This window comes from Membranihabitans marinus (assembly GCF_019802045.1).
Taxonomy (GTDB): domain Bacteria; phylum Bacteroidota; class Bacteroidia; order Chitinophagales; family Saprospiraceae; genus Membranihabitans; species Membranihabitans marinus_A.
The window spans coordinates 1-115,343 of sequence record NZ_JAHVHU010000006.1 but is presented as its reverse complement, the minus strand read 5'-3'; the positions used below and the strand labels follow the sequence as shown (position 1 = coordinate 115,343).

Sequence of the window (115,343 nt, the reverse complement as noted above, 5' to 3'; positions counted from 1 at the left end):
CATTGCGATCCCGGATACGGGGGACTTAATGTTTATACCAGCATCCATGAGCGCTAAAGAGCCGGCACATACGGTCGCCATGGATGAAGATCCGTTGGATTCCAATATGTCTGAAACGATCCGAATGGTATAAGGTTGCTCCTCAGGAAAAACCCGCTCCAAAGATCTGGATGCCAGGTTAGCGTGTCCTATTTCCCGCCGTCCAGGTCCACGATTTGGCTTGATTTCACCGACGGAAAAAGCCGGGAAATTATAATGTAGGATAAATTTCCGATTGGAATTTTCCATGGCCGTATCGATCATTTGTTCGTCCAGTTTGCTCCCCAGTGTGAGGGAAGTCAGGGATTGTGTTTCTCCCCGGGTAAACAAGGCGGATCCGTGAACGGAAGGTAAAAAGTCTACTTCACATGTGATGGGTCGCACCTCATCCGTACGCCGACCATCGAGTCGAACCCGGTCTTTTATAACCATGGTTCGGATGGTTTTCTTTCTCAGATCACTGAAATAATTTTCAATGAACTTGGCGTTTTCTTCCAACGCCTCTTCGCCGTTTTCTTCTTCGTATTTTTCTTTAAGCGCATCCAGAGTTTCAGAAAACTGAGTTTTTCGACTGTCCTTGTCCAACCGGCCATGAACGATCTCCGAAATTCTTTCAGCGGCATGATCTTTCACAAACTGCAAAACTTCCTCATTCTCTTCGGGTTCAGGAACTTCTCTGGTTGGTGCTTTGTTGTCCAGCTTAGCGACCAGATCAAGCTGTGCCTGACACTGAGTCTTGATGGCTTCGTGTCCGACCTTTATGGCCTCGATCAACTCTTGTTCACTGCATTCATCCATTTCACCTTCGACCATCATGACATTTTCCATGGTAGCGCCCACGATGATGTCCAGATCGGCATTTTCCATTTCGCTTTTACCGGGGTTTACCTTAAACTCACCGTTGATCCGAGCAACCCGAACTTCTGATATCGGTCCGTTCCAGGGGATATCGGAAATACTGAGTGCCGTACTGACCGTCAATGCAACCAGGGCATCCGGCTGCACGTCCTCATCTGCTGATATCAGGCTGATCATCACCTGTGTCTCATTCATATAGTGGTCCGGAAAAAGAGGTCGAATAGCCCGATCGACCAGTCGGGAGGTTAATATTTCATACTCGTTGAGCCGGGCTTCACGCCGGAAAAAGTTTCCGGGGATTCGTCCTGCTGCTGCAAATTTTTCTTGATAATCGACAAAAAGCGGAAAAAAGGGCATGTCTTCTTTTGCCTTTTTTGCGGATACTACGGTACACAATATCATTGTGTTGCCCATACGCAGTAGCGCAGATCCATCTGCCTGTCGGGCAAGCCGGCCCGTCTCGAGCTGGACTTCTCTTCCGTCAGGGAGCTGGAAGGTGTGTTGGATAGGATTTAAATGTCCCATAAATTGATTTGAGTTTTTGAATTAATAATTGGCAGGGATGAATGATTCATTGGTTGCGCTGGAATTCTTCCAACACATCAATTAGGGAATCCTTGATTCACACCCAAAACGCAAACTTATAACGTTGGATGGAGCCATTGTATACATCAGACCTGGCTTTTCGGAGTTTATTTCCGTATTCCCAGCTGCTCAATGAGTTTCCGGTATCCTTCGATATCCTTTTTTGCCAAATAAGAAAGAAGCTTTTTACGCTTACCTACGATGGAAAGCAATGCTTTTCTGGAAGAATGATCTTTTTTGTTGGTTTCCAGATGTTCTGACAACCCCTTAATACGTGCAGTGAACAACGCAATCTGACCCTCTGTCGAGCCTGTATTGTTTTCATTTCCGCCGTATTGCTTGAAAATTTCCTGTTTTTTCTCTTTTGCTAAATAAACTGCCATAATAAATTTTTACCATTTAGTGATTATGTAATACACGTATAGCGCGGGCGCAAAGGTAAAAAATTATTAGGATTTAATCTGGATTGAGTTTATTTATTTTGATGGCGTGCCTATCTTTCCCGGGGTTCTACTTTTTTGGCCTCGTTCCAGAGCTCATCCATTTCATCCAATGTCAACTTATGAAGGTCATCCGGGGCATGTTTTTCGATGTATTCGAATCGACTTTTGAACTTCCGGTTGGTTCGTTCCAGTGCCGTTTCAGGATCAATCTTTAGGTATCGGCTGAGGTTGACCAGACTAAATAAGAGATCACCAAACTCTTCTTCTCGTTCCGGGGAACCTGAAGCTTCCTGTAGCAAGGTTTCTTTGAATTCGTCCAATTCTTCCTCCACCTTTCCCCAGACATCGGACACATCAGACCATTGAAAGCCCACCTGGGCGGTTTTTTCCTGTAATCGAAGCGCTTTGATCAAAGCCGGTAATCCGATGGGCACCCCTTCCAGCAAGGATTTCTTCCCTTCTCGTAGTTTTAGTTGTTCCCAATTTTGCTTGACTTCTTCTTCATCATTTACTTTAACATCGCCATAAATATGGGGGTGCCGATGAATGAGTTTTTGTACAATGGTCTCCAATACGTCGCCGATGTCAAAATGATTTTGCTCCTCAGCCATGCGGGCATAAAAGACAATATGCAAAATCAAGTCGCCTAATTCCTCCCTGGTGGCCTGCATGTCTTCTTGTAATATGGCATCCGTGAGCTCATAAGTTTCTTCGATCGTCAAGTTACGCAAGCTTAGAAAAGTTTGTTTGCGATCCCATGGGCATTTTTCCCGCAGGTCGTCCATGACATCGAGTAATTTTCCGAAAGCTTCCATTTTTTGTGCTCGGTTCATGCTGTCGTTTTTAGTACTTTATCAAAGGTAGGAAAAGTATTTTATTGCGATTTTGGACAGAACATTGTATCTTTGTGCCCGAACTGAAAACCATTCTAAGCAGATGATTGTTGGATTGGTGTAATTAAATGGAGGAAACCATGAACGAATTTATCACAATGCTGCTGATCGTATTTACGGTCTTCGGACTCTCATTTGCTTTGATCAATATCCGGCACATTATCAAAGGCGAAGAATTTAGAGGCACCTGCGCCAGCAATAATCCGATGTTAGAAGATAATTTTGGCAGCTGCTCCATGTGCGGCCGGGAAGCCGGCGAGGACTGCGGTGACCCGAAGTTGTCGAAGGGATAAGGAAACAAAAAAGTTTTTCAGAAATTAAACCGGCACTGGATAGTTAATTAAGTGCTCGAGGAATTATTTACTTCCAAAGTGGCTGCGTAGAAAGCAGTGCTTACACAGCGGGTCTATGATGAATAATTTTTCTTGACCCAAGGGATCGACGCCCTTTTTATCTTCGATGCATCCTCTTCAAATTTGAAAAAATCGGCATAACCATCTGCTAATATTGTTATAATCGCACCGAGTTCTATTGAATCAAGTTCAACTATCTAATCCCTCAATTTACTGTTCTCATAGATGATCTTCAGATCCACGATCTCATCAAGAATGGCGTTAAATTTTATCCTGCTTTCCAGAAAGTAAATCTTTTTGCCAAAGCTGCCTTTTTCTTTAAAGCGAATGGTACACAGATGAAATAAAAATAGATTGACATCACGAACGGATGCAATGTTATGAAACGGATACCGGTAGGTTTTTATGTAATTGGTTACATAGACAAAGTCGCGGTCAATCTCGACCCGTTTTAATCTTAAAAACGTAAAATAGAGGAATAGCAACCCCCCTACGTAGAAGACTACGATCCCGATTTTGAAAAAGTAGTGATCCAGCATGGGCGGTAATTGGGATGCAAATAACAACCCAATTGTAAAAGCTCCAAAAAAGACGATCCAAAATATTGGTACGAATAACCGAAAGAACAAGGTCATGGAAGTACTGATGCGCTTAGGAGAGGTCATCGTCCATGTTTTTTTCAACCCGGGAAACGACTTTTATGCTTAGTTCGTATAATGCGTATAGCGGTATTGTGATCATCAGCTGAGTCATTAGATCAGGCGGGGTTATGATAGCAGAGACGACCAATATGACGACAAAAGCTACTTTTCGGTACGTTTTAAGGTCTTTCGCAGTCACCAAGCCGATCTTTGCCAACATAAACATGACGACAGGAAGCTCGAAAATCAGCCCGGTCGGGAGCGTGTACATGGTCAGGTTGTTTACATAAGATGTTAGTGTGGGTTGTGCCACCGTGTCAGCCAGATTGTAATTGGTCAAAAAAGTCAAAGCAAATGGGGTGATAATAAAATAGCCGAATGCCACACCAATCAGAAACAGCGTCGAACATACCCCGACAATGCCTCGGGCAGCTACGACCTCCTTTTTATATAGACCCGGTTTTACAAATTTCCACATTTCATAGAACACATAGGGGAATGATACGATAAACCCTAAAATAATCGATACTTTGATGTGCGTGACAAACTGCTCTTCGATCTTAAAAGCCTGGACCTTAAAGTCTGGTGGAGAAAAACACAAGGCATCACTGATCCAGCAAAAAAATCGATAGGTGGCAAAATCTGGTTCTTTGGGCGCAAAAATGATGTTTTCGAAAACAAAATTTTTCATAACAAACACCACAATAGCTATGGCCAGGATACTCAAAATGGCGCGAATCAGATGCCATCTCAATTCTTCCAAATGATCCAAAAAGGACATTTCCTGCGTTGTACCTTCCTCGGAGGGAAGGTCTATATTATCCACATCAATCTGGTCTAAAGGCATATCTGAACGATGAATTTTTTCAATTCACAAAATTACTCAATAAGATGGAAAAAAAGAGATATATCTTTGCTCGCGGACAAAGTTACCAATATCTTTAACAAAAGTTTTATATGGAATATACTCTTGGCGTTAATCTGGTCATTTTTATAGTTTCGCTGGTGGTGCTGGTCAAGGGCTCGGACTGGTTTGTTGATGCGGCGGAAAAATTGGGATTGGCTTTCGGAATCAACTCTTTTATTATAGGAGTTACCGTAGTGGCCATTGGAACATCCCTCCCCGAACTGGCTTCATCCATTGCTGCGGTCTATTCGAATGAATCAGAAATTGTCCTGGGGAACGTGGTCGGTTCCAACATCACCAATATATTGCTCGTCCTCGGGATTGTCGCTATGTTGGGCAATGTCGTACCGTTGGAATACGATATTATGGACGTGGATATGCCGTTGCTGGTCGCTTCGGCGCTCTTTTTATACTTTGCACTGGAAGATTTGCATTTTTCCATGTTTGATGCCTTTATTTTTCTGGCGGCACTCATTGGCTTTATTCTGAATTCGGTGCGGTCTAATAAATTTGAAGAAACCGAAGAACGCCCCAAAGCCACCTACAAAACTTATTTGTTACTTGTGGCTGGTGGTGCATTGGTGTACCTGGGGAGTCAGTATACGGTATTTGGATTGAAAGGGTTGTCCGGAAATCTCGGCATCGGATCCGGGGTATTGGCGTTTACTTTGCTGGCGCTGGGAACTTCTCTGCCCGAGGTGGTCGTGAGTGTGACGGCTGCACGGAAGGGAAAAGCCGGTATGGCGATCGGGAATGTGTTGGGATCCAATATGTTCAATACCTATGCGGTAATGGCCATTCCTGCATTTATAGGAGATCTGGTGATACCAGCGTCCTCCTTTCAGTTTGCAGTACCTTTTATGATCGCAGTCACACTGCTATTTGTAGTCATTACGTTCAGTGGACGGATCAACCGGTATGAAGGGTTGATGCTGCTTTTATTTTACGTCTTCTTTCTATATAAAATGTCCACTTCTATTTTATAATATCCGGCTTGCTTCTGGAGTTTAATTAATCTAAAAATACAACCATGTTAGGAAATTTATTTGGGAACATCGAAGAACAGCAAGAGGCGCTTCAGAAAAAATTGGAGGCTATTGAACTGGAGAGCTCTGTGTTGGACGGTGCAGTAGTGGTCAAAGGGAATGCCAAAAGAGAAATTCTCGATATCATTATTGATGATTCAAAAATTGATCTTTCGGAAGTTGATCAGCTTCAGGATCTCCTAGTCACCGCCGTGAATGATCTGATTCTGATGGCCACGGAAGCAGAACAAACGGAGTCCCAAAAATTAATCAATGATATTATGCCTCCTGGCCTGGGCGGACTTTTTGGGAAGTAGGAAAGAAGGCTGTAAGGTGAAAGGTGAAAGGTGAAAGGAGAAAGGGGTTAGGTGAAAGGTGTAAGGTGTAAGGTGTTCGGGCGCCTCCCTACTTTGTGACGGGGGGTAAACTTTGCTTTTAAGTGTCTTCACAGTGAACATCTGCCAAATTTTGGCGAGAAATTGACTAAAAAACAGTGAACCCCTGTAGCGGCCCCCAAAATCCATGCGGGGTAAGCTGGTTTTAACCGGTGAAAGACGGCGAATGAATTCGCCGATACGTGGGCTTCTTCTTTACGTCAATTTCGTTGTATTAGACATTTTGGCTCTGGCTTGCCCAGGATAAGTGTTAGCGCGCCTCCCTAATTCGTAGCGGTAGATAAACGTTGGTTTTAGGAGTAGGTGTATAGGGTTCAAGATCCTGTAATGCTGGGAGTTTTTTGCCCCGTGTCTTTAGACCGGAGATTAGAGGGGAGCAAAAATTTGGCTTTAGCCATTAATTTATTCATCATTAAGGTCTGATGCATCGGAAGAATACAACAGGCTATACAGAAACTTTGAGTCGGACGATGGGGGGACTGGATTTTAGTTAACAGGTGATAGAGATATGAGCAGAATTAGTATAATTATTTTTCTTTTAATAAGCGTATCGACCTCCTTAGTGGCACAGGTCGATGTGGAGCAGGCGTTGAAAGCCAAGTATTCTTTTGACCAGTGCGATGGTCAGGATGACAGTGGAAATAATTCCACCGGAAATGTGGTGGGAGCTCAGTGTCAATGTGGCGTGGCCGGAGAATCCTTGTTTTTTGATGGGGTGGATGATCACATTGAGTTTGAAGGGAACATCAATGAGTATTTTAAAGCGAACAACTTTACGATAAGTTTTTATTTTAAACCCTCCGGTTCGACCACAAATTCGGTTTTACTGTCCAAAATCGAAAGCTGTACGGATGACACGGGTCTGATGGTCCGATATGGAAATGGAAGTATTGCCGTGGATCTGAAAGGAACCACCGGTGTGGAAAATAAATTGAATGTAAAGCTTAAGAGCAATGCTTGCTGGATTCATCTGGCCGTGGTGCGACGTGGATCGGCGATCGAATTGTATGAGAATGGGGAGTTGATCGGCCAGCAGGATAATGGCGTGCGGAATACCGACATCAGCAACAACAGCTTGTTGCGACTGGCTATGGGCTCTTGCATGTCCGCACTGGATAGACCCTTTCGTGGTCAGATTGATGAATTAGCCATTTACAATCAGCCGTTGTCCAGTCTTCAAATTCAAAAACTATTGCTTTCTGTGGATAAATTTGCAACGCAGGATACCGTGGTGGCCATGGGCGATTCGTTTATACCGACGCTCTCCAAAACTTGTGCAGCGGACATACAGTGGGCACCTTCCTCCGTGGCTTCCCCATCCACAGGAACCCGTCCAAATATTACAGTAACAGAATCGACCACCCTGAAAGCTTCTTTCAATTATGGCAATTGTGTGGCTGTCGACAGTATACGGGTTCGAGTGGTCAACAGCGATGAAATAGAATGTGAAAATATTCCGATGCCCCGGGCTTTTACACCCAATGGGGATGGGTTGAATGATACGTACTTTATTGCTTTGCCTGGTGCTTTTGAGCGGCTTATTTCGTTTGATATTTTCAATAAATGGAACCAACTTGTCTTCCATACCGAAGATCCCTCCCAGGGATGGGATGGTACTTTTGACGGGCAGAAATTGAATCCGGGAGGATTTTTATATAAAATTCGCTATGAATGCATGGATAGAGAATATGTCAAAACCGGGGAGTTTTTGCTGATGAATTAATCTACGGTCTCTTGCCCTACACTTGGCTCTCATCGGGACAGATTCACCTATTTCCTTATAATCAGTAGGTATACTGGTGATTTGGAACTGTTTTACTTTCTGATTTAAGCGTTGTAGGTGGCGGATGAGTCGACAGATCACAATTCTATAGCCTCGATCCCGTTTAGAAATAAGGACTCTGTGAACTAAAACAAAGATCGGGAATCTTAATTCACCATTCACCATCAACAATTTACTCGCCCGTTGCATTTTTCCACGCGTGCTCTCCACCGACGACAGGTAATCGTAGCGTCGTGGAACCAATATCCACACTCAATTCGGTTCCCGGCTCCGGCCATAAAGTGAATTCCTTGTCGCTGGAAAAGATCATCAATCCGATTTGCTGTCCGGGGGGGATGATTTGATCATCGGGTTGAAGTGAAAATGTTATTTCATAAAACTTCCCGGGTTCCAATGGTTCACTTGATGAAAGGGATTCAGCATTCTGCAGATCGGCCCATCCACGCGTGATGAGATTGTCATAGATGTAGGTCGTTTCCGATTCTTCCCAGGGCAATGAAACCAGCCATACGGACAGATTCACCGCCGGTTTGCTGGCAGCAGCACGGATGGTGATTTCGGGACGTCCGGAAAGATGAATGGGTTCCTTCAGCGGCGTGGTAGTATATAACAAACGGTGCTTACTTTGACTCACTCTGGCCAATTGAGTACCGCTCAAATTGACGTTGTCTATGAGTGTTTCGGTGGTATTAACAGTGGGAGCAGGGTTTAAAGATAATGCCCCATTTTGGTGACCACCTGGCTGTAGGCGGAGGTTAACCGATGAAGCCTGTGGATTTGGATAATCCTCATAGGCAGTTGGTTGGGTTCGATCCATATCTTCTCGCACGATCCAGGCTTTGGGATCATCTTCTACGCCATTTTTTACACCGTGGAGGTACCGGGTAAACCACCGGTTCATCATCCACAGTGGAGGCGGTCCCCCATGACCCGCTTGGTGATAAAATATTTGAGCGGGAACACCCAACGTTTTCACCGCTTCATATATTCGTAGGCTGTGCTCTGGCATCACATTCCAGTCGTTGAATCCATGCGACATCAACAGAGCAGCTTTCATCGAGCTCAGTTGATGAAGATAGTCCCGGCCTTTCCAAAAATCATTGTAATCGCCGGTGATCCGATCCATGCCTTCTGCCATTTCAGTATCCCGGTAAACAGAATCCGCATAGGCTCGTTTTGCTGGAAGTCCGCTGTGAATAAAATCATATAGTACATCAATGTCTTCACCAATATAACCACCTGGCGATCGAACCAGTCCATGCGAGCGGTAATAGTGGTAGTACGACGTGTTCGGAGCAATGGGGATGATGGCCTCTAGGCCCTCCACCCCGGTCGTGGCAGCAGCTATAGGTAAGGTCCCATTGTAGGAAGTGCCTGTCATGCCCACTTTTCCTGTGGACCAATAGGCCTTGACTTCTTCCTGACCTTCCCTTGAGCTAAATCCTTTGGCACGACCACACAACCAGTCGATGACCGCTTTGGGCGCCAATGTTTCATTCCTGCCTCCGACGGTCGGTGATCCATCGGATAATCCGGTGCCTGGTGAAGAAGAATGAACCACGATGTATCCCCGGGGCACCCATTCCCGCAGGTGTGATCTTGAGATGACAGGGCGCATTTGATCACCCCGGTAGGGGATGGCCGGGGGATGGAGCCGTTGGGGTGGTGGTGCCCCCACTTCGTGTCGAACATTCCAAAAATACCCTCTGTCATTGACAGCTGTTCCTGCAAAATAGGGGCTCGTAATGTATATGACGGGCAGTTTGAGATTCGCTGAGTCGGTCTGGTAAGGGCGGGTCACGCTGACGTGCATGCGGTCGGGCTGACCATCGCCATCGGTATCAAATTCGGTCTCGACCCATAAATCCTGTTGAATCCATTGGTCCGGATTTGAAAATGCCGGAACGATCTGTGCTTCACCATTTTTAATGATGGGGCCAACGCTCGTCTTCTCATTTTGAAGTTGCGCCTTGCGGGTACAGGAATAAAAAGTCAGATTCAGACTAAAAAGTGCAAGGAGTAAGAGGGTGCGGAGCATCATATTAAATGGTTAAAATCATTAAAAAGAAACGGTCTCGGTACTCAAATCATTTTGGGAACTAAACACATACGGTTGGGTGAACCTCTGGTTCAAAGATATGAAAACCCGTGGATCCCAAAAATGCGAGAAGAACTAAATGAAGTTGGTGACGGAAAAATGTCTGTTGGTCTAAAACGAATAAGGAGCAATGCATGAACTAATTAATCCTCTATGCAGTTATTATGGACAGTAGCAGGTATAAAACCAGCAAACATGAGTTCACCAACAATAAATGCAGAGAAAATCCAGCGGCTCGAAGAGCAACTATTGGAAGCTAAGAGAGATTCGGAACGTGCCTCTGAAGATTTAAAAAAAAGCATAGATCGGCTTTCCAGACTTTTTGAAAGCCAATGGGGTACGTTAATGGAATCGCTTGTAGAAGGTGATCTGGTTCGAATACTGCGGGAAAGAGGAATCGACGTCAATGAAACTTCGACTCGCCTTAAAGGTCAATTCAATGGGGAGCACTATGAATTTGATATCATTGCAATCGACGATGACGAGATGGTCATCGTAGAGGTAAAAACAACGCTACGGGTGAAGCACGTACGGAAATTTCTGTATCGACTGGATCAGGTCAAAAACTGGATTCCTCGATATAAAGAATTCAAGATACATGGAGCTATTGCCTTTCTGAGAGCAGAAGAGGAAAGTGATGTCTTTGCCGAGAACCAACATCTATGGGTCATAGGGGCAACCGGAGACAGCGCCAGTATCGTGAATGCACCGGATTTTGTGCCCAATAATTGGTGATTCATTATCTTTGGGAAAGACAAGCTTTCTTCCTTATATTTATTCTTATGAAGACAATTGAATTAAAGGTGACAGGTCAGGTGCAGGGTGTTTTTTTTCGAGCCAGTACTCAAGATAAAGCCCGACAGCTGGGATTAACCGGCCGGGTGTGGAATCATCAGGATGGATCGGTACGAATAATAGCTCAGGGTGATGAACAGGCTTTTCGTCCATTTCTGAAATGGCTGCATAAAGGGCCGGAAAGAGCCGTAGTCGAGGAAGTGAAATGGGAGGAGATTCAAAATGGTAAAAATTATAGTGGTTTTAAGGTAGAACGATAAATTGCATCCGGATGGCAAGATACTGGGGGAAGGAGGCTGCAGCGGGGGGTGTGAGAAAGGGAGCCGCGTTACACCTTTCTGCTGTTAAGACTTTTATTTATTATTCTACTCGTTCCCAGGTCTGCCGGTATAGAGGCTCCACATTTTATCCAGTGTATCCGCACTAAAGTCCCGGTCACCAGCGATTACCCTATACTGAAGCGTGTAAGTTTGTCCGGGTTTCATCACCCAATCGCGGTCCTGCGTGGGATTGAAATTTATGAATACGTTTTCTTTTCCGCCATTGGCACCGGTGGGCCAGATGCGGATGAGTTCGGGGAAGTTGTAATTTGCAGGATGGGTCATAAAAACCACGGTGCTCGTTCCGGATTGATCGCCGGGACCTGTGACTTTTATCCATTCTGCCCGGGTGGCATTTCCGTTGGATTTATTTTTGCCCTGGGATGTAAGCAGGTTGACGTTGTCATCCGACCAGTGGACCGGACCCCGAAGTGAAAAGCCTTCGTATCGGTATTCTTTGATCGTGAGTGGTTGGTGGGTAGCGGGATTCATATGATAGATGACATCCAGAATGTAATGATTCTGACTGGGGGACGGAGTATAGATCCGGTAGGTCAGTAATTCTTTCAATACCGTCTGTTCCCCGCGACCCGGATGAACAATGTGATCGTGGATCACCGTGAGTTCTGAAAATAAAGGACCTTCCGTCCAGCTGACGACATCATTAAATCGCACGGTACCCTGTTTTTTGGCCAGGTTCCAAAAGTCGATTTCTTCGCCATCGTATTCTGTGTGAGTCCAGGGATGCCAGAGCCCGTAGTGATGATAATGATCCGATGGTTGGATGCGCGATAGCAGATTCCCGCTCAGTGTACGCAAGGGATGTACAAAACCACTTCGACTATACACTTGTGATACCCCTTCGGGGACCGGCATGGATTGGTATCGGTAACTCATCAAAAGCGAATCCCTGAATTTAAAATGGAAGGATTTTCCATCGTCTACGATTCGGATCCTGTCTGTTGGGGTTGGTTTTTCCCGTCGCCATTGGAACTCAATAGCCGCTCCGGTTTGGTCGGTATCTTGGTACTGGCCGTAAAGTTGATTGGGACTGCCAAGTTTGATTTGGGAAAGCCGGGGCGTCCATTCTCCACCAATTTTTTGATATAATTGCCAGGAGTTTGTGGAATCACTACCGAATATTTTGACACCATCGATGTCTTGATGGAAAATCAAAGCATCCATACCTGTGCCTTTGGAGGGTATGGCAAATGAAACTGTCGTCGTTTCCTGGGCGTGGTTATGATTCAATGCCACACTTGCACACAGGAATATGAGCCAGAGTATATTTGGTCGACCTACCTGCATATTGATTTAATTATTGAGGTTCCTCTGATTCTTTATCTTCGGCTTCCGAAGCTTCTTTCATCTGTCGGAGACTGTCTTCGTATGCTTTTGTTGTGATGTAATACTTAGTCAGCATAAAGTCTTTTTCCCATTGAGGAATCGAGCCGTTTTTTAGATAATCGAGGTACTTCTTGGTCACCTGTGTAAAGTGCGCTTCGTGACCGACCTTGTATTTGTCCGGAATATCTATGATAAATTTGTTGTCTGAAAAATGAAAATCAACATTGGGCCATTCTTTGTGTACAATGTCCAGCGCTGCGTTTAGCGTCATCTCCCATTTGGAGCGGTCAAATTTGCCATGAGGCTCGATAAACAGCGTTGGTTGAAAATTGGTGGAGGAATCCTGGCGGATGACCAGGTCTGATTTGGTTCCCCTGAATCTGGAAAAATGGGTGTCTTTACTGCCTGGTGGCGCTTCAAAATTCCATATTACGGATGATTTGCCATATTTTTCCCGGAGTTTGAAAACGATCTCTCCATTGGAATAGACCTGGAGCACGGAGTCATTCAGCACATCTTTTTTCAGATAGCCTGGAAACTCATCCAGTCCGGTAACTTTTTTAAACTGTTCTGGTGTCAGGTCTGTGGACCACTGTCGGGTTTTGACGATTTCTGCATCTTCAGGTTTTAGGTTGGCCTTCGGGTAGAGGGACCACATGATCAGATCGACGAGGTGTGTGGAGACATCCACGATACCTGCCCCTTGTTGGTCAATATCAAAAAACCAGGCCGGACGGATCAGATGACTACCTGAAACCATCTTGGAAAAATGATGGACACTCTCTTTAGTGATTGCTGGTGTGTCGGGTGTGCTTTCGGCAACTTCACCAAATACGGTGGTTAATTGGGAAAGTCGACGCTGCAAGATGGTCGTAATTTCAAAGCGCTCGGTCATGATATCATAAATCAAAACCCCGTTTTTATCAGCGATATCAAAAGCCTCTTTTAAAGTTTCATAGTTCTGCCCATTGATGGCCATTGGTTTATCTGCGTAGACATGGATCGAATCCTGAACGGCTCGCAGGATATAGTTGGTCTTTTTTTGGTTGTTGCCAGCCACGACCATCACATTTCCGGGTTTTTCTTCAAACATTTTCTCAGCAAAATCCGGTCCGGTATAAACCACTTCATTCCAATTTGTCGGGTTATCTGCCCGATTATTGTACTGTTCTATTTTGGATAGGTGCATCTGCACATCATCCCCTGCGGGAGCGTAGACATAGGCGGTGGTATCGACCTCGGGATACATGTTTTTCTGCACCAATGCAGAATGAAAATGGCCGGGATCCAGGGTCATCAGAGTAGCCAGGTATGTTTTCTTAGGTTGGGCATCTTTGATTTGCTGGCAGGCAGCGAGGCTGCCACCGATCAATAAAACAGCTGATAAAAGTCGAATCATGGGGCAGAAGGTTTTAGAAAGTTTTGTGCAAAATGGGTGCCGTACGGATATCGTTGATGACGAGCGAGCATCTCATTGGCCTTGTCATTATTTTTGAAACGTTCCTTTACAGGGTCCCAGTATAATTTGCCGGGAAGTTTCATGGCAATGTGGTAGACCAGGCAGGCAGAGCACGATCGATGCGCTACCTCCGCGGGCGAGATGGTCAGACCTCTGGTCTTGATGCAGTCCAGCCAGTTTTTGTGTTGTTCCGGGCTTTCGTACAAATGAATCTCATCCGGACCAATTTCGGAAGTAAGAATTTTGGGATCGCTGGCCTGGAAGGGAGATTTTCCCGAGCTGGAGGAAGTGGGGTCGGAATCGGTGACTTTGGCATTGCCCCGGGTGACAAAGATCCAGCCGTCGGTCCCTATGAATTTCACACCATTGGGAAAGTCACCACTGACTTCCATCTCGGCCCCATTGGCGTAACGGGCTTTGACCTTAAAATCACCGTGTACATTCCATAAGCCCGAGGTGGGGAATTGGGCCGTCGCTTCCATTTCGACCGGACCGGTGAATTCGGTTCCCATTCCCCAATGCGCAATGTCTATATGGTGTACCCCCCATCCGGTAATCATGCCAGCACCAAACTGTTCACATCGGAGCCAGCCTGGCCGGGAAAATCCATCTTGCGGATGTACCCGCTTTTCGGTATAGTACACTTCCGGGGTAGAACCCAGCCAGAGATCATAATCCAGATTTTTAGGTATGGGCATTTTGGGTTGTTCTTCGCCGGAGGGATCACCGGGAAGTCCGACTTCTACCTTTACCACATCCCCGATGCGACCATTTCGGACCAATTCACAGGCTTTTTTGAACTGGGGCCAGGGATTCATCGATCGCTGTTGACTACCGAGTTGAAATACGGCACCGGTCTGATGGATGGTGTCACTCATCATACGACCTTCCTCGATGGTTAGGGAAGTCGGTTTTTGGAGATAAATATCTTTTCCGGACAACGCTGCTTCCATGGCGGGCTGCGCATGCCAGTGATCCGGTGTACTAATGATGACAGCATCAATGGAAGGATCAGCGAGCAGGTCCCGATAATCCTGGAAGGTACTGACATTCATGTAATCATCTCCTTTGTTTTTTCCTTTGTAATACTCTTGAACCCATTGCTTACCTTGATCCATGCGGTCTCGATCCACATCAGATACGGCGACGACACGAGCCAGGTCCATGTGTTTGATGGTTTCCGGCAAGTCGTGGGAACGGGCGATTCGGCCAAATCCAATTTGTCCGACTTGAATTTTGCTGTTGGGTGCGTTTTTCCCCAGTACGTGCGATGGAATAATATGAGGTACTACGAGGGCACCAGCCGTCCCCCAGGCGCTATTTTTTATAAAATTTCTTCGTTTCATCACTATTTGTTTTTTTGATTTGATCGGGCATCCAGGACCCATTGGATACCTCCCAGGATGTGATTCATAAATACCGGATCATCATAATGTTCTGGGGAATGTCCCAGGGAGGTGTACCATTGGTGACCGCCATCAAAATGGTGGCACCAGGACACCGGAAAATACTTCCCGAAGGTATTGGATGGATATTCTTCCAGTTTGGGGTCATCAATGGAGGCCAGGTCTGTGGCCAGAATGACGTGAATGTCCGGATTCAGTTCTTTGAGGTAATAACTTTCATCTTCCCGTTCCCAGTAATCCGGTACGGGCTGAGCTGCCGGATGATTCGGGTCAATTTTGACAATATTAAATGACTGAAATTTGGAGTGCCTAAAAAATTTGCCACCGAGCATGGCCCAATACCAGGGCCAGTTTCGTTCTGACCCGCTCGCCGAGTGAATACCGACAAAACCACCACCGTTTTGAATGTAATTCTGGAAAGCCTGTCGCTGCTGATCGGTGTCAAATGCATCGTTGTTGGTGTTGGAAAAAATAAGCAGGTCGTATTTCTGAAGATTGTCCTTGGTGAACAAGGCCGGATCCTCACTGGATTCGTAGGTCATCTTGTTCTCCTGGAGCAGTTTCTCCAGTGCTTTGATGCTGGCCGGAATGTTTTTATGGACAAAACCTTCTCCGTTTTTGGTGTAGATTAATACGTGTGGTTTTTTAGCATCAGCTGGAAGAAACGCATAAGTCACTGAGGTGTTGATCAAAGCGAAGAACAACACCACGATCGTGAGTACAAATACAGTTTTAGGTATTTTCATTGAGTTAGATGATTGATGAACAAATGAGCAGTAGCTAATTTAAAGAAATTTCTCCTAATTCGGGTAGCTCTGCCGCTTGCCGCATGAAGATAAATTTATTTTATGCCAATTAGAAATTTTTCCTTAATCGATTGCGAAAAAATTTTTTCAGGGGAGTTGATGAACAGTCATTGGATTAGATCTTTTCATAGGATTTGCCAAAAAACCGAACGATCAAATAAAGGATCACTAATCCGACGGGGAACAGGATCCAGGAAGAAATTCCCATAGCCGCCGGTATAATACCGAAAACGATCGCCACTGCACCGACGGTGAGTGCATAGGGCATTTGAGTCTGTACATGATCGATGTGGTGACAGGAAGATGCCAGCGAACTCAATATGGTCGTATCGGAGATCGGTGAACAATGATCTCCAAGCACACTTCCGGCCAATACACTGGCGGTGACGTTGTGAAAAATGGACAGCGCATAATCGTATTCAAACCCGGCTGATTCCGTCATGATCCATGAAGCTGGCAGGATCAGCGGGTACAGGATGGCCATGGTGCCCCAGGACGATCCGGTTGAAAAGGCCACCAGAGCGGCCAGTATAAAAGTGATCACCGGGATGAGTACCGGGGTGATATTTGCTTCCAGGAATCGGGTCAGAAATACAGCGGTATGCATTTCGGCGGTAATTTCTGCCAGACTCCAGGCCAGAGTCAGGATAATGACCGCCTCCATCATGGTTTTGAAGCCGCTGCTGGTGGAGGTGATGACCTCCGTGATGTTCATGATGCGTTGGCTGATGGTCATGATGGCGGCCACGATTAGACCCGCGAGCGACGACCACAAGAGTGCTTTGTATGAATCGGCGCTTCCGATGATTTCTGATAGTTTGAGGCCCAGGGCATGGTCTGGATTGTTCCACACCTCGGTGTCCCAGCCCGTATACAGCAGTCCGGCCAGCGTGCCGACGATGATGACGCCGATCGGAACCACCGCGTTGTACCATTTGGACCGGATCCCTTTTTTGGTCTTAAATTCGGAGAGGTCGTCCTTATCCAGCAGGGTTGTCGTTTGGGTAGAGGAAACGACGCCGGTGGTCCGGGCTCTGGTTTCGGCCCGATGCATGGGGCCAAAATCTTTGTTCTGAAGAATCAAAAACAAGATAAATGCGAGGGTGAATATCGGGTAGAAGGAGTATTGCAACGATAGGATGAAGGTCGCATACACGCCTTCGTTGAGGGTTTCCAGATTCTGAATACCGCTTTCGATGTAGCCCAGCTCGGCGCCGATCCAGGTGGTCACAAAAGCGATGGAAGCTACCGGCGCAGCGGTAGAGTCGACGATGTAGGCCAGTTTTTCCCTGGATATCCGCAGTCGATCCGTTACAGAACGCATGGTGTTCCCCACGACCAGGGTGTTCGCATAGTCATCAAAAAAGATAATAATCCCCATCAGCCAGGTGGCCAGTTGGCCGGATTTGGCGGTAGTCGCCCGGGCTGAGATGTGATCTACGATGCCTTGCATGCCCCCATTCTTCGATATCACCGCTACTGTGCCGCCGATAAGCATCGAAAAAAGGATGATCGACATATGGCCACCATCGGTCAGAGCATTCAATATATAGGTGTCAATGGTCCGCATCATTCCATAGATCAGACCCATCGCACCATGGGCATAGACGCCCAGGACCACGGCTCCGAAAACGATGCCTGCAAACAGGGAAGTGACGACTTCCCGAAAGATCAAAGCCAAGGCTATTGCGATGAGGGGGGGCAAAATAGACCACCAGAGTGGAATAGACTTCGGGGTAAAGTAAAAGGTTTGACCAGACGCAGCGATGGTGACCGGGGTGTTTTTCTCCGCTGTAAGATCCAGGATTCCGACTCCGTTTTTAAGTGTAACCGCTTGACTTTTTCCGTTGACGGAAAGCGAAAGGGGACCGGAATAATCATCGCCCTTGGTTATCGTGATTTCGTAAGGAACAGATTCTATGGTGTATTCCGGGAAGGTGACTTCCACTTTATCAGCGGGTGGTTCAGATGGCTGAGCTTGTGTGAATAGCACACAGAGCAGGAAATAAGGCAATAGGATGGTCAGTTTCCGGGTCATGGTCGGAGCAAGGTATATTTTTATGTGGCCTCAATATATAAAAATGTAACAAATCAGAAGGAATTCTTTCATGCTTTGCCCTGATGCAAAGCCCCGTATTTATTAGTGGGCAAAAATCAAGTTATACATAGACTTATCCGTCATGCAGCACTCACTTTGTTCGACAGAGCATCCCACTATGAGTAGTTTTGAACCAGATGAGGTCTAGCGAGCATTACACAAATCAAGTTGCTGTGATAGTCCTGAATAGTTTCATTCAAATTTATCGCTGAATTTTGAATTTCATCCGTATATTCTAAGCATGACCTGCAGCGCGTCAAAGTATATTAGCACCGGTTATTGTCAAAATATCGACCTCCGAGAGGTCGCAATGTACTCTTAGACATGGCGACTACTTCGAATTCGAAGAATACTGTAAAACCATCTGCTAAAATAGTTATAACCTCTCCGAGGTCTATTGAATCAAGCTCAAATAGAGCATATTATTTGCGCTACAGAGGCACAAGCTGGGGATGGAAGCGCTAGATAATACCTGATTTATGATTTGGTAGGCTACAATAATTCATGCGAGAAATGAGTCTGATTGACGGCCGACAGGGTGTAGAATACGCTCAATATTTTTGATTTGGTAGGACCAACCCGGGGAATTTGTTGAGTGAAAGATCGCAAAAGCTGTTGGCATGGCACTGAAATTACACAAACCGCCCGGCTTCGGAGGGCTCCGGCAAGGGACAGTGATCCCGTTTTTTGTAAAACCGGTACCGGTTTTGGGCGACCCACCGGTAAAGGCTGTCACGCCATATCTTTGGAAATTTGCGAAGGAGGGTCGAAAGAAGTGATGATGTACCCGTGATCTCTACTATTTCGATCACGGCATCAGACTCTGTAGCGTACCGATCTTCGAAAAGCAAGACAACGGAACCGTCCTTGGGCATGGGGATGCCGCGCCGGTTTATTTCATAAATCGCTTTAGTGGACTGGAGGCCAGAAAACTTTAAGGCTTCATCCTGGTCCCACTTTATAACCTGCTTGACAAAACCATCACAGATCAGGCACTGACTGTCAAACAGTACCACGGGGTAATCTTCCGGCTTAAATGTCTGTGAGTTCATATTTCTTTCATAATCGATAAAAAATAGGCATGTGGCGTCTTACATTAAAACCCCTATGCGGAGATTGTTTAAAAATTAATTTTCGCATTAATTAATATTTTTATTAAATTGATGTGCAACAGGACGATATGTCGTCCAATATTACTTCAACTAATCAAAAACTAAACTATGAATTGGCTCGTATGGATTATTTTTGGCCTCATTGCCGGGGCTATAGCAAAATGGATTCACCCCGGGAACGATCCGGGCGGTTGGATTGTTAGTATCATTGTCGGCATTTTGGGTGCCATGCTTGGTGGGTGGATTGGCGGTGTACTCGGCCTGGGTGGTGTGACCGGATTCAATATCGGTAGTTTTATATTGGCTATTCTGGGCGCTGTTATTTTACTGGCCCTTTACCGGATGATCACGAAGCGGTAGATTGCCAAAGTCACATGGTGGAGGACACCCGCCGCTAAGACTGGTGGGAAGGGTGGTGGTTTACACCTTATCCGCCACATTGCTATGGAATCCGGCACTTAGTAGAAAGCCCGTATTTACAATATGTTGACGAGATTTGAGTGATCCAGTTCCGCGAAGTTTTTTTCCTTAGAACTACTCCAGAAACAGATTCTGAGTACAATGGGTGCGAAACAGAACATAATAAAATGATCAGAATTAGTTGGTTAGGAAATGATGTGTGCTAAGTCATGCGCCTAAGCTAGTGGTTCGGCTCATAAATACATTTGAGTAATTTAATGCGCTTCCAAATCACTCCGTTACACTCCGTGCTTACGAATCGCACGACATTGTGGCGATTCGTGAGCGTGGAACAAAGTGAAGCGATCTGGAAGCGCCATAATTAGTTGTATTTATTTATAAAACACTGCACTAGTGCACCAAATCATACATACCAAACACTATTGATGGCTTCTTTTTTACCATATCTTCATCATCCAAATCCTTATTTAGCTATGGCTATATGCGGTTTGGCTTCTTCAATATGTCAAAAAATAATCTCTTCAATAGTATCTTTTACTTATGATTCGGCGCACTAGGGCTGCCTCAGCGGTGCCGACTTTCGTGACTTAGCGGTTCATTATAAATTTTGTATATTGTAGTCAAACAAAAATTGAAGCCATGGAAACAGCAACGATCCAATCTCCGCCCCGCACAATGATGGAAGTGTTCAAAAGCTTACCTGAAGGTACTTTAGTCCAGTTGATCGAAAATAATCTTACCATGGCACCTGCACCCCGACCATTACACCAGGAAATTTTAAATGATATTAATTTTGAACTTCTTAAATTTGTAAAACAAGAGCAAACTGGAACCATTTATACTTCACCTATTGATGTATACCTCGATGACCAAAATATATTTCAGCCAGATATTCTATTCATCAGCAATGACAATAAAGGTGTAATCAGGGATGATGGATTGCATGGTGCACCCGATCTGGTGATAGAATTACTATCCTCATCGACCGCCAAATACGATCTTCACGAAAAGAAGGATGTATATGAGCGCTCTGGAGTGAAAGAATATTGGATTGTGGATCCGGAGACTAAAGAGGTGCAGGGTTATTTTTTGGAAAAAGGGGGATATGGGGAGCCGGTAATAGAAAAAGGTATCATTCATTCCAGGATGTTGGACTACGAATTTAATTTTTAGTATCGATAGTAATGTAACAAAAGCATCTTGCTTTTGGAAAAATTTTGACCGGAGCAGAGAGAATGCATCAAAACAGCGCAACTGTAGACTGGCCAACCGATAAGAGGGGGCTTGAAAACCAATATGTATTCACCTATTAATACACTCAAGAGGGTGTCTAATTTCGGTGGTATTCTCTTTTTACATTGCGATCTGCCCCAGGCGGATCGAACTTTGTTTATATTTTGTATCTAATATACTGTGACCCGCGCTGCGGGTCAATTGCTCCTAAGTCAACATCCTATACTAAACTTACCTCAAGGAATAACAAAGGCATTTATTAAATCGATATCGGCATGATGTTGACGAGGTTTGCATGATCCAATTCCCCGAAAGGCTTTTTTCCCAAGGAAAGATAGTTCCTTACCGCAAAATTTGAAGCGTTGATGTTTCGGTGATTTTAGTTCCATAGCGGTCAGTGGCTTCGATGACCACCCCATATTGACCGGCCGGTAAATCATCAAATCGGGCAGCAGGAACTTCCTGACCTTGATAATTGATCAGGAGATTACCCCATTTATCAAATATCAAGATGCGATCAATAGCCTGACAACCCTGGGCAAAAACCTGGAACGAATCATTGTGCCCATCGTTATTGGGGGTTATCGCATTGGGAAAGCGTACTTTACACTCTGTACAATCCGAGGTCATGTTAACCACAATGGTGTCCCTGGCAATGCAGCCTTTTCGATTTATGGAATACGCATAAGAACCCGAATGCCTGAACACTCTTTGATCATATGGGAAACCATCTGCCCAGGTCACATGGTCAGAATAAATACCCAGATCTACGATGAATTCTTCTTTGGAACAGAGGGTCGTATCTGCCGGTAAGTCCGTATTTATTTTCGGATCGATATAGTCCACCTGAATCCAGCCGCTATCGCTGCAATTACCTTTTTTCAGAATCGTTTTATAGCGCCCTTCGGGCAGGTGTTCATTCACTGTAAAGTTGTCGTACGGTTGGTTATCAACCTGCATAGACACTAAGTCATAGGCGGATAAATCCCACCTTATCGGGTCTCCCTGACAGGCGGATATAGAATCGGGGATCAGATCATAAACGATGTTATCAACTCTATTTTCCCGGACCTGAAAAGTATCGATCGCACTGCATTTCCCTTTCCACACATGGAGCCAGTGTGTACCGGTGTCTTTCACGGTAAACACAGATTGGTCAGACTGATCACTCCACCGTATGGAATCATACATGGCAGGATCCACCGTAAAATCCACTTCTTCTTCCTTTTGACAGACCATAGTATCCCGTATATGAGGGGCTTCGATCCGATCCAGTTTGATGTCCCAGTATGCGGTATCACTACACTGGGGACCTTCCACGATGTACAAATAACTTCCTTCCTGATCTGTATCAGGGTCAAAAAAGTGATTTTGACCCGTCAGGGCGGGGCTAAAATACCCGGCTTTTGAGACTTTAGAATCCATAAGCAGCGATAAATCTATGGGTTTTCCAACATCGCATAACAGGGTATATACATCATTTCCTGCCATACTTTCTTTTCCTGTGAGTTGTATAACGGACCAGGATACCGTGGAGTCACCGTTCATATAGGTGTTTACACCGATGATTCGTTCTGCGGGAAAATCCGTATCCCATTCGGCGGTGTAGGTGATGTCGTGCAATAGGTTCTCGACTTCAGGATAATTTCTGATTGGACTGTTGTTTTTCCATATCCATCTTTTTTTATTTATTTTTTCGATTTCGGGGCTACTGTATTCCAGTGCTTCTTCGCTGATGATGCCAGGTTTAGGCCCGATAAATTGGAAGGTAATGGAATCGATCTTCTGATCATCCAGGTCAAAATCAATATCTTCATCCGCTATCGAAGCCACGGGATCACATATCCCCAGGGTGTCATAGAACCCGCCGGTATAATGTCCGGAAGATCGATCCGCATCGAGATTGAGTACATATCCATTGTGCCGGAAATCTTTGGGAGTTCCGGAATCATTTTGATGTAGCCGACCTATATTTCCTGTTATGTTTAAAGGAGAAGCCACTTTCGAGTTAATACGGCTGATGGACTTGGTGGTCAGGTTTACATCCAAAAAGTAAGAAGCTTCAGCGTGGTTGGTATAAGCATTTGAAATCAGGTGTAAATTATATTCTTTATCAAAATATTTGGTAACGTAGATGGTCCCCGGAACTACTGATTCATATACATACAATCGTTCTGTTTCATAGGAAATGGGATCATAGATTTCTATAGAACGTTTATCGGATCCAATTTGTAAAAATAAGCCCTTTTTGTAAAAAGAAAATAGGAGCCAGGAATTATGAGAAATAAGTTGAGGCTGAGAAATAAACTCTTTTGTGAAATAATCATAGCTATGAGAAAATGCGGTTCCATTGGTCATTATTCTGCCTTTCTCATCTGAATAAACACATTCAATGGGATACGGAATGAAATCTTCTTCATACCATTGTGCGAGCCACTTTGATGTTTTATTTTTGAGATCGATCTCGATCAGATCGAACCCTGTCGCTGCATACAGCTTGCCGTTTGGGTGAAAGCTCACATCAAAAAGCGCGGGTAATCTATTTTTTACCGGAATTGGAATAATTAGCGTATCTATGGGGCCATTGACCGGATTAAATCGAATAAGTTCGGCGTGAGTACGGGATAAAATGTCCCTGTCTCCCCAATAATCTTGATAGAGCTCTTGTGTCAAAGAAGGAATAGAGAGGAAACACCACAACAAAACTGTAAAAGTGGTTCGCATTTTTCGTGCTTTATCCTGCGGATTACTTGATAATTTTTTTAGAAGAAACTATACGATTATCCTCTATTTGTCGCACGATGTATATACCAGAAGCTAAATCTGCTGTACTAAGGATGAAACTATTATAGCCTTTTTGTGCCTTATAATTTTTGGATATCATAATTTTACCATGAACATCCACCAAGTCTATTCGACCTGATTTATTGGATTTACGGTCAAATTCGATGGAGATCTGGTTAGTAAATGGATTTGGGTAGGCTGTGAACATCGGTGAATCTCTGTATATATTTTTGAGAGCAACACTGGTATTGCTTTTCCAGTCTGCGTTTTCATCATATAGATTCACTATTGTCCTGTTAAGTGCTCGTTTTAAATCAAGAAATGAGTGAAGGTTGTGCAATTTAATCTCAAAAGTCAACAAGGATTGGCCAGATTCTAGTTTAGTTATACCCTGACTTATCCAGCTGGATCGAAATTCTTTATTATACCCGTTTTTATCATTTATGCTGTAGTTCTTTTGTGAAAATGTTCCTAAATCTGAACTAACCCGGGCGATTTTAATTTGGTCCTCTGAGAAATCTTCTAATAAAATTTCGAATCCGCTTGTACTAATCGATTCATCTACTATGAAATCAACCTGAACAATTCTGGAATCATTTTGGAATTCACTGAAGTCATTATATTTCTTCAATTGACTTGGACCGCAATCATTAATACAATAGCCACAATTACTGCCGTTCAAATCTCCGCGACGAATACCTCTGAATGTAAAATAAGGTCTTTTTCCACTACTGGATGGATCACCAGTGAAAGTTGAATTCCATATAGTATCCAAGTAAGTTAACAATCCAACATCCTGATTATCAGATTCAAAAAAAGGATGTTCTATGTCATGTAATAAATACCAATGGTTACCTCCTGGAAACGTATCTCTTGGATCCAATATGTAAGCCCTATACTTATTAATATCTACAGTATCTATTAGGCCATTTTTATCAGCATCTGCGGCCACATACTGATAGTTGTCGAAAGTCTCCAGACCTTGAATATACTGTTGGATGAGGATAATGTCCTGAGTGTTAATGCCCATCCATGATGAAGGAACAGGTGTTATCTCAATTTCATAATTATTTAAACCCGTTTGATAATCCAAAGTTATATTGGCTATTCCACCTTCGCATTTTGTGAAATCATAGTCGTGAGAATTAATTGTTGTATTTGTAATGTCGATAATAAAATTTGTCACTCCATTCGTTAATGGTTCGTCTTCAAACAAGACTTTGGCATTGATATTAGCTGTGTTCTGACCATAGTATGGTAATCCAATGAAAAGAAAGATCAAGCTTATGAAAAGAGTTGGTTTATTCGATAGGTAAATAGTTTCCATAATATTATATCTATTAGATCAATAAAATTATATAACGTCTAACATATAAATTTTATTTTGAGAATACATATTATAAATGTTAAATTATGGGACTGATCTTTTTTATTCATCATAATGCAAAGTCTTAATGGTCTGCTGGGTTGTGAATGATGAATTTGTGTTGAATTATAGAGGGTTAATTTATAAAGCTATCTACGATTCAATAATTATAATGTCATATTAATTGATTTAGAACACATGGGGTATAGCTGAAACCGGGCATAAATTAGATATTTGCATTAGGAGAAAGTGATCTATTCAGAAGTATTACAACCGGTATTGTCGTCATCGAGAATGTGGAACGTTGGGTTAATGAGAAATAATAGACTTGCGAATTTAGGGTTGTAGCACCCTATAAATTATGTTCACCAGCCTCTCTTAGATTCAAAATCGATGCGTTATGATTATGTTAATAATCTAATTCCTGTACCATGATCGAAATATGTGTCCTATTTTAGTGAAAATTTATTTTATTTAAAATATTAAAATTATGTCCAAGCACCAAGCACCAAGCACCAAGCACCAAGCACCAAGCATTAAAGAATAGCTCTACGCTATTAATAGTGGCGTTATTTTACACCTTTCTATTGTCATGTGAACCGGCCAATCTTTCTCCCCATTCTAAATCAAAAATAATACAGGAAATACAGGTCGTTGATGGGGCGCTCCATTTTCAAAATTATGAAACAGTTACAACTCTTCAAAAAGAATTGTCAGACATGTCTGATGTCGAACGCGATCAATGGGAAGAATCTATTGGATTTGTCAGCTTTAGAACAGTATTCAATGAATCATCTGAAGAATTCTTTGAATTGCAATCCCAAGATGAATATGATCAATGGTTAATAGAATATGATGATATTCTGTATATGAAAGGAGATGAAGTCAAGCCTCGCATTTCTCAATATTTCTATCAATTAATCTCAAACAGGGATGGTGAATTTTATGTTGGTACTGAGTTAGCCAAAGTACAAGAAGATAAGTTAATTAGAATATTTGATGGTGATCGGAGTAAAATAGAATTAGCGACTTCAGCGGACAAACCGTCAAAAGATTTGGGAATCGACATTATTAAATTTCCGGATAGTGAGGTTATAGCGACGAGATCAGACATTCATGGAAGCTGTGATTTATATACTCCTAAATTTTGGAGATATAATGATGATAAAGATCGCAGAGTTTATTTAGAGCTTTCAGTCGTTTTACTCCCAGAGAATCCATATTTACCCCAAGTGGTTAATTCTGCTGTCGAAATACATGTTTTTGGTTATAAAAAAGGTTTATTTGGTGGTTTTAACAAGTATAAGACTAATTTAGCATATGATCAGGTGGGATTTGAAATGAGAAATCATGATAATCTATTGTTCATTAGAGGCGATTATGCTGATAAGGAGTATAATTCGAAAGACTTATATGGATATATAACAGGTTTAGGTACATCTTTTAATATTAATGACCCCATATATACCCCATATTTCCAGAAGTCCAAGGGGCGAGCCACATCAAGAGCTATGATAATGAATAGTCCCTGGCTTACTATGTGTTGTGGTTATGATCCATTTGATTGTCCTAATCCCACAGATGCACCTTTTGATCCCTTTTAAAAATAGTATAATAGAAAACAATTTTGTTTTATGATCAAAACTGACATGATAAAAACAGTGATTATTCTTTCTGCTTGTTTGCTGTATATGGGTACTTCCTATGGTCAGATAAACTGGAATATACATGCCGGCGGAGGGCTCAGCTACTTCAATGATATCAACTTTCAAAGCAAACGACTTGGGGAGCGGTTCCTGGGAGGACCTGTTTTCCTGGCCGGTGCCTCCATGTCCGGATCGTTGGTGAAAGAAACGATCACCGAATGGGAACTGGGTATCAACATAGTCAACGGCGGATATTATGCCGTAGGATTGAAAATTGATGAAGGTGGCGTCAGCAATGGGTGGGATTATGCCCATAAAGTAAGTCGGCGGGACTGGTATGTACAGATACCCGCTTCCTTGTCTTTCAATGTGTTCGAAGGCACTGGATTTTTGATAGGTGCGCGCATGAACTATAGATTTTCGTCGCTCCGGCATCCAAACTTCACCTATCGGAAATGGATTCCGGCGGGCCATCTCGGTGTTTTCACCCGGCTCACGCCCCGGATCCGATTGGATCTCACAGCGTTTATAGATATATTGGCTCGGGAGCAGGTTAAACCTCATTTGGCCGGCCATAGCAGTTTAGACCGGCGTGATATGGGAGCCACTTTAAATCTCAGATATACCCTGAAGTAGTGTGGTATCACCATGATTAGTACAATTTCGCTAAAAGGCAATATGTATCATAAAATACTACCCATTTGGATACTAAGCTTCGTTCCAATCTTCCTATGGGGCCAATCCATCTCAATAAGAGTAGTTGCAAAAGAATCGGGTGAGCCGATGTACCATGCTCATGCCCGAAATCATCGTACCCAGGAAGGACAAACGGCCGATACAGAAGGCCGGATTAGTTTAGTCGGTCGTCCAGGCGACACGATCACGATCAGTTACGTGGGGTATAGGGATTCTCTACTGACCCTATCGGAAGGTCAATCTTCGTATACCGTTGCACTGGCAGTCCAGGCGATGGATGAAGTCGTTATTTTTGCAGAGGATCCGTTCAACCGTCGCGCCGCTGAAGGACGTCAGAATGTATCCATGGAATTTATAGAAGCCTTGCCTTCCTTTAATGGCGACCCGGACATCATGAAGTCCATCACTTTCCTCCCCGGAGTGTCGGCTGGGAAGGATGGGTATGCGCATATGTTCGTGCGAGGAGGTGATCAGGATGAAAACCTGATTTTACTCGACGGCGCTCCCTTATACAATGTCAATCACTTTGCAGGTTTGGTTTCTATGTTCCATTCCGATATGATCCGGTCGGTTGATTTCTACAAGGGGTATTGGCCTTCAAGGTATGGCGGTCGATTGTCTTCCGTGATGGATATTCATTCGAAGTCCGGTAATTACAAAGAACATAAATTTTCAGCAGATCTGAGTCCCATTTCGACTAAGGCACACCTGTCCGGCCCACTCTGGAAAGACAAGGTGAGTTATATGATCGGTGGACGTCGGACTTTTATGGACCTGCTTTTCTTGCGACACCGGGTCAATCAAATCAAAAAAGGAGACCGAGAAGGCAATTCGCCTTTATTCACCTTTTACGATGTCAATGGAAAAGTCACAGCGCGGATCGGTAACAACCAGCAATTATCTTTTTCTGCCTTCAGGGGATCGGATAAATTGTTTTTAATCGAAAATGAATCCGGCTATATAAGCGATGATGAATACAATATTCTCAATCAAACCTATGCCCTCAATTATGTCTGGCATAGGGATGAGACCACAGCTGTTCGCGGTCACCTGAGCTCCTCATCGTACCGGCATTTTTTTGAGGATTTGGGAAAATCCGGTCTGCCGAATAATATGGATAATCAAAAAGGGGAGGAAGTGGAGTACCGTCATACAGGAAACACGATCCGCACACTTAAAGCAATGATCCATGGTGATAAAAAAATTGATGATTTATGGGAAATCAATTTTGGTGTAGATCACGAAACCATCCGATATGATCTGTACCTCGATCGGACATCAGGTTTGGCCGTCAATGGCAATTATACACCACGGAATTCCACTGATCTTAAAGGAAACAGACAACCTGCCTATGTCTCCAGTATTTTTACAGATGCTGTTTATCATGTGAACGGTCGCTTGCGAATTAAAGCCGGAATCCGGTTACCGCGGTATCAATATGATGACTATATCAATTGGATGTACGAACCCAAAGCACTGGTATCCTATGATCTCACGCCCAATACCACCCTTAATGCTGCCTACAACTTACAACGACAATACAGCCACTTGCTGAGTTATACAGAATCCGAAGGGTATTTTAGAGAATTCTACACTACATCCGATCGTTTGACTCCACCATCCCGATCTCATCAGTGGGCGATGGGTGCTTTTCATCATTTTAGGGATCGCAACTCCTGGCTTTCGGAAGCCAATGTATCCTTAGAAGTGTTCTACAAACATCAAAGCCTGCTGAACAGATTCCAACCGGGCATCGATCCCGATGTATCGGTCGTCCAATATGACGAGCACCTGCTGCGAAATGGCACCTCGAACACCTATGGAATGGAATTTCTCATGCAAAAAACGGCAGGGAAATTCCACGGATCACTATCTTATACCTGGGCACACAGCAAATCGCAATTTGAAGGACTAAACCATGGTCGGTCTTTCAATGCTGATTTTGATTATCGGAACAGTGTCAATATATTACTGATTTATAAATTCCGCAAAGGATATCAGTTGTCCGCGCAATGGGATTACCGATCCGGTCGACCGTTCACCTTATCCAATAGTCTGAGCACCAGAGATGAAATAATAAGTGGCCGCTATCCGATGGTCAAAAGTATTAACAATTCCAGGTTGCCGGCTTATCATCGTCTCGACCTTAGTCTGGATCGGGAATGGTTCACTAAAAAGCGAGGAAATAAGCAATGGTTTGGTATCAGTTTTTACAATGTGTGTAATCATGTCAATCCGTTCTATGCCTATCCGGAGAATGGTCGATTAACTGTAAAAGGCTTCATTCCAATAATACCTGGTTTTCATTACGGCTTTGAATTATAAAAAATGCTTTCGATCATGAAACTCAACGACAGAGATCTACCTCATTTACACCAACAGATATTTACTACCCTGGTGTGGGCATTTTTATCCTTTTGGATACTGGCAAGCTGTGAAATCAGCGACTCCGTTCCATTTGATTTGCCTGATTACGACGAAGAACTCATTATCCATGCAGTGGCCAGTCCCCAGTCTGGTGGAAGGGCAGTGATCAAGTACAGTCAACCAGTGGCCGGCTTTCCCGGCAAAGCCCCCGAGCTGCCAGATATTCAGGCGTTTCTGACCCATAAGAATCAACAGATAGTTGCGTTTCAGCTGGATTCCGTGTCCGTGGTGAAAGACAACAACTTTTTCGTTCAAACTATATTTCTGTCAATCCCGCCGGATTCGCTCCAAATCGAACCCGGTCAATTCTATGCTATGGAAGTATTCGAACCGGGAACACAAAACCACTACAGGTCAAGTCTTGTTCTCTTACCGTTAAAACCTATTGTCGAGGAATTTAACATGAATTGCACCGGTTCGGGATGTATCGTGACCTGCACACTGGGTTCCGTTTATAGTCCTGTACATGCCATATCCATCAACGGGAAGTTTCCGGAAGATGCGATCGAAGATAACTATAAGAAGGATTTGAACAACCAAATATTCAATAATGACCTGATCTACCCGGCACCAAGTCAGTGGGAGCGTTATGATGCAATTTCCGATTTTGCCCAAATTGTCCGGCGTAACCCGCACGATACATTAGCTCCTCCGGTTGACATCCGTGTGAGTATTTCCTACCTTTCATCTGACATTGCCCAATTGATCCGTGAAATACATGGTACCCATTCCATCGGTGAGGATATCTTCCAGCCCATTCGTCCTTTTCATTCCAATTTTCATACTGAAGATGGATCTGTATTTGGTGTCTTTGGATTATATAATGAAGATATTAGGGTTATACCACTGTGATGAAAACCAGGCATTTTGGAAAATGCAAGGTAACATTTCTATGCGCTCTATTCAACCCAATGGTATTCATTTCTTCTGCAGTACATAAGATACAGAAATACGCTATATTTGAAAAGGAGATTATATGGTGATGAAAGATTCGAGAAATGGCTTGAGGCCATTCGCTGAATTCACCCTACGGTTATATTCCTACAGGGGAATTCGCCGATACGGGGCTTATAATTGTCTGCACTTCTTTGGAGGTGCATATCCGAAGAGTAAATACAAGGAATGAAAGGAAAGGATCATATGCATGTTTGTCGGAACACTAAGCCCCAGGATATACGTGAGCTCGACATTTGCGGTGCGTGGCGTTGGAAAAATGCGTGGGTGCGGGAGCCAGCCTTGAGGGTTTGCGATCATTTTTCCTTGACTTTTGCTCCACTTTGTGTCAAGACAAAGTGGAAAATAAATTCCAAGGATATATGAAATACACCAATAGAATACCTATCAATAAAATATATTACTTAATATACACCGTCTTCTGATTGGTGAATTCGCGCATTCCGGCCCGGGAAAGTTCACGGCCATAACCGGAAATTTTCGTCCCACCAAAAGGCAGACGGGGATCGGACTTGACCAGATCGTTCACAAATACAGCGCCATCCTCAATGAGGGGGATGTATCTCCGGGCTTTTTCAATGTTTTCTGTAAATAGTGAAGCTCCCAGGCCAAACTCCGATTGGTTGACCAATTCGATGGCATGATCATCATCTTTGGCTCTGATAATAGCTGCTACAGGACCAAAGGTCTCTTCATCAAATGCCGCCATGCCGGGTTCCACTTCCGTCAGGATGGTCGGTTCGAACTTTGCACCCTCTCGGGTTCCGCCAAGGACAATTTTAGCCCCTTTTTCCACGGACCTTTGAACCTGGTCTTCCAACTCTTTGGCCAGCTTTTCGGTCGCCATGGGACCGATCTCCGTATCGCGATCCATCGGATCACCGCTTTTTATCTTTTGCACTTCGTCCTGGAACCGGGATAAGAAAGTGTCGTAGATCTCCGGCAGGACAATGAATCGTTTACCGGCGATACAGCTCTGTCCCGTGTTCTGATACCGTGCTTGCAAAAGCGTGTCTATGTGGGCATCCAGATCGGCATCGTCGAATACCACACAAGCGTTGCTACCACCAAGTTCGAGGACCGTTTTCTTGATGTTTTGACCACACTGGCTGGCGACGGACTGACCGGCCGGGGTACTTCCGGTAAGGGTCGCAGCGACAATGGAGGGATGATCGATGACGGTCGGAATTTGGTCTGAAGAAGCAATGATGGTTTGAAAAACACCCTCCGGATAGCCCGCTTTGAGGAAAATATTCTCGAGCTTCAGCGCACTACCGGTGACATTGGACGCATGCTTCAATATAGCGGTATTCCCCGCAATCAGATTGGGAGCGGCAAACCGAAACAACTGCCAAAAGGGGTAATTCCAGGGCATAACGGCCAGGATAACGCCCAGGGGATCGTGGCGAACATAGCTTTCGGTCGCATCGGTATGGATAATTTCCGGTTTTAGAAGGGAAGGGGCGTTTTTGGCATAAAACCGACACACCCAGGCACATTTTTCAACCTCATCTTCCGCTTGGGATATGGGTTTGCCCATTTCCGAGGTCATGACCCGGGCGTACTGATTTTTATATTTTTGCAGTAATTCAGCCACTTGCATCATAAGATGTTGCCGTTCAATGAGGCCTGTGTTTTTCCACGTGTCAAAGGTTCGGTCGGCTAACTCTATTTTTTCCTTGATTTCCTGATCGGTGTGATACGTATAGCGCCGGATGGTTTCTCCGGTGTACGGATTGGTGCTTACGGCGTGGGACGGCTTGGTGTTGGACATATTCTGATTCTTTATTTATCAATATGGTGAAAATTAGGCTAAAAAGGTAATTTTAAAGCCCAAAATGAGTGGAGAAGTGGATATTTGATGAAGGACTGAGAATAGGACCCCATTACTTCTGGCAACTTTTTCTATGGTGAGCGTTCTTAATCTATTATCTTATAAAAAAAATGCCACTAACCATATTTTGATCAGTGGCGTTTAAGATTTGACAGATTTATAAGATTTGTCCAATCTAGTGCACCAATTCATTAATGCCAAAGACTATTGATGGCTTCTTTTTTCCCCTATCTTCATCATCCAAATCCTTATTTAGCTAGGGCTAGATGCGGTTTGGTTTCTTGAATATGTCAAAAAATAATCTCTTCAATAGTATCTTTTACTTATGATTGGGGCACATTAGTATCTTTTAAATACTGTCGATGTAATCTTTGACTTCCTGCTTGGTTTTACCGGTTTTTTTCTGAATCCGGCCCAGCAATTCGTCTTCTTTCCCTTCGGTGTACTGGAGATCATTATCGGTCAGGTCTCCGTATTGTTGTTTTAGTTTACCTTTAACGACGTTCCAGTTTCCTTTCAGCTTATCTTCAAATGCGCTCATGTGTATTTGTTTTATAGGTTAAATAAATGATGGTTGATGTTTGTTTGTATCAACCAATGAATCTAATATAATCCAAAATACATTAGTAAACCATATATAATGGTGTGATTAGTATAGATTTAACACGTCTTGCCTAAATGATAATTAGTGTTATTGGTTGATAGTTTAACTCAATCGAAAAAGTAGCCGGAGCTTCTAGCTCCGTGCCCAGGATAATTTTCATATGCAGGATTATGCCTTTGGTGGACACATTTTGCTATGCAAAAGTATGTCATGCAGTGTTTAACACAGGCATGTTCATCAGCCTATGGCATGACCGGGCTTCAATGGAATAAAAATTTTGGAATGATTTTGAATAGCAAATGTGATTTTTAATTTGGCGATGTGCTTTGGCAAGCTTTTGGCATAATCAATGTGTTTTCGTTGAAACCCAGTTTTCTATAAGAAATATCATCTTTTATGAGTTCTATGCCTAAGTCCTAAATTATATTACACAATCGGAGTGACCATAATCTATATACCTTGTTCAGTCAGTTACAAATGTAATATTAAATACGTACGCAAATTCGTTGATCATTCAGGATTGGTTTATTACCCGCAAGGGAAAACGCTAGGTGAAATGGTTCGTAAGCTCACACTGGTTGCTCAGTTGATCACAGCTGATGAAATAACGGGAAAAATTGAGTTCATTTCACCACCAACACCCCCTGAACCTCCGTCTTCACCACCCCGGCCTTGCCCGCCGCCGGAGGATTGGTCTCATACCGTACCTGCACCATCACCACCCCCGGAGGAAGATCTGCCCAGATGGAAGCCTCCACTTCACCACCCTGCACCCTGTATAGCTCCCCACCCCATTTATCGAAGATCCGGATTTCTGTCACTCTGATATTACAAGAAGAAAACACTTCCAGATGATCATTTATCCCGTCGCCATTCGGCGTGATGGCATTGGGTATGGAGACGGTGCAGTCGTCGTCGCAGTCGGCATCACCTACCACCTCAAAAAAGCTGGTATATTCGCACAAATCTGAAATAATCAGAAAAGGATAGCGTCCTGTGCTGTCTATCATTTTGATCCTTGAGTCAGTGCTATCTTTCCATCGGAATTGCCAGGTTGCATGATCCTCCGGAAGCTTAATCGTCAAAGACTCTCCGCCACACCATTCCGCTATACGTGAGAACTCAACAGAAGGATCGTTTATGACGTTTACCATTATGGATTTATCCGTAAAGCACCCTTCCTGATAACCTTGCAAGGTAAATTCTCCATCACGGTTGATGGTGATTTTCTCCCCCGGATAATAAGTCTTTTCATTCCATAGCACAGAGTCCAGCCCCGAAACAGGTATCATTTGTGGTTCCCCGGCGCAGATCGTAAGTTGTTCCGGATAATAATCCGGCACGACCACCTCAGGAACGATGGTCAGATCGACTTCACCCTGATAGGTGCATCCATCTTTTTCTGTTTCCACGGTAAAAGGTCCAGTATTCATATTGGATATCGTCGTTGAATCCCCACTATCACCATTCCACCAGGTGACCTGACCATAGACCCCCGGCTCCAGCCCGATACGCTGGGAAGTGCCTGCGCACAACCGGACCGGATCCAGAACCAGTTCCTGAGTCATCGTTTTTTCCATTTCCATAGTGGTCGTATCTGTACAACCTCCGGTACTGGCTATAAGCTGATATGCCCCACTTGAGTTTACCGCAGGATCAAAAACCAGAGAGCCACCAGATCCTCCAGAGGCGGACAAGCGCGGCGAAGTCTCATACTTATATTCACCGGATAATCCCAAGGTCTTAGTCAAGTCTATCACAGCCTCACCCGCACAGTACTGGATCGTGGTATCCCGTCCTGCTATTCCTTCCACATGTTGTTCGATCACGGTGATCGGGACGGTAATACCGCAACCATCCTGTCTCACTATGACAAAATGATCTGTATCATCCGCACTAATCCATGTCGAGTCTCCCGTGCTGCCATCCCACCATTCGATGGAGTCATATTTTCCGGGTGGAAAGCCGATCCGTGTTTGTTGACCCTGGCACACAGTAACCGCATCCAGCTCCAGATCTTCCAGATCCGTCTCCAGCGACTCCACCGTAAGCACCGCCGTATCGGCACAGTCCATATTCTGTAGTATATACAGATAGTCCCCATCGGCATCTGTGCCCGGTGTGAAGACCGGACCACCCGCATCAAGTTCCGGCTCGATCCGGCCATCTTTCCTCACCCCGGGACTCAAGTAATCGGTTAATTCCAGAGAGGGGTCGTCAGGGCAGTAGGTGATGGTCGTATCCTGCCCGGCATACACCTCATCGGTCTCCAGCTGATACACCGACCAGGAAGTCGTGCTGTCTTCGCCCACGTGCATAGTGGTCATCACCACCCTTTCCCGCTCCTCCGGGTCAGACCAGCTAGCCCGGTACCGCAGGCTTTGGAGGTATTCTTTGATCTTGTCCTCTTTTACTCCATGGGTGTTCTGCCAGACGTACCGACCGGGTGAAGATTCTGCCAACTGATCTGAAAAGTCCTCTGAGTAAATGCGTTCCTCCGGCAGCCGGGGATTATTATAATACCGCAGCCGGAACGAAATAGAGTCCACCTCCTGTCCGCAGGTATAGAGCTCCACATCATCCATCACCGGTACTTCCTTTCGGCACGTGGACAAGGTATCATAATAACCTGCGGTAATGTGTCCGCTGGAATTATCCGAATCGAGATCAATGCGTAAAGGGGAATCTCGGAAGTCGGTAGGAGTGGTAACTTGACTTGATCGAATATCTATTTCTTCCGCACAGAGGGCTGAAAGCTTTCCTTCAAATATATCCGCCTTTATAATACTCCATTTCTTCTCATATTCACCGAATCCCACCAAAACTGGATTCTTTGTACAAGGATTATTTTCTACGCCAGAATTATAAAAGATACCAAAATGATCTGCAAATAAAGGCCATGTTGGAATATACACGTAGCGGAGTGTTTCAAAATCAAATAATAAGCTGTCTTGCTTCTGAATTCCAACGAAAAAGTATTTACCTACTTTATTGGAAAAAGGAGCAAGTGCTGGAGAATACTCCTCACGATAAATAATCCTTTCTTTGATCAATTTTCGATCCTGCATATCATAGTAAAAAAATAAATTACCTTCTATTGATCCTCCGCTTATCATTCCTATGCCTTCTTCATCAAAAATAATTTTATGTGCCAAGTGGGGAACATTAAACTGAGGGGGAGCAGTGAACTGAGTCCAGGGAATAATATCCCGCAATGTCCAAGTGATCGCATCAATTTCTAAGATGCCTGCCCGGGTAATGGCATACAATCGCCCGTTGGGATGAAACTTGAAATCTCGCATAATATAGGCTCCATCTTCTTCGTCTATAGAAAATTTTTCTGCTATCTTGCAGGTGTTGGTATCTATCGAATGAATAACACTGCGGAATCGTGTAAAAATCTCCTGGGCAGATACTTCATTCAAAGTGATAAAATGGAAGACAATCAATAGAAGAAAAAAGCGCTTTTGTGGTACCATCTTTCAATCTTTTTGTTTCTATCACTGTACGGAAGGGAAAAGAGGAAGCACTTCGCTTTATAGAAGTGCTTCCTCTTAAATTTAATAATATTGACTATCAGTATGGGCAATCAAAATAATCAAAAACATAGGAGAATACGATTAAATAAGGATTCGGAACTGACATATCCACGCCGTAAAAACTCTTATGGTGTGCAACGTTGTCTGGACGGATAATCTGGATGCTAAATGACTCCGAAGTTCCCCCATCCTCAGCCTTTATCTCAAACTCATAAGTGCGGTCTTCATCGATCTCAAAGTCCACCTCCGAATCGTCGCCTAAGATAGGCCCTACTTCAAAAGGTATTCCTACGTCTGGTATGACCTTGAGTGTATACTTAGTAGCGATGCCTGAAAGATGATATACGGCTACATAAGCATCACAGGTTCCATCGGTCGGTGCCGGACCCTCGAATTGATAATCTTCAAAAAGATATGAACCTGATCCAGAAAAAGAATAAATTGACTTGCCACCCCAGTCGGGATCAACAATGAAATTTCCAAACATACTGTTTATTGGATCTTCAAATGGTTCAACCTTGAAGTCATAGTCTTTACTACCATTGATCGTCATATCAAAATTATCTCCATGTGCCATATCAACCGGACCATGTACGATTGTGTTGGTATTGGCTTCATACGCAGTTACGGTCGCGGTATCACCGGATCCGCTAAAATACATCTCTACGTTAACACCGCAGTTGTAGTTCGATCTCAATGAGATTTCAGGTCGGATCTCCATCCGTTCTTCTGCATTCAGCGTGTCTATCCAAGTGTAGGTATATCCGGGCTTCAGTTGTGATAAATCAGAAACACCAAAGTATTTCAACTTATCAGCTCCTGTCATTTGAGATAAACCGTTATTTTCTTGTTGAGTAATTTGGTCGCTTTCCGGATTACCGGTTGATCTTCACAGGAAAACAGGAACATACTCATTATCAGAATCAGAAGCGAGAAGATCCTTATAGGTTTATTCAGTAAGATATTTGGGAAGTTAGGCAGGGTGAATTTCAATTTGGAACATTGAGATTTACTGGGCGGTGGGAGCTGAAAAAAAATCAACTTTTTCATAATAAAATGTTTTAATTAATAAATAAAATATTAATAGTATTCACTGTAATCTCGCCTGGGGAACAGTTCTTACTGCTGATCCGAGGTGGTCGATCCATAAAGCAAAATCAATTCCAACAGCATAAAAATCGTTGTTTACCATGATAAGGATATATTATGAATATAAAAAATATTATTTGTTAAAGGTTCACATGAGGTAAAATGCGGTATTATTCAGAGGTGTATTTATTTCGATATTTTCTCATGCCTTTTATTGAGTAATAGAGTACTCATATTTGTAATATACTGGGAAATATATAGGGTTTTTGAAGGGCACGTTTAACAGGTTATAGTTATTTGATTTGAGTTCCATAGGGTGTATATATGGATTTGGTGCTGAAATGTAACAATAGCATCTTGCTTTTGGAAGTATCAATTCCGGAGCTAATCCCCAACTCGTCAACGATTTTGGACCCTGAATTAATAATACACTTTTGTGTAAAAAAGTTCCTCTTCCGGCAAACACAAGGAACCCTTAAGCTTGAGAACAACCACTACAACCCTTTATCGGCCCCAAATTCCATAGGGGTAAATTGACTTTACTCTGTAGATGAATTATCACAGGGTGAAGTCGCTCGAGATGAGATGAGTTTTTCTCATCTCACCTGCAATCGTAAGATATAATATGGCAAATAAAATTTCATTACCGCTAAATATATTTCAAAATTTTGGCTATAACTTAAGATCAATAAAAATCATTCTGCCATAATTTATATCACAGAATCTAAATTAATATTGACAATTTCGCAGAGATTCAAAAAAACTTCTCGACCCTGTTCATATTTCAATCCCTTGATAACAGATAAATGGTCCCCACCGAAAAAGGTGGGGACCATTTGCGCCACCGTGCTTCGGCGCTGAATCTATGGCGCAGGCGCCTATAGCTTCAGCGAACGCGGTCGGCGACTGAAGTCGCCGCTACGGGGGATACTGCAAATTATATCGTATTGGACCAATAATCAGAATTAGTGGAATATTTTTCCAAGGGTTTAATCTATCTTATTAATGATAAAAATTGTAAGATAAACTATGCGTGCAAATTCACTGACTTGTTGGGGACGGCTACATTTTTACATTACCACTAACACCCCCTGTACCGCCGTCTTCACTACACCATTGCTTGCCTCATACATCACTTGGACCATCACCACCCCCGGAGGAAAATCTGCCCAGATGGAGGCCTCCACTTCACCACCCTGCACCCTGTATAGCTCCCCACCCCATTTGTCAAAGATTCTGATTTCGATTACCCGGATGTTACAGTTTGAAAATATCTCCAGTTGATCATTAATCCCATCCCCATTCGGTGTGATGGCATAGGGAACGGAGACGGTGCTGTCGTCGTCATCCTCATTATTATCTCCTTCTCGCGGCTCCCCCTCATTCACCACCACCAGTACCACCGGATCTGGTAAATGGGCTGCACATCCCGTTGATCGACCGCCCAGATGGTATATTCCCCAGCACTCAGACCTTTCATAGAGGGGTTCTCCACCCTGATGGTATCATTTTCTTTTTGATAAAACAGCTAATAATCCAGTGGTTTGTTCTGGCGAACATCCTCATAAATCTCTCTGTTACCATCTCCATTGCACAAAGGATCGGGGATCCTCACATTATTCAGCATAACCCTGAAATACCCTAAAATCCAGTAAAGAATTCCTGTTCAATTGTGGTGATATGCTGGCCCAGCTCATCTGATACAGTGATGTCATAGTTCCCCTGAGGGATTTGACAGATCTTCAAGATCTATTAAATCTTAATGTCTCTAAATCTCCCGCAGATCTTAGTGATTTTGGCAGATTTACCTCGCCGGCGGCGAGGTGCGCTCAGCGTTGATTTGCGATATTTGCGGGAGACATTAGTCGTGTCACGAACATAGTTCCTGGTGCACTAATGCACGAACTCATAAATACCATACACTATTGAAGGCTTCTTTTAATGACATATCTTCATCATCAAAATCCTTACGTAGCTATGGCGATGCGCGGTTTTGCTTCTTTAATCTGTCAAAAAATAATCTCTTCCAAAGCATACATTACTTATGATTCCGCGCACTAGTGCACGAACTCATAAATACCAAACACTATTGAAGGCTTCTTTTATTGACATATCTTCATCATCAAAATCCTTACGTAGCTATGGCTATGCGCGGTTTTGCTTCTTTGATCTGTCAAAAAATAATCTCTTCCATAGCATACATTACTTATGATTCCGCGCACTAGTCAATGTAGGGTGCGAGCAGGAGCTCCAACCTCCCAGGTAACCTCCCGCCGGAAGGCTCCTAATACTCAGTAATACCGTATAACAAAAAAATCCCGGATGAACTGAATCAACCGGGATATTCTTTTAGTCCTCTTAATTATACCGGGTTAGGATTTGAAATAAACCGTCTCTCCCGGAACAGCGCAAGGATAAAGCCCGTCATCACCCGGCAGTACGGGTGGTGTCGCATCCCAGGCATATTCCTCAGGCTGAATACTCAGTCCGGAATCCAATGCGGTTTTCTGGTTGATTACCTGACCGGAGTAGGTGGATAACCGTCCGACGATCGCTGTGAGGGTGCTGTGCGCGCCTTGTTCTGTATCATCAAACTTGTATTCCCCCTTGGATATGGCATCAAACAAGAGATCATGCTCGGTCTGATAGGGATTGTTTTCTTTGGAGCGATCGAATTCAAACAGCACATTGCCGTCCAGGTCTTCGATTTTCCCGGCTCCACAATGGATCCGTCCCTTGGTTCCGGTGAGGATTTCATCAACCCGGCTCATGGTGTTGGGTTGGTGACGGCACTGGGAGTTCATGACGACACCGTCTTTGTAGTGGTATTCTACAAAATGGTGATCAAAGATCTCACCGTATTCAGGTCCCACCCGGACGGTCCGACCGCCCATGCCCTGAGAATGATGCGGGTAGTCGTCTTTGAACCAGTTTACCACATCCATATTGTGGATGTGTTGTTCGACGATGTGGTCCCCGCACAGCCAGTTGAAGTAGTACCAGTTTCGCATTTGGTATTCCATTTCGTTTTGGCTTGGTTTTCGTTCCCGAACCCAAACGCCTCGACTGTTCCAATACACCTGGGCAGAAGTGATGTCACCGATCATCCCATCCTGATAGCGCTTCAACAGCTCCAGATAGGAATTCTGATAACGGCGCTGCAGTCCGACGACGACATTTAATTTTTTACGTCGCGCTTCTTTGGCCGTTTCCAATACTGAAGCGATACCAGCCGGATCCGTGGCTACGGGTTTTTCCATAAAAACCTGCTTGCCCTGAGCGACTGCCTCTTTAAAATGAATGGGCCGGAATCCCGGAGAGGTGGTTAAGATGACAACATCCGCATCCTTCATCGCTTTTTTATAAGCATCAAAACCCACGTACTTTCGACTTTCTGGGACGTCGATCCGGTTTTCGGAATCGTCGATTTCTTCGCGTATGTTTTTCAGGCTGCTGTCCAGCCGATCGCGAAAAGCATCGGCCATAGATACTAATTGGACATTAGGGTGGGCATGCAAGGCCTGAGCGGCTGCACCAGTCCCGCGACCTCCACAGCCGACCAGGGCTACCCGGATTTTTTCAGCTGGTTTGTCCATGTAAAAACCAGCTTTAGCAGCAAAAGGTACAGCCATGATAGCTCCTGCCGCTGCCGCTGATTGTCTTACAAATTTTCTTCGGTTTATTTTACTTTTTGTCATCGTATTGGATTAAGTGGTTAGAAGTGGTGTGATTATATGGTGTCAGGCCATGAAGCCCTTGGGTTATTTTAAAAATTGATCATAATACGCTTTGATGTCTTCGTCAGACGGCTGATTCACCGGCCGGACCAGGCGAATCCCTGCAAAGGGTGCATCGGTGTACCACCATCGGCTTTTAGGGATCTGAGGATCTCTTCTGTTCCACCATCTTTCAGACATGATCCGGGCATCACAGGAAAGTTCTTCTTCTGTGGACTGATAATGCCCCCCCTTAAGAACCACACTGGTTTTTCGTGAAGAAGGGATCATATGCGGATCTTTTTTGCCCGATGCATCGATGACCTCCTGATAATCTTCTTTATAAGCATCCACGGTCCATTCGGCCACATTTCCCAGCATATCATACAGTCCCAACGCATCAGCACTTCTGGATCCTACCTTTTGATATTTATCATTGCTATTCGCTGCATAGACCGCCATTTTTCGTGGATTTTCGTCATCGTTTTTTCCCAGTTGGCAGGCCGCTTGCCATTCCGCCTCTGTGGGCGGGCGATAAAAATGACCGGTTTTTTCATACAGCCATTTGCTGTACATCATAGCGGCATAGAGCGACATACTGTTCGCCGGAAAACCACCGCCTCGGCCCATGCCCCAAGTGAGGTCTTCGTACTGTGGACTTGGCCGGGTGACCGCATCCACCGTCACGTCCCGGCTGATGGATTCGTCCTGATCAAAGGTACCAAATGCATCGTGGGTCACTTCTTTGGTCGCGATCCAGTATGGACTCAGTTCCACCTGATGGGTTTTTCCGCCGATGTTCAAGTCATAGGATCCGCCGGGAATTTGTATCATTTCCATGGTTTCTTCTGAACCAGGGATCTTTTCAGTATAGGATTTTTGTGCCTGGAGCATGAACCCACTGGTCATGCAGGTAAGAAATCCAATAAGGATATAGGATAAATTCAATTTTTGCATATAAAATATAATGGTTATCAAAATAGCTGTTCAATGTTTAAACGGCATGATCCTGTGAAGAGTTCAATTCATCATTTCCAATACTACTCGTGATTCGATGTTTTTCAGACAATTGCACCTCCAACAATTGGTGGATTCCGTAAAAATAGTAAATTAGCGAAGAATAAAAAATGATCAATTCAATTTTTAAAACAGGGCCGGCCGATGGAAGGCTCGAAAATACATGAAATAATATGAAACGTAGAAGCTTTGTGAAAAATACCGTGTTGGGTGCTTCCGGTTTGGGAATGGCGTCTGGACTTCAAGCCACGACAAGGAACCGCTCATTGGCCGATAAACCTTTTAACCTGAACTATGCACCTCATCAGGGGATGTTCAAAAACCACGCTGGCAACGATTTTGTTGATCAGATCCACTATATGGCCGATCGCGGTTTTAAATCCATTGAGGATAATGGGATGATGAAGCGATCTGTCTCCGAACAGGAAAAAATAAGTAAAGCACTTGTCGACAATGGAATGGATATGGGCGTTTTTGTGGTTGATAAGGGGGGCAATGGTGCCAATACGCTGGCCGCCGGTAAGCAAGAACACCTCGATATCTTCCTGGATGGGTGCCGGCGAGCTGTGGAAGTAGCGAAACGGGTCAATGCCAAATGGATGACCGTGGTTCCAGGGAATTTTGAACGCAGACTGCCCCTGGATATTCAGACCGCGAATGTGATTGAGGCGCTTAAACGAGGGGCTGAGATATTTGAACCGCACGGATTGGTCATGGTTCTGGAGCCGCTCAGTGATACCCCGGATTTGTTTCTTAGATACTCACCGCAAACCTATTTGATTTGTAAAGGGGTAGATAGTCCGTCGTGTAAGATACTCTACGATGCGTATCACATGCAAAAGAATGAAGGAAATCTGATCAAAAACATCGATTATACCTGGGATGAGATTGCGTATATCCAGGTGGGAGACAATCCCGGCCGAAAGGAACCATATACCGGAGAAGTCAATTACCAAAATGTGTTCAAACACCTCTATGAAAAAGGTTATAAGGGTATCGTGGGTATGGAGCATGGATTGAGCGAAGGAGGAAAGGCTGGCGAAGAAAAATTGGTTCAGGCGTATCGGAAAGCGGATGATTTTTTATGATCGATAGGAATTCGGAAAAATAAATAAATGGTGGAAATTGACCCAATGTTCAATGCAGATGGAGATCTCCAGCACTTTTATTTTCCGATTTTGAAGGGTATGTTTTGCCGATGCTTTTTAGTATCAATATTTTTTTTAATTTTGAGGCGTTTTAATAAATCCGTGATGTGTTTCTACCGTCAAATGGGCGGGCATGGGTATCGAACAGTCGAGGTTTTGGAATGGATGAAGATTAAAGACCAAGGCTACGGTGGCGCATAAAATGCATCGAGGAGCTAAAATAATTAGTAATCGGGTGATTAGCTCAGTTGGTTTAGAGCACTGCCTTGACAGGGCAGGGGTCAGCAGTTCGAGTCTGCTATCACCCACTATGGGTTCACTTCAATTTCCCTAAAATCTAACGTGGTGATGTTTCCATCTGACCGACTATCCTTTTCTCTTGTCCCGTTCTTTTCAACAGCTCTTTTTTTTATCGTGGCCTTTTCCTGTGAACAGGATCTCCGTGGGCCGGGTAAAGAAATAGAGGTAGATCTAAGTTCTTACCAAGTGAAGGATGGATATCAGCTCCAGTCCTTCGCAGCAGAGCCTCAGGTAGAAGCTCCAGTCAATGTAATTTTTGATGATGTGGGCCGGATGTGGGTGATCGAGATGGTCGGCTATATGACTGATTATGCCGGGAGTGAGGAAAGTCTGCCCAAGGGAATGATTTCTATTCTGGAGGACACCGATGGAAACGGGGTGGCTGATCGTAAAAAAATATTTCTGGATAGCCTGGTCATGCCACGGGCCATTGCTTTTGCGAACGATGGCTTGCTCTACGTCGAACCGCCGGCTTTATGGTGGGTACCCATCCAAGATGATGACGTCGCCGGCGATCGTGTTCTCGTAGACAGTGTGTATGCGGTAGGGGGAAATGCCGAGCACCAACCCAATGGATTGGTATATAATATTGATAATTGGATCTATAATTCCGAAGGTAATGCGCGTTACCGGTATCGTAACCGGACATGGGAGAAGGACTATATTTTTAGTCGGGGACAATGGGGGTTGACCCAGGATGATTACGGGATATTGTATTACAACAATAACTCCAATCAGTTTCAGGGTGATTATTTCTTACCGGGATTGCTGGATCAAAATAAAAACCTGGCCTATCCACCTGGTGTCAGTAAGAATATAGTGAACGACCAGCGTGTGTACCCCTTGCAATTTACGGCCGTGAACCGGGGGTATATGAAAGGGGTGTTGGATTCGACGACCCAAAAGCTTCGTAAATTTACCTCCGCTTCGGGTCCATTACTTTACATGGGGGATCAGTATAACGGCGCTTTTAAGAACAACAGCTTCGTGGGCGGTCCGGAGGCGAATCTCGTCAAGCGAAATAGAATTGACCGGGAAGGGGTTGAGATTACCGGTGAACAATATTACCCGGATAGTGAATTTATCATATCAACGGATCAGGCGTTCCGGCCGGTGATTCTTCAGACCGGTCCGGATGGATTGATCTATGTAGTGGATATGCACCGCGGAATTATTCAGCACAAGACCTACCTGACCAATTATCTACGTCGAGAATATGAAAAAGAAGGGTTGGATACCGTGCTGGACATGGGGCGTATCCTTCGCATTTTACCGAAAAACAGCCGAGGGGAAGGAATTCCTGTGGTCGCTGATGCGAACCGGATTGATTTACTCCAACACCCCAATTTATGGCAACGACTTTATGCGCAGCGGAAGATCGTAGAGGATCAGCCCATGGATTTGGTTGACCCGTTGAAAGAACTTCTGATCAGTGAAGATGTGGCGGATTATGTTCCCCTACACGCTTTTTGGACCCTGGAAGGCCTCGGTGCGCTGGACAAGGAGCTCGTTTTGGATTTTGCTGTCCAAAGAAATGGCTATTATCTGCCGCATGCGATCAAATACCTGACTACGGCGCATTCAGAGTGGTTCATGGAACTAAAGGAGCGACTAGGACAGAATGAAAGTCTCCTTTCCGAAAAGAATCTGATTTACTGGGCAGCAGCGACCCGGCATCTTGCGGCGGGGAGCGATGAAGCGGTCGAATTTCTCGCAAATATTTTGGATCGACTGTCTTTGCCAAATCAAAATTATGCCCTCAACATGGCGCTGTCTCAATATAATGATTACGAGCAAGATTTACTCATTCCGTTGAAGAAACAGGCAGATACAAATCAGCAATTGGTTTCTTATCTGAATGATGTGATGCAGAAAATCGATGCGAACAAAGCGTTTTATGCCCGTAAGAAAACCAGGGTCAGTCGGAACAGTGGTCTGGCGATTTTTGAAAGCAACTGCAGCAGTTGTCACGGCAAGGACGGGAAAGGAATCGAAAGTGTAGCGCCGCCTCTGTACCAGTCGGAGTATCTGGAAGATAATGACAGCGCGCTGGTGATGATCGTACTGCACGGATTGCAGGGGCCGGTCACAGTCAATGGAGAGACTTATGAATTCCCGGGGGTGATGCCCGCTTTGGTCGATAACACTGAGTACTCTGATCAGGAGATCGCAGCAGTCCTTTCCTTTGTCAAAAATGCGTTTAGTTCCACGCCCCGGAGGGTGTCATCCCAGTTGGTCAAGGAACTCCGGAATTATCCATCCGAGGATGGCGAACCGTATACCGTGAAATCGTTGGAGGAAAGACTCAAAGGGATTAATAATGATTAATGGATAATTTTGAATTAATAATGCCGCTTTAAACTCAAAAGGATTGCCATTGGTAAGCATCTGTGAAATCCTTTTCAGAGGAAGGAGCCTTGTGATAGGTTTGAGTGATTGAACCGGATTGATGTCGGTTGATGTTTCATAATTCTCTTTTCTGAACACTCAAGATAAGTAAAATATCTACATTACTCCCCTATACTTTGCTCTGTCTCCAACTTGTTCGGCATCATTGGGTTGAAATGATATTAAACAAGGCTTTTCCTATAGGGATGACTTTGTCAAGCCCTTTATTGTACGAAATTTACGGGCTAAAGCGCCGGGACAATGCATGTTAAACAAGTAGTTGTTTCCAATTACGGGCCCTCCGTTTCATAAATTATTCTGGTTAATTCTGGCCCCTTTTTGTGCTATCCTGCGTTGCAAAACCTCGCCTTAACCCCCACTATGGCTATGTATTGACGCCTTGACTAGCACGAAAATGACCTCAGAATTATTCCACATAACTTATAAAACAGAACACTAGTAGAGTTTGGATATCCACTCAAAAAGTCCGCTTGTCGGACGGTAGCTCATAGCCTGGGTCGTGAGACCCTGGATGAGTGAGTTATTAGTTATTGAGTCCCTTTGGGGACGTCACTGCCAGGAAAAAACCCCATTTTCTAGCAAAGCATAGAATAAATTGCCTACGCTTCCAAATCGCAGCCAATCACGGGCGATTCGTACCTGTCCGCCTACGGAGGAAGCCGATTGTATGGAGGATTTGGAAGTGCCATCGTCCAAAGTGACTTCATACTTCATATGGAAATCCTAACCAATAACCAACTACCAAAACAGAGCCCCAACGACCAACACCCAATACCCTATACCCATCAATCAAACAAATCCCCCTGTCCCCCTTTTTTTACCTGAAGGTCTACTGTATCACCGGGTGAAAATTCATCCTTATCCTCACCTTCCTTGTCCTTTGAAGCTTCGGCGCCCTCGTCATCCTCCGCGATATCCGGAACCTCAACCTCAATAATTTTCACCTTGCTTTCATCCAACTTATTCCCTAATGCTTTCCACCCTTTGACATCGATGAATTCTTCGAACACAAATTCCTCTTCATTTTTCTCTCCATCCCGATACATGACCTTGGTTTTGGATTCGGGAGTGATTAGTAACAACTTGGTCGATCGATGCTCGGTCAGGAATGGGAAGCGTTGACTGGTTGTGGATGTCTCGATTTGGAACCGCTTCACCATGGTCCATTTCTTACTTCCTTCGTAGTAGACCACGTTCCAGATGATTTCCGGTTCAAACCGGGCTACGGTATGCACACTTTCAACGGGCAGACGAAGATTCGGATCAAAATCCAATAATTCATAACTACCGTCTTTATGAATGACGATCAGCTGGTCTGCGCCTTCAAACTCGCCGACAAATCGGCCCCGTTCTTCCATATTGAGCTGTCCGGTTGCATTGTCCATGTAGACCTTGAGTGCTTCGAGGGTTGAGCCGCCCGTTTCTTTGTGTTCTATTTTCCGCACCGCATATTTGGTGAGGATGTTTCCATTGGCCCGACGTCCTTTGATATCCAGATCTCCAAAGTCAAATTCAAACACCTTCTTACGCGCCCTGGTATTGCTCGACAACGTGACTTTGATGACTTCTGATTCACCATTGGGGTGCACAGAAAAATACAATACGCGCGATCCTTTGGTTCCCTTGGTGAGGTCGTACTCCCGGTCCCGGGTCAACGCCTTGACCTGAAAACGCTTGATGTACGTTCTTTTGGATTTGCCGTCCAAATACACCATGTGATAGGTGGTCCGTTCATCTCCGCGGTACCAAATGTCTGCATGGAGAATGTCTTTACCCATGAATACTTTGTCATCGATTTTGCTCACCTGAAAATGACCGTCTTTTCGAAATGCGATCACATCATCAATATCCGAGCAATCCCGGATAAAGGTGGCTTTCTTAAGTCCGGATCCGATAAAGCCTTCTTCATAATTGACGTACAGTTTGGCATTGTTGGCCACTACTTGCTGTATTTCAATCTCTCCAAACGTGGTGATTTTGGTGCGTCGTTGCCGGTCCTTTCCGTATTTATCCTTTAGATGTGTGAAATAATCGATGCAGTATTCGGTCAGGTGTGCCAGGTGATGCCGCGTCTTATCGATCTCATCCTGAAGCGCCTGAATGGCTTCTTCGGCTTTAAATTTGTTGTACTTGGATATTTTCTTGATCTTGATCTCGGTCAGCCGCAGGATGTCATCCTGGATAAAGGGTCGAGCCAGAACCAGTCGATCGTCACCGGGTAGAATCTCTTCGTCAGGCTCTGCGATGTATTTCCGCATTTCGGCGTCAATGATCTCCAACACGGCTTCCCAGGTTTCGGCCTCCTCGATTTCGTGATAAACCCGGTTTTCGATAAATATTTTCTCCAGGGAGGCAAAATGGTACTTATCAAGCCATTCCTTTTCCTGAATTTTCAATTCGGCACGCATCAGGGCTTTTGTGTGCATGGTCGAACGACGCAGGATTTCCCGGACATCCAGGAACATCGGCTTATCGTCGACGATAACACACGCATTGGGAGAAATGGATACTTCGCAGTACGTAAAGGCATAGAGTGCTTCAATCGTAAGCTCGGGTGATTGACCGGACGCCAAATCAATGACCACTTCCACTTCTTTGGCAGTGTTATCCGTGATCTTTTTGATGTTTATTTTTCCTTTGTCGTTGGCTTTTAATATCGAGTCAATCAGCGATGATGTCGTGGTGCCGTACGGGATTTCTTTGATGACCAGCGTGTTCTTATCTTGCTTCTCAATCCTGGCCCGGACTTTGATCCGGCCGCCTCGTTCTCCGTGATTGTAGTCTGTGATGTCCAGGTATCCACCCGTCTGAAAATCCGGATAAATGGTGAAACTTTTGTCCTGTAATATTTTGATTGATGCATCGATCAGCTCATTGAAATTGTGCGGCATAATTCGGGTGGACAGCCCCACCGCAATTCCCTCTGCACCTTGCGCGAGCAGCAATGGAAATTTCATCGGCAACTGTATTGGTTCTTTGTTTCGCCCGTCGTAGCTGAGTTGCCAATCGGTAATGTGCTTATTGAAGGCTACTTCCAGCGCAAAGTGAGAAAGGCGGGCTTCAATATACCGGGGCGCCGATGCCGCGTCACCTGTAGCGATGTTTCCCCAGTTGCCCTGTTGGTCGATTAGGAGGTCTTTTTGGCCCAGCTTCACCAGTGCATCGCCGATGGCCGCATCGCCATGCGGGTGGTATTGCATGGTTTGGCCGATAATATTGGCCACTTTATGAAAACGGCCGTCATTCATCTGAAACATAGCATGCAAAATTCTCCGTTGAACTGGCTTTAGGCCATCTTCAATCGTGGGAATGGCTCGTTCCAAAATGACGTATGAAGCATAATCCAGAAAATAATTCTCATACATTCCATCCAATCCGATCACTGTCGATCCGTTGCTCTTCTCTTCTGCCATTTATTCTTAATGTGTTGTGATTCAAAGTGTAGTATATAACGCATATATAAAATGATTTGCAAATTTACAAAGTAGATTTGGTCTTTTATAGTAGAAGGGGTGGTGTTATTTTACCGTTAAGGCAGCAGAGGGTATAGTTTGTTCGTTTTTTTATTAGTAATTTGTAAGGAAATTCCTTACCACAATGGATGTTGCACTGACTCTTGATCACAACGAAGAATCCATTATTAAAGCTTGTGTGCGCAGAGAAAAATGGGCACAAAAGATCATCTATGAAGCCTATTATGGCAAAATGATGGGTGTATGTATCCGGTATTCTAAAACCGAGGAAGAAGCACTGGATATCTTACACGATGGATTTATAAAAGTGTTTCGGTATATTGGAAAATATAAACCGGGCACTTCTCTATTTAGTTGGATCAGACGGATTATGGTGAATACGGCGATCGATCATTATAGAAAAATGGCTCGACGACGAACCGAATCCATCGATCAGGCTTATGATGTGGAAAACGATCAACCCAGTGCCATCGAACAGGTAACCGAAAAGGAAATACTTACAGCTGTACAACAATTGACGCCAACTTACAGAACGGTGTTCAACCTGTATGTGGTCGAGGGATACTCCCACCGTGAAATCGCTGAAAGACTCGAAATCTCGGAAAGTACCTCCCGATCCAATTTGGTAAAAGCCCGTTCAAAGTTAAAAGAAATGTTACACCACTTAAGACCGGACAGGTAATGCGAACGAGATTTGATCATATCATAAAAACAGCACTGGAGAATTATGTGGCTCCGATGGCGCCGGATTGGGCAGTGTTTTATGATTTGCTCGAGATAGAACAAGCGGTTCCATTAACAGATGATGCAGACTTGGAAATGGATTTTGGGACGATGCTCGCTGGTATGGAATACAATGAAAGTCCGTCTGATTGGGCCTCTTTCGAAACACGGCTTGATGATCTTAATATAGAACTGGATCGAGAATTTGATCAATCGATCAGGGAAGCGTTGGATACTATTCCAGAAAACACTTGGGGATCGGGCCAGTGGAACAGGATGTCCTCACGTCTCGATGACGTGGATCGGGAATTTGATCAGACGATCGGGGATGCTTTGGAAAGTATTCCTGCAGGTGCATGGGGAGCTGCGCCCTGGAGTGCTTTTGAATCCCGCGTGGATGATTTGAACAGGGACCTTGATCAAGAATTTGATCAAGCCATTGGCGATGCGATCACGGGGCTTCCGGAATCAACTTGGAAGGAAGACCATTGGCACATGTTATCTTCCCGGCTTGACCAACTGAATGACAGACCGAGATTAATCATGATGAAGGTGATCGAAGCAGCTGCGATTCTCATACTTCTGATTCAGTTGACAAATCTATACAGTGATTATCACAGAAAGGGAGATCGTAGGAATAATCTGACTGAGAATTTTGAAGAATTCCGACAAACGAAAACGAATTCAACCGAGAAGGAAAGTTCGGATATTCTGACCCAAGACCCGGCTTCACACCATGGAATAAAGAAAGATCACCATGTTTCACAGGAGCACGATCAATTGATCGGAAATTCAGACCATGTCGATGATCCTTTAGTGATGAATTCTGATCAAAGTATCTCTGGTGCTGCATCCAAAAGTGCGTCCTCTGCTAGAAATGCCGATAATAATTACGCGGTACAGTCAGCCACTACAAATTACGCTTTAGATACTAAAAAAGAATCAGAGCAGGTGATGAAGCTGCCCCTGCCTGAGGATACGCACGTTTTCTATGAGTATGATAAGAATCTGGTGAAATTGAGTGCGAATTATGATAAAAAGAACCAGGCTGGTATAACTCCGCAGCTTACTTCACCGGCCCCCCTGATTGAGTATGAAGAATCTCTCAAACTGCTGAATCAAACTTCCCCACGACTCGCGGTTCGGGACATCAGCTTATTGACAACGAAGTCGTCGGACAGTATTCTCAATAGCATTCCTGTTTTTCAGGTGATTCGACCCCGTATCCACAGCAGTATGGAGGTAGGTGTGTTGGCTGATGCAACAAATGTAGAAGTCCAGGATTATTTGTTGCTAAATCAGGAGCCAATCAGTGTACCCACATTGAATGCAGGCATGTATTTCCGGTATAAAATTCAATATCAGGATATGTTTGGTTCCCTGGGTGGCGATTACCTGAGGATGAAGTACGACGGGCTTAGCAATACGAATGATCTTTCGATCGTGACACTCCCGGTTGAAATCGGCTACAATGTTGTGAATTTACCTGCCATTCGCATGTACTTTAGTGGGGGGATCGCAGGGCGTTTTGTACCCCTGGCGAATTACAGTACGGAAACTCTGAATCAGGCATCTGGATATAGTTCCAAATCGAATAAACCCTCCAATGGATTGTTGCACAATGGTCCTTTTGAAATTAACTCCTATTTTTCAGGACGACTTAGTGCCGGTATGGATATAAATGTCAATAAAAAAACGAGCATCAACCTGCGATTTTCACATGATATTTGGTTGAAAGGACGCGGAATTGGTTACAACCTGGATAAATTCCGTTCCAGCCATCTGGCCATCGGGGCCAATCATCATTTTTGATAAGGTAGTAAGGAGGCAAAGGTGTTAGAGGAAAGGTGAAAGGCCGAAGATCGTGGAGGGTGGACCGCAGACCGTGGCTAGATAGACCATGAACGAGAATCACTAAATTTTGCTCAATGGCTATGAATCAGACCGGTGCCCTAAAAGCGCAGCGTCCTAACTCCTAAAAGCCTCGATCTTTCGGGGCGCCCTAAAAACCTAAAACTCCGAGGTCTCATGAAATTTGATTCCCGGATAATTGTCCCGGGCCATTTGCAATGCCCAGGCCGTTTCGGGGAGATAGACAAGTTGTTCGTCTTTATCGTAAGCCAGGTCTTTCATTTTTCGTTTTTCAAAGTCCCGAAATTCTTCTTTATCCAGGATTTCGAGCCATATGGCTTTGTGAATATTGACCTGATGGTAGTCACAGTTCGCTCCATATTCATGTTCCAGCCGGTATTTGATGACGTCAAATTGGAGCGCTCCAACAGTACCTATGACCTTTTGATTTCCCATAACTTGCGTAAACAATTGAGCTACCCCCTCATCCATCAGCTGCCGGATCCCTTTGTCCAACTGTTTGAAACGCAATGGATCTTTATTGATAACCATACGGAAAAGTTCGGGAGAAAATCGTGGAATCCCTTTGAAGTGTAAAACTTCGCCGTCTGTCAGTGCATCACCAATCTTGAAGTTACCAGGATCATACAATCCTACAATATCACCTGGAAAAGATTCTTCTACGAGTTCTTTTCGGGCAGCCATAAAGGTGGTAGGATTTGAAAACCGCATTTTGGTATCTTTCCGGACGTGATGATAAAATTTATTTCGTTCGAATTTACCGCTCACTATACGTAGAAAAGCAATCCGGTCCCGATGGCGCGGATCCATATTTGCATGGATTTTAAAAACAAAACCGGAGAAATCATCTTCTTCGGGCCGGACGACTCTTTCTTCCGTCTGGCGAGCCAAGGGTGAGGGCGCAAATTCGACAAAACCGTCCAACATCTCTTTCACCCCAAAATTATTAATTGCAGAGCCGAAAAATACTGGAACCTGGTCGCCTTTTTGGTAAGCATCCCGATCAAAATCATCGTATACCATGGTTACAATTTCCAACTCAGATAAAAACTCTTCCGCAGCGAATTTTCCCACCAAAGGCTCCAGTGTCTCCAGATCCGGATTGGTGATTTTGAGGATGTTGTCTTCATCTTGCTGACCGTGGGGATCAAACAGGATCAACTCTTGTTTGTAAATATTGTAAACGCCCTTGAAACGCTGGCCCATCCCGATCGGCCAACTGAGCGGAAGTACGCTTAGCCCCAGTTTTTCTTCGACCTCATCCAACAAGTCAACAGGATCTTTACCTTCTCTGTCGAGTTTGTTGATAAAAACAATCATGGGAATCTGACGCATTCGGGCTACCCCGACCAACTTTTCGGTCTGAGGCTCGACTCCTTTGGCGACATCGATCACCACAATGACACTGTCCACTGCTGATAATGTACGATAGGTGTCTTCGGCAAAATCCTTGTGCCCGGGGGTGTCCAGGATGTTGATATTGAGATCACGGTATTCAAATCCCATGACCGAGGTGGCTACGGAAATTCCCCGTTGTCGTTCGATCTCCATAAAATCCGATGTGGCATGTTTCTTTATCTTATTGGATTTTACGGCGCCGGCAGTCTGAATGGCACCACCAAATAGCAGGAGTTTTTCTGTAAGTGTTGTTTTACCGGCATCCGGGTGTGATATGATTCCAAAAGTTCGTCGTTTTTTGATTTCGTCTGTCAGCTTCATGAATTGATCTTGTATTGAGCCACAAAATTAAGATTTATTGACTTGTAAAAATAATGGAGAACCGTATTTTGAATCAATTCAGCAGGAAATGTAGATTATGGAAAAAAAAATGTCCAACCGGAGAATCCGGCGGACATTGTAGTTTTTGGAATTTATTTGAAACCTCGTTTATTTATTGGCTGCATAATTTTCAGCAACCTGATCCCAATTGACGATTTCAAAGAAATTAGAGATGTATTCGGGCCGCTTGTTCTGGTAATTCAGGTAATAAGCGTGTTCCCAAACATCAATACCAAGAATTGGTGTGCCATCGCATTTGATGACTGGCATGAGTGGGTTGTCCTGGTTCGCTGTAGAGCAAACGCTTAATTTTCCACCGTCATGTACACACAACCAGGCCCATCCGGAACCAAATTGAGTTGCTGCAGCTTTACTGAATGCATCTTTAAAAGCATCAAAACTGCCAAATGAATCATCGATAGCTGAAGCCAGTTCTCCCGAAGGTTGTCCACCGCCATCCTTGCTTAGTATTTTCCAAAACAGAGCGTGGTTGTAAAATCCACCTCCATTGTTCCGAACAGCTGCATCTGCAGACCCGTCGATCGTCGCCAGGATGTCTTCGATCGATTTGTTTTCTAAATCCGTGCCCTCAATGGCCGCATTTAGGTTTTTGGTATATCCAGCATGGTGCTTGCCATGGTGGATGTTCATAGTGCGTTCGTCAATATGCGGCTCCAGGGAATCAGCTGCATAAGGTAAATCCGGAAGTGTAAATGCCATAATAATATGTTTTATTTGTTAAAAAATAACAGAGATCCCATTCCATAGTTGATAATGATCCCTTGTTCTAATAATATCAATGCCAGGATTGATGAAATGTTTTATCAAAGCCAACCCTTTTTAGGATTTATTGATTTTTGTCAATAAACTGATTGGCCCAGTTCAGATCTTCCCGGGTATCTATGCCGATAGTGACCTGCTGTGCATCCAATAATTTGATTTTCATCCCCATTTCAAGTATGCGCAGAGCTTCGATCATTTCCATGGACTCCAACGGCGACAGTGGTTGATTGGCAAATTGCACCAGAGCATCTTTGCGAAAGGCGTAAATACCGATGTGTCGGTAGGTGTCGGTGTCAGTATCCTTTCGTCGGAAAGGGATGTTGGACCGACTAAAATACATGGCATAATTATCGAGATCACTGACTACCTTGACGTAGTTGGGATTGTTGCGATCCATTTTTTCTTTGATGGGATGCCGAAGTGACATGACGTCGATGTTTTGTGATTGATCGGAGTAGAACTTACGGATCATTCTTTCGATATCATCTTTTCCCAAAAAAGGTTCATCACCCTGCACATTGAATATGATATCGGCATCAAATTGTGTAGCAAATTCAGCTATGCGGTCTGTGCCGCAAGCGTGTTCTTTTTGACTCCGCATAACGGTTCCTAAATCCTCCACCACGGATTCGATCTCATCAGAATCCGTGACGACAACGACCTCATCAAATAGCTCCATGTTTTTTACATTTTCCAGGGTGCGTCGGATGACCGGCATGCCACCCAGATCCGCCATTAGTTTACCTGGTAATCGGGTAGACTGATATCGCGCGGGAATAGCGGCAATGATTTTTAATTCACTCATAGCTTCTTAATTTTGGAGGTATCGGCGATCGGAATTCTCCGATATAATCAATACCTTTATTTTTCGTAAAAGTAAATAATAAAAAAGAATCATGGGAAATCGACAGGAAAAAGACAGTCTGGGTATCGTAGAGGTTCCAGAAGATAAATATTGGGGCGCGCAAACTCAGCGATCGCTGGAAAACTTCAAAATTGGCGGGCAAAAGATGCCTGTGGAAGTGATTCGTGCCTTTGCTATTTTGAAAAAAGCTGCTGCATTTACAAATCGGGACCTGGGCGTACTGGAGGATGAAAAAGCGGAGCTTATTGATCGGGTCACCGGGGAAATTCTGAACGGAAAACTGGATGATCAGTTTCCACTCGTGGTCTGGCAGACCGGTAGCGGAACCCAATCCAATATGAATGTGAATGAGGTGGTCGCTAACAGAGCACATGTTCTGCAAGGTGGATCGCTGACGGACGAGAAAAAGGTGTTGCACCCGAACGATGATGTCAATAAGTCTCAATCCTCGAACGATACATTTCCCACGGCCATGCACATTGCGGGTTATCAGAAAATCGTCAAAAAAGTAGTGCCTGCGTTGCAGCGGCTCCGGGATGAATTTGCTGCCAAAGCGGATACGTTCAGCGCCATTGTGAAAATCGGACGAACACATTTTATGGATGCAACCCCAGTGACTGTCGGCCAGGAGTTGTCGTCTTTTGTGAGCCAGATCAACCATGGAATAAAAACGATCGAATCCAGCCTGGATCATCTCTCAGAGCTGGCGCTCGGAGGTACCGCAGTCGGAACAGGACTCAACACACCTGATGGGTATGATGTAAAGGTTGCCGAGCACATTGCCAGATTAACGGGATTCCCATTTAGGACTGCAGAGAATAAATTTGAGGCACTGGCTGCTCATGATGCGATTGTTGAGGCCCACGGAGCTTTGAAGACAGTGGCGGTATCGCTGATGAAGATCGGAAATGATATCCGAATGCTGGCTTCGGGACCACGATGCGGAATCGGCGAATATTCTATTCCAGCGAATGAACCAGGCAGTTCCATCATGCCCGGAAAGGTCAATCCAACGCAGTGTGAAGCATTGACGATGGCGATGGCTCAAGTAATAGGAAATGATACCACGGTATCCGTGTCAGGTATGAGTGGACAGTTTCAACTCAACGTTTTTAAACCGGTGATGATCTACAATTTACTGATGTCTTCGGATCTGATCGCAGATGCGTGCGATAGTTTTCGAAAGCATTGCATTGAAGGACTGGAACCGAATAGAGCACGGATCAAAGAACACCTCAACAACTCCCTGATGCTCGTCACTGCGCTCAATACGCACATTGGCTACGACAAAGCAGCAGAAATTGCGAAGAAAGCCTTCAAAGAACATACGACATTGCGAGAGGCTGCACTGGCGCTGAACTATCTGACGGAAGAAGAGTTCGATCAATGGGTGCGACCGGAGGAGATGGTTTAGTAAGGTGAAAGGCGAAATGTGAACGGTGAACGGTGAAAGGAGAAAGGAAAGGTGCAGGGTGTAAGGTGCAGGGATTTTTGGGTGGACGAAAGGGAAAGTACAAATTGGAATTACCCATGACTATACACAAGTACATATTGATTGTTTTCCTTTTTTCAGTTCTTTGGACAGGATGTGACAAAAAAGATTTACCGGACGATTTGTGGGGAACGGAATGGAAACTGGAAGGTCTTGTCCGGGCTAATGGCAGCTGGGAGCCGAATGAAACAGGGAAGGAAATTCGGATTGAGTTTCTCGACTCGGCAGGATTGGATATTCAGCTTCCTGTGAATACCTGTGGTGCCGATGTGATGGAGGTGACGGAAAAGCAGATCAAGCTGGGACCAGCGTCATGTACAGAAGTTTGTTGTGATCCGCCATATGCGCAAGACTTTTTGGGTATTCTTTCGCAGGTGAGGAGCTATTATATAAAGGATAAAAAGCTTTATCTTCAGGGGCCGCAGGGGAGTGCGATCCTTGTTAAATAAAGCGTTCAACGGTAAATAATTCCAGGGCTGGTATAAGTCGGGCCATCCTCTCGGGTAGACAGATAATCCAAAGTGTTGAGCAGTATTGGCTATGAATTACATGCAGCTGAAGGAATATTAATTTTATCCCGATCAAATACTCTCGCAATATTATAAATAATAAAAGTAAAAGCGTACCTTTGCGCTTCTGAATCAAAATGTTCTTTGTCATGGAAGGCTGGAAGGAGTTGGTTTTGAGTTTGCCGGGTTTGCCAGTAGGGGTTACTACTATAGAAACCACGGTTGCCACGAAGTTTTTTGCACAATTTGAGCAATCACCCATCGGTGAAGCAGCATATGAGGTACGGGTTTTTGTTGATAAAAAACCAGGACTATATATAGTGAATGTGGAAGCAGATGGATGGTTTGCTGCAGCGTGTGATCGATGTCTGGTGCCGATACGGATTCCGGTAGAGACCAGTAATCAGTATTTTTTTAATCTACAAAGCGCTTCAAAGGAAAGCGTGGAGGATGAAGAGGAGGTGCTGACCCTGGAAGAAGGAACAGTAGAATTGGATTTGCGCCCATTGGTGTATGAGTCTATTGTGCTGTCGATGCCCATGATCAATGTGTATGAATGTGAAGAAGAGGAGCAGCCGCCCTGTGATATGAAGGTTCTGAAAGTACTTCAGGACAAAAAGAAGATGGATTCAGATCGCACAAGCCCTACATGGGATGTGCTGAAAAATATTAATTTTGACGATTAGAAAATAACAACTTATGGCACACCCAAAGAGTAGAATCTCCAAGCAACGTAAGCGAAAGAGAAGGACACACTTGAAAGCACCGGTACCTCAGATTGCAACATGTCAGTCCACCGGAGAGTCTCACATTTACCACAACGCATACCAGGTCGATGGCGATTTATATTACCGGGGACGCATTTTAGTGAAAGCGGCAGAATCTGAGGATTTTGAGTAAGAAAATAGTAAATACTGAAAAAGCGCCCTCCCCCGTAGGTCCTTATAATCAATCGATAGTGGTTGGTGGTCCGATGGTGTTTGTGTCCGGACAGATTGCACTTGATCCCGCTACCAATACTTTGGTCATGGACTCCATCGAAGAGGAGACCCACCAGGTCATGAAGAACGTGGAAGCGGTATTGGCAGCCAATGATTGCACGATGGACAACGTAGTTAGCTGCTCTGTCTTTGTGAAAGATATGGAACATTACGGTCAGATCAACGCCGTTTACGGAAGCTATTTCAAGGAAGATACCGCACCTACCCGCGCACTGGTGGAAGTCTCCCGGTTACCGAAAGATGTTCGTGTAGAAGTTTCTGCCATCGCGGTGAAAGAAGTATAATGTCCCAGCAATCTATTCAACAAATCCTGTCGCTTATCCAACCTACCGGTGAGATCCATCTTGGCAATTACCTGGGAGCAGTACGCAATTGGCGCAACATTCAGGACAAATATTCCTGTGTATTTGGTGTCGCCGATTTACATGCTATGACGATGCCATACAATCCCAAGAAACTGCGGGAAGCCACGTGGAAGATGATATATCAGTTGCTGGCGGCTGGAATTAAAACGGAAAATTTATTTGTGCAATCTCTGATCCCGGAGCACATGGAGCTTTGTTGGATCTTATCTTCGGTATGTTCTTACGGGGACTTAAGCCGAATGGTTCAGTTCAAAGATAAGAGCAGTTATCTCAGGGATTCCGGCGGGAAAGATGAATTGGTTTCCTCCGCTTTATTTTTTTATCCGGTACTTCAAGCTGCTGATATCTTGATTTACAGGGCCGATCATGTGCCGGTAGGGAAGGATCAGGAACAACATCTTGAATTGGCACGGGGTATAGCCCAACGGTTTAATACTACCTATAAGGTGGATTATTTCAAAACACCGCAGCCTTTGTATACGGAAGTTCCCAAGGTGCTTTCTCTGGCAGATCCCAATAAAAAAATGAGTAAAAGTCTGGGCGACAAGCACGTGATCAATGTCTTCGGTGATCCGCGCCGTATTCAGAAGCAAATCAATTCTGCGGTGACAGATTCGGGAGAGGCTGATCCAGATTCGATGAGTCCCGGAGTGGCGAACTTATTCCAAATCCTTCGAGTCTGTGGTGCCGAAGCAACTTATAAGCGTCTGGAAGAAGATTATAGGAACAGCCGGCTGATGTACAGCGATCTGAAGCAATCCGTGTCAGACGTGCTGCTGGATTACCTGGCTCCCATGCAGGAACGGTACGCTGAAATCACGCAAGAGAAAAGAAAATACCGGGATCAAATTAAAGCATCCTCTGCAGACATCCGAAAAAAAGCTCAGGATACCTTGCGGGAAGTAAGAGAAATTACCGGTCTGCAAAATGTAAAATACTAATGAAGGTTTTTTGTGTTGGTCGAAACTATCGTGAACATGCACGGGAGCTCGATAATCCTGTTCCTGATGAGCCTCTTATCTTCTGCAAGCCAGTAACGGCCCTGCTTTTGGATAATAACGATTTTCATCTCCCTGACTTTTCGAACAACGTTCAGTATGAGGGGGAGATCGTTATCAGGATTAGTAAAAATGGAAAAGCGATCGCACCTGAAGAGGCTTCGAACTATTATGATAAAGTAGCTTTTGGAATTGATTTTACGGCCCGGGATCTTCAGACAAAGTTAAAAGAAAAGGGGCACCCGTGGGAAATAGCCAAGGGCTTTGATCAATCTGCAGCTTTAAGTCGATTTATTTCGGTCAATACTCGGTTGCAAGATTCAATTTTGTTTGAAACGCATAGGAATGGCAAAATGGTGCAATCAGGAAATACCGATGATATGATTTTCTCCTATGAAGATATTATCGTTTATTTGTCTAAGTTTTTCACACTGAATGAAGGTGACATGATTTTTACAGGAACACCGGCTGGAGTTGGAAAGGTCGAACGTGGAGACGTGTTGGAAGGCTATATTGATGGACGCAAACTTTTGTCCTGTCACATTAAGTAAAATTAGTTAATTATGCCTTATTTATTTTCGTCTGAATCTGTATCTGAAGGACATCCGGATAAAGTTGCTGACCAAATATCAGATGCCATACTGGATGAATTTTTACGCCAGGATCCCGAATCCCGGGTAGCCTGTGAAACGTTGGTCACCACAGGTATGGTGGTTGTTTCCGGAGAAGTCAGTTCCAATGCCTATGTCAAACTACAAGATGTGGTCCGGCATACGATAGAGAAGATCGGGTATAATAACTCCGAATACCAATTTGATGCGAAATGCTGCGGTATCATGAATGCACTTCATGAACAATCGCCCGATATCGCCATGGGAGTTAATCAAAAAAAGAGTGATGGACAACGTGAAATAGGAGCGGGTGATCAAGGGATGATGTTTGGGTATGCAACGAATGAAACCGAGACGTACATGCCTTTGGGGATATATCTGGCACATCGGCTACTGCGAGAATTGACAGTGTTGCGAAAATCCGGCGTAGAAATCCCTTATCTGAGACCGGATGCCAAATCTCAAGTCACGATCGAATACGACGACGATCACAGACCTATGCGTATCAGTGATATTGTATTGTCGACTCAGCACGATCCGTTTGATAAAAATGATCAGCGCATGCTGGAAAAAATTAATAACGATATCAAACGAATTCTGATTCCCCGCGTTATCGAAAGCTGTCCGGCTGATATCCAAAAGCTTTTCAATGATCACATCAAATATAAAATCAATCCCACAGGAAAATTTGTGATTGGCGGTCCGCACGGTGATACAGGATTGACAGGACGAAAAATTATCGTAGATACATACGGTGGCAAAGGAGCTCATGGTGGCGGTGCTTTTTCGGGTAAGGATGCCACGAAAGTTGATCGGTCAGCGGCGTATGCCAGCCGACATATTGCGCGGAATTTTGTAGCAGCTGGTGTAGCGGACAAGATACTGGTCCAGGTGGCCTATGCCATAGGTGTCGTCGATCCGGTCAGTATTTATGTGAATACATTTGGAGGTTCCCGTGTAGGACTTACCGATGGTGAATTGGCTGTCATAATTCAGGAGTTGTTTGATCTTCGGCCTGCCGCTATCATCAGGGATTACAAACTAGACCAGCCTATATTTGAAGAAACTGCTGCTTATGGCCATATGGGACGCATGCCCGGCCATAAATTAGTCGATTTTGGAAGCAACGGAACCAAAAATGAACGGAAGGTAGAGACCTTTACGTGGGAGAAGGAAGACCGGGTGGATGATATTCGCAAACAATTTGGGCTTTAATGGTTTGATATTCCGGGACGCCCGGGTATAATGACCATTTTTCGCACTGAGTTTCCAAAATGCGCTCGTGATCGGGTTTGGTCAGTATCCAGCGTACCGGGTGATAGATAGAATGACCGGTTAGAGTCATTCATACACCCTTTGAAAATTTAAATTTAGTGTGTGATGAATGAACGTCAAAGCGACCAGCTTATCAATTTTGAAAACAGACACATCGGCTTATCCGCTTCAGATTTGGATGAAATGGTATCCGAGCTGAAAATTTCTTCCGCGGACCAATTGGTACATGATGTGATCCCGCTCAGCATACTGTGCGATCGAATGTCCCTAAAACTCGATCCGCTTACTGAGTTTCAATACCTGGAATTAATACGAAAGAAAAGTACGAAGAATACGGTCCTTCGAAGTTTGATCGGGCAGGGGTACTATGATACCTTTACGCCATCCGTTATTCGTCGGAACATATTCGAGAATCCCGGTTGGTACACGCAGTACACACCGTACCAGTCTGAAATATCGCAAGGTCGACTGGAGGCTTTGTTTAATTATCAAACCGTGGTGTCAGATCTGACGGGATTACCGATTGCGAATGCTTCATTACTTGATGAAGGAACCGCAGCCGGCGAGGCCATCTCCATGGTGGCTGATTTTGTGAATAAAAAGAATAAGAAAAATCCAAAGCTCGTATGCTATGTACATGAGCAGGTGTTTGCGCAGACGAAAGCAGTAATCGAATCACGCCTGAGTTCACAAGGCTACACGGTGGAATATTTTGAAACACTTTCTGATATTGATGCCACCCGTGCTGTAGTGGTAGCCATGCAGTACCCCGATTCCAAAGGAGATGTGTCTCACATCGGAACATCGATAGACGATCTCATACAAGAAAATATCGGACTGGTGGCCATTTGCGATCTTTTATCCCTTACATTGTTGCAATCACCTGGTGCTTTGGGGTACGACGCTGCTGTAGGCAGTACCCAACGATTTGGTGTGCCGATGGGATATGGCGGTCCACATGCCGCCTATTTTTCGTGCAAAGAAAAGTTTAAACGGAATATCCCAGGCCGGATCATTGGATTGAGTAAAGATATCAACGGGCACCCCGCCTATCGGATGGCTTTACAAACCCGGGAACAACACATCAAAAGAGAAAAAGCCACGTCCAACATTTGTACCGCACAGGCCCTTTTAGCAATTTTAGCAGGCATGTATGCCGTATATCATGGTCCGCAGAATCTCAAACGAATTGCTTTAAAAATACATCTGCTGACAGCAGGACTGGCACGTTCACTGAAAAAAAGCGGGTACTCGGTGGAGGATTTATGCTATTTTGATACCTTGTCGATTAAAATACCTGATTCAGAAAAGCATCGTATTCAGGAAAGAGCTGTTCAAGCCGGATATAACTTTCTGTACACCTCCGATGGGATTCAGATCTCGTTGGATGAGAAATCTACCAGTCAGGAAGTCAAGGAAATACTGGAGATCTTTCAAGCCAATGGTGATGATCTGGAATTCTCAGGAGGAATAAAGGAGGAATATCTTCGGAAAGATGATTTTATGACTCATCCGGTCTTTCATTCCTATCGCTCCGAAACTCAAATGATGCGATACATCAAACGATTGGAAAACAAAGATCTTTCTTTGGTCCATTCGATGATCCCATTGGGGTCCTGTACGATGAAACTCAATGCGGCGACTGAATTATTACCGCTGACATGGACAGAATTTTCAGGACTGCATCCACTGGTGCCCAAAGATCAAGCAAGGGGGTATCAAGAAATTATTCATGAACTGGGTGAATACTTGTGTGCACTAACTGATCTATCGGCGTATACGTTCCAGCCCAATTCCGGTGCGCAAGGGGAATATACAGGGCTGTTGCTTATCAAAGCATATCATGAAGATCGAGGTGATGATAAACGCCAGATTGTGCTTATTCCATCCTCGGCTCACGGAACAAACCCGGCATCTGCCATCCTGGCAGGTTATCGGGTTCGGATTGTCCAATCGGATGACCAGGGCAATATAGATTTAAGTCACTTGAACTCATTGCTTGAAGAGCTGGGCGATCAGGTGGCTGCTCTAATGGTGACTTACCCCTCTACCCATGGTATTTTTGAACGACAAATATTAACTATTTGCGCGAGTATACACGGGGTTGGAGGACTTGTTTACATGGATGGGGCCAACATGAATGCACAGATTGGATACACCTCGCCGGGAACAATAGGTGCGGATGTATGTCATTTGAATTTGCACAAGACATTTGCTATTCCCCATGGTGGCGGTGGTCCTGGAATGGGCCCCGTATTTGTAAATGAACTTCTCGCTCCTTACCTGCCGTCACATCCGTTTGTAGAGGACTCTCACAAGGCCAAATCCATTCAGCCCGTGGCCTCAGCGCCCTACAGCTCTGCGAATATACTGCTGGTTTCTTATGCATATATCCGGTTGCTTGGTTCTCGCGGACTTAAGAACGTAACGAAATATGCGATTTTAAATGCGAACTATCTCAAAAAGGTATTGTCTCCACACTATGAGGTGTTGTATTCCGGTGCCGGCGGCTGGGTTGGCCACGAGTTGATCCTTGATTTACGTATGTTTAAAGAGGTGGGTATCCAGGCTGAAGATGTAGCTAAACGATTGATTGATTATGGTTTTCATGCACCAACCCTCTCCTTTCCGGTTCCCGGTACGTTGATGATCGAACCCACGGAAAGCGAAGATAAAAAGGAGTTGGATCGCTTTTGTGAAGCGATGATTCAGATTAAGCAAGAAATTGATGAAATTGCTCGCGGTGAATATCCGGCTGACAACAATGTTCTGATTAACGCACCTCATCCACTCTATCTAGCGACAGACGATAATTGGGATTTTCCCTATAATCGGTCCAAGGCTTTGTATCCCGTCGATTCTTTGCGGGAACAATCCAAGTTCTATAGCCCGGTGGCCCGGGTTGACAATGCCTATGGAGATCGTAATCTGATATGCACGTGCCCGCCGGTAGACACTTATGAGACAACCTGATAAAACTGCAAAAGGGTTGATTGGATTTATTCTGGACACATAGGTAATTATTATTATTTATAACTTGGATATATTGTTAAATATCCTAATATTTTTCGTATATTCTGCATCGTGAGAATATGTGAAAGAAAGGCCAGACTTTACTCGCTTTTCAGTGTTAGGAAGAATAGATTCCCGCTTGTGAAAAGTGTAAATCTAGCTAGAAAGTTTAAGACTTTATTTCCCGATCGGGTAAAACATATCGAGAATATGGTCGTTTTATTTAATGTGGATCAATTAGAATAATAGGATGATTGTATTGGCCTTAGCCAAATATTATTTTATTAATTGATAATTAAACGTACTATTTATGGATAAGTTTGTCGGTAGGTGGAAGATGGTTCCAGAGCGTTCTGAGGTTCAAGTCGATGTAGATAAAAAAGAGAATATTTATACCATTCAGCAGGTTCGCAACAATATGATGATGATTCATTCGGAGTGGCAAACGAGGGATGATAAGAATGGTTTTCTTGGTTATACAATACATACTGACGGTGTTCCCCGGAAAGCATCGGGAACGGATTGGAAGTATGTAACAAAGGTGCGTGGTAAAAATAAACTCACGACCTCAAAGCTGGAGGATAACCAAGTGCGATCGATGGAAATCAGAGAAGTTCTTGATACCGGAGAATTGAAAGTGACCAGTATTCATATTGGTGAATCCGGCGAACAAAGCAAAAATGTGGTTTATTATCAGAAGGTTGATTCCACGGGGTAGGTCCTCTCTTGATGGTTGATGATTAATTGTTGGTGGTGGGTGCTTGATCCGACAGACTTCTCGACTTAGCCCGCATGATTCAAAAGTCAAACGTCACCCAAAATTGGGCTGTGTAATATGCCCGATTTTGGAAATTAAGCAATTGATGCACTGTGTATCATGTGTAATAATAAATTGACGTGGTGAATAAAGCGGGTTAGGGTGATTTTTGCCAGCGATACGGCATTATCAAATACAAAGGGTATAAAACAATAATCAACGCCAGGTGGGTAAATCAAAAGCCATAAAATTTGCGGGTTAGGCAAGCTTACAAATCCTAAGTTCAGGATTACTACTCTATCTACCACCTACCACCTAATTAAAACACGGCTTCTGCAATGCGCCGGATGGTCTTCGAGTCTCCCATCGTATAGTAGTGGATGCACGGCACGCCTGCAGCTTTAAGTTCTTTGGATTGATGAATGCACCATTCAATACCCACCTCTTTGACTTTTTTACGGTCATCCTTTACTTTCAATACTTCCTTGGATAGTTCTTCAGGGATATTGACGTGGAAAAATCGGGGGATCGAAGTAAGTTGATATATCTTCGTCAAGGGCTTAATCCCCGGTACGATCGGGACATGAATACCTATTTTCTTACACAGTTCAAGATAATTAAAATAGGCTTTGTTGTCGAAAAACATTTGGGTGACGATGTATTCTCCACCTGCTTTGATTTTATCAAAAGTCAGTTCTAAATCTGTAGTCATATTGGGCGCCTCAAAATGTTTTTCGGGATAACCGGCTACGCCAATGCAAAAATTTGTTTTTTGACCATGTTCAATATTATCATCGAGGTACTTTCCTTTGTTCATGTTCCTGATTTGGCGAACCAGGTCAATGGCATAGTGATGGCCACCAGGTGTAGGTGAGAACGAAGATTCAAATTTTCGTGCATCACCCCGCAGTGCCAGAACATTTTTTATACTCAGAAAGTTGAGATCGATCAGTACATCTTCTGTTTCTTCTTTGGTAAATCCGCCACACAACAAATGAGGAACTGCTTCGACACCATAGCGATGCATGATGGCGGTGCAAATTCCTACTGTACCTGGTCGCTTTCGTATGGATGTTTTTTCATAATAGCCGTTCTTATTCGCTTTGTAGACATATTCTTCGCGATGATAGGTCACATCAATAAAAGGGGGCTTGAACTCCATCAAGGGATCCAGGGTCTTGAAGATGGATTTTATGCCACCTCCTTTGATGGGGGGCAATACTTCAAATGATATCAGAGTCTGGCCATTGGCTTTTTCGAAGTAATCAGTAACTTTCATAGACGCATCATATTTGATCAATGAGCAGAGGGAATCTATCCTATTCCTTTAGTATTGAGACGGTGAAGATAAATAATGCAACTAATTATTATTTGATTTTTTCTTGAAATCACCGTCTTTTAGTGATTTGATAAATTTGGCCCAAGCCAAAGGACTGAAAATATTCTGGGGAGGAACCTGACCAATGTATTGATAGGATTTTGCTTGCTGCTGGAGATAAAACGCAGAAGTCTCTTCGCCACTTCGGGGTGTGATATCCCGCAGTGCCTGAAGTTTTTCTTCTGATAAATTTTCTGCTGCCAGATCTTCGAGGCCATCATTGGGTACCTCCAATGCTAAAAATTCCTCTTTGAAATGCTCTCTACTGGGCCATGGATATATCGTGGCTTGAGGCAGGACAATGCTGTCCTGGGACAGCAACTGGACAATGCTGTATCTGTTTGTGGTTAAAGTGTCAGGAATCTCAAATTCCACTTTTTTAAAACCCACCGCTGAAAATTCGATCATATCGCCTTGCCGTGCTACGATTGAAAAGAATCCATCGAGATTGGAATAAGTTCCTCGGCCGGATTCCGGAATGTAAATATTGGCAAAGGGAATGGGAGCTATGGTATCATTTCCCTGGTCACCCACGATAACGCCCGAAAATTGCACCAGTGTACTGTCTGTCATTTTATTACTGTCCTGTGCATACGCTTTCTGACTCACTCCAAAACTTAACAGGGCTAAGAAAACTAATATCAATTTATGTAACGTCATTGTGAAAGCTCATTTTATATAATAGAACGAAAGATACGGATTTCATCGCAATTCGACCTCCCGTATTTAACCCCAAATTAACGGAAATCCGCTTAATCATAGTTTTCGAGGGTAATAAAATGCTGAGAAATTACGACCGACCTTCCAAAGCGATGTCAAGTACATCCATCATATTTGATACATAATGAAACTTCAGACCCTCCAAGTATCGGTCGTCTATTTCCTTGATATTTTTTTTATTTTTTTCGCAGAGAATAATCTCCTTGATGCCCGACCGTTTGGCTGCCAGTACTTTTTCCTTGATTCCTCCCACAGGCAGAACTTTTCCGCGCAACGTGATTTCACCGGTCATCGCCAGGTAGGGCTTGACTGTAATACCCTGAAAGAGCGAGACCAATGAAGTTAACATAGTTATCCCGGCGGAGGGTCCGTCTTTGGGAATAGCCCCTTCGGGAATGTGTATATGAATATCTTTTTCAGCGAATGAACCAGGGTCAATACCCAGCTCGGTCGCTTTGGATTTGATGTAGGTCAATGCCGTGGATGCGGACTCTTTCATGACATCCCCCAGATTTCCAGTGAGGGTTAATTTTCCTTTCCCTTCGCTTGCTGAAGATTCTATAAACAATATATCACCTCCTACAGAGGTCCAAGCGAGACCGACCGCCACACCGGGAACTTCAGTTTCCTGATAAACATCTTTACTGAATTTACTCGGGCCTAGTATGTCTTCCAGATCACTTTTGCGTACAGTAACTGATGGAGCATTTTCCATAGCTACTTCTTTTGCTGCATGACGCATCAGACCGGCAATTTCCCGGTTCAGACTCCGGACACCCGACTCCCGGGTGTACTCTCGAATTACTTGTTTTAGTGTCGCGTCACTGATTTTTATCTGTTTTGCTTTCAGCCCATGCTCTTTTCGCTGATCAGGAACCAAATGCTTCTTGGCGATTTGCAGTTTTTCTTCTTCAGAATATCCACTCACATGAATGATTTCCATTCGGTCTCTTAGTGCCGGTTGAATTCCATTGAGCGTATTGGCTGTGGCAATGAACATGACCTTGGACAGATCATACTCTGATTCCAGATAATTATCATAAAAAGCATGGTTCTGAGCGGGATCAAGGACTTCCAGTAAAGCCGAAGATGGGTCACCCCGAAAATCGCTTCCAATTTTATCGATTTCATCGAGAATGAAAACAGGGTTGGAAGATTGCGCCTTTTTGATAGACTGGATGATTCGACCGGGCATGGCGCCGATATAGGTCTTACGATGCCCCCGAATTTCGGATTCATCATGCAATCCCCCCAGAGACATCCGAATGTATTTCCGGTTAATCGCCTCTGCTACACTTGTACCAAGAGAAGTCTTACCAACACCGGGAGGGCCTACCAGGCACAATATAGGTGCCTTCATATCTCCTTTGAGTTTTAATACGGCCAAATGTTCGATGATTCGATCTTTGATTTTGTTCAAACCGTAGTGATCATTATCTAACACTTTCCGGACTTTCTTCAAATCAAAATTATCATCCGTAAATTCACCCCACGGTAGGTCGAGTAATAATTCCAGGTGACTTACGGTAATTCCATATTCAGGAACCTGAGGATTTAATCGTTGCAACCGGGCTATTTCCTTTTTGAAGGCTTTGGCTACTTTTTCCGGCCATTTTTTATCCTTGGCTCGCTTTTTCATGTGGGCAATCTCCTCTTGCTGCGGATTGTCCCCCAACTCTTCCTGAATTGTTTTTAGTTGTTGATTCAAAAAATAATCTCGCTGCTGTTTTTCAATATCTACCCGGGCCTTGTTTTCAATTTGGTTCTTAAGTTCAAGAACTTTGAGATCTTTGTTCAGTAGTTTGAGAACTTTTTCGGCTTTGGTTTTAAGGTTGTTTTCTTCCAGAATATGCTGCTTTGCTTCGACATTTACATTGAGATTGGAAGAAATGAAATCGAGTAAGAATAAAGGACTGTCAATGTTTTTTAACATCATTACAGCCTCAGAAGGAATCTGAGGAGACAATTCGATTATTTTTCGGGATGTGTCATTGATCGATGATATCAGCGCCTGAACTTCCATATCTGTCACATCACCGGTAACATTAGCCAAAGGATTGACCTTCCCATAAAGATAGGGGTGATCAGAAATGATGTTTTCAAGTTCAAATCTAAAGCGACCCTGTAAGATTGCCGTCAAACTGCCATCGTTCGTATGAATCAATTTCACAATGCGGGCGACGGTTCCCACCCGGTATAACTCGTCCGGAAGGGGGTCTTCAGTCTCAGCTCTTTTCTGCGAGACAATACCCAATAAATTGGATTTATCGTGTGCAGCCTTGACTGCACGCATTGATTTATCCCGGCCAACCGTAATGGGAATCACCACCCCAGGAAAAAGTACAGTGTTGCGTAATGCAACGATCGGCAATGATTCTACTTCCATTTCTTTGGGATCAGAATTGAGGTCATCAATTCGATCGATGTTTATATAGCTGTCCTGGTTGGATATGCTATCAAAAAATCTCATGTTATCAAACATATTTTTATTTCTCATTTTCGTTGTTTAGTGTATTAAAACGATTAACCATCTAACACATTCACCAGCCATATCGTTTTGTTCCGATTTTTTTGCATTTTTTGGATCCATTGGAAGGTCTTAAAAAATATATCGGTTTCGACTCCTATAGATCGATTAATACGATTTGTATCAATAGGAAACTTCAACTTTTATGCCATGCTACATTTGGGGAAGAATTAGCCAATATGGCTTCCATTTAGTGCCATATTGGCAGATATGACGAGCGGATCGTCATCTGTAGATCTGCTGTAAATTGACGGATGTGCCGGAACAGAAACACTTTCGAAGGTGTAAAAGTATTTTCCTGAAAAGGAATCGTTGTTAGTTTGGCAATGATACGTATTACCGATATAAAATAAACCATCGGTCAATGCATACATCCTCCCGATTCCGGAAGTACCTGTTGCACGACAAGCAAAACAGAACGATTATCGGTTTTATACGGCGACTGCTTCTTGCAGAGATTCTTTCTCGGATGTGATCGAAGTTTCTTTTTCAGCTGTGTCCAATTCAACCCTAAGATTGTCGATAATGAACTCTTGTCTTTCCACGGTATTTTTGCCCATGTAATACGTTAATAAATCTTCGATCTTGACTTTGTTGCCCAGGGTCACCGGTGCCAATTTCATATCTTCCCCGATGAAATGTCCAAATTCATTGGGCGATATCTCCCCCAAACCTTTGAATCGGGTGATTTCTGCGGTTTTACCCAACTTTGCAGCAGCCGCTGATTTTTCTGCCTCAGAATAACAATAAATGGTTTCTTTTTTATTCCGGACCCGAAAGATGGGGGTTTCTAAAATATACAAATGACCTTCCCGGACCAGGTCTGGGAAAAACTGGAGGAAAAATGTTAATATCAGCAGTCTGATGTGCATTCCATCTACGTCCGCATCGGAAGCTATGACCACGTTATTGTAGCGGAGACCCTCCAAGCCGTCTTCTATTTGAAGAGCATGTTGTAGTAAATTGAGTTCTTCGTTTTGATAAACGATCTTTTTGCTCATTCCAAAGCAATTCAGAGGTTTTCCGCGAAGACTAAATATCGCCTGGTAATCTACTTCTCTCGCTTGCGTAATTGATCCACTGGCAGAATCACCTTCTGTAATGAAGATTGTTGATTTGCGTCGATCTTCTTCTTTCCCTTTTTTGTCGTTCAAATGGTATTTGCAGTCTCGCAGCTTCTTATTGTGGACAGCTGCAATTTTTGCTTTTTCCTTCGCAATCTTTTTTATGCCGGCAATCTCCTTCCGTTCTTTTTCGGATTGCTTTATTTTTTTGAGAATGATTTCAGCAACCGCTTCGTTTCGGTAGAGAAAGTTTTCCAGTTTGGTACTGATGAAGTCATTCATAAACGTTCGAATGGTTTGTCCATCAGGTGCTATATGGGTTGATCCCAACTTCGTTTTAGTCTGCGATTCAAACACGGGTTCCTCGACTTTAATGCTGATAGCGGACACAATGGAAGTACGTATATCACGGACATCGTAATTCTTATTGTAAAAGTTGCGAATAGTGGCTACCAGTGCCTCTCTGTAAGCAGCCAGGTGCGTTCCGCCCTGCGTAGTATGTTGTCCGTTCACAAAGGAATAGTATTCTTCGCCATATTGATTACTATGTGACATGGCCATCTCAATATCATCATCCTGCAAATGGATGATGGGGTACAGCAGCTTTTCAGATTTAGCTTTGTTTTCCAACAGATCTTTCAGTCCGTTATCGGATTTTATTCTCTTTTTGTTGTAATGCAGGGTCAAACCGGTATTGAGAAATGCATAGTTCCACAATTGTTCTTCGACAAATTCAGGATTGAAGGTGTAACTTTTAAAAATCGTATGATCTGGAAGAAACTCGATGTATGTTCCATTTCGTTCGTCAGACTTCCTGGGTTTTTCATCACGGATCAGTTCACCACATCGAAAGAATGCTTCTTTCTTCATACCATCACGAACAGCGTATACCGTAAATTCTTCGGATAGTGCGTTGACTGCTTTGGTACCCACTCCATTAAGACCCACTGATTTTTTGAACGCTTTGGAGTCGTACTTTCCGCCAGTATTGATCTTGGATACACAGTCCACGACTTTTCCCAGCGGGATTCCCCGCCCATAATCGCGAATCTGAACTCTTCCTTCATCGGTAATGTTGAGTTCTATTTTTTTGCCAAATCCCATCACAAATTCATCAATGGAATTATCCAGAATTTCTTTGATTAAAATATAAATTCCATCATCCGGGTTATTTCCATTTCCTAACTTCCCGATATACATGCCTGGCCGGAGTCGGATGTGTTCTTTCCAGTCCAGGGATTTGATGTTGTCTTCGTTATAATTTGTATGTGACATATTTTATAGTATAAAAGTTTTGAGTGTCCGGGTTCATGGTTACTGTGAAGATTACTGGTCGTTGTAATCCCGTGAACCGACGAACTAACAAATATAGCAATTTTTAGAGATATATGGTTCCCTTCCGGGGTGGACTGACTGCCATAAATAAGGTGGTGCATATCGATGAATGACCATAACAACAATAATTACCTCATAAAAATGTTCAAATGAGTATTGCCGAAGACCACTGTTCGCGGAGGTTGTTTGAAACAAAGACTTTGTGCATGCATCTCCCATAAACCACCCTCCAAGAAGAGTTTATAGGATGCCAAAATCATGGATTCAAATCCGTAGAATTATTCCTCTCTTCGGGCTTCAAGTGGCGCGTGACCATACGTTGGAAAACTTGCACTCCCCGAGTGATTAAAATTCTCCGTAGCCTCAATGGGTAAAACGTAGTCTTTAATAAATGAACGGAAGAATGCGATTAACTCCTGGTCGTCAATGTTTTTGGAAAGGGGTTTTTTAAAGAAAAGGATATGGTCTATTTCCCCGGATTCTTCAAAAAAAATCTGAAGCCATACTTTAAGACCTTTGATGTCATAATCGATTTTCTCAGAATGTACTTCCATCGCGTGAAGCACCATAAGCCATTTTTCAAAAGCTTTATCCATATCATTTTCAGTCTGGTGTAAGAGTATTCCCGGGTATTCCTCATACAGACTGGAATAAAAACTCTCATATTCACCAATCAAAAAAACTTTTGGGAGTTCTGATGCAGTTCTAGGTTCGTTCTCAACAGTTTGTGCAATGACTGCACAAAATAGCAGTGAAAAAATGAAGGTTGCTATGTATCTTTGGCTATTCATATAGCGTGTGTTTTTTTGGGTTAACAACGAGAAAGATAAGATAAATTTTTGAGAAACCGGTACACAACTGCTCATCCATCCAATATTTAAGATAGTTTATGACAATAGATCTTGTAATATTTTTTGTTTTTGTCACCAGTATTTGGATTGGATGGACGATGCACATCTATCTGGACTGGTTGCGATTGCTATGGATTGGGGTTTATGCACTGGTAATAGTAACCGCGCTTCCATACTTTTTTTCTTTTATTGACCACAGCTCAGCTGATTTGCCGCTGAATTTTTATTACGGGATTGGAATTTGCGTAGCCGCTTTAATCTTTTTTGGATTTTATCTGGTTATAAGACAAAATCACCAGGCTTCTTCCGGAGTGCGTCGAGTGGCAGGGTGTTTGATCTTTGTAGTTGTTTCTGTCTTGTCTCTTATGGTTCTTCTGATAACTATGGAAGAGCAGGGTTGGATAGATGTTAGTCAGAGTTTAATTTTGTCCAGAATTCCGGAAGAATTGAAACAGATTATTGTATGAAATCAACGGGCTGGAAGGTCCGAATTAATTATTTAGCGTGGCATAGAGTCACCTTGAAAATCACACTAAAGCAATGAACCATTTGGGAAAAGGTATAATTTGGATATTGAGTTGGATCATCATGAGTTGGAGCTTACCATCGTATCTCCATGCGCAGAATGACACGATGGTATATGCGGTGTTTGACAGCGTAGTCGTGACCGGATATGATTCAGAGAAAGCGCTGAGTTCTGTGCCCGGTGCCATCCATGTTCTTCAGGAGCGCCAACTGACCGCTTTTGATGAGGAACGGATATTAACCAGTATGAACGCGTTACCCGGAATTCGGTTCGAACAACGTTCACCGGGAAGTTATCGTCTGGCCATCCGGGGTAGCACATTGCGTTCACCATTTGGAGTCCGCAATGTGAAAGTCTATTGGAACGGAATCCCATTTACAGATCCGACCGGTAGCACGGCGCTAAACCTGCTGGATAATGTCAATATGCAGCAGATGGAGATTATCAAAGGACCAGCGGGTAGTGTTTACGGGGCAGGAACCGGTGGAGTCCTCAATATAAACAGTACCAGCAATCACACCACTAAACTATTATCAGGTGGTGTTCAGGCAGGTTCGTTTGGTTATTCAAAGGTCAATATTGAAGCGAATTTATCTCCCCGTTCTTCCACCACACTGGAACCGGTGAACCGGACAACGATAAAGATGGCCCGCCAGTCATCTCACGGTTACCGGGATCACACCAACTTCAAAAGATGGGTTGGTGAACTGTCTGGTTCATATCAGATTAACAACCAACACAACCTTGAAAGCCACCTGTTGTTTTCATCATTGGATTATCAGATTCCAGGCGGGTTGACCAGAGATCAATTCGACGAGGACCCTCAGTTGTCCAGACAGTCCTCCAAGTTTGCTCTGGGCAGCGTAGAAGCAGATGCTGGGGTTCGGCAATCACTATGGCTTGGTGGGATAACTCATCGTTTTTTTAGTAAACAGTTTCAAAACAAGACCACGATCTACGGAAGTTTTTCTCCATTCGACAATCCATTTAACCTGGACTATAAAAAAGATCTTCGCACCTCATTTGGCGGACGTACAAAATCAGACTATTATTTTTCAAGGACAAATGATCGACTGAAGGCATCTTTGGGAGGAGAATACCAGCATGGATTCAATGTGGCGCGAAATTTTGAAAACGATTATGGCAAACCAGGTTCGCTTAATTTTGATGATGAGTTGACCGCTAACCAGTTTTTAGTATTTGCCAGAATGGAATATCTTTTTGCTGATAGTTCGTTTGTGACGGTAGGCGTCAGTAGGAATTTTCTTGAATACGATATAAACCGTCTTGTTGATGTCGCACAGGACACCGCATACCGAGTCCTTAAATCATTTGACCCAGTCTGGATTCCCCGGATTGGGTATTCACGAGCAGGACGGTTTTTCGATTGGCATGCAAGCGTTTCCCTGGGGTATTCACCACCCACTATAGAAGATGTCCGCACCAACGAAGGGTCGATAAATCTAGGTTTAAAACCGGAGATTGGGTTCAATTATGAAGCCGGTATACGGAGCCGTTTGTGGCGAGATCGGATTTCTGTTGATCTGACGGGGTATTACTTCAATTTGAATAATACAATTGTCCAACAGTCTTCACCGCGAGGTACCGTTGTATTTGAGAATTCAGGTTCAACGGATCAGTTTGGGGTCGAAACTGTGGTGCAGGTGGTATGGGGCAGGGGACGTGCGCAGGAACCGTTATGGCATCTGGTGATGTCGCATGCGCTGCATTTATTTTATTTTGATGAATACTCTAAATTTTCAGATGGGGAATTGAATGACTTCTCTGGAAACCAACTTACAGGGGTGCCGCAAAATTCTTTTTCCGGATCGATACGCTGGTCACCCAGAGGACCTTTTTATGTTCATGGGATGGTCCAAGCGGTGGGTGAAATTCCACTGGATGATGCAAACACGGTGTATTCTAACTCCTACAATGACGTTTCTATAAAAGTCGGTTATCGATTTTCCTTGAGTCAAAAAGCAACTGTAGAATTGTTTGCAGGAGTACGCAACGCCTTGAATCAAAAATACAGTCTGGGGAATGATTTAAATGCATTTGGAGGCCGATACTACCAACCAGCTGCTCCAAGAAATTATTATATCGGTGGTAAAGTTGGAATATAGAATTATACCGGGGGACCGCGAAGACGCTTTAGCTCAATTCCAATCTTTCCTTTTGCTAAATAATTCAGCTTTAGCCAATCCTACTCATTCTTCTTCCATGGCTTCAGGCTTGCCAACGGGACGGTTCATCATCTTCCACAGCTGGTCTTTGAGCTCGGTGAGACCGGTTTGGGCCACGGCAGAGAAAAAGAGATAGGGTGCATCAATGGTGAGGTTTTCCGCAATCAATCCTTGAAGTTCCTGATCGATTAGATCAGCCTTGGATATGGCCACGAGCCGGGGCTTGTGAAGCAATTCAGGATTGTAAGCTTCTAATTCATTCAGAAGGATTCGATACTCTTCGTTGATGTCATCGGCATCCGAAGGAATGACCAACAATAAAACGGCATTTCGTTCGATATGACGTAAAAAACGGATCCCGAGACCCTTGCCTTCACTGGCCCCTTCGATTATTCCGGGGATATCTGCCATGACGAAAGATTGTCCGTCGCGGTAGGATATCATTCCGAGCTGGGGGGTCAGGGTGGTAAATGGATAATTGGCAATCTTGGGTTCAGCGGCTGAAATCACGGAAAGAAGGGTCGATTTACCTGCGTTCGGAAATCCAACAAGTCCCACGTCAGCCAGTAATTTTAATTCCAGTATGATGGTTCGTTCAAGGGCTGGTTCGCCCGGTTGGGCATAGCGGGGCGCTTGATTGGTAGAAGACTTAAAATGACTGTTACCAAGTCCTCCTCGTCCGCCTGAAATCAGAATTGTGCGGTCGCCGTCCTTGTTGATTTCAGCGAGAACTTCACCAGTTTCAGCGTCTTTGGCGAGGGTGCCTGGTGGTACATCCAAGACAACATCCTCACCATCTGCACCGGATTTGTGACTTCCACCACCCGGTTGTCCGTGACCGGCGCGGATATGTTTTTTGTATTTGAGGTGTAGAAGAGTCCATTTATTTTCATTACCCTGAATGATAATGTGTCCCCCCCGGCCACCATCACCACCATCGGGGCCGCCTTTTGGAGCAAATTTCTCCCTCCTGAAATGAGCAGAACCCGCTCCACCTTTTCCACTTCGGGTGTAAATCTTTACATAATCTATAAAATTTTCATTCGCCATTTTTGATTTAATTTACTTCGACGACCTGATCAATCGTTTCTGTGAGCCGGTTGAATACATCTTCTATTGATCCGGTTCCATTGATGGTCATCGATTTGTCCATCGCATCATAGTAGGCATAGACCGGTTGTGTTTCCTTTTTATAGACGGCGATCCGGTCGCGTATAATTGATTCATCCTGATCGTCGGCCCGGCCGTCTGTTTTTCCTCGTTCGAGAATTCTTTCAATGATTTCTTCATCATCGACTTGCAAAGAGATCAATAAATCAATCTCATCATCTTCTTCTTCCAGGAGAACATCAAGTGCCCTGGCCTGATCTACGGTTCTGGGAAATCCATCATAGATGACACCAAAGGTTGATCCGTGACGTTCCAAGGCTGCTCGGAGCATATCGATGGTCACTCGGTCGGGAACCAATTCTCCCTTGTTAATGTATTCCATCGCCAACTGCCCCAGTTCTGATTCATCACCAATTTCTTTTCGAAAAAGATCGCCGGTACTGATGTGCAGAACATTGTATTTTTCGGCTAGTTTTTTGGCTTGTGTTCCTTTGCCAGATCCGGGCGGGCCAAATAGAATTAAGTTGATCATAGTGTGTTGGTTTTTCGTTGATTTGTTAGAGTCGGCTTCTAAATTATTTCGTTTCAGTGGTATCGATATAGCTTCTCAATTATCATCAAGATTCGAAGCTTTTTAAGACGGCTTAAAAGTACGTAATTCAACAGCTTCTCCCAAATTTGGTTTTAAATAGTAAGGGCTGTGTGGTTTTATTCCACACAGCCCTTATTAATATTATTCGTATTGAATGTTATTAGTTTTATTCAGCTGCACCTTCTTCTGACGATTCGTCACCTTCTACTGGTTCGCCATCTTCATCCAATTCTTCTTCTCCTTCAGCAGCTGGCGTAGCTGTTTTAAGAATACGAGGAATTTCAATTGATGCAATCGGTGTATTGGGCTGCTGGAGCACTTTGATGTTTTCAGGAAGCACAATGTCCTTGATACGTTTGGTAGTGCCAAGCTCCAGATCAGAAACATCGACCGTCAATTCATCCACCAAATACTGGGGTGTCGTGACAATGTCGATCGTCCGCATTTTGAGAATAAGATTCCCCCCTTCTTTGGTACCAGGCGCTTCTCCAACACTCCGCAACGGAATTTGTGTTTTTACTTTGACGCCTTTGTACAAGGCCAGAAAGTCAATGTGCGTGATCTGATCCGTCACCGGATGAAACTGTACATCTTTTACAATAGACCGGTAGCTTTCTCCATCTACCTCAATGGACGCAGACTTAAACTCCGGGGTAAAAATAATATGCTTTACATCGTTGGGTTCGAGTGTGAAATGTATATTGGTATCACCTCCACCATATAATACACAAGGAATTTTACCTTGTTTTCGAATATCTCGGGAGGATTTCTTTCCTAGTGAGGACCTCAATTCACCTGACATCTTTACTTCCTGCATGACTTAGATCGTTTTAATGGAGCGCAAATATACGCATATAATTTATTAAGACAAATATTATCTCTAAATTTCAACGAAAAGCAACGATGAATATCCCCATGGTTTTGATCGTCGGTTTGGTGTCACCGCTTTGTAGCATTTAAAACGGGACATTCCACATTGCGTGACGCATCGCTTCAGAAAACTTTATCTTAAAATTTGAGAGCCTTAATAGCTTGCTTTATTTTAATGATTAATATTGTGTCAAATTAGTTCGGTAAAACGTTTTATGAAAAGATCACATGGCTTGAAGGTCATCCTGCTTGGTATCCTGGTGGGATTTATGTACACTTCCTGTAGCAGTGATCAGGTGCTGCCCAGGGAAAAATGTCAGGACGATGTGACTTATGAAGAAATCCGGTTTTTACTGAACCGCAAATGTGCGACGAGTGGTTGTCACGATGGATCAAGTGGGTATGGTGACTTTCGAAGTTATCAGGGCATGGTCCCAGATATAAAAAACGGTGGGATCGAGTCGGAAGTACTACTGAAAGGCACTATGCCACAAAATGATACGCTAAGTAACATGGAGTTTCATCTAATTCAGTGTTGGATCGATAATGGGTACTTAAAAGAATAACACGTGATGGGAAATTTGAAAATATTGTTGATGCTTAGCATATGGATAAGTTTTACATCGGCAGTTGGTCAAAATGTCCAGGCATATATTTATAAAGACCGCAGAATTATTAATTCCTGGTCCACGGAAGTGTTGCCAAAACGGGTCCTGGATTTTCGTGTTGGCCACCGCTTTGGTGATTTTTCAGGAAGTGGAGGGGGATGGAAAACATTTTATGGTCTGGAAAACGCCTCGGACATTTCAATCGGTTTTGACTATGGAATGCTGGAAGATGTCACGGTTGGATTGCATCGGACCAAGGGTGCCGGGCCATTGAGCCAGTTGATTAACGGACACATCATGTGGCGTATAACCAGTCGGGGTACAGAACGACCGTCCTCACTGGGCATAATGGTTATGAGTACCATGTCGACCATGCCCAAAAGTGAGAACTCTTCCTCACTCAGTTACTTTCCCAAGTTTCAACATCGGTTTTTATATTATTCAGAATTAGTGGGTGCAAAAAGATTCAATGCGGTGTTGTCGGGATCATTGGGGCTCAATGTGGTTCATCATAATTACGTACAGACGGATCGAGAAAGCAATTTGTTTGCTATGACAGCGGGATTGCGAATCCAGCTCAGTCGGTCTTTTGCGCTGTTGGGAGAAGTTACGTATCCCATTTCCAGATTCGGTCAGGACGAAGACTACCATTTTCCACTTGGATTTGGTCTGGAGTGGGAGACGGGCGGTGGACATATTTTTCAGGTGAATCTTATCAATGCCCGGGGATTAAGTGAAACCGATTATATTCCCTATTCGCGTTCGGACTGGCGGGAAGGAGGATTTCGAGTTGGTTTTACCATCGCCAGAAAATTCAGGATATAATGCGGGGTTGGATTTACACAGGTGTATTTTGTTTTTTAATAGGAATGGGCGCATTCTATCCCGAAACCGGAATGTCCCGGCTTTCGGATGAAGTTTCAGTTGCTGACGTGGTGGAGCGCTTAAGTGGCGAGAGTAACAATTTCAGACCAGATATGTCAATCCCCGGTGTCTCTGCAGCCACCGGGCGTGATTTGATCTTCAATGGAGTGGCCGACTCTTCACCTTCACTTCTTCCACCGCGCAGAATCAGTAAGTTTTTTACCTGCAACGCCTGTCACAATTCAACACGGGAGGATCCGGACCTGAGCGATATTAACCCGGACGATCGGCTGCAGTATGCGATAGAGAATAATCTCCCGTATCTTCCTGGAAGCACGTTTTGGGGGATCGTAAATCGAATTGAATTTTACAATGATGATTATTTTAAGAAATATGGTCAATTGGTTTTTGCTACCCGGGAAAATTTACGGGAAGCTGTCCAGCTGTGTGCGACAGAATGTTCGCAAGGCCGGCTTTTAGAAGATTGGGAGCTGGAATCAATTTTAGCCTATTTCTGGGAACTTGAATTGACGCTGGAAGATATTCGACTTTCCCCGGAAGAAACCAGATTACTGGATAGAGCACTGAATCAACCGCAGGGTCAAAATGTGAAAAATGAAGCTTTGACTATGCTCCAATCGAAATATCCTTTGCGGTATAGCGCAACCTTTTTGCCTCCGCCGAGCACCAAAAACGAGCGGATGTATGTCACCGGGGATCCATTGAAAGGAGAACAACTGTATAAATTGTCCTGCCAACATTGTCATTACAACCAAAATTTTAGTTATTTCCTTTTGGATAATACAAAAATGACTTTTAAGTATCTTTATAAACACATCCCGGATTACGATAAAAAATCATTGTATCAAGCGATACGATATGGCACGCCGCCTATGAGCGGAAAACACGCTTATATGCCTCAGTACACAAAAGAAAAGATGAGTCCGGGGCAGATTAACGATCTGGTGACTTATATAAAACGTGAAGCAGGAAAATTTTAGAATTTATGGATTATCATATAAGAAAAGGACACACTGGTGATATCGAAGGTGTATTTAGCCTGGTCAAAGAATTAGCGGAATTTGAGAAAGCTCCGGACGAAGTTATTACCACCGAAGCAGAATATTTAGCGCTTTACAAGGAAGGATTGTTTGACTTTCTTGTTGCCGAATCGAATGAAAAAATTGTTGGCATAGCGTTGTATTATTTTACTTTCTCGACCTGGAAGGGAAAGATGTTGTTTTTGGAAGATTTTGTCGTGCGTCAGGAACTTCGGGGGATCGGCATCGGGAAGGCACTATTCGATGGCGTAATTGAACAGGCCAGGAAGACGGATTGTGCTTTGATGAAATGGGAAGTTTTGGATTGGAATGAAAATGCCATTCGGTTTTATGAGAAATACGATGCGACCATAGAAAAAAATTGGTGGGATGGAAAGCTCTTTTTTAGATAGAAGTTAACAACAGGTCTTTTCAGTGGCAGGCAGGGCTTGTAACTCTTCCACGCATGCTTCTTTTAAATAACGAAGGAAGAGGCTACAGTGCATTCTTTTGAGCTATGCCCGACCCGTCGTCGTACGATGAGTGGGGGGATAAAGTCAATCAGCAACCGGTATAACTGTTCGATCTGCTAAATGTCCCTACTTGTCAGCCGATGTGAACGCAAACCCCACTTTAAAACTTACTATCTGTTCTTTCAATGTTCACGTCGGAAAATAGACTGCGTATAATCGGTCAGCTTCTTTTTTCGTTGGGGTGAAACATCGATTTTTGCCAGTGCTGCATGCGCTTTTTCAAAGTACTCCTGTTCTTTGGCCAGCGCATATTCTTTGGCGCCTGCTTTTTCAAAATAGTTAAGTATTGTGTCGATCTTATCTGGAGCAGAACTATGATAGAGTTCGGTGAATCCATCTTGTTCTTCTTCCGGCATGGAAAACCAGGTTCGGATATACAAGATGGTTTTCTTTCCTTGAATAATATCGCCTGCTTTTATCTTCCCTATTTTTTGGGTCTCTCCATAACAATCCAGTATGTCATCCCTGATCTGAAAAGAGATGCCCAGGTTTTTTCCATATTCATAGAGGTGCTCCACTTCGGCATCTGTTGCACCGCCACAGGCCGCACCCATCCCTAATGCGGCGGCAATTAGTACACCTGTCTTTTTGGTTATCATCTCCAGATATTTATCGATTTGAACCACGGGTAGCGATTCAAAGTCCATGTCCATTTGCTGTCCTTCGCAAACTGCGCGGGCACTGCGGGTAAATAATGGAAAGATTTTGGCATGTGCGTGCTCTGGTGCTTTCAACAATGCTTCATAAGCTAATATCATCATGACGTCCCCGCTTAATATCCCGGTATTAATGTCCCACTTTTCATGGATTGTAGGTTGGTTCCGCCTGGTTTTGGCATTGTCCATGATATCGTCGTGAATGAGTGTGAAGTTGTGGAAAATTTCCACAGCCATGGCCGCCTGCATGGCATCGTCCGAAGATCCGGAGAATAGTTCACAACCTTTAAGTGCGAGGTTGAACCTGATTTTTTTCCCTTTTTGGGCCATAATATACTCCACGGGGTCATAGAGTCGCCGCGGGTGGGTTGGTAGCAGGTCATTGATCAGAAGGTCCGCCGAGTTGTTGTTTTTTGTGTCCATAGTTCGTGCTCCGATTCAGATGGACAAAGATATCACTTAGAAAAAACTTTGGGGCATTCATTGGGATAAACAAGAATTAATTATTTTTACCTGGAATCAATAAAAAAATAAAAACGAATTATGATTTTCGGAAATCTTTCTACGTGGAGTATTTGTGTTTTTTTTCTAATTACTGCAAGCAGTGGTCTTCACGGCCAGTCCAAAGATCAGTCCCGACGGGATGCACTTCAGTCAACGATTGATCAATTTTCAAAGGATCGTAAAGATGGAAAACACGGTGAACCGGATGTGATTTTTGTGGGTAGCAGTAGTTTTAGAGGGTACAAGGGGTTTGAAGAAGATTACAAGGGAATAAATGCGATCAACCTGGGATTTGGCGGTTCGTTGTTATCGGATGTTCTTTACTTTTTTGATGAATTAATCGAGCCATATGACCCAAAACAGATTATAGTTTACGAAGGTGACAACGACTTGAATGCGGGGATGTCTGCGGAAGAATTTATGGCTGATGTTCGTGCCTTCGTTCGATTGGTCAATATTCGTAAACCTGGAGCGCACATTTCGTTTTTAACACCCAAACCAAGTCCGGCACGACGCAAGATAACTCCGAAATACGAAGCTGCTAATCAGGCCTTGTATGAGTATGCTAAAAACACGGAAGGAGTGGACTTTATCGATGTCAGTCAACCGATGTATCGCCTGGACGGGACTATACGCCCTGAAATATGGACTTCGGATTCATTGCATATGAATCGCAAAGGATACGAAATATGGGGACCTATTATTCGGTCTTACATCAGAGAATAGGCCACGGTGGTCGGTGTTTAACCCGCAAAAGTCGAACGTCGCCCAAATTTGGGCTATGTAGTATGCCCAATTTTGGGAATTAAGCAATTGATTCACTGGAAATTATGCGTCATAATTGTTTGACGTGGTGAATAAAGCGGGTTAACTGTACTATTGATTCTAACTCCAGTGTGGCGATTTTGGGTGTGGTCATCTGGTGTGAGGATGAGTTATCCGAAAATGAAAATATCTATTCCCTAATTAAATAACAACGGGGTATTGGTTCATCCAATACCCCGTTGTTATTTAGATCATCAATTGTTTGATGATTTGAGTGACTCAAGGAAAAATTTCCTATGCCTTAACCGTGGCCTTTTTCATTTTTGAATATTGCCAGAAGCTTACCATTTTTTGCTGCTCTTCATCCCAGAGTTTGTTGAAAATGCAGGTAAAGCTTTCCCATCCACCCAATACTTTAACGTGCTTTTGAAATACAGGATTCTCTCTGGCGCATTTTTGCAGGAAATAATTGGGTATTCTCGGACTCAGGTGGTGGATGTGGTGCAAACCAATATTGCCGGTCAGCCAGTTGATCGGACGCGGCACTTTATAGTAAGTACTACCCTTGATGGAAGCCACGAGGTAATCCCATTTGTCTTTCCATTGCTTGTAGGTTTCCTCATGTTGATGCTGTACGTAAAAAAACCAAAATGCAATTACGATGAAAAAGAACAATATGGTCATTTGAACGATTAAAAAATGCCATCCCAGAAGGAGGGTCAACAGCGCATAGACACCAACAATCAGAAGATTATTACCAATCAAGGGTTTGTGGCCTTTGGTGACCATTTTTTCTTTTACCAGGGGCGATCTCACTACGAACAGCAGGTAACCCACAGGAACGATTAAGTGGAGAACAATCGGCGAACGATAAATCCGGTAGCCCAATTTTTTCCAGGTTGATAGTTGGTCGTATTCTTTGACAGTTAGCATGGGAACATCGCCGATGTGGCGGGTTTCCAGCTGACCATTGTGACTGTGATGAAAATTGTGAACCCGATACCAATAATCGTACGGAATGGTACTGAATACACTGCATACCCATCCCACGATGGTATTTTGTTTTTTAGATCCCAGAAATGACTGGTGTCCACAATCGTGTTGGATAATAAATATCCGCGCCATAAAAAAACCACATACTATAGCTAAGGGGATTCCAAGCCAGTAGGAATATTTCATGGCAAAAAAGGTTAACACCCACAATCCGATGAAAGGCAAAAAGGTGTTTAATATTTGAATGGTCGCTAATTTTTTACTGTGGCCCTGGTAGGGTTTGATAAGTTGTCTCCAGTTTTTAAGATCCTTGTTGATTTTTATCTGAATTTCATCCATATGGAAGATTAAATTTTAGTGAGAGATCGAATGAAGATCTTCATTCGAGCGCAAAGGTAATGAATTCCGAGGTGCTTTCCACATTGCGGTCTATAAATATATCCTAAATTCTCATTCGCTAACACCTCATAATTTCTATGTATTAGTACTCAAAGTTAAAATATTTTATTTATAAGTAAAGTTGTCATAATGCCAACTCTGAACTATCTTTGATCAGCTTATTCTATGAACTATATTAATTTGGATTTAACGTCCAAAACTGGGTTTTGACTTAGGCCTTTTTACTATCAAAAAATATGACAAATGAAGTTAGTCAAGAACATCCATCTTATTCAGGACTCTCTTTCTGAATCAGACATCAATGAATTGAAACAAGATGCGTACAATTATGCAAGGCACGCACAATTATATTTTAAAGTTATCCATTTTGATGATTCTGAGTTAATAGTGGAGGCTAGACAATTTAAAAGCCCCAATGAAAACTACTTTACCGAGAAAGAAATGTCAGAGCGCACTAGGGATTTATTTAATAGAGTTTTCCCGAACCATGAATTGAAAGTTCGTTTAAGCCCCTATAACGCCCCAGCCGTCGATATAGTAACACCAGCATGGGTTCAGGAGCGCATGAGCAAGAAGAGGATGGCATCCAAGGCAATTCGGGATCTAACCGGGATAGACAAAGGGAATATCAGTAAATGGATATCTGGTAGTAGAAAGATGAGCCAGCCTGTGAAGGCAATGTTTTACTTGTTGCTAAATGATTAGGATCCCTATAAAGATGCTAAATCTTGTTAATCAGCAAACTGACAAAGTTAAAATATTTTGGTATGATGGATCCAAGAATGAAGTACATTGAATAAATGAATGAAGCCACTTATGACCTGATTTGTCGCTTACAAAACTTAGAATTGAAAATGACCTCGATAACCAGGAGAATTCTTAATAATTTTAATGCCAACGATCAACCAAACTCTTTCTTTGAGAAAAACTCACTTCCGAATGACCTGTAATCGTGTCTTATCGCTAATAAGTTGCGGCGATTCGATTTGGCATTTGATCTCGATATTTCGCAGCCAAATATATATCGTTTGGAAAGATAGTGAAAGTGATAAACCAGCCCCGGACGGGTGCTTGATGGATTGAGAAAGATGTATGATGAAACTGATATACTACCGTCAAAACAGAGAAGCATATAATAATGAGAATGGCACGTAACTTGACGTAGTTATAAGCATGCGACCCTATTTTGATATTGATTTTTCTAGCTCATTGGTAGCCCAACTGCTGGATCTGGAGGGACGGATTGATCCAGGTACATTATTATTAGTATCTTCCGTTTAAAATTAAACTTCATCGGAACAGATTGCGAGAGGTGATGAGGATGAGGGCAAAATTATAATAGTAGAGTTCGGGACGACTTCAAGTCTATGGATAAGTATTTGTTTTATATAAGTCTAAAGAACACATGAATTTTAAAGCGGATAGTGACACCTCCATAAGGGACGACCAGATTATTCGTTTCCTAGGGAGTTTGGATGTGTTAATCAATTTTTTGATTTTTCTGAATTTGATAGCTTTATCAATTGAGACATTCAAGGGTGTTCCAACACATGTCGAACAAGTGTTGAGACACTTTGAAATTTTTTCAATAATCGTTTTTAGTGTAGAATACATCACAAGGATAATTTTATCACCAATAACACACCCAAGTAAGTCAAAGGTAGGATCTTACGCCAAGTATATTTTTTCAATTTTTGGTATTATTGACTTGTTATCGATTATTCCGTTCTACTTGCCACTAGTTTTTTCTTCAGTAGATTTAAGATTTATTCGGGTACTGAGATTTTTAAGATTTTTCCGGATATTTAAATTGGGTAGATATTATAAATCCATGAAATTAGTACGAGAAGTATTGCAAGAGAAGAAGTCTGAGCTAGTTGTTACAGGGTTCTTGAGTATCATTATAATTCTTTTTTCAGCCTTTTTAATGTATTTTGTAGAAGGTCAAGTACAGCCTGATGAATTCTCAAATGTGTTGGATGGGATATGGTGGGCGATTGCTACGTTAACAACTGTTGGATATGGTGATGTTTATCCAATCACTGGTGTAGGAAAGTTCGTAAGTGGAATAATAGCAGTGACGGGGATAGGACTTATTGCATTACCAACAGCCTTGATTAGCGCAGGGTTTATGGATAAAATGAAGGGAGAAGATGCATCTATAATTAATTGTCCGCATTGCGGAAAAAAAGTAAAGTAAATATGAGTTTGATTCGTAGTGCCATTAATCAGGTAGGTAGAGACATGGGAAGAGTGGTCAGCAACCAAATCTTTAAAGACGCCCATTCTATTCCAATTCGGAACTCTTCCGCTTCTCCTTCTACTCGTTCTAGTCCTCGACAGAAAAGAGTGAAAAAATCTGAATTTGACAAAGCTGTGTCTTTTCAGACAAGTTTTCGCCCCCCAACGTTAGTCAATAAATTGGTTGGGGCATATACAGCACTTAAAAACGAAGCAAAGGAATTTATTCAAGATGATTATTTAGATAATTCAGAAACGGAGATATTGCTAAACTCCATGATGAAATTCAAACACAAAGTAGAAGATGTAGTCGATGTTCTAGAGTTGGATGAAGATAAGAACAAAAACGAATTAGATAAGGTCGAAAAAATCATCGTAAATGTTAATACCTTATTTAGAGAGGTTATGACAACTGCGATTGAAGGAGCGGAAGAAATGTCTGTGTACTACCATTCTAAAGCGATTGAGACACCTGAACCTCCTGATTTTGGTAAGCACATGATGTTGAGCACAGTTTGGTTAGAAGATTATTCGTTGAACGGTGAGTTTAACTGGTTTAATTTTTTCCTTCTAAATGGAATTATTATCTGCTTGGCTATTTATGTATCGCCCTATCTTTTGGCCCTATATCTTATACCCGCATATAAAGGTTTTAAATCTCATAGGGATCTTCAATCTGAATTGGATGAAAATAAGATGTATTATATGAAAATGTGTACGTTTGAAAAGCGTCGATCGGAAACTTTTAAGGATTTATTGCCAGAATAGAATTATACAATCAATTCTAATAAAATCATAAAAAGTCAAAATGGAAAAATTTGCAATACTTACAAATCCTCGAAACAACAATGCCATAATTAAAGAATCATGGTTTCAGATACTTGAAGGTGTCGGAGAGTACTTAGACAAAGCAACGCTAAGATTCTTAGGTTTAAAATATTGGATTCTCAAGATAGATTACAAAGAGTACTAGTTGGAAATATTGACCGAGAACCTTATCTGCTACATCGGCCCGTTCATTATGTTGCCTAAGCTCCCACGGGTAACACTTTTTAGCTCTGAATGATGAACAGTTCAGTATTCTAGATATAGTATTACTTTTTAGATTGGAGCGAAACGTAAATGACAAGTAGGTTGCAGGTTTTATCTAACTTGGATTTCAGTAGAACATTTTTGATCATTCGTACCAGTTTCGAAAAGAAGATACGAATCAGATACGTATAAATGTGTTATTAAAGCAATTCACAGGAAAGTATGATAATCAAGATACAGGCAAAGCGTAGCTATGTCGGGGGAAATCAAGATATGAGAATAAAAAAAGTGGAGCTGCCGGGGGTCGAACCCGGGTCCAGTCAAAGCACTCATCAGCTTTCTACATGCTTATTTACAGATTGAGTTGTCGGGAAAAGAACCGGTTCTGCAAAGGACCTGTCCAATTCCTTATTTCCTTAAATGTCAGTTCCGGATCGGAACAAGTCCGGAACTTAAGCCTGAATGTTTATGATGTGCGTCCGACTTTGTATCAGGCATCAAGCCAGAGGCACACATGCATCTCTAATTTCTAAAATTAGGCTGCAAGGGCAAAGTTATTATTGCCAGTTAAATTGGTTTCAAGATTATTTGTTAACGGAGTAAATCAAGATGCTCCGACATGCTTACTGACCAGAAATCTTCCCTGTCGAATCCAAATCAGCCCCATAAGTTAAAGAACGTTGTCAATCCCTATAACGACAGGATTTTAAAATAGTTCGGCGCAAAGATAAATTTTTATTAGTGCAATGCTTCTGAAATGATGCTTTATGCACAAAAAATCTCTGAAGTCCCCAGTAAGCCCAGCGGGGATTGTTAAAAAAAAAGATGCTTTCTGATCACAAACAGAAAGCATCTGGCAATACCTAACTTAACTATTGCTGATGTGATATCCCACGTCAGTGATTTTAAATCCTCTTTTCGGCAAAGTTACTATGGGGTTTAACTTCAGGGAAATTTGAAAATTTAAAATCGAATATAGGTCAAATGTACTTTAAGGTAAGATTTCAAACAATACGTGTTGGTACGCAATTATCTACGTGGTTCTACGTATATGACCCTGATTTTGCTTGATCCCGGCGATTATATTTACAGATATTGACTGTTTTTTTTTGCCCAGGTTATGAGGGAAGTCGGCGAAGTAGGTAAAGCCAGTTTTTCTATGATATTACTCCGGTGTTTTTCAACCGTACGCACGGACACGCCGTAATTTTCAGCAATGGCCCGGCTGGTCAGATCATTGGCTATCATTTTCAGGATCTTTTTTTCTGTAGGTGTCAATTCTTGGATGGGTGAAGGGTGTCCTTTAATCGTGTGATTTTGTGCGATTTTGGAACTAAAGTAAGTTTTTCCTTCCAATACATTCTTCAGGCAGTCTTGAAGTTCAGCCATGGAGTCCTCTTTTAGAAGATAGCCCGACACATGGAGCTTATCTGCCATCCGGATGATCATCTGATCCTCCTGATATGAAAGAATAATAAAGCGTGTAGGTAATCTTTTTTCTCCAATTTTTTGAGCCACTTCAAGTCCTGTGAGATAGGGCATTTCAATATCCAGAATAGCTACCTCAGGTTTATGATCGATAATTTGCTGTAAAGCAGACAGTCCATCTGGTGCCAGTATCAGGTTGTGGTATTGAAGTTGATGAAGAAAATCTGCAATTCCTCTAAGGAAGAGCGGGTGGTCGTCTGCGATTAAAATTTTGGGATCAGTCATCGTAGGGAATTTTTAGTGTGATTTTTGTGCCTGCTCCCTTTTCTGAATGAATATTGAGCTGTCCCTTCAGAAATCGGGTTCGTTCGCGTAAGGTTTTCAAGCCAAGACTCGATACCGTATTAAAATTTTCTGAGACGTCAAATCCACGTCCATTGTCCTTTATATATAACTCGGCATGCTTTGTATGTTTCCGGACTCTAAATTCAACAGCTTTGGCCTGGCTGTGTTTTAAGATGTTGTTCAGACATTCCTGAGCAATTCGAAAGATGTTCAACGCGGACTGATTGGTATAGTGCTGATCAATATCTTCGATGGCAGTATCTACGAATATATCCGTGTTGGTGTCAAAGTCTCCAATGAGTTTTTGTAAGGCCGCTGTTAATCCCAGTTTTTGCAGTGTGAACGGGTGCAATGCCCGGCTGATTGTCCGGACTTCTTCCAGTGTGTCTCCTACCATTTGCGCTGTGATACCATCGTGATTAAGTTGAACTTTGTTTTTGATCAACATAAGGCTTTGACCGATGCCATCATGCAATTCTTTGGAGATGCGACGATTCTCGTCTTCCTGAAATTGGATTAATTGTTGATTGTATTTGATTTCAAGATTCTTTTCTCGCTTTAACTGCAGCCGATGCTTCCATTGAAATATTGAAAAACCGATCAGAGAAAGACCAATTATGCTGACTAAGAAAATCCGCATGTTGGCTTTTCTTTCCCGGATGCCCTGCTGCACTTCAAGTTCTTTTTGTTCGATGACAGCTTGTTGTCGGTCGCTTTCGTACCTCATCTGTAGGGAGTTAATAAGTTGTGCATTGTTGATCGAATCGACCTGGTTTTGGACGCGAATCTGATCGGATAGCGCTTCAGCCGCTTTTTGATAGAACCCAGTTGTTTTGTAGACATCTGCCAATAGGCTATTCACTTCGATAATCATCTGGTCACGTCCCGATCCCTCAAGCTTATTTTTTGCTTTTTCAAGATAATATAGGGCTTGTTCGGTTTTACCTTCCAATAAAAAAGCTCGCCCGATCTGTATGTGAGCATCGATAATGGATGCGGTAGCGCCATAACTCTCCAGGCTGTCTAGGATCGCGGGCCCGCTTCGAATGGTACTGTCAGTCATCCCGACATCGTTGAATAGTGTAAGTTTGTTGGCATGAACAAACACCTGGTAGAATAGTAGGTCGGCTTTATGGAATGTCGAATTCGTGTCAATCGTAACCAGAGCATCGTTGTAATACTGAAATGAAGCGTCGTAATTTTTTTGTTTTCGTTCGTCGATCGCATTGTTGGCATAAATAAAAATCAACTGGCCATATTCTCCGGTTTCCCGGGCCAACTGTGCCGCTTGATTTCGCTGCCGGCTCGTTTCTTCAAACCGACCTTGTTTGGCAAAAGTCGTGGCTACCATCAATCGGGCGGCTAGCTCACCGGGTTTGTCTTTTTCTTGTTGGGCTTGCTCTAACAGCTTCAGAGCATATTCGGCTGCACCCTGATAATCAGTCAAGGCAAGGAAACCGGTGTATAGATCAAAATAAACCGCTTCCAGGAACAAGAGGTCTTCCGACGAGATGTTGTTTTCGATGTCCAACAGATGCCGGACTGCCTGCCGTGGACGACCTTCCGCGATATGATTCAAGCCAAGGACAAACTTATACAGATGGTGTTCTCTGAACGCCGGATGATCCTCTGCATAGGTCTTGTATGGATCCAGATCCGAACCCCATAACCGATAGTTCCCCCGATCTATCAGATACCTGGTCCACTGGATGTAGTTTGTAAAAGCCAGGAGGGTGTCTCCGGCTCCTATCAATTCTGCTTCCATTGATTTTAGAGATTGTGCAGCAGAATCTGTTGGCGGGATTTCTGTGGAAATATTATCCAGGTGATTGAGATCTGGGCTGTTTTGTGAATGAACTAGACCTACGTTAGTCAATAGGTTGAATAACAACAATAAAAGTAGTGGCGGACACGTAGTTCTCTTTAAATGTTTCCACAAATTAATTCTCTTCATGCAGGGGTTTTTAGAAAGTGCTAAAGTTAACGATAAAGAAGATATAATCCCAATATATTGGGTCGACATACCGAGAATATATTCTATTGTTTTGCAGCTTTCCACCGGCCGTAGTGCAAAAACAAAACTCAACCTGGGGTGTTTTGCGGGGTAGGTGATTTGGAGAATTACTGAACCTGCAGCTCTTCAGTTTTCTTATGAGTCAGATCCCGGGGGTGGAATTTATCTTATAAGCGGTTTTTTAGTTAAATTTGCATTGTTAAACCGGTATATTCCGTGTGATACTCGATGTACGAATCAATTTAATAAATGGCAGATATAAAATCGACAAGAACATTTTGGCAACGGCCTGAGGGTCGGACTGGTGCATTGGTGTTGGCACTCCTGACTGGTGGTGTGATACTGGGAATTTATACTGCTTTGCCGGTTCTCGTAAGTTTATTTTCTACAGGCATCGGTTTGGCGGCATTACTTATGGTTTTGGGTGTAATCCTTTTTATGGTTCTGGATCCCAAGATGAGAAACCTCATATGGTATTTTTACAAAAAATCCATGCGTTGGATCACGAGTTTGTTTGTGAAAATTGATCCGATTTCCGTGTTGAAAACGTACATCGATGATCTCAAAGGGAATGTCAAAAAGATGCATCGGCAGATCGCTCAGCTCCGCGGACAAATGCATCAATTGCAGGAAATAATTTACAACAATCAAAAGAGTATTAAAGCAAACATCGAAGAAGCCAGTGCAGCCCGACAAAGAGAAAAACGGAATGTCATGATTCTCAAATCCCGTAAAGCGGGGCGATTAAAGGAGTCGAATAAGCGGCTGGAAGAAATGTATAACCGGATGGAAATCCTTTACAGAGTACTCCGACGCATGTATGAGAATTCAGAAATCTTACTCGAAGATATCAAAGATCAGGTTTTCCTGAAAGAACAGGAACGGAAAGCAATTCTTGCCAGTCATACTGCTATGAAATCTGCTATGGATGTAGTCAAAGGAGATGGTGATAAGAAAGAAATGTTTGATCGGGCACTCGAAGCGGTAGCGGACGATGTCAGTCAAAAAGTCGGTGAAATGGAAGAGTTTATGGTGATGTCTGAAGACTTCATGAACTCCATCGATATCCAAAACGGGGTTTTCGAGGAAAAAGGCTTGCAATTATTGGAAAAATGGGAGCAGGATTCTGACTCCCTGCTCTTGGGGAGCGAGAAAGAGCATTTACTTATCAACAGTGGTGATGATGAAACGCTGGATTTAAATGAACCCGTTAAAAAACCAGTTCGTGAGGAAAATCATAAAAACCAATACGATTCATTTTTTGATTAAAACAATAATATAGTACTATGAAAAATTTATTTTATTTAATGTTAATGACGTGTATTTGTATATTCACTGCACATCCTTTGACAGCACAGGTTCAGGCCCCTTCCGCAAGTCCCACAGCTACACTTAAACAAGATGTTGGATTGACAGACATTGAGATTACGTATTCCCGTCCGGGCGTAAAAAATCGCACTATTTTTGGAGAACTGGTACCGTACGACCAATTCTGGCGCACAGGTGCAAACGCAACCACAAAGGTTTCTTTTGGCGATGATGTTATGATTGGTGGTAAGCAACTTAAAAAAGGAACTTATTCACTGTTTACATATCCAGGTGAAAAGGAATGGACGGTGATCTTTAGCCATGCTATGAATTTACCGGGCGCAGATGGCTATGATAAAAGCAATGATGCAGCGCGAATTCAGATCAAACCTGAAACCTTACCCCATAAGGTGGAGACCTTTACCATTGGGGTTGGGAATATACGCAACAATACCGCTACCATCGATCTGAGCTGGGAAAATACCCGGGTAAGTATACCGGTTTCACTGAATACGGATGAAAAAGTATTTGCCAGCATCGATCAAGTAATGAATGGTCCTTCCAGTGGTGATTATTACACCGCATCGGGGTATTATCTTGCAACCGGCAAAAATCTTGAACAAGCGCACGAATGGGCCTCCAAGGCCGTCGAAATGACCGATGCTAAGTTCCCATGGTTCATATACAACAAAGCGCAGATCGAAGCTGAGTTGGGTAAAAAAGATGAAGCAGAGAAAACGGCGAAACAAGGAATATCAGCAGCGAAGGCCATGGGAAATGATCATTATGTCATGCTCCATGAAAAACTCATCGAAAAATTGAATAAATAAATTTGCAGATTACTTTTTCAAACTGAAACACAAAGGTTCTGTCAAAATATCTGACAGAACCTTTTTTTGTCACATTAACCCGCAAAAGTCAAACGTGTGCACGTTGATCAGCGGAGCTTTATTTATACCAATATTGTGCTATTTGGTTCCCTATACCCACCCACACCACGACAAGAATGAATTGTGTCCTCGGGGCCGAGCCGGGTCCATTCACCACATTTGACTACTACATGCCAGTGATTTTTTTCGCTAGCCGCTCACAGGTGGGTTGATCAATTTGATCGGGCTTGTACGCCAAATTTATTCAGTCGTTTCTTGTTTCGGTTTTTTTTAACTGTCCTTAGAGCAAGTCAATAAAAACCAGAAAACTTCTGAGGTTAAGAACGTTCAGAAGGGGTGTCAGACTGCTTATTGGTCTGTTCTTGCATAAGGTTTCGTATTTCTGTCAAGAGCTGGATGTCTTTCGGGGTAGGGACGGTTTTGTCTTCCGTGTCTTCAGATTTGAGACGTATTCTGTTGATCATTTTAATCAGGATAAATATGGTCATCGCAATGATCAGAAAATCGATCGCAGCCTGCAGGAACATCCCATACTGAATAATCAACGCCTCCTTGACAACCTCTCCGGAACCGTCCGTCTTCGCTGGCCTGAGGATCCACTGCAAAGATTCCAGATGTACTCCATTGGTCAAAAAACTAAGCGGCGGTGTCAAAACAAATTTAACCAGACTATTGACGATTTTACTGAAGGCAGCCCCGATGATGATGCCAACTGCCATGTCGAGCATGTTTCCTTTGACTGCAAACTCCTTGAATTCACTCCAAAACTTCATGAAATATGATTTTAACCAAAAATAAGATCGTCGTTGATAAACCGCAATGGATTGTTTATCCTTCAGGTAACTATCGATTCAATAATTGGATCAATATACCAAATTCTAAGAAACCATAACATTTTTTCCGGCAGGCTGTTTTGATTTTAAGAATGAACTTGAAACATAAATAATATATGCTATGAGCAAGAAAGCTTTGATTGTCGTCGATATGCAAAATGATTTTCTCCCGGGCGGATCTTTATCCGTGGAGGGTGGTGATGAGATTATTCCCGTGATCAATCGGATACAACAGGATTTTGATATTATCGTGGCGACCCAGGACTGGCATCCGGCCGGACATTTTAGTTTTGCTTCCAGCCACCAAGGGAAGAATGCATTTGATGTATTGGAATTAGGAAATGGCGAGCAGGTGTTGTGGCCGGATCATTGCGTCCAGGGGACCCCGGGAGCGCAATTTTCAGCAGAGTTAAATACAAAACCGATCAGTGCAGTTTTTCGAAAAGGAATGGATCCGGAAGTGGATAGTTATAGCGGTTTTTTTGACAATAACCGGGCACATCGTACAGGCATGGCGGGTTTTCTTCGGGATCTGGAAGTAACGGATATATATGTCGCAGGATTAGCTGCTGACATTTGTGTGTATTATACCGCCAGAGATGGACAGGATTTAGGTTTTCAGACCCATTTTGTAGAGAATGCGGCAAAATCTATATCCCAGGATAGTTATGTGAAGGCTAAAAGAGACCTCCATCAACGGGGAATTGAAATTTGTACCTTGTGAATGGTGAACAAAGTTCCGGGTAGACCCTACTTTTTAGCAATCTTTTTTTGGATGCAAGAACCATGGCGACTGCGTGTAGTTTGAGGGGTAATGTGAGAAAAATAATCAAAAATGTGAACCTCTTTTCATTTACCGGTTGTATCACCTACATTTGCAGCTAAATTCATGATAATGATTCAAAGTGGAGGCGGTAGCCCAACCTTTAAGAGTTACCTCACCTTATTTGTTCTTACCCTGGTGTGGGGAACATCTTTTATCCTGATCAAAAAAGGGTTGGTGAGTTTTTCCGGTATGCAAGTGGGTGCTTTGCGGATCGGTATAGCTTTCTTGGTTCTTTTACCACTGGCTGTCCGTGCATTGTATCGGATTCCGAAAAAATATATGTGGGCTGTTTTGGCAGTCGGAATTTTCAGCAGTTTTGTGCCTTCTTTTTTGATCCCGCTGGGACAGGTCAAAACAGACAGTTCGACAGCTGGAATTTTGGTGTCTATGACCCCAATGTTTACTTATCTGTGGGGTATCACCTTATTTGAACAGGATTATAGCCACAAACGAACGATTGGCGTAGGAGTGGGATTGATCGGAGCGGTGAGTCTGATGATAGAACCAGGAGTAACTGTGGGAATAAACTCCAGTGCCTTGTATATTTTGGCTTCTACCATCATGTATGGGGTCAGTGGAAATATCGTCCATCGGAATTTGAAGGATGTTGATTCGACAGATATCACAGCAGTGAGTTTTTTTTTGATCGGGTTTCCTGCGTTGATTTATTTGGGTGCAACTGATTTTGTGGAAATTATGCAAAGTGATCCGCAAGCCTGGTTTTCACTGGGTGCAGTGGCTATCCTGGCAGTCGTAGGGACCGCTTTGGCCTTATTATTATTTTGGAAATTAGTGCAGCAAACGGATCCGGTATTTGGTTCCACGACGACCTACCTCGTGCCCATCGTAGCTATTCTTTGGGGGATTGCTGACGGAGAGACCATTTTGCCCCACCAGTTTGTAGGATTTGCCTTGATACTGTTGAGTGTGTTTTTAGTGCAGAAGCGAAGAAAATGATAGGATCACAATCTTTTGCCTAAAAATAAGTGGATCAATTTTTAAGCTATCCCCGGGGTTTTCCGGGTAATACGCTGAACGGCTGCTACATATTCGGTATGTAAACTGAGAATAATATCTTTGGCTGAACGGATGTCATGAATATTTTCAATCCCATGGCCAGCTGACCAGATGTCTTTCCAGGCCCTGGCTCCCGATTCGTCATTTTGCATATCAAAATTAACCTTACCTGTTTCCGTAATGTTCACGCCGGCCTTTTCCAGACTTTGCCGGATGAAGTGGGCCGGAATGCCCGTCACTGCTGGTGTTAACACCAGGTCATCAAATTTTCCATCCACCAGCATCTGTTTGTATGATTGAGCGGCCAGGCTTTCTGTGGCTGCGATAAACCGGGTGCCCATGTAAGCCAGATCTGCACCGAGTGCCTGGGCTGCCAGAATAGCAGATCCAGAATTAATCCCGCCGGCCAGGATCAGTGTGCCCTCAAAAAATTTACGTACGGCTTCGATAAACGGGAAAGAAGCCATCTGACCAGTGTGACCACCGGCACCGGCAGCAACCAGGATCAGTCCATCGACGCCTGCATCGATGGCCTTGTGGGCCCATTTTATTGAATTCACATCTGAATACACCTGGCCACCATAAGCGTGAACTGTAGGAACCACCCGGCCCGGATTGCCCAGCGAAGTTATGACGATGGGCGGTTGATATTTGCGAATCAATTCCAATTCGGCTTCAAATCGATCATAGCTACTGTGGACGATCATATTGGGGACAAATGGGGCCACTGTGTGATCGGGATTTTCTTTTTTATAGGTATTGAGCGAGTAAGTGATGTCTTCGAACCACTGATTCAGTTCTTTGATCGGACGGGCATTGGGCATCGGAAAGGAGGCCATTACGCCGGCTTTACAACACGCCGTAACCAGGGCCGGTCCTGACACGAGGAACATCGGAGCTACAATGACGGGTAAAAAAGCGGAATCGATAAGTGATGAACGTTCCTTCATGGGTAAATTATTTATTTAGATGTTTTCTGGGTACCCGTATAAGAGCGTGATGTTTGGAGTCATCATAATGCTATCCGGACAAAAAAAAAGTTACACCCGGTTAAAGGTATAACTTTTTAAAGAATGAATTTTTAAGTGCAACCACTTATTGAGCGATCACGACCTTTTTATTAGTAAGCAGATTTTTGTCTGCATTAAATATTTCAAGGATGTATGCCCCGCCTTGTAAATTGGAAATGTCCAATGAAGTTTCCCGAGCATGATCAAGGAAACCCGATTTGACCATTTTACCGGTCAGATTGAAAATTCTATAACGCGCATTCCCCAATTCTGATGGGTCACCGGATATCCGTAACACGGAGTGGGCCGGATTGGGGTACAGTCGCAATACCAGTTCTTCCGGTTGCTGATGATTGGAAGATCCCACTTCGAAAGGGCATTCTTCAAAACCTTCGAATCCATTGAAATGGTAGACGATTTCGTCATCAGTCATTTTGCAAATCAGACCTTCATCGAGCACGTCACAATTTATATTGTAATAGTTTGCTGACAAGCCTGCTATCGAACCAACTCCTTCGATCCAGATTACTTTTGAATTGCTGTCATTGATGTTTGACAAATGAAATACACGCTTTCCGGTGGATACTGTATTTCCACACACGACGGCAGTCGTACTGATAGAATCCAGCAAAAGGTCGGTATTGACTCCAATGTGAATCGTGTCGCCCGGTTGTTTGCTAAAATCGTAGTACACGGTTTCAGGGTTGATCGAACTGGATGAGTTCAGGCTATAGACCTTGCGCTCCTCGGTATCTTCTCTGAAAAATCCACTTAAATTGGTATAGGCCGTATCCTCTTCGGCGTAGTACCAGTCGCTTAATAATTTGATGTAGGTCTTTCCATTGACTGTGGTATCGCCGTCGGTATAGATCTTCAGGGTAGTTTTACCTCCGACTTCACCAAAATCGGTATACTGGTACCAACCTGTGGCTTTGTTGCCAAACATGGGCACATAATCAGCATCCTGAGCTACCACTGCGGTAGTCATCGCTGAAAATAAAATAATGAGTAGAGTAATTTTGTTCATGGTTGATTAAATTATGTAGTCTTATAAGTTATATAACGGAACTGCAAATGTGGAGAATTATTGCAAATAAAGAAGGCAAATGATAGAATTTAACTAGAACTTATTTTATACCTAGTGTCCTATATATTACATTTCTTTGCTATCTAAAAACACGTGCTTGTTAGTTGATTACGTCGAAGTAATGTGTTGCTGCTATAATCCTAACCCTTCTGAACTTGTTTGAGATACAGCTGAACAAATCCATTTTCATAGACGACTGAATCATAGAGTCGATACCGTTTGTCAAATTCCTTCCCGTGCAGAATGCGAATACCATCGCCCAGGGTTATGGGGATATAGGTCAGAACCAATTCATCAATGAGGTCATGTTCTGAAAGAATGCTGTTGATTTGGCCACCTCCAACCAGCCAAATGTCTTTGGCATCTGGTTTGTTCTTAAGCTTTTCGACGAATGAAACAATTTCGGAGGTTACGAAGGTGACATTGGGGTCGTCCGGCACTTCTTTTTTTCGGGTGAAAACATAGTTTTCTGAACTGTCATAAGGAAAGATGTCAGCATGCCGAATGATGTCTTCATAGGTGTTATATCCCATTAGGATCGTATCAATACCCTCCAGAAACTGGTCATAACCATAGTCTTCCTTTCCTTCTGCATAGTCATTGTCATGGAGCCAATCATAAGTGCCATCCATGCGGGCAATGAAGCCATCCAGTGATAAAGCAGAATACAGTATGATCTTTCGTTTCGTCATGGTCATTCAGAAATTGCGTGTTTTGAGTCTGTAAATTTAATGACTATATATCAAAAGAACATAAACGGAAGCGGAAAAAAGTTATTTGAAATATTCGCCGTTTTATTCTTTTATCTTTGAGATGGACTTTAGTAGTGGCGATTTCTTCATCAGATCACGGCCTGAAGTAGTACTGTAAAATGTGCGACGACGTAAAGAAACACCTTGGTTGATACGACAACGAAAACCGGTTGGGGAATGGGGTGATGAGCCCGGAAGATCATTCGATAAAGTCACGTGTACGAAGGCACTTACCTCTACCCGATGGATGATATGCCAGGCAAAACCCACCCTAGCTATTCACCCAATAACTAAAAACTAAGTACCACCGGACAGTGATCACTGCCGTATATTTCTCCGAGAATCCCTACATCAGGATCCATTTGCTTGAGTTGCTCGCTGATCATAAAATAGTCAATTCTCCAGCCGACATTACGTTCTCTGGCGCGGAACCGCTGATTCCAAAATGTGTATTCCTGTTTGTCGGGATACAGATCCCGGTATTGGTCGTAAAAACCCATATCCAGTAACCGCTTGAACCCGTCTATTTCCACTTGTGTAAATCCGGCTGATTTATTGTAATTGGACTTCGGATTGGCCAGGTCAATTTCCTGGTGAGCCACGTTCAGATCTCCGGTCAGGATCATGGGTTTCTCAGATTGAAGTATCCGTTGCAGATAATTCGCAAAATCCTTGTCCCACATCGCCCTGTAATCCAGTCGCTTTAACTTGCTTCCACTATTCGGGACATATACATTGACCAAATTGAAGTCGTCATAACTGGCCCACTGGACCCGACCTTCCTGATCGTGTTCTTCCATATCAATATCCGGTGTGACATTATTCGGTTCGATCCGGCTTAGGATACATGTACCTGAATAACCTTTGCGGACCGCCGAGTTGTAATATATATGGTAATCCGGGATATCTTTCAAGGCTTTAGCGACCTGATCATCTTGGGCCTTAGTTTCTTGCAGACATATAATATCTGCGTCCAACTCTTTTAGTTTTTCTTCAAATCCTTTGCGCATAGCCGCGCGAACTCCATTTACATTCCAGGTAATTATTCGCATGGATCAGATGTTGATTTTTTTTGATATATTTTCACGTGCAAAGAAACAAAAATGTTTTCACTTGGCTTCCATATACCCCGGACGTTTTGGTTTGGCTGATTGGATAGGATCGGAAAAATGGTTGAGGTCGAAGATTAAAAAGTAGGCAATGCCGCAGCATTGGCGAAGTACGAAGAAGAAATGTGCTGTTTTTCCTCACAGGTACCGGTCAAAATCAAGCGTGCTGGATATAACGGGTTAAATTCCAAAATCATCAGTGCCGCCAGCATCATCGGATTGTTTCTGGTCATTGGATTTCTGTTGGTTGATCCTGTAATTGAAGTTTAGAGTAAGCTGACGGCTGCGCCATACAAAGGTTTCTTCCGTGTAGAATTCCGGACCTTCGGCATATCCTGAGTATTTCCGGGTGTTGAACAGGTCTCGGCCGGTCAGTGATATCGTCCCATTTCCCCGGAGGATATCTCTGGAGATGCCTGTATCCATGGAATATATGGCATTTCTTCTTCCCTGTGTGGTGGTTCGTGGCGCTCTGTAATCAAAGGAGAATTGAAAGTCAAATAATTTTGGAAATTTGAATTTGGCGGTGGTTTTCCCACTCATCGTTTTGGAATTACTATGGTAGGTTCTGTCCAGATAGCTGCCCTCCGTAATCGCTTGATAAAAATTCAGATTAATGGTGTATTGCAGCCATTTGAAAAAATCATAATTCATGTTCCATTCAATGCCGTAGGCGTTTTGAGTACTTAGGTTGACCGGTACTTCGAGTTCGATGCCTTCATCGGTAAATTGACTAATTCTTTCGATTACACCGGTACGATGACGGTAATAAACGCTGGATAGCAACGAGCCTTTGTCAAAATAATGCAGGTAGCCGGTCTCCAATGAGTGCGAATATTCCGGGTCCAGGTCAGGATTGCCCACCCGCCTGGAGCGATTATCACTGAAATTTGAAAAGGGGAGCAGCATCCGGAACCATGGTCTGCTCAATCGTCTGCTGTAGCTCAGTTGAAACTGATTCTCCGGATTAACTTCATACGTAAAGTGTGCGGTCGGGAAGAAGTCTGTGTATCTTCTATTATTGTCCCTGCGTTCATTCTCCAGCCGGGTAGTGATATCAGAATGTTCCAGTCTCAATCCGAATTGATAGGATATTTTATTGAATTTGTTTCCATAGATGGCATACGCTGCGTAAATGTTTTCGAAATACGTCAGGTTATCATCAAATTCCGGAAGAATGATCCATTCGTGGTTCTCATTTTGCTGCGTCACCTGAAAGTCATTGCTCACATCGCGAAGATTGGCCTTTAAGCCGGCTTCAAATCTTCCTTCTTCTCCTACCGGATCAATGTAATCGGCTTGAAAAAGAAAATTTTCTTCTCCTTCGATGTTATTGGAATTCTGTAACAGGTCATCCTCCATGTTGGTCAGAAACCGCTCACGGATGTCGGCGATTTCATTGTCCAAATTCCGCAACCATTTGAAGTCAGCAGTAAACTTTCGGTCTTTTTCATCAAAAGTCCTGGTATAATTGATTGCGGTTTCCAAATCATTGCCATCCTCATTTTCGACATTTACACGCTGACTTCTAGCCAATACATTTTCCTGGGCATCAAGGTCTCTGTAGTTAATCTCAGTTCTGTTTTTCCCATCCGAGAATCTGTAAATCCCGGAAGCGGTGATCGTACTATATTCACTGAGGAAAAAATCTGCGCCAAACTGATATCGATTGGATAATCCGGAGCGGTATCGGTCGGTCTCGCTTTTGTAAATTTGTATTCCTTCCGACCCCTCAAATCTTTGATAGGTCGAACCTCCCCCCGGTGATTTGCGATAGTACAAGCCGCCGTTAAGAAACAGATTGATCCAGTCATGGCGGAGATTGAAGTTGATTCCTGCTCCATAGTTGTGAGGATTTCCTACTGTGAGATCCACGGATCCGTGAAAGCCGCTTCGGTTTTCCTTTTTCATGACGATGTTAATGATACCTACTTCGCCTTCAGCATCATACCGCGCACTAGGATTGGTGATGATCTCTACACGTTCCACCATATCACTTTGAAGCTGACGAAGCGCATCAGCAACGTTATTTCCGAGCAGTCCCGATGGTTTCCCATCCACCAAGATACGAACATTTTGACTGCCTCGAAGACTGACATTGCCTTCGACATCCACAGCCACTGAAGGAATATTATCCAGCAGATCAGAGACATTCGTTCCTGCATTCGCCAGATCCGCACCTACATTAACGACGCGTTTGTCGAGCTTGAGTTCCATCTGGCTGCGTTGTGCGGTAATTTCAATTTCGTCGAGCAGCGTACCTCCCGAACCCAACTGAATGTTCCCAAGAGGGGTTCTTCCGGATTGGTTCATGTCATCGACGCGAATCACCTGATTTCTGTAAGACAGGTATTTGATATGAATCGTATAATCTCCATGTGGTAACTCAGTTTTAAAGTAACCAGTTTCGTCCGCGGAAAGACCGGCAATCAGTGTAGAATCCAGATCATATACCTCTACAGAAGCATAAGGAAGCGGTTCTCCTTCTTGGTTAGTTATGGTACCGTCTATAAAAGAAGCATCGTTTTCCTGCGAGATGGCTGTACCAGCCACAACTAAAAGAATAGAAAAAGTAATTAAGATTCGGGAGAATAAGATTGACACTCGTTGTATTATGTTTTGGCAACTAATTGATTAGTACGTAAATATATTTATTGAGAGAGGGTTGTGTAAGACTGGGAGGTGATTTAACAATAGATTAGGAGGTTTTTATTGGCTTGCTGGGAAGATTGGATGCCAGACTCAGTATATTTATGGTTTGTTTGATTAGTTTGGAGCTAAGCGGTGATTTAAAAATGCAAACGTCATGCATTTGGTCCCGGAAAAAATACAGTGTAACCATGCACCACAATATTACCAAAAAGGAGGAAGATTATTTAAAAGGGCTTATGCATTTGAAGTGGAAGACCCAGGGTGGCCACATCGGGACCAATCAACTTGCGGATAGTGTCGGAGTAGCCCCGGCCACAGCAAATAGTATGTTGAAGAAGTTGAAAGAAAAATCCTGGGTGGATTATAAAAAGTATGGATCAATCAAACTGACTCAAGCCGGCGAGAATATTGCGTTGCAACTGATCCGAAAACATAGACTATGGGAGACATTTTTGTACGATACGCTTGATTTTTCCTGGGATGAAGTTCACGAGGTGGCGGAACAACTGGAACATATTCGGTCGGAAAAACTAATCGAAAAACTCGATCAATTTTTGGGGTACCCCACACACGATCCACACGGAGATCCCATCCCAGATTCCCAAGGTAAATTCAAAAAACAATCCAAAAAAACCCTGGCTGAAATGCCGGTGGGGAGTATTTCCAAAATTGTGTCAGTTCGGGATACTTCCGCAGCCTTCTTGCAGTATGTAAGTCAACTTGGTATGGATCTGAAAACCCAGATAGAGATCCTGGGAAAGCAGGACTTTGATAATTCCCTGCACATCCGGGTGAAGCAGGATACGTATCGCGTGTCTGAAAAATTTTCGACCAATGTTTATGTGGTGCCGATTTAGGCATTAGAGTGCATCGTTTTGGGCTGCTTCGCCAATAGAATTCAGTTCAATATTTTTGATCACCCCAATTGGTTCCAAACGGCAAACGGCCGCAGGTCACCAAACTCCAAACAGCCACCGGCTAAAAATCCCAAACGGTGCCAACAACAAACAACCCACAAACAAAGAACGACCGTATGCTACAAACTCTATTTGTCTTTCGTGCAGGTACTAAATTTTCTATTCGGACGATAAATTTTATCGCTTTAATCTTCTTTAGTATCTTTGAATAAAATCAGTACAGATGTTACCAAAAGTCAATCCAACCCTTACTTCATCGTGGAAAAAGCTACAGCAAAAGAGTGAAGAATTGAGGAATCAATCCATTGTTGATCATTTTGAGCATGGAGATCGTGTCCAAGATTATAGCCTGAGTTTTCAGAATCTTTATTTGGATTTTTCCAAAAACTTGCTGGATGATGAAACGATCACATTATTGCAGGATCTGGCCAGAGAGTGTAAGCTCGACGATGCAAAAGAAGCTTTCTTTACCGGGGAACACATCAACGAAACGGAAGACAGGAGTGTGCTGCATCCGGCACTGCGAAGTCCCCGCGGTGAGAAGTTGATTGTAGATGGAGAAGATGTTAATAAAGCGGTTTGGACGGTTCTGGATCGTATGGCAGCTTTTGTTAACGACCTAACTGAAGGTGAATGGCGGGGATTCGATGGAGAACGAATTTCGGATGTGGTCAACATTGGGATCGGTGGTTCTGATCTAGGTTCGGTGATGGTGTACGAAGCTTTGACTCCGTATCATTCAACAGGTATTACTTGCCATTTTGTATCCAATATTGATGGCAATCAATTGCACGAAGTTCTTCAGAAAGTTAATCCCGGTCGGACTTTATTTGTGGTGTCATCCAAAAGCTTTTCGACGATAGAAACCATGACGAATGCCCGATCCGCACGGAAGTGGTTGCTGGAACATGGGGCCCAGAAGAGTGACGTTGCTAAACATTTTGTTGCAGTATCCACCAATGAAGAACGAGTAACTGAATTTGGAATTGACCGGAAAAATATGTTCGAGTTTTGGGATTGGGTTGGTGGACGATACAGCGTATCGAGTGCCATTGGATTACCGGTCATGTGTGCCATAGGCGTTAATCATTTTCATGAGTTTTTGGAAGGGTTGCATGAAATGGATGAACATTTCAGAAGAACACCCCTTGCTGACAATATTCCTGTGACGCTCGCACTTATCGGAATATGGTACAATAATTTTATGGGTGCCGAGACTGAAGCTATCATACCTTATTATCAGTATATGCATCGGTTTCCCGCCTATTTTCAGCAAGGTAATATGGAAAGCAATGGAAAAAGTGTGGATCGCACAGGCGCACCGGTGGACTACGAGACCGGACCGATTATTTGGGGTGAGCCCGGAACCAATGGACAGCATGCTTTTTTCCAGTTGATCCATCAGGGCACGAAGTTGATTCCCTGCGATTTTATAGGATTTGCTCAAAGCCACCATGATGCAGGTGATCATCATCAAATACTGATGGCGAACTTCTTTGCGCAGACCGAAGCACTGATGGTGGGTAAATCACATGAAGAAGTTTTAAATGACCTCAGAAAGCAAGGAATGAGTGAGGAGCAAGTACAATTCCTGGCTCCATATAAAGAGTTTAGCGGAGATCGACCGACTAATACGATATTGGTTAAAAAACTGACCCCGAAAAGTTTGGGGTGGTTGGTGGCGATGTATGAACATAAAATATTTACACAAGGCGTAATCTGGAATATTTTCTCATTTGATCAGTGGGGGGTTGAATTGGGAAAAAAATTAGCGAATAACATCTTGAGCGAACTGGGCCAGGATCAATCATCGGGAAAACATGACCCTTCAACGACCAACCTACTAAAAAAATTCAATGAATGGCGATCTTGAACAAAGATACCCTTTGTAAATTAACAGGATGCGTCCAAAATTATCCATGGGGCGGTGTGTCCTATATCCCTGAGCTTTTGTGTCAATCCAATGAACGTCAGGTACCCTTTGCCGAATTGTGGTTTGGCCAGCATCCCGCTTGCCCGTCAAAAGTGGTTGGTGGTACATCTTTGGGCGATTATTTGGCCACCTCGCCAGATTGCTTTTTAACTCCGGCCGAACGGGAACAATGGCAGGATGAACTTCCTTTTTTGTGCAAGATACTCGATGTCAGAGATATGCTTTCTATTCAAATACATCCCACAAAGACCCAGGCCATGGAGGGCTGGGACCTGGAAGAACATGCGGGAGTGGCGATTGGTGCGCCCAACCGGACCTTTCGCGACCGCAATCACAAGCCCGAAATCATGTATGCACTCAGCGAGTTTTACCTGCTTCACGATTTTAGAAGTGATGAGGAAATTCTCGAAGTTCTGAATCATCGACCACCCCTGGGTGAAATTGCTGAAGAAATCAGGAAGGTTGGACTACCTACTTTCTACCGTTCTTATATGCAATTGGATCAAAAAACTATAAATTCTAAGTTGCAATCTTTTGTCCGGTATGTGAAAAGATTGGAGGTGACAGAAGATCTGTTGAATCCTGATTATTGGGTAAAACAAGCCCTGAAACAATATTGTACGCCCGAGAAAATCGATCGAGGGATTATTTCATTTTACCTGATGAATCTGGTGCATCTATCGCCGGGTGAGGTTATGTTTCAGGACAGCGGGATACCCCATGCCTATCTCAGGGGGCAAAATGTAGAAATCATGGCAAACTCGGACAATGTGATCCGGGGAGGACTTACCTTCAAACACATAGATGCGAAAGCACTGAGTCGTCTGGTTTGTTTTGACGAACGAACGGTGCATTACCTTGAGCCAAATCAGGTCGACGCTTCTCGGAAAGTGTTTGTTCCCCCTGTTCAAGAGTTCGAATTTTCTGTGATCGATTTAGTGCCGAACAGAGAATACATATTTAAAGCTTCAGGCGTTTCTTTTCTATTTTCAACCTGCAATAATTTTTTTGTGTCTTCGCAGCATCAGAATATTAGGGTTACCGGGGGGGAAGGTGTGTTAGCGCGGGCCGGTCAAAAGATCGCATTAAAAAGCAAGGAAGAATCCCAAATCTTTCTGGTGAATCCCCGGTCCTGACAAATCAAAATAATCATGACTGGGGTTTGGCTGATCAGAATGGAAAACCTTGTCAACGCCGAACCCAGCAGATGTATGAGTCAAAAGTCAAACGTCACCCAAAATTGGGCTTTGTAATATGCCCAATTTTGGGGTTTAAACCATTAATACACTGCGTGCTATGTGTTATAATAAATGGACGTGGTGGATAAAGCGGGTTAACATAGTGTGGCGTAGTAAGTAATTAGGTTAAATTAAGCTGACGTGAGAAAAAAAAAGTCAAGCTCTGATGAACTTGACTCTGTGAATGAAAAAACCTAAAAGAACCTAAACTAGAATTTTGCTCCCCTTCAGGAGCTTTACATAACATATTATTGTTTATTTTTATACGTGTTGTGAAACAAATATATGATGAGCATTTTACATATGCAAATTATTTGTAATATATTTTTCAGAAAAAATAGCAGCACCTCATTTTGAGAAAAATTTGATGCAAAAAGAAGTCTTTTAGGGTGCGTAGATGTACCAATCAACTGAGAATAATCCAAGAAAAAATGCGTTAATAATCCCTGTTTAATTTAGAAACAGGTATATTTATTCTGCTTTTACTAACTTTGCCAAAGGAAATAATGATTATAAACTCTTGATAGATCTGGTGTTTTCGATTGTTGTTTTATCTTTGCCAAATAATTAACGATAGGAAAACTTCTGCGCTATATGAAACAATTCTCTGCTACTAATACTTCCTTCGCCCATAGTCTTTATACGCCACAACTGGAGAAAGATTCCTGTGGGACAGGTTTGATTGCTAATCTCAATGGCCAAAAAAGCCATCAACTGGTTCTTGATGCGTTGTCTATGTTGAGCTGTATGGAGCATCGAGGGGCAATTGGTGCCGATCCCAAAAGCGGGGATGGAGCTGGTATTTTACTCCAGAATCCACATACTTTTTTCGTGAAGAAATGTCGGGAAAAAGGTGTAGAATTGCCTGAATTTGGTAAGTATGGGGTAGGAATGCTTTTCTTTCCACGAGATAAAAACCTGCGTGATCAATGTCGTATCTTATTTAATGATTACATTGATGAGTCGGGATTTGAATTACTCGGTTATCGAAAAGTTCCTGTTGATCATGATGTGATCGGGGAAGTACCCCGGAGTGTAGAACCGCGGATCGAGCAGGTATTTGTCAAACCCAAAACAGATATGGAGCCGGCCGATCTGGAACGCAGACTTTACATCCTGCGTAAGTTTACAGGCCACAACATATGGCAGACATTCCCACAGACGGCAGATCAATTTTACATTTGTTCATTATCCTACAAGACCATAATTTATAAAGGGCAATTGACGACTTACCAGGTCAAGGAGTATTTCCTGGATTTGTCTGATCTTGATTTTAAATCTGCCATGGCATTGATCCATTCCAGATTTTCGACAAATACAGAGCCCAAATGGCGACTTGCTCAGCCTTTTAGATCCATAGCGCACAACGGAGAGATCAACACCATACAGGGGAACATCAACTGGTGGAAGGCGAAGGAACAAATATTAAAATCCGAAGTGTTTACCGAACACGAGCTGGAGAAGCTGAAGCCAATTATCTGGACAGGTCTTTCGGATTCCGGTTCTTTTGACAACGTACTGGAATTTCTTGTGCTCAATGGGTATTCTCTTCCGCATGCATTAATGCTTATGATCCCGGAAGCGTGGGAACACGATCCCCATATGGAGGACTATAAAAAAGCATTTTATGAATACAGTTCCCAATTGATGGAACCCTGGGATGGACCGGCCTCCATTTGCTTTACGGATGGGATCCTCATCGGTGCTACGTTGGATCGGAATGGATTGCGTCCTTCCAGATACTGTCTCATGGAAGACAATACTTTGATCGTTGCATCTGAAGCAGGCGCACTGCCCGTAAATCAGGCACATGTAGTTCTCAAAGGCCGGCTTCAGCCGGGGCGCATGTTGATCGCAGATATGGAGTTGAAAAAGATCATTGGTGATGATGAATTGAAAAGAATTATCTGTCAGCGATTACCTTATCGTGATTGGTTGGATGAACACAGCATCAATTTGGATGATCTTCCGCTGCACATTCCGGGGTATGTCGAAATCGACTCCAGGACGCTGATTCGAAAACAAAAAATGCACGGGCTGACCAAAGAAGATATCCGGTTCTTATTGCAGCCCATGGTGATCCATAAAAAAGACCCGGTCGGATCCATGGGGTCAGATGTACCTGTGGCTGTATTGTCAAGCCGGGCACAACATATTTCTAATTATTTTAAGCAATTATTCGCTCAGGTTACCAACCCACCGATAGATTCTATCCGGGAACGGTCTGTGATGTCGCTGAAAACCAAGTTGGGACAAAGCGGGAACGTTTTGAAACCAACAAAAGATCTTGCTTCTTTTATCCGGCTTGATTCTCCCGTGCTGACAAATGATCAGTTTAACAAAATAAAATACATTAATCATCCGGATCACAAAGTGGGAGTGATCGATCTGGTTTTTCGTTCTGATCAGCAGAAAGGCCGGTTGGAAGCAGCGCTGGATCATATATGTGCTGTAGCAGAAGATCTAGTACGGAACCACTGTGATGTTCTAATTCTTAGTGACCGGAACTCGGATTCTTCTTTAGCACCCATTCCGACGCTTTTGGCAGCCGGAGCGATTCATCATCATCTGATTCAAAAGGGGCTTCGCACGCTCACCTCGATCGTGGTAGAAGCAGGGGATGTGCGCGAAACACATCATTTTGCGACACTGATCGGATATGGAGTGGATGCTATTAATCCATACCTAACCTATGCGACCTTGGTAGAACTGAGCAAGGAAGGCGCGTTTGATGATTTACTGTCGGTGGAGACAGAAAGCCCTCTACCACTACAGCAGAACATCATCAATATATACAACAAAGCCGTCGAAAAGGGCATACTTAAGATAATGTCAAAGATTGGGATATCTACTGTGCAAAGTTATCAGGGCGCACAGATTTTTGAAATTCTGGGTCTTAATCAACATGTGGTCGACAAATGTTTTCGAGGGACCATTAGTCGGATAGAAGGAATTGGCTTCGATGAACTTTCTGTGGAAATCCTGCAGTGGCACAATCACGCTTTTCCTAAATCATCCATTGTGAAAAAAGACCTGGATGAAGGCGGAATTTATCAGTGGAAACGTCGGGGTGAAGACCATGTTTTCAATCCTCAAACCATTCATTTACTTCAGTACGCTACCCGAAAAGGGGATTATGAGATCTTTAGAAAATATAGTAAGCTGATCAACGACCAGAGCCGTCAGGCGATGACATTGCGAGGACTCCTCGATTTCCGTAAAGGGAGCTCTATCCCGATAGAGGAGGTAGAACCCGAAGAAACCATTCTCAAGCGATTTGTAACCGGGGCGATGTCATTTGGGAGTATTAGTTTTGAAGCGCATACTACTTTGGCCATCGCTATGAACCGGATCGGCGGTAAAAGCAATAGTGGGGAAGGGGGTGAAGATGAGATACGGTATACACCGCTGGAAAATGGCGATGATATGAATTCCGCAACCAAACAGGTCGCATCGGGACGATTTGGAGTGACCAGCCACTACCTGGCCAATGCCATTGAAATACAGATCAAGATGGCTCAGGGAGCAAAACCCGGCGAAGGAGGACAGTTGCCGGGCCACAAAGTTGATAAATGGATTGCACGGGTCAGACACTCTACACCGGGAGTGGGGCTGATATCCCCACCCCCGCACCATGATATATATAGCATTGAAGATTTGGCACAATTGATTTTTGATCTAAAAAATGCCAATCCGGACGCTCGCATCAATGTCAAATTGGTTTCCAAAGCCGGGGTCGGAATTATTGCTTCAGGCGTAACAAAAGCGCACGCTGATGCTATTCTTATATCGGGGCACGATGGGGGAACTGGTGCTTCCCCGCTGACCTCGATATCCTACGCCGGATTGCCATGGGAACTTGGTCTGGCTGAGACACAGCAAACGTTGGTCAAGAATAAGTTGCGAGACCGTGTTGTGGTCCAGACCGATGGACAAATGAGAACTGGACGGGACCTGGCGATCGCTACCTTACTAGGTGCAGAGGAATGGGGCGTGGCTACCGCAGCACTGGTGGTCGAAGGATGCATCATGATGCGAAAATGCCATTTGAACACCTGTCCGGTGGGCGTGGCTACCCAGGATCCTGTATTGCGAAAGCGCTTCACAGGGGATCCGGATCATGTCATTAATATGCTCACTTATATGGTGCGCGAGCTTCGGGAAATTATGGCAAATCTTGGGTTTCGGACAGTGGATGAAATGGTCGGGAAAGTGGAGATGTTAAAAATGAAAAAAGATATTGACCACTGGAAATATAAGCATCTTGATCTGAGCCCGATTCTTTATAAAGAGCCAGTAGATGAATCGGTTGGGTTGTACAGGACGAAAAAGCAAGATCATAAGATTGATAAAGTGCTTGACCGTCAGTTAATCATCCATTCCAAGCTGGCGTTGGAACAGCGGAAGAAAATCACGGGTGAATTCACGATTCGAAATACGGACCGGGCGACCGGAGCTATGTTGAGCCATAAGATTTCTAAGATGTATGGTGCAGAAGGATTGCCTCCGGGAACGATAGAGTATCGGTTCCGGGGCAGCGCCGGGCAAAGCTTTGGTGCCTTTTCTGCACGGGGTCTACTTTTTCGCCTGGAGGGCGAATCCAATGATTATTTTGGAAAAGGACTGTCTGGTGCTGTCTTGGTTGCCACCCCAGACCGAAAATCTGTTTTTGAGCCTTCAGAAAACATCATCATTGGTAATGTGGCGCTGTATGGGGCGACATCCGGTGAAGCGTACATTCATGGGATGGCCGGAGAACGCTTTGCAGTTCGGAATTCTGGGGTGAAAGCTGTGGTGGAAGGTATCGGAGATCATGGTTGTGAGTACATGACCGGTGGAATGGTGATTAACATCGGCACCTGGGGTAAGAATTTTGCCGCAGGTATGAGTGGAGGAACAGCGTTCGTCTACGACCGGGACAGAACGTTTCACCTGAGTTGCAATCGGGAAATGATCGATTTAGAACGACCTGCTGGTGAGGACTTGATTGCCGTGCGGCAGTTGTTGCGTAATCATTTTAATTACACTTCTTCCAGCAAGGCATTGGCCATCCTGCAAGATTGGGATCAACTCAAGAAATATTTTGTGAAGGTGATGCCGAAAGATTTGAAGAGAGTGTTGGAAGAGAAGCAGGAAGAAAAAATAGCGGAGCGGGTTTATAGTTTGTAGTCGATAGTCAGTAGAGGGTAGACGCAATAACACAATAACACAATAACCAATAACCAAAGCGCAGCGTCCCAAGAGCGCAGCGTTCTAAATACTAATTCATGGGCGATATCAAAGGATTTTTAAAATACACCAAAGAATTACCGGAAAAAGAACCGGTCAGCCAGCGAATAGAGCATTATCAGGAATTTATTTTGGATTTTCCTGAAGATAAAACACAAAATCAAGCAGCGCGTTGCATGGATTGTGGCATTCCTTTTTGTCACAATGGTTGTCCGTTGGGTAATGTTATTCCGGACTTTAATGATGCGGTATATCGAGGAGATTGGAAGGAGGCTTATGAAATCATGTCCACAACCAATAATTTTCCGGAATTCACAGGGAGAATTTGTCCGGCACCGTGTGAATCGGCCTGCGTATTGGGGATAAATCAACCACCAGTGACCATCGAACACATCGAGAAAAGTATTGCTGAAGAGGCCTTTAATCGTGGATTTGTACGACCTGAACCACCCGTAGTACGGTCCGGTATGCAGGTGGCTGTGGTGGGGAGTGGCCCCGCTGGTCTGGCGGCTGCAGCCCAATTGAACAAGGCTGGTCATGCTGTCACGGTTTTTGAACGCAATGATGAAGTGGGCGGGTTACTGCGGTATGGTATTCCTGATTTTAAACTTGAGAAATCTGTGGTCGAACGTCGGATCAAGGTGATGGAGTCTGAAGGGATTAAATTCCGGACGAATGCTAATGTAGGCGTTAATATTGCGGTGGAAGAATTGCAAAATGAATACGATGCCCTGGTGCTTACCGGCGGTTCTACGATACCCCGGGATTTGCCGATCAAGGGTCGTGACCTGGAAGGTGTGGAATTTGCGATGGACTTTTTGGAACAAAACAACCGGCGGGTCGCCGGAAAGCCCATTGGAGATAAAGTGATTCATGCCAAAGACAAACATGTCGTGGTGATCGGTGGAGGGGATACGGGATCGGATTGTGTGGGCACATCCAACCGGCATAAGGCGGCAAGCGTTACGCAACTGGAATTGTTAGTCAAACCTCCGGAAGAGCGCCACGAGTCCACGCCATGGCCCAGATGGCCATTGATGCTGAGAACCTCCTCATCTCACGAAGAGGGTGCTGACCGTTCCTGGGCTGTACTGACGAAAAAATTTATAGATGACGGCGAGGGCCGTGTGAAGGGATTGGAAGTGGTCGATATTGAATGGAAGAAAAATGAAGACACCGGCCGAAATGAATTTGTCGAGAAGGAAGGCAGCCAGCGGGTACTACCGTGTGACTTGGCATTGTTGGCCATTGGTTTTGTCCATCCCCAGCATGAAGGCGTGGTAGAACAGTTGGGACTCGAACTGGATAGCCGGGGGAATGTCAAGACAGATAACTATGAGACTTCGGTCGAAAATGTTTTTGCTGCCGGTGATATGCGACGGGGACAGAGTCTGGTTGTATGGGCCATCTCGGAAGGCCGGGAAGCAGCAAGGGCTGTTGATCTCAAATTAATGGGACATACAAATTTGGAGACCAAGGGACATCAGCATTTGGAGTTTTAGGGGGTCTTGCACCGACGCTAAGGCTTTAGCGCACGAATACGGCCGTTTGTAGGTTGTGGTTTGAAGACTGGACATAAGGGATTTGCAAGCCTATGAATTCCGAGGACTTGACAAAGTACTTGGGAGAACGGATTGTAAAGCCCGGTGTATTTAGTCCGAAGCTGTATGCTGGAAACTGGCACTGGAGGCTCGAGGCTGGATGCTAGAAACAGGATGCTGGATGCTGGGTGCTGGGTGCTGGGTGCTGGGTGCTGCTTCTTCGAAACCATTGGATACCCTCGGGCTTGTTTAAAATTTTGTGTATTCGCTCAAAATTGATTCTGATTTCATGAGTAAAGTTAAATAATCATTTTATGACTTTCACCCGATCCGGGAATAAGATAGTCAGTTGGTTAAAAA

The 115,343-nt window shown here is 43.6% G+C and carries 89 protein-coding genes, 1 tRNA gene and 1 other RNA gene (1 of these 91 running past the window's edge); 46 read left to right on the top strand and 45 right to left on the bottom strand.

Annotated features, from left to right (window positions below; genetic code table 11):
- The 3 genes from pnp to mazG all read right to left on the bottom strand — a co-directional run.
- Window positions 1-1,422 carry the 5' portion of a polyribonucleotide nucleotidyltransferase gene (gene pnp, locus KUV50_RS06450; protein WP_222579282.1) on the bottom strand. The gene continues 813 nt to the left of window position 1, outside the view, so only the first 1,422 of its 2,235 coding nucleotides appear in the window; its start codon is at window positions 1,420-1,422; its stop codon lies beyond the left edge, outside the window.
- Window positions 1,423-1,589: 167 nt separating this feature from the next.
- Complete coding sequence (gene rpsO / locus KUV50_RS06445; protein WP_222579281.1) at window positions 1,590-1,865, bottom strand: 30S ribosomal protein S15; 276 nt, start codon at window positions 1,863-1,865, stop codon at window positions 1,590-1,592.
- Between the two features lie 110 nt (window positions 1,866-1,975).
- The gene (gene mazG, locus KUV50_RS06440; protein WP_222579280.1) at window positions 1,976-2,758 is read right to left on the bottom strand and encodes a nucleoside triphosphate pyrophosphohydrolase; all 783 of its coding nucleotides are present in this window, start codon (window positions 2,756-2,758) and stop codon (window positions 1,976-1,978) included.
- A 140-nt stretch (window positions 2,759-2,898) separates the two neighbouring features.
- Between mazG and KUV50_RS06435 the strand changes: the two genes are divergently transcribed.
- A complete protein-coding gene (locus tag KUV50_RS06435) occupies window positions 2,899-3,111 on the top strand; it encodes a hypothetical protein (RefSeq protein WP_222579279.1) in 213 nt (70 codons plus the stop codon).
- Between the two features lie 257 nt (window positions 3,112-3,368).
- Here the strand turns inward: KUV50_RS06435 and KUV50_RS06430 are convergent, their stop codons facing one another.
- Together KUV50_RS06430 and tatC are read right to left on the bottom strand one after the other, a co-directional pair.
- Window positions 3,369-3,836 (bottom strand): hypothetical protein, encoded by a 468-nt coding sequence (locus tag KUV50_RS06430; protein WP_222579278.1) that lies wholly within the window; start codon window positions 3,834-3,836, stop codon window positions 3,369-3,371.
- Window positions 3,823-4,659: a twin-arginine translocase subunit TatC gene (gene tatC / locus KUV50_RS06425; RefSeq protein ID WP_222579277.1), complete on the bottom strand. Its 837-nt coding sequence runs from the start codon at window positions 4,657-4,659 to the stop codon at window positions 3,823-3,825. Before tatC ends, KUV50_RS06430 begins: the two co-directional genes overlap by 14 nt.
- 110 nt (window positions 4,660-4,769) lie before the next feature.
- Here tatC and KUV50_RS06420 point away from each other — a divergent pair, with 110 nt between their 5' ends.
- The 3 genes from KUV50_RS06420 (at window position 4,770) to KUV50_RS06410 (ending at window position 7,862) form a co-directional block, all read left to right on the top strand.
- On the top strand, window positions 4,770-5,705 hold the full coding sequence (locus KUV50_RS06420) for a calcium/sodium antiporter (protein WP_222579276.1): 936 nt from the start codon (window positions 4,770-4,772) through the stop codon (window positions 5,703-5,705).
- Window positions 5,706-5,749: 44 nt separating this feature from the next.
- On the top strand, window positions 5,750-6,061 hold the full coding sequence (locus tag KUV50_RS06415; protein WP_222579275.1) for a YbaB/EbfC family nucleoid-associated protein: 312 nt from the start codon (window positions 5,750-5,752) through the stop codon (window positions 6,059-6,061).
- A 586-nt stretch (window positions 6,062-6,647) separates the two neighbouring features.
- Window positions 6,648-7,862, top strand: coding sequence for a LamG-like jellyroll fold domain-containing protein (locus KUV50_RS06410; protein WP_222579274.1), 1,215 nt, complete (start codon window positions 6,648-6,650; stop codon window positions 7,860-7,862).
- A gap of 232 nt (window positions 7,863-8,094) precedes the next feature.
- On the opposite strand, the gene KUV50_RS06405 is transcribed toward KUV50_RS06410, so the two are convergent.
- Window positions 8,095-9,960, bottom strand: coding sequence for a Xaa-Pro dipeptidyl-peptidase (locus KUV50_RS06405; protein ID WP_222579477.1), 1,866 nt, complete (start codon window positions 9,958-9,960; stop codon window positions 8,095-8,097).
- Window positions 9,961-10,215: 255 nt separating this feature from the next.
- Between KUV50_RS06405 and KUV50_RS06400 the strand changes: the two genes are divergently transcribed.
- Together KUV50_RS06400 and KUV50_RS06395 are read left to right on the top strand one after the other, a co-directional pair.
- Window positions 10,216-10,755: a hypothetical protein gene (locus tag KUV50_RS06400; protein WP_222579273.1), complete on the top strand. Its 540-nt coding sequence runs from the start codon at window positions 10,216-10,218 to the stop codon at window positions 10,753-10,755.
- A gap of 47 nt (window positions 10,756-10,802) precedes the next feature.
- The gene (locus KUV50_RS06395; RefSeq protein ID WP_222579272.1) at window positions 10,803-11,075 is read left to right on the top strand and encodes an acylphosphatase; all 273 of its coding nucleotides are present in this window, start codon (window positions 10,803-10,805) and stop codon (window positions 11,073-11,075) included.
- Window positions 11,076-11,180: 105 nt separating this feature from the next.
- Here the strand turns inward: KUV50_RS06395 and KUV50_RS06390 are convergent, their stop codons facing one another.
- From KUV50_RS06390 to KUV50_RS06365, 6 genes are all read right to left on the bottom strand, one after another.
- Window positions 11,181-12,443, bottom strand: coding sequence for a PmoA family protein (locus KUV50_RS06390; RefSeq protein WP_222579271.1), 1,263 nt, complete (start codon window positions 12,441-12,443; stop codon window positions 11,181-11,183).
- A 10-nt stretch (window positions 12,444-12,453) separates the two neighbouring features.
- Window positions 12,454-13,881 (bottom strand): putative oxidoreductase C-terminal domain-containing protein, encoded by a 1,428-nt coding sequence (locus tag KUV50_RS06385; protein ID WP_222579270.1) that lies wholly within the window; start codon window positions 13,879-13,881, stop codon window positions 12,454-12,456.
- Complete coding sequence (locus KUV50_RS06380) at window positions 13,878-15,287, bottom strand: Gfo/Idh/MocA family protein (protein ID WP_222579269.1); 1,410 nt, start codon at window positions 15,285-15,287, stop codon at window positions 13,878-13,880. Before KUV50_RS06380 ends, KUV50_RS06385 begins: the two co-directional genes overlap by 4 nt.
- 2 nt (window positions 15,288-15,289) lie before the next feature.
- Window positions 15,290-16,093, bottom strand: a complete 804-nt coding sequence (locus KUV50_RS06375; protein ID WP_222579268.1) for a ThuA domain-containing protein — start codon at window positions 16,091-16,093, stop codon at window positions 15,290-15,292.
- A gap of 175 nt (window positions 16,094-16,268) precedes the next feature.
- Entirely contained in the window at window positions 16,269-18,191 is a 1,923-nt protein-coding gene (locus KUV50_RS06370; RefSeq protein ID WP_222579267.1) for a Na+/H+ antiporter NhaC family protein, read from the bottom strand.
- A 692-nt stretch (window positions 18,192-18,883) separates the two neighbouring features.
- Window positions 18,884-19,303: a thiol-disulfide oxidoreductase DCC family protein gene (locus tag KUV50_RS06365; protein ID WP_222579266.1), complete on the bottom strand. Its 420-nt coding sequence runs from the start codon at window positions 19,301-19,303 to the stop codon at window positions 18,884-18,886.
- Between the two features lie 168 nt (window positions 19,304-19,471).
- Between KUV50_RS06365 and KUV50_RS06360 the strand changes: the two genes are divergently transcribed.
- Both KUV50_RS06360 and KUV50_RS06355 read left to right on the top strand, forming a co-directional pair.
- Window positions 19,472-19,723, top strand: coding sequence for a GlsB/YeaQ/YmgE family stress response membrane protein (locus KUV50_RS06360; RefSeq protein ID WP_222579265.1), 252 nt, complete (start codon window positions 19,472-19,474; stop codon window positions 19,721-19,723).
- Between the two features lie 699 nt (window positions 19,724-20,422).
- Window positions 20,423-20,956, top strand: a complete 534-nt coding sequence (locus KUV50_RS06355; protein WP_222579264.1) for a Uma2 family endonuclease — start codon at window positions 20,423-20,425, stop codon at window positions 20,954-20,956.
- Window positions 20,957-21,358: 402 nt separating this feature from the next.
- On the opposite strand, the gene KUV50_RS06350 is transcribed toward KUV50_RS06355, so the two are convergent.
- Window positions 21,359-23,740, bottom strand: a complete 2,382-nt coding sequence (locus KUV50_RS06350; RefSeq protein WP_222579263.1) for a gliding motility-associated C-terminal domain-containing protein — start codon at window positions 23,738-23,740, stop codon at window positions 21,359-21,361.
- Between the two features lie 22 nt (window positions 23,741-23,762).
- The gene (locus KUV50_RS06345; RefSeq protein ID WP_222579262.1) at window positions 23,763-25,127 is read right to left on the bottom strand and encodes a T9SS type A sorting domain-containing protein; all 1,365 of its coding nucleotides are present in this window, start codon (window positions 25,125-25,127) and stop codon (window positions 23,763-23,765) included.
- A 758-nt stretch (window positions 25,128-25,885) separates the two neighbouring features.
- Here KUV50_RS06345 and KUV50_RS06340 point away from each other — a divergent pair.
- The 4 genes from KUV50_RS06340 to KUV50_RS06325 are packed head-to-tail and all read left to right on the top strand — an operon-like array spanning window position 25,886 to window position 30,787.
- Window positions 25,886-26,770, top strand: a complete 885-nt coding sequence (locus KUV50_RS06340; protein ID WP_222579261.1) for a hypothetical protein — start codon at window positions 25,886-25,888, stop codon at window positions 26,768-26,770.
- A gap of 30 nt (window positions 26,771-26,800) precedes the next feature.
- A complete protein-coding gene (locus tag KUV50_RS06335) occupies window positions 26,801-27,448 on the top strand; it encodes a hypothetical protein (RefSeq protein ID WP_222579260.1) in 648 nt (215 codons plus the stop codon).
- Between the two features lie 42 nt (window positions 27,449-27,490).
- Complete coding sequence (locus tag KUV50_RS06330) at window positions 27,491-29,833, top strand: TonB-dependent receptor plug domain-containing protein (protein WP_222579259.1); 2,343 nt, start codon at window positions 27,491-27,493, stop codon at window positions 29,831-29,833.
- 15 nt (window positions 29,834-29,848) lie between these two features.
- The gene (locus tag KUV50_RS06325) at window positions 29,849-30,787 is read left to right on the top strand and encodes a hypothetical protein (protein ID WP_222579258.1); all 939 of its coding nucleotides are present in this window, start codon (window positions 29,849-29,851) and stop codon (window positions 30,785-30,787) included.
- Between the two features lie 502 nt (window positions 30,788-31,289).
- Here KUV50_RS06325 and KUV50_RS06320 read toward each other — a convergent pair.
- The 7 genes from KUV50_RS06320 to KUV50_RS06290 all read right to left on the bottom strand — a co-directional run bounded on the left by KUV50_RS06320 (window position 31,290) and on the right by KUV50_RS06290 (window position 42,628).
- Window positions 31,290-32,663, bottom strand: a complete 1,374-nt coding sequence (locus KUV50_RS06320; RefSeq protein ID WP_222579257.1) for an NAD-dependent succinate-semialdehyde dehydrogenase — start codon at window positions 32,661-32,663, stop codon at window positions 31,290-31,292.
- 409 nt (window positions 32,664-33,072) lie between these two features.
- Entirely contained in the window at window positions 33,073-33,264 is a 192-nt protein-coding gene (locus KUV50_RS06315) for a CsbD family protein (protein ID WP_222579256.1), read from the bottom strand.
- A 686-nt stretch (window positions 33,265-33,950) separates the two neighbouring features.
- Complete coding sequence (locus KUV50_RS06310) at window positions 33,951-36,806, bottom strand: gliding motility-associated C-terminal domain-containing protein (protein WP_222579255.1); 2,856 nt, start codon at window positions 36,804-36,806, stop codon at window positions 33,951-33,953.
- A 97-nt stretch (window positions 36,807-36,903) separates the two neighbouring features.
- Entirely contained in the window at window positions 36,904-37,692 is a 789-nt protein-coding gene (locus KUV50_RS06305; RefSeq protein ID WP_222579254.1) for a hypothetical protein, read from the bottom strand.
- 1,333 nt (window positions 37,693-39,025) lie between these two features.
- Window positions 39,026-39,358: a gliding motility-associated C-terminal domain-containing protein gene (locus KUV50_RS06300; protein ID WP_222579253.1), complete on the bottom strand. Its 333-nt coding sequence runs from the start codon at window positions 39,356-39,358 to the stop codon at window positions 39,026-39,028.
- 969 nt (window positions 39,359-40,327) lie between these two features.
- Window positions 40,328-41,653, bottom strand: coding sequence for a Gfo/Idh/MocA family protein (locus tag KUV50_RS06295; RefSeq protein WP_222579252.1), 1,326 nt, complete (start codon window positions 41,651-41,653; stop codon window positions 40,328-40,330).
- A 63-nt stretch (window positions 41,654-41,716) separates the two neighbouring features.
- On the bottom strand, window positions 41,717-42,628 hold the full coding sequence (locus tag KUV50_RS06290) for a formylglycine-generating enzyme family protein (RefSeq protein ID WP_222579251.1): 912 nt from the start codon (window positions 42,626-42,628) through the stop codon (window positions 41,717-41,719).
- A 233-nt stretch (window positions 42,629-42,861) separates the two neighbouring features.
- Here KUV50_RS06290 and KUV50_RS06285 point away from each other — a divergent pair, with 233 nt between their 5' ends.
- The 3 genes from KUV50_RS06285 to KUV50_RS06275 all read left to right on the top strand — a co-directional run bounded on the left by KUV50_RS06285 (window position 42,862) and on the right by KUV50_RS06275 (window position 46,464).
- Window positions 42,862-43,776 (top strand): hydroxypyruvate isomerase family protein, encoded by a 915-nt coding sequence (locus tag KUV50_RS06285; RefSeq protein ID WP_222579250.1) that lies wholly within the window; start codon window positions 42,862-42,864, stop codon window positions 43,774-43,776.
- 293 nt (window positions 43,777-44,069) lie between these two features.
- Window positions 44,070-44,144 (top strand) — tRNA-Val (locus KUV50_RS06280).
- A 40-nt stretch (window positions 44,145-44,184) separates the two neighbouring features.
- Window positions 44,185-46,464 carry a c-type cytochrome gene (locus KUV50_RS06275; protein ID WP_222579249.1) on the top strand — a complete coding sequence of 760 codons (2,280 nt, stop codon included), beginning with the start codon at window positions 44,185-44,187 and terminating at the stop codon, window positions 46,462-46,464.
- Between the two features lie 630 nt (window positions 46,465-47,094).
- On the opposite strand, the gene KUV50_RS06270 is transcribed toward KUV50_RS06275, so the two are convergent.
- Both KUV50_RS06270 and KUV50_RS06265 read right to left on the bottom strand, forming a co-directional pair.
- Complete coding sequence (locus tag KUV50_RS06270; protein ID WP_222579248.1) at window positions 47,095-47,259, bottom strand: hypothetical protein; 165 nt, start codon at window positions 47,257-47,259, stop codon at window positions 47,095-47,097.
- 71 nt (window positions 47,260-47,330) lie between these two features.
- Window positions 47,331-49,958, bottom strand: coding sequence for a DNA gyrase/topoisomerase IV subunit A (locus KUV50_RS06265; protein ID WP_222579247.1), 2,628 nt, complete (start codon window positions 49,956-49,958; stop codon window positions 47,331-47,333).
- A gap of 184 nt (window positions 49,959-50,142) precedes the next feature.
- Between KUV50_RS06265 and KUV50_RS06260 the strand changes: the two genes are divergently transcribed.
- Together KUV50_RS06260 and KUV50_RS06255 are read left to right on the top strand one after the other, a co-directional pair.
- The gene (locus tag KUV50_RS06260) at window positions 50,143-50,700 is read left to right on the top strand and encodes an RNA polymerase sigma factor (protein WP_222579246.1); all 558 of its coding nucleotides are present in this window, start codon (window positions 50,143-50,145) and stop codon (window positions 50,698-50,700) included.
- On the top strand, window positions 50,700-52,553 hold the full coding sequence (locus tag KUV50_RS06255; protein WP_222579245.1) for a hypothetical protein: 1,854 nt from the start codon (window positions 50,700-50,702) through the stop codon (window positions 52,551-52,553). Before KUV50_RS06260 ends, KUV50_RS06255 begins: the two co-directional genes overlap by 1 nt.
- Before the next feature lie 198 nt (window positions 52,554-52,751).
- Here the strand turns inward: KUV50_RS06255 and KUV50_RS06250 are convergent, their stop codons facing one another.
- The 3 genes from KUV50_RS06250 to kdsB form a co-directional block, all read right to left on the bottom strand.
- Complete coding sequence (locus tag KUV50_RS06250) at window positions 52,752-54,332, bottom strand: peptide chain release factor 3 (RefSeq protein ID WP_222579244.1); 1,581 nt, start codon at window positions 54,330-54,332, stop codon at window positions 52,752-52,754.
- A 168-nt stretch (window positions 54,333-54,500) separates the two neighbouring features.
- Entirely contained in the window at window positions 54,501-55,112 is a 612-nt protein-coding gene (locus KUV50_RS06245) for a superoxide dismutase (RefSeq protein WP_222579243.1), read from the bottom strand.
- A 127-nt stretch (window positions 55,113-55,239) separates the two neighbouring features.
- Window positions 55,240-55,980 carry a 3-deoxy-manno-octulosonate cytidylyltransferase gene (gene kdsB / locus KUV50_RS06240; protein ID WP_222579242.1) on the bottom strand — a complete coding sequence of 247 codons (741 nt, stop codon included), beginning with the start codon at window positions 55,978-55,980 and terminating at the stop codon, window positions 55,240-55,242.
- 91 nt (window positions 55,981-56,071) lie between these two features.
- Between kdsB and fumC the strand changes: the two genes are divergently transcribed.
- The 10 genes from fumC (at window position 56,072) to KUV50_RS06190 (ending at window position 66,021) form a co-directional block, all read left to right on the top strand.
- Window positions 56,072-57,454: a class II fumarate hydratase gene (gene fumC / locus KUV50_RS06235; RefSeq protein WP_222579241.1), complete on the top strand. Its 1,383-nt coding sequence runs from the start codon at window positions 56,072-56,074 to the stop codon at window positions 57,452-57,454.
- Window positions 57,455-57,570: 116 nt separating this feature from the next.
- On the top strand, window positions 57,571-57,981 hold the full coding sequence (locus KUV50_RS06230; protein ID WP_222579240.1) for an META domain-containing protein: 411 nt from the start codon (window positions 57,571-57,573) through the stop codon (window positions 57,979-57,981).
- Between the two features lie 209 nt (window positions 57,982-58,190).
- Window positions 58,191-58,727, top strand: coding sequence for a YceD family protein (locus KUV50_RS06225; protein WP_222579239.1), 537 nt, complete (start codon window positions 58,191-58,193; stop codon window positions 58,725-58,727).
- 13 nt (window positions 58,728-58,740) lie between these two features.
- The gene (gene rpmF / locus KUV50_RS06220; protein WP_222579238.1) at window positions 58,741-58,941 is read left to right on the top strand and encodes a 50S ribosomal protein L32; all 201 of its coding nucleotides are present in this window, start codon (window positions 58,741-58,743) and stop codon (window positions 58,939-58,941) included.
- Window positions 58,934-59,326, top strand: coding sequence for a Rid family detoxifying hydrolase (locus KUV50_RS06215; protein WP_222579237.1), 393 nt, complete (start codon window positions 58,934-58,936; stop codon window positions 59,324-59,326). Before rpmF ends, KUV50_RS06215 begins: the two co-directional genes overlap by 8 nt.
- On the top strand, window positions 59,326-60,348 hold the full coding sequence (trpS, locus tag KUV50_RS06210) for a tryptophan--tRNA ligase (RefSeq protein ID WP_222579236.1): 1,023 nt from the start codon (window positions 59,326-59,328) through the stop codon (window positions 60,346-60,348). Before KUV50_RS06215 ends, trpS begins: the two co-directional genes overlap by 1 nt.
- On the top strand, window positions 60,348-60,956 hold the full coding sequence (locus KUV50_RS06205; RefSeq protein WP_222579235.1) for a fumarylacetoacetate hydrolase family protein: 609 nt from the start codon (window positions 60,348-60,350) through the stop codon (window positions 60,954-60,956). The genes trpS and KUV50_RS06205 overlap by 1 nt, the downstream gene beginning before the upstream one ends.
- Window positions 60,957-60,968: 12 nt before the next feature.
- Window positions 60,969-62,231, top strand: coding sequence for a methionine adenosyltransferase (gene metK, locus KUV50_RS06200; protein ID WP_222579234.1), 1,263 nt, complete (start codon window positions 60,969-60,971; stop codon window positions 62,229-62,231).
- A 165-nt stretch (window positions 62,232-62,396) separates the two neighbouring features.
- A complete protein-coding gene (gene gcvP, locus KUV50_RS06195; protein WP_222579233.1) occupies window positions 62,397-65,264 on the top strand; it encodes an aminomethyl-transferring glycine dehydrogenase in 2,868 nt (955 codons plus the stop codon).
- Between the two features lie 349 nt (window positions 65,265-65,613).
- Complete coding sequence (locus KUV50_RS06190) at window positions 65,614-66,021, top strand: hypothetical protein (protein ID WP_222579232.1); 408 nt, start codon at window positions 65,614-65,616, stop codon at window positions 66,019-66,021.
- A 358-nt stretch (window positions 66,022-66,379) separates the two neighbouring features.
- Here KUV50_RS06190 and metF read toward each other — a convergent pair whose 3' ends face one another.
- The 5 genes from metF to KUV50_RS06165 all read right to left on the bottom strand — a co-directional run bounded on the left by metF (window position 66,380) and on the right by KUV50_RS06165 (window position 73,875).
- Window positions 66,380-67,339, bottom strand: coding sequence for a methylenetetrahydrofolate reductase [NAD(P)H] (gene metF / locus KUV50_RS06185; RefSeq protein ID WP_222579231.1), 960 nt, complete (start codon window positions 67,337-67,339; stop codon window positions 66,380-66,382).
- An 81-nt stretch (window positions 67,340-67,420) separates the two neighbouring features.
- The gene (locus tag KUV50_RS06180) at window positions 67,421-68,098 is read right to left on the bottom strand and encodes a carboxypeptidase-like regulatory domain-containing protein (protein ID WP_222579230.1); all 678 of its coding nucleotides are present in this window, start codon (window positions 68,096-68,098) and stop codon (window positions 67,421-67,423) included.
- A 130-nt stretch (window positions 68,099-68,228) separates the two neighbouring features.
- Window positions 68,229-70,655: an endopeptidase La gene (gene lon, locus KUV50_RS06175; protein ID WP_261395024.1), complete on the bottom strand. Its 2,427-nt coding sequence runs from the start codon at window positions 70,653-70,655 to the stop codon at window positions 68,229-68,231.
- Window positions 70,656-71,116: 461 nt separating this feature from the next.
- Entirely contained in the window at window positions 71,117-73,024 is a 1,908-nt protein-coding gene (locus tag KUV50_RS06170) for a DNA topoisomerase IV subunit B (protein WP_222579229.1), read from the bottom strand.
- Window positions 73,025-73,362: 338 nt separating this feature from the next.
- Complete coding sequence (locus KUV50_RS06165) at window positions 73,363-73,875, bottom strand: hypothetical protein (protein WP_222579228.1); 513 nt, start codon at window positions 73,873-73,875, stop codon at window positions 73,363-73,365.
- A gap of 98 nt (window positions 73,876-73,973) precedes the next feature.
- On the opposite strand from KUV50_RS06165, the gene KUV50_RS06160 reads away from it, so the two are divergent.
- Both KUV50_RS06160 and KUV50_RS06155 read left to right on the top strand, forming a co-directional pair.
- A complete protein-coding gene (locus KUV50_RS06160) occupies window positions 73,974-74,402 on the top strand; it encodes a hypothetical protein (RefSeq protein WP_222579227.1) in 429 nt (142 codons plus the stop codon).
- Window positions 74,403-74,523: 121 nt separating this feature from the next.
- Window positions 74,524-76,587 carry a TonB-dependent receptor plug domain-containing protein gene (locus KUV50_RS06155; protein ID WP_222579226.1) on the top strand — a complete coding sequence of 688 codons (2,064 nt, stop codon included), beginning with the start codon at window positions 74,524-74,526 and terminating at the stop codon, window positions 76,585-76,587.
- An 84-nt stretch (window positions 76,588-76,671) separates the two neighbouring features.
- Here KUV50_RS06155 and obgE read toward each other — a convergent pair whose 3' ends face one another.
- From obgE to KUV50_RS06140, 3 genes are all read right to left on the bottom strand, one after another.
- Entirely contained in the window at window positions 76,672-77,697 is a 1,026-nt protein-coding gene (gene obgE, locus KUV50_RS06150) for a GTPase ObgE (protein WP_222579225.1), read from the bottom strand.
- A 7-nt stretch (window positions 77,698-77,704) separates the two neighbouring features.
- Window positions 77,705-78,289 carry an adenylate kinase gene (locus tag KUV50_RS06145; protein ID WP_222579224.1) on the bottom strand — a complete coding sequence of 195 codons (585 nt, stop codon included), beginning with the start codon at window positions 78,287-78,289 and terminating at the stop codon, window positions 77,705-77,707.
- Window positions 78,290-78,515: 226 nt separating this feature from the next.
- Entirely contained in the window at window positions 78,516-79,166 is a 651-nt protein-coding gene (locus tag KUV50_RS06140; protein WP_222579223.1) for a 50S ribosomal protein L25, read from the bottom strand.
- 268 nt (window positions 79,167-79,434) lie between these two features.
- On the opposite strand from KUV50_RS06140, the gene KUV50_RS06135 reads away from it, so the two are divergent.
- Genes KUV50_RS06135 through KUV50_RS06120 form a run of 4 tightly spaced genes read left to right on the top strand, consistent with a single transcriptional unit; the run spans window position 79,435 to window position 82,144 of the window.
- The gene (locus KUV50_RS06135) at window positions 79,435-79,785 is read left to right on the top strand and encodes a hypothetical protein (RefSeq protein WP_222579222.1); all 351 of its coding nucleotides are present in this window, start codon (window positions 79,435-79,437) and stop codon (window positions 79,783-79,785) included.
- Window positions 79,786-79,791: 6 nt separating this feature from the next.
- Entirely contained in the window at window positions 79,792-80,652 is an 861-nt protein-coding gene (locus tag KUV50_RS06130) for a DUF5777 family beta-barrel protein (RefSeq protein WP_222579221.1), read from the top strand.
- Window positions 80,652-81,692: a c-type cytochrome gene (locus tag KUV50_RS06125; protein WP_222579220.1), complete on the top strand. Its 1,041-nt coding sequence runs from the start codon at window positions 80,652-80,654 to the stop codon at window positions 81,690-81,692. The genes KUV50_RS06130 and KUV50_RS06125 overlap by 1 nt, the downstream gene beginning before the upstream one ends.
- Before the next feature lie 5 nt (window positions 81,693-81,697).
- Window positions 81,698-82,144 (top strand): GNAT family N-acetyltransferase, encoded by a 447-nt coding sequence (locus tag KUV50_RS06120; RefSeq protein WP_222579219.1) that lies wholly within the window; start codon window positions 81,698-81,700, stop codon window positions 82,142-82,144.
- A gap of 242 nt (window positions 82,145-82,386) precedes the next feature.
- Here the strand turns inward: KUV50_RS06120 and KUV50_RS06115 are convergent, their stop codons facing one another.
- Window positions 82,387-83,343 carry a polyprenyl synthetase family protein gene (locus KUV50_RS06115; protein WP_222579218.1) on the bottom strand — a complete coding sequence of 319 codons (957 nt, stop codon included), beginning with the start codon at window positions 83,341-83,343 and terminating at the stop codon, window positions 82,387-82,389.
- 120 nt (window positions 83,344-83,463) lie between these two features.
- On the opposite strand from KUV50_RS06115, the gene KUV50_RS06110 reads away from it, so the two are divergent.
- On the top strand, window positions 83,464-84,150 hold the full coding sequence (locus KUV50_RS06110; RefSeq protein WP_222579217.1) for a GDSL-type esterase/lipase family protein: 687 nt from the start codon (window positions 83,464-83,466) through the stop codon (window positions 84,148-84,150).
- Between the two features lie 333 nt (window positions 84,151-84,483).
- Here KUV50_RS06110 and KUV50_RS06105 read toward each other — a convergent pair whose 3' ends face one another.
- A complete protein-coding gene (locus tag KUV50_RS06105; RefSeq protein ID WP_222579216.1) occupies window positions 84,484-85,521 on the bottom strand; it encodes a fatty acid desaturase in 1,038 nt (345 codons plus the stop codon).
- A 303-nt stretch (window positions 85,522-85,824) separates the two neighbouring features.
- On the opposite strand from KUV50_RS06105, the gene KUV50_RS06100 reads away from it, so the two are divergent.
- From KUV50_RS06100 to KUV50_RS06090, 3 genes are all read left to right on the top strand, one after another.
- Entirely contained in the window at window positions 85,825-86,286 is a 462-nt protein-coding gene (locus KUV50_RS06100; RefSeq protein WP_222579215.1) for a hypothetical protein, read from the top strand.
- Window positions 86,287-86,986: 700 nt separating this feature from the next.
- Entirely contained in the window at window positions 86,987-87,781 is a 795-nt protein-coding gene (locus tag KUV50_RS06095) for an ion transporter (protein ID WP_222579214.1), read from the top strand.
- Between the two features lie 2 nt (window positions 87,782-87,783).
- The gene (locus tag KUV50_RS06090) at window positions 87,784-88,590 is read left to right on the top strand and encodes a hypothetical protein (protein WP_222579213.1); all 807 of its coding nucleotides are present in this window, start codon (window positions 87,784-87,786) and stop codon (window positions 88,588-88,590) included.
- A 550-nt stretch (window positions 88,591-89,140) separates the two neighbouring features.
- Here KUV50_RS06090 and ssrA read toward each other — a convergent pair.
- The 3 genes from ssrA to KUV50_RS06075 all read right to left on the bottom strand — a co-directional run bounded on the left by ssrA (window position 89,141) and on the right by KUV50_RS06075 (window position 92,581).
- Window positions 89,141-89,519, bottom strand: a transfer-messenger RNA (tmRNA) gene (gene ssrA, locus KUV50_RS06085).
- A gap of 421 nt (window positions 89,520-89,940) precedes the next feature.
- The gene (locus KUV50_RS06080) at window positions 89,941-90,567 is read right to left on the bottom strand and encodes a response regulator transcription factor (RefSeq protein ID WP_222579212.1); all 627 of its coding nucleotides are present in this window, start codon (window positions 90,565-90,567) and stop codon (window positions 89,941-89,943) included.
- Window positions 90,560-92,581: a sensor histidine kinase gene (locus KUV50_RS06075; RefSeq protein WP_222579211.1), complete on the bottom strand. Its 2,022-nt coding sequence runs from the start codon at window positions 92,579-92,581 to the stop codon at window positions 90,560-90,562. Before KUV50_RS06075 ends, KUV50_RS06080 begins: the two co-directional genes overlap by 8 nt.
- 309 nt (window positions 92,582-92,890) lie before the next feature.
- Here KUV50_RS06075 and KUV50_RS06070 point away from each other — a divergent pair, with 309 nt between their 5' ends.
- Together KUV50_RS06070 and KUV50_RS06065 are read left to right on the top strand one after the other, a co-directional pair.
- Window positions 92,891-93,910 (top strand): coiled-coil domain-containing protein, encoded by a 1,020-nt coding sequence (locus tag KUV50_RS06070; protein ID WP_222579210.1) that lies wholly within the window; start codon window positions 92,891-92,893, stop codon window positions 93,908-93,910.
- 17 nt (window positions 93,911-93,927) lie between these two features.
- Window positions 93,928-94,779 (top strand): DUF2911 domain-containing protein, encoded by an 852-nt coding sequence (locus tag KUV50_RS06065; protein WP_222579209.1) that lies wholly within the window; start codon window positions 93,928-93,930, stop codon window positions 94,777-94,779.
- 377 nt (window positions 94,780-95,156) lie between these two features.
- Here the strand turns inward: KUV50_RS06065 and mscL are convergent, their stop codons facing one another.
- Window positions 95,157-95,612 carry a large-conductance mechanosensitive channel protein MscL gene (gene mscL / locus KUV50_RS06060; protein ID WP_222579208.1) on the bottom strand — a complete coding sequence of 152 codons (456 nt, stop codon included), beginning with the start codon at window positions 95,610-95,612 and terminating at the stop codon, window positions 95,157-95,159.
- A 181-nt stretch (window positions 95,613-95,793) separates the two neighbouring features.
- On the opposite strand from mscL, the gene pncA reads away from it, so the two are divergent.
- Both pncA and KUV50_RS06050 read left to right on the top strand, forming a co-directional pair.
- Window positions 95,794-96,396: a bifunctional nicotinamidase/pyrazinamidase gene (gene pncA / locus KUV50_RS06055; protein ID WP_222579207.1), complete on the top strand. Its 603-nt coding sequence runs from the start codon at window positions 95,794-95,796 to the stop codon at window positions 96,394-96,396.
- Window positions 96,397-96,567: 171 nt separating this feature from the next.
- Window positions 96,568-97,455 (top strand): DMT family transporter, encoded by an 888-nt coding sequence (locus KUV50_RS06050; RefSeq protein ID WP_222579206.1) that lies wholly within the window; start codon window positions 96,568-96,570, stop codon window positions 97,453-97,455.
- A 41-nt stretch (window positions 97,456-97,496) separates the two neighbouring features.
- On the opposite strand, the gene KUV50_RS06045 is transcribed toward KUV50_RS06050, so the two are convergent.
- From KUV50_RS06045 to KUV50_RS06025, 5 genes are all read right to left on the bottom strand, one after another.
- Entirely contained in the window at window positions 97,497-98,465 is a 969-nt protein-coding gene (locus KUV50_RS06045) for an NAD(P)H-dependent flavin oxidoreductase (RefSeq protein WP_222579205.1), read from the bottom strand.
- Between the two features lie 145 nt (window positions 98,466-98,610).
- Window positions 98,611-99,552 carry a T9SS type A sorting domain-containing protein gene (locus KUV50_RS06040; RefSeq protein ID WP_222579204.1) on the bottom strand — a complete coding sequence of 314 codons (942 nt, stop codon included), beginning with the start codon at window positions 99,550-99,552 and terminating at the stop codon, window positions 98,611-98,613.
- Window positions 99,553-99,752: 200 nt separating this feature from the next.
- Window positions 99,753-100,310, bottom strand: a complete 558-nt coding sequence (locus KUV50_RS06035) for a dihydrofolate reductase family protein (RefSeq protein ID WP_222579203.1) — start codon at window positions 100,308-100,310, stop codon at window positions 99,753-99,755.
- Window positions 100,311-100,654: 344 nt separating this feature from the next.
- Window positions 100,655-101,416: an exodeoxyribonuclease III gene (locus KUV50_RS06030; RefSeq protein ID WP_222579202.1), complete on the bottom strand. Its 762-nt coding sequence runs from the start codon at window positions 101,414-101,416 to the stop codon at window positions 100,655-100,657.
- A gap of 237 nt (window positions 101,417-101,653) precedes the next feature.
- Window positions 101,654-104,077 carry a TonB-dependent receptor domain-containing protein gene (locus KUV50_RS06025; protein ID WP_222579201.1) on the bottom strand — a complete coding sequence of 808 codons (2,424 nt, stop codon included), beginning with the start codon at window positions 104,075-104,077 and terminating at the stop codon, window positions 101,654-101,656.
- Between the two features lie 236 nt (window positions 104,078-104,313).
- Here KUV50_RS06025 and KUV50_RS06020 point away from each other — a divergent pair, with 236 nt between their 5' ends.
- The 5 genes from KUV50_RS06020 to KUV50_RS06000 all read left to right on the top strand — a co-directional run bounded on the left by KUV50_RS06020 (window position 104,314) and on the right by KUV50_RS06000 (window position 114,944).
- On the top strand, window positions 104,314-104,982 hold the full coding sequence (locus tag KUV50_RS06020) for a metal-dependent transcriptional regulator (RefSeq protein ID WP_222579200.1): 669 nt from the start codon (window positions 104,314-104,316) through the stop codon (window positions 104,980-104,982).
- Between the two features lie 283 nt (window positions 104,983-105,265).
- Window positions 105,266-106,915, top strand: a complete 1,650-nt coding sequence (pgi, locus tag KUV50_RS06015) for a glucose-6-phosphate isomerase (RefSeq protein ID WP_222579199.1) — start codon at window positions 105,266-105,268, stop codon at window positions 106,913-106,915.
- A complete protein-coding gene (gene manA, locus KUV50_RS06010) occupies window positions 106,903-108,111 on the top strand; it encodes a mannose-6-phosphate isomerase, class I (protein WP_222579198.1) in 1,209 nt (402 codons plus the stop codon). The genes pgi and manA overlap by 13 nt, the downstream gene beginning before the upstream one ends.
- 696 nt (window positions 108,112-108,807) lie before the next feature.
- A complete protein-coding gene (gltB, locus tag KUV50_RS06005; protein ID WP_222579197.1) occupies window positions 108,808-113,382 on the top strand; it encodes a glutamate synthase large subunit in 4,575 nt (1,524 codons plus the stop codon).
- 98 nt (window positions 113,383-113,480) lie between these two features.
- Window positions 113,481-114,944: a glutamate synthase subunit beta gene (locus KUV50_RS06000; RefSeq protein ID WP_222579196.1), complete on the top strand. Its 1,464-nt coding sequence runs from the start codon at window positions 113,481-113,483 to the stop codon at window positions 114,942-114,944.
- Window positions 114,945-115,343: the final 399 nt, after the last annotated feature.

Excerpts from the sequence above, each read along its gene's own strand:
- rpsO (WP_222579281.1), bottom strand. The coding sequence starts at position 1,865 with ATGGCAGTTTATTTAGCAAAAGAGAAAAAACAGGAAATTTTCAAGCAA.
- mazG (WP_222579280.1), bottom strand. The coding sequence starts at position 2,758 with ATGAACCGAGCACAAAAAATGGAAGCTTTCGGAAAATTACTCGATGTC.
- KUV50_RS06435 (WP_222579279.1), top strand. The coding sequence starts at position 2,899 with ATGAACGAATTTATCACAATGCTGCTGATCGTATTTACGGTCTTCGGA.
- KUV50_RS06430 (WP_222579278.1), bottom strand. The coding sequence starts at position 3,836 with ATGACCTCTCCTAAGCGCATCAGTACTTCCATGACCTTGTTCTTTCGG.
- tatC (WP_222579277.1), bottom strand. The coding sequence starts at position 4,659 with ATGCCTTTAGACCAGATTGATGTGGATAATATAGACCTTCCCTCCGAG.
- KUV50_RS06420 (WP_222579276.1), top strand. The coding sequence starts at position 4,770 with ATGGAATATACTCTTGGCGTTAATCTGGTCATTTTTATAGTTTCGCTG.
- KUV50_RS06415 (WP_222579275.1), top strand. The coding sequence starts at position 5,750 with ATGTTAGGAAATTTATTTGGGAACATCGAAGAACAGCAAGAGGCGCTT.
- KUV50_RS06410 (WP_222579274.1), top strand. The coding sequence starts at position 6,648 with ATGAGCAGAATTAGTATAATTATTTTTCTTTTAATAAGCGTATCGACC.
- KUV50_RS06405 (WP_222579477.1), bottom strand. The coding sequence starts at position 9,960 with ATGCTCCGCACCCTCTTACTCCTTGCACTTTTTAGTCTGAATCTGACT.
- KUV50_RS06400 (WP_222579273.1), top strand. The coding sequence starts at position 10,216 with ATGAGTTCACCAACAATAAATGCAGAGAAAATCCAGCGGCTCGAAGAG.
- KUV50_RS06395 (WP_222579272.1), top strand. The coding sequence starts at position 10,803 with ATGAAGACAATTGAATTAAAGGTGACAGGTCAGGTGCAGGGTGTTTTT.
- KUV50_RS06390 (WP_222579271.1), bottom strand. The coding sequence starts at position 12,443 with ATGCAGGTAGGTCGACCAAATATACTCTGGCTCATATTCCTGTGTGCA.
- KUV50_RS06385 (WP_222579270.1), bottom strand. The coding sequence starts at position 13,881 with ATGATTCGACTTTTATCAGCTGTTTTATTGATCGGTGGCAGCCTCGCT.
- KUV50_RS06380 (WP_222579269.1), bottom strand. The coding sequence starts at position 15,287 with ATGAAACGAAGAAATTTTATAAAAAATAGCGCCTGGGGGACGGCTGGT.
- KUV50_RS06375 (WP_222579268.1), bottom strand. The coding sequence starts at position 16,093 with ATGAAAATACCTAAAACTGTATTTGTACTCACGATCGTGGTGTTGTTC.
- KUV50_RS06370 (WP_222579267.1), bottom strand. The coding sequence starts at position 18,191 with ATGACCCGGAAACTGACCATCCTATTGCCTTATTTCCTGCTCTGTGTG.
- KUV50_RS06365 (WP_222579266.1), bottom strand. The coding sequence starts at position 19,303 with ATGAACTCACAGACATTTAAGCCGGAAGATTACCCCGTGGTACTGTTT.
- KUV50_RS06360 (WP_222579265.1), top strand. The coding sequence starts at position 19,472 with ATGAATTGGCTCGTATGGATTATTTTTGGCCTCATTGCCGGGGCTATA.
- KUV50_RS06355 (WP_222579264.1), top strand. The coding sequence starts at position 20,423 with ATGGAAACAGCAACGATCCAATCTCCGCCCCGCACAATGATGGAAGTG.
- KUV50_RS06350 (WP_222579263.1), bottom strand. The coding sequence starts at position 23,740 with ATGCGAACCACTTTTACAGTTTTGTTGTGGTGTTTCCTCTCTATTCCT.
- KUV50_RS06345 (WP_222579262.1), bottom strand. The coding sequence starts at position 25,127 with ATGGAAACTATTTACCTATCGAATAAACCAACTCTTTTCATAAGCTTG.
- KUV50_RS06340 (WP_222579261.1), top strand. The coding sequence starts at position 25,886 with ATGTCTGATGTCGAACGCGATCAATGGGAAGAATCTATTGGATTTGTC.
- KUV50_RS06335 (WP_222579260.1), top strand. The coding sequence starts at position 26,801 with ATGATCAAAACTGACATGATAAAAACAGTGATTATTCTTTCTGCTTGT.
- KUV50_RS06330 (WP_222579259.1), top strand. The coding sequence starts at position 27,491 with ATGTATCATAAAATACTACCCATTTGGATACTAAGCTTCGTTCCAATC.
- KUV50_RS06325 (WP_222579258.1), top strand. The coding sequence starts at position 29,849 with ATGAAACTCAACGACAGAGATCTACCTCATTTACACCAACAGATATTT.
- KUV50_RS06320 (WP_222579257.1), bottom strand. The coding sequence starts at position 32,663 with ATGTCCAACACCAAGCCGTCCCACGCCGTAAGCACCAATCCGTACACC.
- KUV50_RS06315 (WP_222579256.1), bottom strand. The coding sequence starts at position 33,264 with ATGAGCGCATTTGAAGATAAGCTGAAAGGAAACTGGAACGTCGTTAAA.
- KUV50_RS06310 (WP_222579255.1), bottom strand. The coding sequence starts at position 36,806 with ATGGTACCACAAAAGCGCTTTTTTCTTCTATTGATTGTCTTCCATTTT.
- KUV50_RS06305 (WP_222579254.1), bottom strand. The coding sequence starts at position 37,692 with ATGACAGGAGCTGATAAGTTGAAATACTTTGGTGTTTCTGATTTATCA.
- KUV50_RS06295 (WP_222579252.1), bottom strand. The coding sequence starts at position 41,653 with ATGACAAAAAGTAAAATAAACCGAAGAAAATTTGTAAGACAATCAGCG.
- KUV50_RS06290 (WP_222579251.1), bottom strand. The coding sequence starts at position 42,628 with ATGCAAAAATTGAATTTATCCTATATCCTTATTGGATTTCTTACCTGC.
- KUV50_RS06285 (WP_222579250.1), top strand. The coding sequence starts at position 42,862 with ATGAAACGTAGAAGCTTTGTGAAAAATACCGTGTTGGGTGCTTCCGGT.
- KUV50_RS06275 (WP_222579249.1), top strand. The coding sequence starts at position 44,185 with ATGTTTCCATCTGACCGACTATCCTTTTCTCTTGTCCCGTTCTTTTCA.
- KUV50_RS06270 (WP_222579248.1), bottom strand. The coding sequence starts at position 47,259 with ATGAAGTATGAAGTCACTTTGGACGATGGCACTTCCAAATCCTCCATA.
- KUV50_RS06265 (WP_222579247.1), bottom strand. The coding sequence starts at position 49,958 with ATGGCAGAAGAGAAGAGCAACGGATCGACAGTGATCGGATTGGATGGA.
- KUV50_RS06260 (WP_222579246.1), top strand. The coding sequence starts at position 50,143 with ATGGATGTTGCACTGACTCTTGATCACAACGAAGAATCCATTATTAAA.
- KUV50_RS06255 (WP_222579245.1), top strand. The coding sequence starts at position 50,700 with ATGCGAACGAGATTTGATCATATCATAAAAACAGCACTGGAGAATTAT.
- KUV50_RS06250 (WP_222579244.1), bottom strand. The coding sequence starts at position 54,332 with ATGAAGCTGACAGACGAAATCAAAAAACGACGAACTTTTGGAATCATA.
- KUV50_RS06245 (WP_222579243.1), bottom strand. The coding sequence starts at position 55,112 with ATGGCATTTACACTTCCGGATTTACCTTATGCAGCTGATTCCCTGGAG.
- kdsB (WP_222579242.1), bottom strand. The coding sequence starts at position 55,980 with ATGAGTGAATTAAAAATCATTGCCGCTATTCCCGCGCGATATCAGTCT.
- fumC (WP_222579241.1), top strand. The coding sequence starts at position 56,072 with ATGGGAAATCGACAGGAAAAAGACAGTCTGGGTATCGTAGAGGTTCCA.
- KUV50_RS06230 (WP_222579240.1), top strand. The coding sequence starts at position 57,571 with ATGACTATACACAAGTACATATTGATTGTTTTCCTTTTTTCAGTTCTT.
- KUV50_RS06225 (WP_222579239.1), top strand. The coding sequence starts at position 58,191 with ATGGAAGGCTGGAAGGAGTTGGTTTTGAGTTTGCCGGGTTTGCCAGTA.
- rpmF (WP_222579238.1), top strand. The coding sequence starts at position 58,741 with ATGGCACACCCAAAGAGTAGAATCTCCAAGCAACGTAAGCGAAAGAGA.
- trpS (WP_222579236.1), top strand. The coding sequence starts at position 59,326 with ATGTCCCAGCAATCTATTCAACAAATCCTGTCGCTTATCCAACCTACC.
- KUV50_RS06205 (WP_222579235.1), top strand. The coding sequence starts at position 60,348 with ATGAAGGTTTTTTGTGTTGGTCGAAACTATCGTGAACATGCACGGGAG.
- metK (WP_222579234.1), top strand. The coding sequence starts at position 60,969 with ATGCCTTATTTATTTTCGTCTGAATCTGTATCTGAAGGACATCCGGAT.
- gcvP (WP_222579233.1), top strand. The coding sequence starts at position 62,397 with ATGAATGAACGTCAAAGCGACCAGCTTATCAATTTTGAAAACAGACAC.
- KUV50_RS06190 (WP_222579232.1), top strand. The coding sequence starts at position 65,614 with ATGGATAAGTTTGTCGGTAGGTGGAAGATGGTTCCAGAGCGTTCTGAG.
- metF (WP_222579231.1), bottom strand. The coding sequence starts at position 67,339 with ATGAAAGTTACTGATTACTTCGAAAAAGCCAATGGCCAGACTCTGATA.
- KUV50_RS06180 (WP_222579230.1), bottom strand. The coding sequence starts at position 68,098 with ATGACGTTACATAAATTGATATTAGTTTTCTTAGCCCTGTTAAGTTTT.
- lon (WP_261395024.1), bottom strand. The coding sequence starts at position 70,655 with ATGAGAAATAAAAATATGTTTGATAACATGAGATTTTTTGATAGCATA.
- KUV50_RS06170 (WP_222579229.1), bottom strand. The coding sequence starts at position 73,024 with ATGTCACATACAAATTATAACGAAGACAACATCAAATCCCTGGACTGG.
- KUV50_RS06165 (WP_222579228.1), bottom strand. The coding sequence starts at position 73,875 with ATGAATAGCCAAAGATACATAGCAACCTTCATTTTTTCACTGCTATTT.
- KUV50_RS06160 (WP_222579227.1), top strand. The coding sequence starts at position 73,974 with ATGACAATAGATCTTGTAATATTTTTTGTTTTTGTCACCAGTATTTGG.
- KUV50_RS06155 (WP_222579226.1), top strand. The coding sequence starts at position 74,524 with ATGAGTTGGAGCTTACCATCGTATCTCCATGCGCAGAATGACACGATG.
- obgE (WP_222579225.1), bottom strand. The coding sequence starts at position 77,697 with ATGGCGAATGAAAATTTTATAGATTATGTAAAGATTTACACCCGAAGT.
- KUV50_RS06145 (WP_222579224.1), bottom strand. The coding sequence starts at position 78,289 with ATGATCAACTTAATTCTATTTGGCCCGCCCGGATCTGGCAAAGGAACA.
- KUV50_RS06140 (WP_222579223.1), bottom strand. The coding sequence starts at position 79,166 with ATGCAGGAAGTAAAGATGTCAGGTGAATTGAGGTCCTCACTAGGAAAG.
- KUV50_RS06135 (WP_222579222.1), top strand. The coding sequence starts at position 79,435 with ATGAAAAGATCACATGGCTTGAAGGTCATCCTGCTTGGTATCCTGGTG.
- KUV50_RS06130 (WP_222579221.1), top strand. The coding sequence starts at position 79,792 with ATGGGAAATTTGAAAATATTGTTGATGCTTAGCATATGGATAAGTTTT.
- KUV50_RS06125 (WP_222579220.1), top strand. The coding sequence starts at position 80,652 with ATGCGGGGTTGGATTTACACAGGTGTATTTTGTTTTTTAATAGGAATG.
- KUV50_RS06120 (WP_222579219.1), top strand. The coding sequence starts at position 81,698 with ATGGATTATCATATAAGAAAAGGACACACTGGTGATATCGAAGGTGTA.
- KUV50_RS06115 (WP_222579218.1), bottom strand. The coding sequence starts at position 83,343 with ATGGACACAAAAAACAACAACTCGGCGGACCTTCTGATCAATGACCTG.
- KUV50_RS06110 (WP_222579217.1), top strand. The coding sequence starts at position 83,464 with ATGATTTTCGGAAATCTTTCTACGTGGAGTATTTGTGTTTTTTTTCTA.
- KUV50_RS06105 (WP_222579216.1), bottom strand. The coding sequence starts at position 85,521 with ATGGATGAAATTCAGATAAAAATCAACAAGGATCTTAAAAACTGGAGA.
- KUV50_RS06100 (WP_222579215.1), top strand. The coding sequence starts at position 85,825 with ATGAAGTTAGTCAAGAACATCCATCTTATTCAGGACTCTCTTTCTGAA.
- KUV50_RS06095 (WP_222579214.1), top strand. The coding sequence starts at position 86,987 with ATGAATTTTAAAGCGGATAGTGACACCTCCATAAGGGACGACCAGATT.
- KUV50_RS06090 (WP_222579213.1), top strand. The coding sequence starts at position 87,784 with ATGAGTTTGATTCGTAGTGCCATTAATCAGGTAGGTAGAGACATGGGA.
- KUV50_RS06080 (WP_222579212.1), bottom strand. The coding sequence starts at position 90,567 with ATGACTGATCCCAAAATTTTAATCGCAGACGACCACCCGCTCTTCCTT.
- KUV50_RS06075 (WP_222579211.1), bottom strand. The coding sequence starts at position 92,581 with ATGAAGAGAATTAATTTGTGGAAACATTTAAAGAGAACTACGTGTCCG.
- KUV50_RS06070 (WP_222579210.1), top strand. The coding sequence starts at position 92,891 with ATGGCAGATATAAAATCGACAAGAACATTTTGGCAACGGCCTGAGGGT.
- KUV50_RS06065 (WP_222579209.1), top strand. The coding sequence starts at position 93,928 with ATGAAAAATTTATTTTATTTAATGTTAATGACGTGTATTTGTATATTC.
- mscL (WP_222579208.1), bottom strand. The coding sequence starts at position 95,612 with ATGAAGTTTTGGAGTGAATTCAAGGAGTTTGCAGTCAAAGGAAACATG.
- pncA (WP_222579207.1), top strand. The coding sequence starts at position 95,794 with ATGAGCAAGAAAGCTTTGATTGTCGTCGATATGCAAAATGATTTTCTC.
- KUV50_RS06050 (WP_222579206.1), top strand. The coding sequence starts at position 96,568 with ATGATTCAAAGTGGAGGCGGTAGCCCAACCTTTAAGAGTTACCTCACC.
- KUV50_RS06045 (WP_222579205.1), bottom strand. The coding sequence starts at position 98,465 with ATGAAGGAACGTTCATCACTTATCGATTCCGCTTTTTTACCCGTCATT.
- KUV50_RS06040 (WP_222579204.1), bottom strand. The coding sequence starts at position 99,552 with ATGAACAAAATTACTCTACTCATTATTTTATTTTCAGCGATGACTACC.
- KUV50_RS06035 (WP_222579203.1), bottom strand. The coding sequence starts at position 100,310 with ATGACCATGACGAAACGAAAGATCATACTGTATTCTGCTTTATCACTG.
- KUV50_RS06030 (WP_222579202.1), bottom strand. The coding sequence starts at position 101,416 with ATGCGAATAATTACCTGGAATGTAAATGGAGTTCGCGCGGCTATGCGC.
- KUV50_RS06020 (WP_222579200.1), top strand. The coding sequence starts at position 104,314 with ATGCACCACAATATTACCAAAAAGGAGGAAGATTATTTAAAAGGGCTT.
- pgi (WP_222579199.1), top strand. The coding sequence starts at position 105,266 with ATGTTACCAAAAGTCAATCCAACCCTTACTTCATCGTGGAAAAAGCTA.
- manA (WP_222579198.1), top strand. The coding sequence starts at position 106,903 with ATGGCGATCTTGAACAAAGATACCCTTTGTAAATTAACAGGATGCGTC.
- gltB (WP_222579197.1), top strand. The coding sequence starts at position 108,808 with ATGAAACAATTCTCTGCTACTAATACTTCCTTCGCCCATAGTCTTTAT.
- KUV50_RS06000 (WP_222579196.1), top strand. The coding sequence starts at position 113,481 with ATGGGCGATATCAAAGGATTTTTAAAATACACCAAAGAATTACCGGAA.